We start from the raw sequence: 91,148 nt of genomic DNA, 5'->3' as shown, positions 1-91,148 counted from the left end.
ATCGAGGACGCAGTCCTCGCAAAACGGCCTCCGCAGAGATACCTGGAGCCACGGGGTTGCCCGGTTTGCGGCCGCTACGCAGCCGATCGCAGCCTCGCAGCCTCGGCAGCGGCTACAGGCGGCTACGTTGCGGGGGGCGGTTTCAGCGTTGGGCCAGGCTACCCAGGCACTGGGTATTGCTGCCCGGTTGCAGGTACGGCGTGAGGATCGGCGCCATGCCCTTGAGCACCTGGACCGGCAAGGCCGAGGTGAACTTGAAGGCTTGCGCCGAGACGCCCGGCACATAGGCGGTCAGGGTGCCGAAGTGGTGTTCGCCGATATAGAACACGAAGGTGGCGGTGCGGTTGATGGATTTCGAGCTGAGGATCCGCCCGCCGGAGCCGATGGCCTCGATACGGTTGTCGCCGGTGCCGGTCTTGCCGCCCATGGCCAGCGGGGTGCCGTCGGCCAGCTTGAAGCTGCCGGAGAGGCGCTTGGCGGTACCGGCATCCACTACTTGCGACAGGGCGCCGCGCAGCGCCGTGGCTACTTCAGAAGGCATCACCCGCTTGCCCTCGGCCGGGTCGTTGACCAGCTTGGTTTCATACGGCGTATCGGCGGCGAAGTGCAGGCTGTCGATGCGCAGGGTCGGCATGCGCACGCCGTCGTTGAGAATGGTGCCGACCAGTTCGGCCAGCGCCGCGGGGCGATCGCCGGAACTGCCGATGGCGGTCGCCAGCGAGGGCACCAGGTGGTCGAACGGATAACCGACTTTCTGCCAGCGCTGATGAATGTCGAGGAACGCCTCGATCTCCAGCATGGTGCGGATGCGGCTGTCCCGCGCGCTCTTGTGCCGACTCTTGAACAGCCAGCTGTAGACCTCCTGGCGCTCGAATTCGCTGGCTTTGACGATCTCGCTGAACTTGGCGTCGGGGTGGTTCAGCAGGTAGCCGAGCAGCCACAGGTCCAGCGGGTGCACCTTGGCGATGTAGCCCTGGTCGGGCAGGTCGTAGGAGCCGGGGCCGTAGCTGTAATAGAGCTTGTCCAGGCGTTCGTCGGTGAGTTTCTCGGTGAGCTTGGCGCCCTTGAGGTGCGAGCGCACGAAACTGTTGAAACTCTCCTGGCTGGCTTCCGGCAGCAGGTAGCGGTGCACGGCCGCCAGGCGGATCGGCGTCGGGTGCATGCTGTCGAGGAAGGTGTCCAGGCGCGCCTGGGTGTCCTTGTTGCGGTATTTCTTCCAGAACCGCAGGAGGAAAGAAGTGCCCTCGCGGTCGGCGAACTTGGCCAGGTATTCCTGGCGCCGCGGGTCGCCGTCGTCCTTGAGCAGGTTGGCGCTGTTGCTCGGGCCGGCATAGGTGCTGTAGCGCACCAGGTCGCGCATCAGGCGGATGAAGGGCAGGTTGATCGACTCGCGCAGGGCGTCACGCAGGGTCGGTATGCGGCCGTTGTCTTCCTTGCGGAAGTTATGAAAGGTGTGCAGCCCGCCGCCGGTGAAAAAACTCTCGCCGGGGCTGGCCGAGTATTTGCGGTCCAGGGCCGCCTCGAGCATTTTCGGCAGGCTGCGGTCGCTGTTCTGGATCAGGTAGTCCACGGCCCAGCGGCTCAGGCGGTCCTGTTCGGCGATCTCGACTTTCTTCAGCACCGCCGGGGTTTCGGCGCCGTACTGCTCGTACAGTTCGGCAATGATCTGCAGGTAGGTGGTCAGGACCCGCAGCTTGGCGGTGGAGCCCAACTCCAGCTTGCTGCCTTCGTTGATGTCGAAGGGCTGGTCGGTGCTGTCGGTCTGGACCCGCACCCGCGAACCGTCCGGCGTCAGCTCGAGCAGGGTGAAGCTGTAGCGTACCTGGGTGGTGCTGGTCGGTGTCAGCAGGCGTTCGCCGAGCAGGCCGATCTCGGCGGCGAACACCGGGTCGGCCAGGTGCTTGAGGTACTCGGTGGCCTGGCGTTGCAGGTCGCTTTGCAGGGTGCTGGTGGCGGACAGGTCGAGGCGATCGAGGTCGTACAGCGGCCGGTTGAGCAAGCCGGCCAGGCGACTGCGGGCGACGCTGATGCCCTTGTTGGTTTCGATCGGCTGGATCGTCGGTTGCTGCACCCAGTCGCGGAAGGTGGCCTTGCTGGCCAGGGCGGCTTCGGACAGCGGCGTATCGATCACGCCATTCTGGGTCAGCAGGCGGATATGGCTGTCGGTGAGTTCGGCCAGTTCCCGGCGGCCCTTGGACAGGTAATGCGAAGGCCGGCGCTGGGCGATCATCAACGACAGCACCTGGCGCAGGGCCAGGCCGCGTTGCGCCAGGCTCTGCGGATCGCTGGCGGTGCTCGCCAGCTGCTCGTTGACCTGGGCGAAGTCGGCGCCGTACCAGACCCGCAGCCCTTCGGCCATGCCATGCACTTCACCGTGGCCGGGCACGGCCGACAGCGGCACGCTGTTGAGGTAGTCGCGAATGATGCGTCGCCGGGCCTCGAGGGTCTGCTGGCCGCCCTGGTAGGCACGCACGCTGGCGGAAATCATCTGCCGGATCTTTTCCGCGCCGGACACGGTCAGGCCGTCCGGCGAGTGCCGGTACTTTTCCAGCTGGGTCGCCAGGGTACTGCCGCCCGCCGTCTGCCCTGGCAAGTGCAGGAGCTTGGCCACTTGCGACCAGGCGGCTTTGGCGAAGCGCGGCCAGTCCACCGCCGGGTTGGCCAGGGGCTGGTCGGGGTCGAGCAACTCGCGGTTCTCGATGAACAGCAGGCTGCGCACCATCACCGGCGGGATGGCGGCAAAGTTCGAATAGAGCTGTTGCGGGTACTTGAATTGATAGAGCGGCGCCGCGCGGCAATCGGTGATCGACAGCCCGGCCTGAATCTTCTCGGTATAGGGGACGAAGAAGCCCTTTTCGCTGTAGTTCATCAAGGCGGGGGAGAAGCGGGTCTGGGCCTCCACCACGTAACCGCGCTTGAGCAGGCGCGCCAGGAAATCATCGAGGGCGCTGTAGCCCAGGCGCTTGTCGAAGGGCCCGGCGCCGGGGTAGACGATGGCATCGCTGGGGCCGGGTGCTACGGAATAGCTCAGGTCCGCGGCGAACTTGCTGAGCTCGCGCGCCTGCAGTTTCGAGGTGCGCATTTCCTTGGACGCGGCAAAGCCCAGGGCGATCAGCGTCATCAGCAGCAATAGCCAGAACAGCCGCCACCAAAGCCGGCTTGAATGGGATTTCTCAGGGATAGGCGCTTCTTCCACGCGATCAGTTGGCACTACTTTTTTACTCGAATCGGTCTGTCGCAAAGCACCCATAGTCGACTGATCCATTCACGCAGATTGATCGGACTTGTCTGAAGCTTAGACGGTGGTAGGCAATGGTGAAAAATTTGTGCGCGACCTGAAAGCATTCATCTCCCCCTGTAGGAGCGAGCTTGCTCGCGATGGTCGTCAACGATGGCTCGGTGTATCCAAAGCATCGCGGCGCCCTCGGGTTTATCGCGAGCAAGCTCGCTCCTACAGGGCATGGGGCGAGGCGAAAGAAGCTTGAGATAGAGCCATCGCGACCGGTAAATAGGTCCTAGGTAGGGGCATGACGCTGCACCATGGCTGTGCAATACTCGGCGCCGTTCAAAAATGACAAACGGCGAAAATTCCAGGTAATGCCACTCGGTAAAACCCGAAAATACCGAGATTTCTCTCTAAATTTAGCTGTTTATAGAGTGAAAAAGCCTGTCGTCAGCTTTTTATACTGCACACCCCACTGATCTTGCAGGATTTGTCCTACAAGACGTGTCGGCCCACAAGGTCGATCCGATCTGGTTGGCACGGGTTATCCATCCGTGCCTCACAGACTCGGTGGCTCATATCCAATAACAAGATGAGGTTGTATCCCTATGCCAGTTGGCAACCACCTGCCCCAAGGCGAGACCGCTCAAGGCGGCCCGCTGAAACGCGAACTCGGCGAACGGCATATTCGCTTGATGGCGCTTGGCGCCTGTATCGGCGTCGGCCTGTTCCTCGGTTCGGCCAAGGCCATCGAAATGGCCGGCCCGGCCATCATGCTGTCCTACATCCTCGGCGGCCTGGCGATCCTGGTGATCATGCGCGCCCTCGGCGAGATGGCCGTGCATAACCCGGTCGCGGGTTCCTTCAGCCGTTACGCGCAAGACTACCTCGGCCCGCTGGCGGGCTTTCTCACCGGCTGGAACTACTGGTTCCTGTGGCTGGTGACCTGTGTCGCGGAAATCACCGCGGTGGCGGTGTACATGGGCATCTGGTTCCCCGATGTGCCGCGCTGGATCTGGGCCCTGGCGGCCCTGGTGAGCATGGGCTCGATCAACCTGATCGCGGTCAAGGCCTTCGGTGAGTTCGAGTTCTGGTTCGCCCTGATCAAGATCGTCACCATCATCGCCATGGTCATCGGTGGCGTCGGCATCATTGCCTTCGGTTTCGGCAATGACGGCGTGGCGCTGGGCATCTCCAACCTGTGGACCCACGGCGGTTTCATGCCCAACGGCGTGACCGGCGTGCTGATGTCCCTGCAGATGGTGATGTTCGCCTACCTGGGCGTGGAGATGATCGGCCTCACCGCCGGTGAAGCGCGCAACCCGCAGAAGACCATTCCCAACGCCATCGGCTCGGTGTTCTGGCGCATCCTGCTGTTCTATGTGGGCGCGCTGTTCGTGATCCTGTCGATCTACCCGTGGAACGAAATCGGCACCCAGGGCAGCCCGTTCGTGATGACCTTCGAGCGCCTGGGCATCAAGACCGCCGCCGGCATCATCAACTTCGTGGTGATCACCGCCGCGCTGTCATCCTGCAACGGTGGCATTTTCAGCACCGGGCGCATGCTCTACAGCCTGGCGCAGAACGGCCAGGCCCCGGCCGGTTTTGCCAAGACCTCGAACAACGGCGTGCCGCGTCGCGCGCTGCTGCTGTCGATCTTCGCCTTGCTGCTGGGCGTGCTGCTCAACTACCTGGTGCCGGAGAAAGTGTTCGTCTGGGTGACCTCCATCGCCACCTTCGGCGCGATCTGGACCTGGGTGATGATCCTCCTGGCCCAGCTCAAGTTCCGCAAAGGCCTGAGCGCCTCGGAACGTGCCGGCCTGAAGTACCGCATGTGGCTGTACCCGGTCAGTTCCTACCTGGCCCTGGCGTTCCTGGTGCTGGTGGTGGGGCTGATGGCCTACTTCCCGGACACCCGCGTGGCGCTGTATGTGGGGCCGGCGTTCCTGGTGCTGCTGACGGCGTTGTTCTACCTGTTCAAGCTGCAACCGAACAATGCCCAACAGGGCGCGGTGCGTTCGGCGTCGTAACGCCATAGGCGATAAAACCAAAAGCCCCGGTCAGTGACCGGGGCTTTTTTATGCGGGCGCTGTTTCTGCGGTTCCGGGTTTTAGTGTTGCAATCGCCCGTTCACCGCAGCCCGGTGAACGGTCAGCTCCCCAACAGCCCTGTGGTGTCCGCATCGAACGCCGCTTTCGCTTGTTGCGCGGCGGGCGCCAGCAGGGCCAGCAACGCGGCCTCGCTGTACAGCTTGGTGCTCGCCAGGTGCTTGGGCGTTGGTTCGATGGGGATCAGCACGTCTTCATCGCTGGCGTGCAGCCAGATCGCCGCGACATGCAGCGCCGAGACAAACAACACACGCAGCTCGAAGGTCCGGCCTTTGAGGTGCGGCGCCTTTTCCGCCAGGTTCAGCGCATTGACCGTGGCCGACGCCAGGGCGCCGTGGTTCAGCGACGAGAACTCGACCTGGCCGGCGACTTCCGCCAGTTGCGCGTCGGCAATCGAGACTCCGTCGCTGAACACCAGGTAATGCCAGTCCCCCAGCGTGGCCTGCTGCAGGCCTTTGCCCTGGGCCAGGTCTTCCAGGCTCAGCGAGTAGCCGCGGTAGGGCTCGGACAGGCTCACTTTACTGGCGGTGGCCTGGGCGAACTGGCGGTTGACGCCGAAGCCTTTGCTCTGCAGGGCCGCCTGGAGAGCCGGGCGCAGTACCTGAGCGCCGTTGGCGGGGGCCTTGGGATAAGTCAGTTGCATGCTGCCCTCCTTAGTTTTTCCGGGTGAAGTAGGTGGTGGTCCAGTTGCCGCCGCCGTTGTACGAACGGGGGAAGGTGTTCAGGGCACGGGTCGAATAGCCGTAGATGGAATCCGCAATCAGCAGGTAGCTGCCGTTGGTGCCATAGATCGCCAGAAAGTGCGCGCCGCCGCCAAACCAGGCACAGCGCAGGCCAACGGGGCGTCCCATGTTGATCTGGTTGTCGATGGCCGACAGTTGGATCGAGCCCTGGCTCATGCCGCCAAAACTGCGGGTGGTGCGCAGGGCCGAGTCCAGGTAGCCGTATACGTTGCACGGCCCCGGCTGGTTGCAGCAGGAATTGCGCCCCAGTTCAGTGTTGGCGACCCCGCATTGAGTCCAGGAACCGGTGCGGTAAAAGTTGCCGACCGAGGCCGACAGCGCGGCCCAGCACCAGTTGGTCTGGGTTTGCTGCTGAATGCTGAAGTTGAGGCTGGCGGCCAGGGCGGCGTGTTCCGCGCTGTCGTCGACGTCGCTCAGTCCGGCGTTGAGCAGGGTGCCGATCAGGCACTGTGGCAGTGCCTCGGCAGGACCTGTGCGGGTAAAGGGTGTGTCTTCAAGGGTTAACATTTTCATCCTCCATGAGTGAAAACAAGCGTCCAGCTTGCGTCGTTGTTGCGTGTGGCGATGCAGCGTTTTTCGCAAGCCCGTGACCGGCCTGTAGGGTTCGCCATCCTCGATGGCCTGCTCCGGTCGGGCTCAGGGGTAACCTTAGCTGTAATATGCATTGATGCAAGTTTAAATATGCATTGATGCAATTGGTTGTGGGTAGGCAATCAGGCCAGAGAGGGCCTGGGAGGGGGCTTGCACGACAACGGCCCATGCAGGCCGGCTTGGATGCCACACGTCTGAAAGACCGCCGGATCAGCGATTTCGCCAATCGATGGGCAGAAAAACCTGCCATACAAGTTGAGCAACATTCAACGCGGGAGAGTCACCAATGAGACTCTTATGGAAGGGAATCTCCAGATACACGGTGATCGGCATCGCCAACACCTTTATCCACTGGCTGGTGTTCTTTTTGCTGAGCCTGGTGGCGGGCCTCAGCCAGGCGCTCAGCAACCTGGCGGCCTTTTGCGTCGCGGCGTCGTTTTCTTTCTATATGAATGCGCGCTTCACCTTCGCCGCCAGGGCGTCGGTCGGCGGTTATCTGCTGTTTCTGGGGGGCATGGGGGCGCTGAGCCTGGGTGTCGGGCATGCAGGGGATGTGTGGCGGCTGCCCGGCTTGCTGACGGTGCTGGTGTTTTCCGCCCTGAGCCTGGTGGCGGGTTTTCTGTTCGCCAAGTACCTGGTGTTCCGCGAGTGTGAACGATGAAGATCTCGCTGATCGTTCCGGTCTTCAATGAAGAGCAGGCCATCGTCCTGTTTTACCAGGCGGTGCGTCGCGAGTTGCGGTTCGAGCAGGGCGAAGTCGAGATCGTGTTTATCAACGACGGCAGTTCCGACCGCACGGCCGAAGAGGTCAAGGCCCTGGCGCAGATGGACGAGCAGGTGCTGTTGATCAACTTTTCACGCAACTTCGGCAAGGAGCCGGCGTTGTTCGCCGGGTTGGAACACGCCAGCGGCGATGCGGTGATTCCCATGGACGTCGACCTGCAGGACCCGATCAGCGTCATCCCGCGGCTGATCGAGGAATGGCAGAAGGGTGCCGATGTGGTCCTCGCCAAACGCCGCAGGCGCACGGCCGACAGTTTTCTCAGGCGCAGCAGCGCGGCGCTGTTCTACCACCTGCTGAACCGTATCGCCTACACCCGGATCGAGGAAAACGTCGGCGACTTCCGGCTGATGGATCGCAAGGTGGTCGATGTGATCCGGACCCTGCCCGAGCATCAGCTGTTCATGAAGGGCGTCCTGTCGTGGGCCGGGTTCACTACGGTGGTGGTGGAGTACGAGCGCGCCGGACGGGTGGCGGGCAAGAGCAAGTTCAATGGCTGGAAACTGTGGAACCTGGCACTGGAAGGCATCACCTCGTTCAGCACCGTGCCGTTGCGCTTGTGGACCTACATCGGTGGCGGCATCTCGATTTTCGCCGTGCTCTACGCGGTGTACATGGTCCTGGACAAGATCTTCTTCGGCAACAGCGTGCCCGGCTACCCTTCGTTGATGACCGCCATTCTGTTTCTCGGCGGCGTGCAGTTGATCGGCATCGGCATCCTCGGCGAGTACGTCGGCCGTATCTATATCGAGGCCAAGCATCGGCCGCGCTACGTGATCAAGGATGTCATCGGCGGCAAAGACCGCCTGGGGCTCTAGCATGGACAGAATGGGCAGCTTGCTCAGCGGGGAACTCGGGCGTCGCCAGGCCTGGCTGTTCTTTCTGTGCGCCACCTTGTTGTATGTGCTGCCGCTGATCCTCGCGGACTTTCCCTATATCGATGACAACTGGCGCTCGCTGTCGGCCGGCACCGCCTGGACGGAGCAGGGGCGGCTGTTTACCGAGCTGTTCTACAACGCCCTGACCTTCAGCGGCGCTGCGCCGAACATCTTTCCCTTGCCGCTGCTGATCGCCACGGTCGCCATGGCCGCGGCCTTGACCAGCCTGACGTTCCATTACTACCCGCAGCCGACGGCGGCCTGCTGCCTGGTGCTGTTGCCGCTCTGGTACAACCCGTTCTTTCTGCAGAACCTGTCGTATCAATACGACGGCCCGGCCATGGCCTTGAGCCTGGTGGCGGTGATCTACGCCATCACCTATCGCAACCCGTACCGCGTACTGCAATGGCTGGTGCCGGCCTTGCTGGTGGCGCTGGCCATCGGGTTGTATCAGATCAGCATCAATGTGTTCCTGGGCCTGTGTTGCCTGGAGGTGATCCGCAGCGCCAATGACAAGCGCGCCTGGCCGCGCTGGTGGGAAATGATCGGCTGGAAGGTCGCCCAGGCGGCCTTGGGCTGGATGATTTATTGCGTCACCGCCTACCCCTTCATGGATCAGACCCGCACCTTGCTGCTGAATTGGTCGGCGCAGCCCTTGCTGCAACTGCAAGTCAACATCGCCAGGGTGCTGGAAAAAGTCGTGCTGCTGTTTCACGGCGGGTTTGCCTGGGTGTTCGCCGCGCTGGCGCTGTGCGCCCTGGCCGGTTGCGTGCGGTTGGCGGCGAACCTGTTCCAGCGGCCGGACAGCGGCCTGAAGAAAGTCGTGATGGCCCTGGTCTGCCTGCTGGCATTGCCACTGGTGCTTGTGCTGGTGTCGGGGATCGCGCTGTTTTTCCGCGACTTCAATGAAGGCGCCCGGACCTTGATGGGCTCCGCGGTGTTGTGGGTGCTGCTGTTCTATCTGAGCCACCTGGCGTTGGCGGCGCTGCATGAGCGCTTGCCACTGCTGCTGATGGTGCCGCTGCTGGCGATGCTGTCGCTGTCGTTCGCCTATGGCCGGGTGCTGACGGTGCAGAAAACCCTGGTGGCTAGCGCGCTGTCGAGCCTTGAGCGCGACATCACCAGCCACCGGCCGTTGCGCGAGGCCAAGCGCATCTATATGTCGGTGACCTATTCCGATCACTGGCTGCTGGCGGCCGCGGGCTCGTTCAAGCAGATGCCGGTGCTGCACTACCTGCTGAACATCGACTTCTTCATGCTGGCCGAGAACCTGCCCAAGGTGGGCATTACCAACGTGGTCGCGGAAAGGGAGCGGCGCAATGCGACCCTGGTCGGTTACCAGGGCTATCCACCGCTGGTGGATAGCCGCTACTACCGGATCTATCTGCTGGGCGATTACGGTTTTATCGTCATGAAGGAACCGGCGCCGATCAAGACGTTGCACTGGTGAGGCGTCGGGCTTATCCGCTGGATCAGAACTGATCCATCAGCAGCACACGGCATTCCCTGGCCTGGAAGGCGTTGATCCGGGGCACCAGGCGGGTGAAGTGCTCGGTCTGGCAATGGGCCTTGAGCGCCGCGCGGTCTGGCCATTGTTCGATAAAGATGAAGTGCCCCGGGTCTTGCTGGTCGACGAACAGGTCGTAGACGATGCAGTCCGGCTCCTGGCGGGTTTTCTCCACCAGTTCGGCGTACCAGGGGCGCACGGTGTCGAGGTGTTCGGGCTTGATGAAGTCTTCGGCGATGACTTTGAGCACTGGGGTTGCATCCTTTGCATGATGGATAGCGCCCCGCCGTTCGGCGGGGCGTCGAGGGTGGCCGGTCAGGCCGCGGCTTCGCTGTTGGGCTCGAAGCTGTCGGCGCGCGCCAGCTGCCACATGCGCGAATAGAACTCGCCGCTGACCGCGCCGGTGAGCAGTTCGCCGGGCTTGAGGAACACATGCAGCTGCGAGAACAGCTTGATCTCGGTGGCCGACATGCGCCGTACCAGGTGCTTGGCTTCCAGTTGCGACGGGTGATTCAGGCCGGCGGCGGCGAGCATTTCGGCCAGGGCCTTGAGGGTGTTGCGGTGGAAACTGAACACCCGTTGCGCCTTGTCCGGCACCACCAGCGCGCGCTGGCGCAGGTTGTCCTGGGTGGCGACGCCGGTCGGGCATTTGTTGGTGTGGCAGCTTTGCGACTGGATGCAGCCGATGGCGAACATGAAGCCGCGCGCCGAGTTGGCCCAGTCGGCGCCGATGGCCAGCACACTGGCGATGTCGAAGGCGCTGACGATCTTGCCGCTGGCGCCGAGCTTGATCTTGTCGCGCAGGTTCAGGCCCACCAGGGTGTTGTGCACGAACAGCAGGCCTTCGCGCATCGGCGCGCCGATGTGGTCGGTGAACTCCACCGGTGCCGCGCCGGTGCCGCCTTCCTTGCCGTCGACCACGATGAAGTCAGGGAGGATGCCGGTCTCCAGCATGGCCTTGGCGATGCCCATGAACTCCCACGGGTGGCCGAGGCAGAACTTGAAGCCTACGGGCTTGCCGCCGGACAGCTCACGCAGCTGCTGGATGAAATGCATCATTTCGATCGGCGTGGAAAAGGCGCTGTGGCTCGATGGCGAGATGCAGTCCTCGCCCATGCGGATGCCGCGGGTATCGGCGATTTCCTGGGTCACCTTGTGCTTGGGCAGGATGCCGCCGTGGCCGGGCTTGGCGCCCTGGCTCATCTTGATTTCGATCATCCGCACCTGCGGGTTCTGCGCCTGCACGGCGAAGCGCTCCGGGTCGAAATGGCCGTCGCTGGTGCGGCAGCCGAAGTAGCCGCTGCCCAGTTCCCAGGTCAGGTCGCCACCGTTTTCCCGGTGGTAGGGGCTGATGCTGCCTTCGCCGGTGTCATGGGCGAAGTTGCCGAGCTTGGCGCCCTGGTTGAGGGCACGGATGGCGTTGGCGCTGAGGGAGCCGAAGCTCATGGCCGAGATGTTGAACACCGAGGCCGAATAGGGCTGCTTGCACTGCGGGCCGCCGACCGTGACGCGGAAGGTGCTCGGGTCGCTCAGGGGCGCTGGGCGCATGGAGTGGCCGATGAATTCGAAACCCGACTGGTAGACGTCGATCAGGGTGCCGAACGGCTTGTCGGCGCTTTCGTTCTTGGCCCGCGAATAGACCAGCGAGCGCTGGGCCCGGGAGAAGGGCAGGGCGTCGCTGTCGGACTCCAGCAGGTACTGGCGGATTTCCGGGCGGATACCTTCTACCAGGTAGCGGATATTGCCCAGGATCGGGTAGTTGCGGCGCACCGCGTGGGGGCTTTGCAGCAGGTCGAAAATGCCCAGCAGGCTGAGCAGGAAGGTAACCAGGGTGATTGGCCAGAGCCAGTCATGTTCGAGAAAGGGCAAGCTGGCGAGGGTGAAAATCACGCAGGCAGCAAAGAAGGCGTAGCGGCTCAGGAGGGACAGGCTCATACGGTTTCCTTGGTTCGGACTCTATAGATTTCGTTTTTGGGTACTCATTCTTCTTGTGTGGCCAACGATCTTGTTGTTGTAGAGAACGGCTGTGGCGCAGCCAGTGTGCGCACATGGCAGCTTCAGGCGTCAGGCAGTGCGCGCCTGGAGAAAAATCGAAAACAGTTCGGACCGGGACTTGATGCCCCGCTTGCCGTAGATGTGTTTCTTATAGGCGTTCACGGTTTCGGCAGAGGTTTGCAGCTTACGAGCGATCTCCTTGCTGGAGCAACCGCTGAGCATCAGGTGTCCGCCCTGGTGCCAGGCGTTGACGAGGGAGATAGACGATTTGCTGCTTTCCTTATTGCAACTGGTTCTCGTTTCCATGGCTGGATAATGTTACTGTATAACGAATTAAATCATCACCCAGCCCTCGGAGACTGCCATGAAAGCCAATATCCATCCCGCCTACCGCACCGTACTGTTCCACGACACCGCCGCGGATGTGTACTTCCTGATCGGTTCCACCGTGGACACCGACCGCACCCAGCGCCACAGCGATGGCAACACCTATCCCTATGTCACCCTCGACGTCTCCAGCGCCTCGCATCCGGTCTACACCGGCCAGCAGCGCAAGACCCAGTCCGAAGGGCGGATCGCCGGCTTCAACAAGCGTTTCGCTTCGTTCGGTTCGTCGGGCAAGACCGGCAACGCCTGAGGGCCTCGGCCCTTGCCGCACAGCCGCTCGTTCCTGCATCTGTGCAGGAGCGGGCTGCATCCTCTGGTCCATTCCCCCCCTCTATTCCAACCCGCCCATGGACGGCCTGGGTGGCAAGCGCTTGGTCCCGCCCGAGGCGCCGGGTGTATGGAAAAAACAGCGGCCGACTGTGTCGTGACGACGCCTCGCCAGTCATGGGATCCTTGCCGCCTCGCGTAACCGATCCAGGTTTTTCATGACTCTTTCAAGCGCTACATCCCCCCTTATCCGTATCGCCGCGGCCCTGTTGATCGGCCCGGACGGCCGTACCCTGCTGGTGCGCAAGCGCGGCACCCAGGCCTTCATGCAGCCGGGCGGCAAGATCGAGCCGGACGAGTTGCCGGCCCAGGCCCTGGCTCGTGAGCTGGAAGAAGAACTCGGGCTGCGGATCGCCCCGGCCGACGCCCGTTACCTGGGACGTTTTTCCGCACCGGCAGCCAACGAGCCGGGTTTTGTGGTCGAGGCCGAATTGTTTCGCCTTGATCTGGACACCGACGAGGTCCGGCCCGCGGCGGAAATCGAGGAGGTCTGCTGGATCGATCCGCAGGCTGGCGACGAGCTCACATTGGCCCCATTGACACGCGACCTGATCTTGCCGTTCTATCGCGCCTCGCAACTGGCCTCGGCCTGATTTTTCAAGGACAAAGGATTGCCCATCATGATTCCCCTTCACGACATGTTGATCTTCATCGCCGCAGCCTTGCTGATGGTGCTGACCCCCGGCCCCAACATGATCTACCTGATCTCCCGTTCGATCTGCCAGGGCCGCCGGGCAGGCGTGACCTCGCTGGTCGGCGTGGTGGCCGGTTTCTTCGTCCACCTGTTCGCCGCGGCGATCGGCCTGACCGCGGTCTTCATGGCGGTGCCGGTGGCCTATGAAGTGCTCAAGTGGGTTGGCGCCCTGTACCTGATGTGGCTGGCCTGGCAGGCCCTGAAGCCGGGCGCGCGTTCGCCGTTCGAGGCGCAGCAGTTGCCGCCGGATTCGTCGCGCAAGCTGATCCTGATGGGCTTTCTCACCAGCGCCCTGAACCCGAAGATCGCGGTGTTCTACCTGTCGGTCTTTCCCCAGTTCATCAGCCCGGAACACGGTTCGGTGTTCACCCAGAGCATCATCCTCGGCCTGACCCAGATCAGCGTGAGCTTCAGCGTCAACCTGCTGATCGCGCTGTTCGCTTCGGGCATCGCCGCCTGGTTCGTGCACAACCCGCTGTGGCTGGCGACCCAACGTTATTTCATGGGCTTCGTGCTGGCCGGGCTGGCGGTGCGTCTGCTGCTGGAACAACGCCAGACGGTCTGACCGTTTCATTCACCTGCGGCCCGGGGGCCTCGACCGACCATGTCCATCCAGCGCCTCGATGCCGGTCACGCCGCTGCCTACCGCGCGCTGATGCTCGAAGCCTACGAGCATCATCCGCAGGCCTTTACTTCCAGTGTCGCCGAACGTGCGGCGATGCCCCTGAGTTGGTGGGAGTCGCGGCTGAGCAGTCCGCTGGACCTGTTGCTGGGGGCTTTCGAGGATGGCGAACTGGTGGGCATCGTCGGCCTGGCGTTCGAGGTCCGGGAAAAAGCCCGGCACAAGGCCACGCTGTTCGGCCTGTATGTGGCGCCGCCTTATCGCCACGGCGGCCTGGGTTACCGGCTGGTCCAGGCGCTGCTGCAGGAGGCGCGCAAACGCCCCGGGGTGCGGCTGGTGCAACTGACGGTCACCGCCGGCAACGACGCCGCCCTGGCGCTGTACCAGCGTTGCGGTTTCGTCCAGTTCGGCCTGGAGCCGCTGGCGGTGCGGGTGGGCGTCGAGTACTTCGACAAGCTCCACCTGTGGCGTGAAGTTGTCTCCCCCCTCTGAAAGTCCCCGTTCCTACAGGCCGATGGCGCTTTTCAACGCACCGCGCTGACCCCGTCCAGGGTCGAGAACGAGGTGTCCTTGGCGGTCAGCAGGAAGTCGCGCATATAGGGCGCATCCAGCATGTCGGCGCGGATCGCCGCGTACAGCGTGGCGAACAGGCCTTTTTCCCCCAGGCGCTTGGCTTTCACATAGCCCCGCGAGCTGTATTCATGCAGCGCCCAGTGGGGCATGCCGCACACGCCTCGGCCGCTGGCCACCAGTTGCATCATCATCACCGTCAGCTCCGAGGTGCGGACCTGGGCCGGTTCGATGTCGGCGGGCTCCAGGAAGCGGGTGAAGATATCCAGGCGATCGCGCTCCACCGGGTAGGTGATCAGGGTTTCGCTGAGCAGGTCTTCCGGAACGATGTAGGGTTTGCTGGCCAGGCGGTGCTGGTTGGCCACCGCCAGCATGGCTTCGTAGGTGAACAGCGGCACGTAGGTGATGCCCGCCAGCTCCAGCGGGTCGGAGGTCACCACCAGGTCCAGGTCGCCACGGGCCAGGGCCGGCAGCGGGGCGAAGGAGAAACCCGAGGCCAGGTCCAGCTCGACTTCCGGCCAGGCGTCGCGGAACTGGTCGATGGTCGGCATCAGCCACTGGAAGCAGCTGTGGCATTCGATGGCCATGTGCAGGCGCCCGGCGGTACCGCCGGCCAGGCGGGAAATGTCCCGCTCGGCGGCGCGCAGCAACGGCAGGGTGGCGTCCGCCAGTTGCAGCAGGCGCAGGCCGGCGCTGGTGAAGCGCACCGGCTTGGTCTTGCGCACGAACAGTGGCATGCCCATGCGCTCTTCCAGTTCCTTGAACTGGTGGGACAGGGCGGACTGGGTCAGGTGCAGGCGTTCGGCGGCTTCGACCAGGCTGTCGGCTTCGCGCAGGGCGTGCAGGGTCTTCAGGTGACGGATTTCGAGCACCAGGGTCTCCATGAGTAAATTTTGTGATCAACACGAAAAGGTTGAGTTTGTCTCATGTTGGCTTGGCTGTCGACAATAGCGCCATCTTTTACAGGGAGGAACCCACTCATGGCCTTGGCCCACACCCTTGGTTTTCCGCGCATCGGCGCCGACCGCGAACTGAAAAAAGCCCTCGAATCCTACTGGAAGGGCGACCTTGACCGGCAGGCGCTGCAAGACGTCGGACGCCAGCTGCGGGCCAGGCACTGGCAGCTGCAAAAGGACGCCGGCATCGACTTGCTGCCGGTGGGCGACTTCGCCTGGTACGACCAGGTACTGACTCACTCGCTGACCTTCGGTGTGGTTCCCGAGCGCTTCGACAGCAGCCAGGACGCCCAGGGCCAGCCGACCCTCGACACCCTGTTCGCCATGGCCCGCGGCGCCTCGGCGGGCTGCTGTGGCGGCGATCACGCCAAGACCCAGTACGCCCAGGAACTGACCAAGTGGTTCGACACCAACTACCACTACCTGGTCCCGGAATTCAGCGCCGATCAGTCGTTCAAGCTGAGCTGGGAGCAACTGTTCGACGAGGTCGATGAAGCTCACGCCCTCGGTCATCGGGTCAAGCCGGTGATCATCGGCCCGCTGACCTACCTGTGGCTGGGCAAGGCCAAGGGCAACGATTTCAACAAGCTCGAGCTGCTGGAGCGCCTGCTGCCGGTCTACGGCGAAATCCTCAACCGCCTCAAGGCCCAGGGCGTGGAGTGGGTGCAGATCGACGAACCGATCCTGACCCTCGATCTGCCGCAGGACTGGAAGAGCGCCTTCGAGCGTGCCTACCACATCCTCCAGTACTCGCCGCTGAAAAAGCTGGTGGCCACCTACTTCAGCGGCCTGCAGGACAACCTCGGGCTGGCCGTCGGCCTGCCGGTGGACGGCCTGCACATCGACGCCGTGCGGGCGCCGGAGCAACTGACCCAGGTGCTCGACCGCCTGCCGACCTACAAGATTTTGTCCGTGGGTCTGGTCAACGGCCGCAACGTCTGGCGTTGCGAGCTGGAGCAGGCGCTGCAGCAGCTGCAAGCGGCGCAGGAACGTTTTGGCGACAACCTGTGGGTCAGCAGTTCCTGCTCCCTGTTGCACAGCCCGGTGGACCTGTCCCGGGAAGACCAGCTGGATGCCGAGCTGAAAAGCTGGCTGGCCTTTGCCGTGCAGAAATGCGGCGAGATCTCGGTGCTGCGTGACGCCCTGAACGATCCCCAGGCCCCGGCGGTGCAAGCGGCCCTGGCCGCAAGCCGCCAGGTGCAGGCCAGTCGTGCGCGGTCGCCGCGCATCCACAAGGCCGAGGTCCAGGCGCGGCTCAAGGCGGTCAGCGCCGCCGACAGCCAGCGTCATTCGCCCTTTGCCCAGCGCATTACCCGGCAGCATGCCCGCTTGAAGCTGCCGGTGTTCCCGACCACCACCATCGGTTCATTCCCGCAGACTGCGTCGATCCGCCTGGCCCGCCAGGCGTTCAAGCAGGGCAAGCTGTCGAACAACGACTACACCGATGCCATGCGCTGCGAAATCCGCCATGCGGTGCAGGTCCAGGAGCGCCTGGGGCTGGACGTGCTGGTGCACGGCGAAGCCGAGCGCAACGACATGGTCGAATACTTCGCCGAGCAACTGGACGGCTACCTGTTCACCCGCTTTGGCTGGGTGCAGAGCTACGGTTCGCGCTGCGTGAAACCGGCGGTGATCTACGGCGACCTGAGCCGCCCGCAGGCCATGACCGTTGACTGGATCACCTACGCCCAGAGCCTGACCGACAAGGTGATGAAGGGCATGCTCACCGGGCCGGTGACCATGCTGATGTGGTCCTTCCCCCGCGAGGACGTACCGCGTGAAGTACAGGCGCGGCAACTGGCGCTGGCCCTGCGCGATGAGGTGGTGGACCTGGAAAAGGCCGGGATCAAGATCGTGCAGATCGACGAGGCGGCGTTCCGCGAGGGCCTGCCGCTGCGCCGGGCGGACTGGCAGCCGTACCTGGACTGGGCGGTGGAAGCCTTCCGCCTGACCGCCTCTGGGGTGCGCGACGAGACCCAGATCCACACCCACATGTGCTACAGCGAGTTCAACGACGTGATCCAGGCCATCGCGGCCATGGATGCCGACGTGATCACCATCGAGACGTCGCGTTCGGACATGGAGTTGCTGGAGGCGTTCGAGGCCTTCGACTACCCGAACGACATCGGCCCGGGGGTGTATGACATCCACTCGCCGCGGGTGCCGGACACCGCCGAGATGGTCAAGCTGATGAGCAAGGCGGTCCGGCGCATTCCCGCCGAGCGCTTGTGGGTCAACCCGGACTGTGGCCTGAAGACCCGCGCCTGGCCGGAAACCGAGGCCGCCCTGGTCAACATGGTCGCCGCCGCCCGTCAGCTGCGTAACCAGCAGGCCTGAATGCACCCATAGCCCCTGTAGCCGCTGCCGAAGGCTGCGAAAAGGACCGAAGGACCTTCAGCGGATTCAAGATCGCTGCGTCCCTTCGGGCCGATCGCAGCCTTCGGCAGCGGCTACAGGAATCCCCATGAAAACGACCGCTGGGCAATCTTCATCAAACTGTCACGTAACTGTGGCAGCGCGCTCGATCAAAGTTCATCAGACTCGCGCTCTACTGGGCTTCTGCGTTTCGGTGTTTCTTCATGTGGGCAAGATTTTTTTCAACGACTGTTTTCCTGGCCGCGCTGTTGCTCGGCCTGCCGTCTCAGGCGGCGTCTCGCTGTGATGTCAACGTACCGACCCAAAGGGTCGAACTGGAGCAGGTGAGCCTGGCCTACCAGAGTATCGGCCGTGCTTCCGATCCGGCCCTGCTGCTGGTGATGGGCCTGGGCGGGCAGCTGATCCATTGGCCGGACGAAGTGGTCGTTGCCCTGTGCCAGCAGGGTTTTCGGGTGATCCGTTACGACAACCGCGACGTCGGCCTGTCCACCTGGCGCCAGGCGCCGGTCAGCGCCAACCTGACGTTCGAGGTGCTGCGCTACAAGCTCGGCCTGCCGGTGGCCGCACCCTACAGCCTGACCGACATGGCCGACGACGCCCTGGGCCTGATGAATGCCCTGCAGGTCGAGCAGTTCCATGTCCTGGGCGCGAGCATGGGCGGGATGATCGCCCAGCACCTGGCGGCCATGGCGCCGCAACGGGTCGAGAGCCTGACCCTGATCATGACCAGCTCCGGCGCCGAAGGCCTGCCGGCGCCCAATGCGGCGCTGGTGCAACTGTTGTCGCGGCGTGGCGCGCCGAACCGTGAGGTGGCGCTGGAGCAACAGGCCGACCTGCTGGCCGCCCTCGGCAGCCCGCAAGTCACCGACGATCGGCAGGCGCTGCTGCATCAGGCGGCGGAGGCCTATGACCGGGCCTTCAATCCGGAAGGGGTGAAGCGCCAGATCATGGCGATTCTCGCCGAACCGAGCCGGGTGGCCCTGCTCAACCAGCTGCGCGTGCCGACCCTGGTGGTGCATGGCACCGCCGATCCGTTGCTGCCGGTGATGCACGGCGTGCACCTGGCGGCGCATATCCAGGGCAGCCAATTGAAGCTGATTCCGGGCCTGGCCCATCGTTTCCAGGAAGCCTTCAAGGCACCGTTGCTGGCGGCGGTGTTGCCGTACCTGCAACGCCATCGCGAAGACACTTCGCACTGGGCGCAGATCGATCCGCTGCCCGCGCCGAATCTCCTGTAAATCGATTCCTGTTGTAGGAGCGAGCTTGCTCGCGATGAACCCACAGGCGCCGCGTTGCTTCAGAAGCACTGCGTCATCGTTGACGACCATCGCGAGCAAGCTGCGCTCCTACAGAAGCGGACGGTGCTCTGGCTTCTGTAGGCGCCAGGCTTGCCAGCGTCGAGCAGATGAGTGCGCTTCAGCGAACGATCTTGTCGACCTGGATCCCGAGTTTCTTCAGGCGGTACCAGAAGCTGCGCTCGGAAATGCCGATCAGCTGCGCGGCGGCGGCCTGCACGCCGTTGCTCTGTTGCAGGGCGGCGAGGATGTAGGCCTTCTCCACTTCGGCCAGGGCTGCGTCCAGGTCGCTGGGCACGCTGAGGCTGTCGCCGGGCAGGGCGCAGGCCCCGGCGTTCACGGGAGGTGAGCTGAACAGATAGCCCGGCAGGTCGCTTTCCTCGATCACCGCGCCCGCGGCGACTATGGTCGCGCGCTCGACGCAGTTCTGCAGTTCGCGGATATTGCCCGGCCAGGCGTAATTGGCCATGGCCTGCAGGGCCTGCGGGCTGAAGCCGGTGATGCGTTTGCCGGCGGTGGCGCCCAGGGTGTGGGCGAAGTGCCGGGCCAGGGGCGCGATATCCTCGACCCGCTCGCGCAGGGCGGGCAGGGGGATCGGGAAGACGTTGAGGCGGTAATACAGGTCTTCGCGAAATTCCTTGTTGGCCACCGCTTCCAGCAGGTTCTTGTTGGTGGCGGCGATCACCCGCACATCGACCTTGCGCTCGCGCGGGTCGCCCACCGGCTCGATCACCCGCTCCTGCAAGGCACGCAGGATCTTCGCCTGCAGGGCCAGGGGCATGTCGCCGACCTCATCGAGGAACAGCGTGCCCTTGTCCGCCTGCTGAAAGCGCCCGACCCGGTCGGCCACGGCGCCGGTGAAGGCGCCCTTGCGATGGCCGAACATTTCGCTTTCCAGCAGGCCTTCGGGGATCGCCGCGCAGTTGACCGCGACAAAGGGTTTGTTGGCGCGGTTGCCGTGCTGGTGGATGGCCCGGGCGACCATCTCCTTGCCGGTGCCGCTTTCGCCGGTCAGCAGGATGGTGGCGTTGCTTTCGCGCACCGAGTCCACCGCTTGCAGGACCCGGCGGAAGGTCGGGCTGTCGCCCACCAGGCTGTCGATCTGCCGGTGCTCGTCGAGCTCGGCGCGCATGCGCTGGTTGTCTTTGAGAATGTCGCGAAACTGCAGGGCCTTGCTGACGGTGATGTCCAGCTCGTCGATGTCGAAGGGCTTGGCGATGTAGTCGTAGGCGCCGTTGCGCATCGACTGCACGGCATTTTTCACCGTGCTGTAGGCGGTCATGACGATCACCGGGATCTGCGGGTAGCGCTGCTTGACCTCGGCCAGCAGCTGAGGGCCGTCCATGCCGGGCATGCGCCAGTCGCTGATCACCAGGTCGATCTCTTCCTGCTCCAGTACCTTGAGCGCATGCAGGCCATTGCCGGCGGTGAACACCTGGATACCGTCCTGGCTCAGCGCCGAGGACAGCAGGTCGCAAAGCTTGGGCTCGTCGTCGACCACCAGCAGGTTATGCGTCATGGCTGGGCCTTTTGCTCGTCTTGGTCATCTTCGTCGTCCTCACCTTTGGCCGGAATGTACAGGCTGAAGGTGGCGCCGGCATCTATTTCGCTGCTGCATTCGATGTGCCCGTCATGGTTTTCCATGATCGAGAACACCTTGGCCAGGCCCAGCCCGGTGCCTGAGGCCTTGGTGGTGACGAAGGGGGTGAAGATGCGTTCGAGCATGTCCGGCTCGATGCCTTGGCCGGTGTCGGCGACCCGCAGGATGGTGTGCTCGGCGTCCTGGGCGATGCCCAGGGTCAGGCGTCCGCCGGCGGGCATGGCGTCGATGGCGTTGAGGATCAGGTTCAGGCAGGCCTGCTTGAGCTGGCGGGCGTCGGCGTACAGGGTCGCGCCCGGCGCCTGGTCGTCGATCCGGGCGTCGATCTTGTGGCTGGCCAGTTCCGGCTCGCAGAAGCCGATCAGTTCCTCCACCAGCGGCCGCGCCAGCAGGGTCGAGCGGATCGGCGCGCTGGGTTTGGCGAAGTCGAGGAAATCGGTGATCAGGTCGTTGATCCGGCTGACTTCGCTGATCACGTATTCCAGGTGGCGCTTGTCGCCTTCGGGCAGGTCCGCGCGGCGGTGCAGCAATTGGGTGGCGGTCTTGATGATGCCCAAAGGGTTGCGGATTTCGTGGGCCAGGCCCATGGCCACTTCGCCGAGGGCGTGCAGGCGGTCGCGACGGCGCAGCTGGGCTTCCAGGTGCTGCAGTTCGCCCAGGCGTTCGCTCATATGGTTGAAGGTGCTGCTCAGCTCCGCCAGCTCGTCGCCGCCAATCACCGGCACGCGTTGCCGGTAGTCGCCGGCGATCACCGCCTGGACCCCCTTGGACAAGCCGCGCAGGGGCATGGTCAGGCGTTTCGACACCAGCCAGCCGACGGCCAGCGACGCCGCCGAGCTGAGCAGGAAGATCAGGATGAACAGGTTGCTCTGGTTGACCAGCCCCACCAGGCTGCTGTGGCGCAGCAGGCCGCTGAAAATCACCCCCACCAGCTCGCCGCTGTCGTTGAAGATCGGCCGGTACAGCCCGCTGTAGCGGCTGGTGAACTGCTCGGTGGGTTGGCGGGTGTCGCGCAGGATGTTCTCGATCTTTTCCGGCACCTGGGTCGGGTGGTCCTCGAAACGCTGGGTGGCGAAGATCTCGGCGAAGTCGTTGGCCTTGGCCAGGTACAGGCGCAGGTCGAGGGAATGCACGTCGGCCACGCTGGTGAGGAAGCTGGCGTCCAGGTAGGTGGCGATCAGCAGCTGGTAGTCGATGCCGTCGAGGGTGGTCTGGAAGGTCGAGACCACCGCTCCCGTGGCCACGCCGCCGACCTGCAGGGTCTGCAGCACGGCGTTGTGGGCCAGGCTGACCTGCCCGACGATGTCGTCGGCGGCGGTGCTGAACACTACCTGCTGGTCGCGCTTGCGGATCAGCGCCACCACATCGATGCCCATGGAGTCGGCGATGTCGGCGGTGAGCTTGTCGTGCCTGGCCGCGTTGCGGTCGGTGGGCGGCCTGGCATAACGCAGGAACAGCTGGGCGATGCGCGCGTTGTCGCGCAGGGTCTCGGTGATTTCGTCCTCGACGATCTTGGTCGACTCCTGCAGCCAGATGCGCACGTTGCTGTCGAAGATCTGCGACAGGGTGGTGGCCGCCAGCTCGGCGGCGATCATGGTGGGGATCACGCTGACCATCCAGAACGCCAGCACCAGCTTGCGCTGCAGGCTCCAGCGGGAGATGGCGAAAGGGCGAGGGGCGCGGCGGTCTTTTCTGGTCATGAACTTTCGCTTAGTGCAGCAGCCATGGCGGGGTCGGTGCGATCCGGCCGGAGAACATATTTCAGCCCTTTGAGCAGGGTGTCGAGCAGCGGGTTGCGATGCTGGAAAAACAGGCTGTTGCCGGTGAAGGTACAGCCCAGGCGCAGCTTGCTGGCATAACCGGCCTGGCCACATTCGTAGAGCGCGATCCGGTGCTGGATACAGTAGTCGACATTGGCCATCCAGCTGCGCAAATACAGGTTGTGCTCACGACTGATATCCAGGTCGTGGGCGAAGAATTTGTCGATCAGTCGGTGCTCGTCCAGCAGCACCAGGTTGAAGGCCACCAGTTGGTCGTCGACCCAGTACAGCACGCAGGCGGCCCGTTCCCCCAACTGCTGGAGGATACCGGTGAAATAGGGCGCGGGTAAGCGTTCGAATTGCAGTTCGCTGCGCCGCAGGGTGGCTTCGTACAGGCGCATGACCTCGGGCAGCACATCGTCGATGTTGTGTCGCCATTCGATTCGCAGCCCGGGCGCACGCAACTTGCGGCGCAGGTCCTTGCGCGTGGACTTGCCCAGGGTGCCGAGGTAGGCATCCAGCGAACCGAAGGGCACCGGCAGCAGGGCGCTGGGCAGGCTGGGCATGGCTTGCAGGCCGAACGCCTGGCAGCTGGCGGCCCATTGCCGATCCTGGCTGGCGGCATCCTTGACCGCCAGCAGGCCGATGCCCTGGGCGTCGGCGTCGCGCCGGGCCAGGTGCAGCAGTTGCTCCAGCAGGGCCTGGCGGCGCACCGCGGGAATATGGCTGGCGGTGCCGGCCTGGCACTGTTCGGCCACCGGTGAACCGATGGCGTACAGGCGCAGTTGCAGCAGCCCCGGCCACCAGCGTTGCAGGCGTTCGCTCAGGCGCTTGGCCGGGCCCGAGACGGTGGTGTCCAGGCGATAGCAGGTGGTGAAGGCCGGAGCGACGGCCACCAGCTTCGAATCTTCGAACACCGCCAGGTAGCGCCAGCTGAAGCCCTCGATGCCGGCGTTCTGTACCGCCAGGTAATAATCCCAATCTTCCAGGGCGCCGGGAAAACAGTCGTTCCAGGCGTTGCGGTCGATAGCCTGGATGCTCGAAAAGACTTGGCTGGTGATCACGTGCGGTCCTTGAGTCAGGCGAACTGGCGCAGGTCGTCGTACGCCACGGGCCGCGGGCCTGTCTGCCTTTCGATGAAGTCCGCGCTCAACTCCACCACCCGGCGGTACTGCAGGTCGACGGTGATCATGTGGTAGCAGTTGTCCAGCAGCACCTTGACCACCGGGCCGCCGAGCTTGCGCTCGACATAGTCGGCGTTCCAGCGGCTGGTGATGTCGTCCTCGATGGAGTGCAGCACCAGGGCCGGGGTGGTGATCGACGGCATGCGTTTTTTCACCACCGCGTTCATCCGGTGCAGCTCGCGCACGGTCACCCCTTCCATGGTCAGCAGGCCGGCACTGCTGCTTTCGCCGGCCTTCATCTGCCGCTCGACCACCGCCCGCAGGCGCTCGTTCTTGATGCCGTACGGCGGCTTCTCCTCGAAGCTGCAGATGTGCACGCCGAACGGAATCTTCATCAGCAGCGGGGTGAGGAACGCCAGCTTGTTGATGCTCCAGCCGTCGTACTTGAGGGTGGTCGAATACATCAGCAGGCCGCTGACCTGGCCCGGGTGTTCCGAGGCCAGGTACATGGACATGACGGCGCCCATCGACAGGCCGCCGACGAACACCTGCCGGTGGCGGCGACGGATGCCGACGAAGGTCCGGCGCACGCCCTCGTACCAGTCCTGCCAGCCGGTGGCCTGCAGGTCGGCGTTGTTGCCGCAGTGCCCGGCCAGGGTCGGCACGTACACCGTGCACCCCGCGTTGGCCAGGCCGACGGCCACCCGACGCAGTTCCGTCGGGGTGCCGGTGAGGCCGTGGATCAACAACACCGCGACCTCGCCACTGCCGAGCACGAACCCGGCATCGCCCTGACCCAGGTCGATGCCTTCGTCCAGATCGATCGGTGCGCTCATCGCTTCATGGCCCGGTCCAGCAGACGGTCGAGCAGGGCGATGCCGAGGTCGATCTCCGCGTAGCTGATTTCCAGCGAGGGGGCCAGGGTGATGACGTTCTTGTAGTAGCCGCCCACATCGAGAATCAGCCCCAGGCGCTGGCCGTTGATTTCGATGTCGCCCTTCATGCCTTCCTCGACCATGTAGTCCAGGGTCGCCTTGTCCGGGGTGAAACCGTCGGTGGTGCAGATCTCGCAGCGCAGCGCCAGGCCCAGGCCGTCGACGTCGCCGATGATCGGGTAGCGCTTCTGCAGGTCTTGCAATCCGGCCAGGAAGTACTTGCCCTTCTCCATGACCATGGCGCCGTAGTCGGTCTCGCTGGTCATCTTGAACATTTCCAGGCCCACCGCGGTGCCCAGCGGGTTGGAGGCGAAGGTCGAGTGGGTCGAACCCGGCGGGAACACCTTGGGGTTGATCAGTTCTTCGCGGGCCCAGATGCCGCCCAGGGGGTTGAGGCCGTTGGTCAGGGCCTTGCCGAAGACGATCACGTCCGGCTTGACGTCGAAGTGCTCGATCGACCACAGCTTGCCGGTGCGGTAGAAGCCCATCTGGATCTCGTCGACCACCATCAGGATGCCGTGCTGGTCGAGCACGTGCTTGAGCTCGCTGTAGAAGTTCATTGGCGGGATCACGTAGCCGCCGGTGCCCTGGATCGGCTCGACGTAGAAGGCGGCGTATTCGCTCTGGCCGACTTTCGGGTCCCACACGCCGTTGTATTCGGTCTCGAACAGCCGGGCGAACTGCTGCACGCAGTGGCTGCCGTATTCTTCCTTGGTCATGCCCTTGGGGCCGCGGAAGTGGTAGGGGAAGGGAATGAAGTTGGCGCGCTCGCCGAAATGGCCGTAGCGGCGACGGTAGCGGTAGCTGGAGGTGATCGATGAAGCGCCGAGGGTGCGGCCGTGGTAGCCGCCCTCGAAGGCGAACATCAGGCTCTTGCCGTTGGTGGCGTTGCGCACGACTTTCAGTGAGTCCTCGATGGACTGCGAGCCGCCGACGTTGAAGTGCACGCGGCCGTCGAGGCCGAATTTCTTCTTGGCATCGACCGCGATCATTTCCGAGAGCTCGATCTTGCCCTTGTGCAGGTACTGGCTGGCGATCTGCGGCAGGCTGTCGATCTGTTGCTTGAGGGCGTTGTTCAGGCGCGGGTTGGCATAGCCGAAGTTCACCGCCGAGTACCACATCTGCAGGTCGAGGTAGGCCTGGTCGCTGGTGTCCCAGACGTAGGAGCCCTCGCAGCGGCTGAAGATCCGTGGCGGTTCGATGTAGTGGACGGTGTCGCCGTAGGAGCAGTACTTGGCTTCTTTTTCCAGAAGCACCTGGTCTTCTGCGGTAGCGATACGAATGTCAGACATGGTGGAAGAGTTCCTGAGTGTGTACGGAGTGTTCGGTGGTGTTGTCGAGGGCGAAGGTGCCGGCGTTGGCCGCTTCGTTGAGCAACAGCGCCAGCAGTGCCGGCAGTTCGGCGAAGGAGTCGAAGGTCGCGTGGGGAATGGCGTGGCGTTGGCAGTACTCGGCCAGGCGGCCCTTGGCGAACACGAAGTCGGCGCTGGCGGCCACGCACATGTCGGACTGGCCGTCGCCGATCACCAGCACCCGCTTGCCCTTGGGCGTGGATTTGCATTTGCAGTTGCCGGACGCGGCGCGGCAGGCGTCGCTGGAATGCGGGAAGTCGATGCGCCAGCTGCGCTGGTCGACCTGGCGCAGACGGTTGGCGAGGATCGGCAGCAGGCTCACGTAGTGGCGCGCGAGGATTCGCGCGATGCCTTGCTCGATGCCGTCGCTGACCACTTCCAGGGACGCGCCCAGGCCGATCACGTGATCGACGAAGTCGGGGAAGTCGGGATCGATCTCGACGCTGTCGAAGCAGGCCAGCAATTCGGCGGGCGAGGCCTTGACCAGCGCCAGTTGGCGGCTGAGGCATTCCCGGGAGCCGATATGGCCATCCAGCCATTGCTGCTCGATGTCTTCCCAGCTCGGGTCGGCGAAGCGTTGGAGGACGTTGTCGATCACGTCGGTGCGGGTGATGGTCCCGTCGAAGTCACACACGATATGCCAGTGCATCATCTGCAGTTACCTGTTGTAGAGGAGCGCACTTTGCGCATGCCAGGTACTGGAGCAGGGACTGTGCCAAGTGGCTCAAGCCCAGGCGGGCCGGGCTTTGCGCGGGAACAAGGCGTTGGATGGGCGGGTTGGAGCTACAAATTTTGTAGCTCGCTACAAACAACATCAGTGCTTGCAGGGAGGGGGCAGGGTGGTGATTGATGCGCGCATCTTCACTTAAGGAAACCCGCGCCATGTTCAGCTTCACACGCTCCGCCCTGCTCGCCGCCCTGCTGTCTCTGGGGGCTGTCTGCGGGGCTTTCGCCGAGGACGGGGGCCAGAATGGATTGAGCGGCGCGCTGGGCCTGGGCATCGGTTACCAGCCCCATGACCCCAGCGGCAGCCGGCATGACACCGTGCCCTTGCCCTATGTCGATCTGGAGTGGGGCGATGTCAGCCTCGACACCGACGACGGCCTGACCTGGGACGCCTTCAAGGCCAAGGGTTTCAGCGCCGGGCCCTATATCAACTACTTGCCGGGACGCAACGCCAACGGCTCGCTGCGCGGCCTGCGGGATGTGCCGAACATGGCCGATGTCGGCGGCTACATCCAATACGCGCCGGACGACTTCTGGCGCCTGTTCGCTTCCCTCGGCAGCGCGGTGGGCGCGGGCTCCGGCCAGGGCGGCCTGCTGGGCAAGGTCGGCGGCGAAATCGGTTATCCCCTGGGCCTGGGGATCATCGGCAGCAGCAACCTCACCGCGCATTTCGCCGACGCCCGGCAGACCCAGACCTTCTTTGGCATCAGCGACGCCGAAGCCCAGGCGACGGGCATCGGTCGCTACAGCGCCGGCGGCGGTCTGCAGAACCTGACCCTGACCCAGAACCTGCAGGTGCCCCTGGGCGGCAACTGGTCGTGGATGACCAGCGCCAGCTGGATTCACCTGACAGGCTCGGCGGCCGACAGCACCCTGGTGCGCGAGCGCGGCGAAGTGAACCAGGGCCAGGTCCAGACCGCCCTCAGCTACCAGTTCTGAGGCCGGCAAGGCCTTATCGCCGGGCTTGCGGGGCGACGGCGTTTTCCAGGCCGTCATCGCGAGCCAGCCTCGCTCCTACAAAAGCGCGGCTGAATACCTCTGCCGGCATGCGCTGTTTCTGTAGGAGCGAGCTTGCTCGCGATGCAGGCGTAGCCTGCCTTTTGTGCTGTATTTCTCTCCGGTTATCTGGATGATCTCGGGGTTTTTCGCGAGCAAGCTCGCTCCTACAGGGAGAGCCTGTGTCATTGCTGTCGCGAACCGTTTCGTTATTACGTCTGAGAAATTGGTCCACCCTTTGCAATGGCAGCCATGAACCCACTTTTCAGGAAGTTCTTCATGGCTCGTCCCGCTTATCGCCTGCTTGCCCATTCGCTGTGGGACATCGTCCCGATCCTGATGGCCCTGGCGCATTTTTCCTTCGTCCTGTGGCTGGTGCTGGCCTTTCACAGCCTGTCCTGGTGGGTGATCCTGCCGGCGGCGTCGTTGTATGCGCTCAGCCTGTCGTGGAGCATCAACAGCATTTCCCACAACCAGATCCACAACGCCTATTTCAGCCTGCCGTGGCTGAACCGCAGCTTCGATCTGCTGCTGTCGGTGACCATCGGTTTTTCCCAGACCCTGTACCGCGATATCCACAACCGCCATCACCGTGGCAACTCGGATCGGCCCGGGCCGGACGGCACTACGATCGACCCGCTGTCGATCTACCTGCATGGCCGCAACGGCCAGCCGGACAATGTCTGGGCCTACACCTTCCTGAGTTTTTTCCGCGACGACCCCAAGGCCATCTACCAGGAAATGCAGCGCAAGCGCCCGGCGGACGCGCGTTGGGTCAAGGTGGAAATCGGCGTGACGGTATTGGCCTACGTGGCGCTGGCGCTATACGACTGGCATGCGCTGCTGGTGCTGCTGCCGTTCTGGTACCTGGGACAGTCGCTGTCCTCGCTCAACGGCTATTACGAACACCTGGGCGGCAACCCGGACCTGCCGATCGCCTGGGGCGTGAGTTCCTACAGCTGGCTTTACAACCTGATCTGGATGAACAACGGCTACCACGCCGAACACCACTACCGGCCGAAGATGCACTGGACCCGGGTCAAGGCCTTCCACCGCGAGATCCGCGAACAGCAGCGGGCGGCGGGGGTGAAGGTGATTCCGCTGGCCCACGGCCTGGGCTTTCTGTTGAAACACCCCAAGCGCTGAGGCCCGCGCACCTGTAGCCGCTGCCGCAGGCTGCGATCGACCGGTACGGTCGTGGCGTTCAGAAGACCGCGAAAGGTTCGGCGGGAGATTGGGAACCAAGGCCCTGCGGGCCTTATCGCAGCCTCGCGGGCTCGGCAGCGGCTACAGGGGCGTTATGCGCCCCCATGTCCTAGGCTTCTTCGCCCTCGGCCAGCAGGGCGATCCCGCCGACGATCACCAGCACGCCGACCCAGTGCAGCAGGCTGATCTGCTCGCCCAGGCCCAGCCAGGAGCCGAGCAACACCACCACGAACACCAGCGAGCTCAGGGGGAAGGCCAGGGACAGGCTGCTGCGCCGCAGGATCAGCATCCACACGAAGAACGCGCCGATGTAGCAGGCAATCGCCAGCAGCACCCCCGGGTTGACCGCCACCGCGGCCAGCCATTGCAGGTTGAAATCCATCTGGCCCAGCTGGTCGCCGCCGACCTTGGTGGCGATCTGGCCGGCGCTTTCGAAGCCGATCAGCAGGGCCCAGAGCACCAGGGTGCCGAGGCGCCCGTGGAGCCAGCCGTGAGTCTGTGCAGTCATGAAATCTTTCCTTGTGAAGCGTTGAGGGGGCTCAGGTGCTGGCGACGCACACCAGCATCACGCCGAGGGTGATGACCAGGGTGCCCAGCCAGCGTCGGCGGCTGACGTGCTCGCCGAGAATCAGCTTGCCGGCCAGGACCACGCCGCAATAGGCCAGGGCCGCCGCCGGAAACAGCAGGCTCAGCGGCGCGCGGGACAGGGCTTCGAGCCAGACGAAAAACTCGATCACATAGGCGCCGATGCCGCACCACAGCAGCGGCGCGTTGAACACCTGGCCCCAGAAGGCATTCAGGCGAAAACCGCCTTCCAGCTCCGGCAGGCGGTCCAGGCCGAGCTTGAAACAGAGCTGGCCGATCACGTCCAGGACAATGGAAAACGCCACTAGCAAGACAACGGTCAGGGTCACGGGAACAGCTCCTCGAACAGCGCCATCAGGGCTTCGTTGGTGGTCGAATTGCGTAGCAGGTCGGCTGCGCTCCAGCGTTCGGCCGGCGGTTGGTCGGAGCGTGCTTCCCAGCGCTTGAAGGCGTTGCTGAAGGCCGGCGCGGCGAACTCGCCGCAGATGTCGATACCGAGGATGCGCTTGCCCGCCGCCAGGCTGCGCAGGGCCTGCAGCAGGTGGCTCAGGCGCATGCCGCCCTGATCCCAGTTGGTCGCGGCGTCGGTACTGGCCAGCACGTCCTTGTCGATGGTGATCCAGATCGCCTGGGTGGGCAGGCTGGCGATCAACTGGTCGAGGAAGGCTGGCCAGTCGAGCCCGGCCAGGTTGCGCCAGTGCAGGTGGTTTTCCTGCTGCTGGTGCCCGGCGCCGTCGCCGACCCGGCCCCAGACCTTGGAGGGCGCGTGCTCCCAGGGAAACAGCTGCAGCTTGCCGTGGCGCAGCGCGCCGAGGTTGCCGCCGCGCAGCTGCGGGTTGTGCAGGTCGTCGCTGCACGGCCCGAGGGTGACGATGCGCTGGATGTGCGGCAGCTGCAGCGCCCGGTTGACCCAGGAACCGCAGTGCCGGCGCGGCGCGAAGCGCACCCAGTCGGGGTGGTTGTCGAAGTGGATCAGGCTGACCGGCTGTTGCAGGTCGGCGAGGAAGGCCGGGGTCAGGTGGTGGTAGTCACCGGAGCCGACAAAGAAGATTTCCGGCTGCGGGCCGCTGTGGGCAGGCCTTTGCCGCAGGCGTTCGGTGAAGTGGCGGTAGGTGCGTTCGGTGGACCAGAGCCGCAGTTTCGGGCCCAGGTCCAGCAGGTCCAGGCGTCGCGCCTGGCCGCTGCGCAGCCGGCGCTGGACAGGCTCCTGGGCGGTCAGGCTGTGGTCGAGATCGAGAATGTTCAAAGCAGGATTTACCCATGGCAGCGCCCCTCGGAAAAGCCTGCGTCACAGGTCGCGGACGCAGGCAGAGCGGGCTTTACAGGGTAAATGCAAGGGACGGGCCAGGGCGCTGAACGGCACCTGTAGCCGCTGCCGAGCCCGCGAGGCTGCGATCGCCCCCGCAGGGGCCGCAGAGGTCTTGAGATCGCTGAAGACCTTCGGCCTTATCGCCGCCTGTGGCAGCGGCTACAGGGGGGAGTCAGGCGTGGACGCGCACCCAGACGCTGACCAGCACGGTGGCGGCCATCAGCCAGGCCACCGCGGCCACTGCCAGGGAGGCCTCCAGGCGCAGGCGGTCGACCATCACGTAGAGGGTCGCCAGGTACACGAAGTAGGGAATGATCGACCACATGCCGAACAGGATTGTGGTCTTCAGGTCGTCGATGGAACGGCCCTTGCCGACGATGTAGTGGGCGATCAGGGCGAAGGTCGGGAACAGCGGCACCAGGCCGGCGATGTAGTAATTCCGGGTCTTGGCCAGGGCGGCGAGGATCACCACTACGGCGGCGCCCAGGCAGGCTTTGAGCAATAAATCCACGGTACTTCTCGCAGTCTGGTTAGTGGCTCAGGCCGTATTTCTTGACCTTGTCGAACAGCGTGGTCTTGGCCATCCCCAGTTCCTGGCTGGCCTGGGTCAGGTTGCCGCCGCTGCGTTGCAGGGCGTCGCCCAGCAGGTTGCGCTCGAAGGCCTCGACCGCCTCGGCAAAGCCCAGACCCTGCGCGGCGTTGCCGCTGGACTTCTTGAACGCCGGCAGGCCCAGGGCAAAACGTTCGGCGACGTTGCGCAACTCGCGCACGTTGCCCGGCCAGTCGTGGCTCATCAGGTTCGACAGGGTCTGGTTGTCCAGCTCCGGCGCGGCGCGGTCGAAGCGCAGGGACGATTGCTGCAGGAAGTGTTCGAACAGCTGCAGGATGTCCTCGCGACGCTCGCGCAACGGCGGCAGCTCCAGGGTCACCACGTTCAGGCGGTAATACAGGTCGCTGCGGAACTGGTTGGCGCGCCCCAGTTCGTCGAGGTCGGACTTGGTCGCCGCGATCACCCGGCAATCCACCGCCACGCTCTGGTTCGAGCCCAGGCGCTCCAGGGTGCGCTCCTGCAACACCCGCAGCAGTTTGATCTGCAGGTTCATCGGCATGCTTTCCACTTCGTCGAGGAACAGCGTGCCTTCGTGGGCGTGCTCGATCTTGCCGATACGCCGCTTGCCGGCGCCGGTGAAGGCGTTGGCCTCGTGGCCGAAGATCTCGCTTTCGAACAGGTTTTCCGGCAGGCCGCCGCAATTGAGGGCGACAAACTGGTGGGTGTGCCGGCGGCTGAAGTCATGCAGGCAGCGGGCGACCAGCTCCTTGCCTGTGCCGGTCTCGCCTTCGATCAGCACGTTGGCCGAGGTGTCGGCGACGTTGGCGATCAGCTCCCGCAGGTGCTGCATGGCCGGCGAACGGCCGATGATCCGTCCTTCGAGGGAGTCGCGCTCGGCCAGCTGGCGGCGCAGCGACGACACTTCCCGGGCCAGCCCGCGCTGCTCCAGGGCGCGGCGAGCGACGTCCACCAGGCGCTCGGGGGAGAAGGGCTTTTCCATGAAGTCATAGGCGCCTTTCTGCATCGCGCCGACGGCCATGGAGATATCGCCGTGGCCGGTGATCAGCACCACCGGCAGGCTGCGGTCACGGGCCTTGAGGCGGGTCAGCAGCTCCAGGCCGTCGATGCCCGGCAGGCGGATATCGCTGATGACGATCCCGGCGAAGTTGTCGCCGACCCGCTCCAGGGCTTCTTCGGCGCTGCCGACGCCGACGCAGGGAATGTCTTCCAGGGCCAGGGCCTGCTGGCAGCCGAGCAGGACATGGGGGTCGTCTTCGACGATCAGGACGGTAAGGTCGTTGTTCATAGCGGCTCGGCTTGTGTAGGGCTGACCAGGGGCAGGCTGAGGACGAAGGCGGTACCGCCGTCGGCCGGGTGCTCGACGCCCAGGTTGCCACCCGTGGCGGCGGCCAGGCTGGCGGACAGGGTCAGGCCGAGGCCCAGGCCCTGCTCGCCGGGTTTGGTGGTGAAGAAGGGTTCGAACAGATGCTTGCGCGCCTCGGCGTCGATGCCGTGGCCGTTGTCGCGTACCCGCAGGCGGTATTTGCCTTCGACGCTTTCGCCTTCCAGCCACAGCTCCGGCCGCGGCTGGGCCTGCATGGCGTCCAGGGCGTTGCCGATCAGGTTGACCAGGATCTGCTCCAGGCGGGTCTGGTCGATCCGTACCTGGACTTCGCTGAAGTCGCGGTGCAATTGCAGCGGCAGGTTTTCCAGGCGCGCGTTGAGCAGCTGCAGGGCGGCGTCCACGGCCTTGCCGAGGCTGGCTTCGCCCTGGTCCTCGCCACGACGGGCGAAGGAACGCAGGCTGGCGGTGATGCGGCCCATGCGGTCGATCAGTTCGTTGATGGTCTTGAGGTTGGTGCTGGCGGTATCCAGGGCGCCGCGCTCGAGGAAACGCACGGTGTTGCCGGACAGGGTGCGCAGGGCGGCCAGCGGCTGGTTCAGTTCATGGGCGATGCTGGTGGACATCTGGCCGATGGCGGCGAGCTTGCCGGCCTGGACCAGTTCGTCCTGGGCGCGGCGCAGGGTTTCCTCGGCCTGGCGGCGTTCGCGGATCTGGCCCTTGAGCCGTTCGTTGCTGGCGCGCAGGTCGCTGGTGCGTTCGGCGATCCGCCGTTCCAGCTGGTTGTTGGCTTCCTGCAGGGCTTCGCGGGCGGCGAGGCGGGTGGCGATGACCTTGCGCCGCTCGTTCCAGGCAATCAGCAGGAAAGCCACCAGGGCGAAGGCCACGGCCACCAGGATGCCCTGGTTGATGGCTTCGCGGCGCAGGTCCTTGAGCGGCGTCAGCAGGGTGAAGTTCCAGGGCGTATCGCTCAGGGGCCGGGTCTGGGACAGGTAGCTGATTTCCTTGTCGTCGGACACCAGCTCGGTGTTGGCCGGGAAGGTCAGCTTCTCCACGCCTTCGGCCAGGCGTTCGCGGGCCAGCGGCTCCAGTTCGTTGAGGGTGAACCAGTAATACTGCAGGCTGCGCGCCAGGCGCTCCTTGGTGTCGTCGCTCAGCGGGCGTACCGACCGCAGCCGCCGGGCCGGGTCGCTGGAGAGGATGATGATGCCGTTCTCGTCGCTGACGAAGCCTTCCAGGCGGGCGCGTTGCCAGCGTTCTTCCAGGGCCTCCAGGCGTACCTTGACCACCGCCACGCCGATGATCTTGCCCTGTTCTTCCAGGCCGTGGGCGAGGTAGTAGCCGGGCTCGCCATTGGTACTGCCGATGCCGTAGAAGCGCCCGGGCTGGCCGCGCACGGCATTCTGGAAATAGGCCCGGAACGACAGGTCTTCACCCAGGTAGCTGTCGACGTCGCGCCAGTTGCTGGTGGCCAGCACGCGACCGGTGGTGTCCATCACGTAAATGGCCCGACTGCGGCTGCGCCGGTTCAGGCCTTCGAGGTAATTGTTGACGGTCTGCCGGTGCTCCGGCGTCGGGTCGTTGAGCAGCAGCGACACACTGGATTCGAGTTCCAGCAGGCTGGGCAGGTAGGTGTATTTGCTGATCTCGCTTTCGACCGCGCGGGCGTGCAGTTCCAGCTGGCGTTCGCCGTTCTCGCTGAGGCTGCGGATGCCGTAGTGCTCGCTGATCCAGAAGCCGACGTAGCCCAGGCCGATCATCAGCGCGATGACCAGTGGCGGCAGGAACAGGTGGCGGATCAGACGGGGTTTCACGGCGAGTGATGGCGGCGCGGCGCGATAGAGAGTGGGGTCGCATTTCATCACAGATGCCTTGGGTCAACCAGCGCTCGCCCGCTTCCTGTAGGAGCGAGCTTGCTCGCGAAGAACTCAAGGACAACGCATTATCCAGGATGCACGCGTTATCGTTAACGACCATCGCGAGCAAGCTCGCTCCTACAGGGGCGAGCCGCATCGTTTTTAGTGCTGCAGGATTTTCTCGAGGAAATGCTGCGCACGCTCGGAGCGGGCGTTGATGTCGCCGAAGAATTCCTCTTTCGGGCAGTCTTCGATGATTTTGCCGGCGTCCATGAAGATCACCCGGTCCGCGACCTTGCGGGCGAAGCCCATTTCGTGGGTCACGCACATCATGGTCATGCCTTCGTGAGCCAGTTGCACCATCACGTCCAGCACTTCGTTGACCATTTCCGGGTCGAGCGCGGAAGTCGGTTCGTCGAACAGCATGACGATCGGGTCCATCGCCAGCGCGCGGGCGATCGCCACACGCTGCTGCTGACCGCCGGACAATTGGCCCGGGTGCTTGTGGGCGTGGGCGGACAAGCCGACGCGCTCGAGCAATTGCAGGCCTTTCTTGGTGGCTTCTTCCTTGCTGCGGCCCAGCACCTTGATCTGCGCGATGGTCAGGTTTTCGGTGATGGTCAGGTGCGGGAACAGCTCGAAGTGCTGGAACACCATGCCCACGCGCGAGCGCAGTTTCGGCAGGTTGGTCTTCGGGTCGGCGATGGAGGTGCCGTCGACCACGATGTCACCTTTCTGGAACGGCTCCAGGGCGTTGACGCATTTGATCAGGGTGGATTTGCCGGAGCCGGACGGTCCGCACACCACGATCACTTCGCCTTTCTTGACCTCGGTGCTGCAATCGGTCAGCACCTGGAAGTCCCCATACCACTTGTTGATGTTCTTGATAGAGATCATACGGCAAACCTTTTTTGCAGACGCTTGACCAGCAGCGAGGCGGCAAAGCTGATTGTGAAATACACCAGACCGGCAACGATCAGGAACTCATTGGAGCGGCCGATGATGTCGCCGCTGGAGCGCGAAGCATTGAGGAAGTCCACCAGGCCCACGGTGTACACCAGCGAGGTGTCCTGGAACAGGATGATGCTCTGCTGCAGCAGCAGCGGGGTCATCTTGCGGAACGCCTGGGGCAGGATGATCAGGCGCATCATCTGGCCATAGCTCATGCCCAGGGCCTGGGCGGCGCCCATCTGGCCCTTGGGGATCGACTGCACGCCGGCGCGGACGATTTCGCAGAAGTACGCCGCTTCGAACATCATGAAGGCCACGATGCACGAGCCGAACGCGCCGATCGGGGTGTCTTCGCCGGTGATCCAGCGCAGCACGAAGGGGACCGCCAGGTAGAACCAGGTGATCACCAGCAGCAGCGGGATGGAGCGGAAGTAGTTGACGTAGACGCCAGCGATGTTCGACAGCAGCTTGCTGTGGGACAAGCGCATCAGCGCCAGGATGGTGCCGAGGACGATCCCGCCGACGACGCCCAGGGCCATCAGCTTGAGGGTCATCAGCATGCCGTTCCACAGGCCGGGAATGGCCGGGACGACGCCAGTGAAATCGAATTCCATTATTTGCCCCCCACGGAGATCAGGCCGGGCACCGCGACTTTCTTCTCGACCATGCGCATCAGCAGCATCAGGCTCATGTTCAGGGTGAAGTAGATCAGCGTGGCCAGGGTGAAGGCTTCAAACAGGTTGGCCGAGAATTCGGCGGTCTGCTTGGTCTGCGCCAGCAACTCCATCAGGCCGATCAACGAGGCCACGGAGGAGTTCTTGAAGACGTTGAGGAATTCCGAGGTAAGCGGCGGAATGATGATCCGGTAGGCCTGGGGCAGCAGCACGTTCCAGTAGATCTGCGGCAGCTTGAAGCCCATGGCGCGGGCCGCGGATTCCTGGCCGCGTGGCAGCGCCTGGATACCGGTGCGCACCTGTTCGCAGACACGGGCGGCGGTGAACAGGCCCAGGCACACGACGACGCTCAGGTAGGCCGAGGTGGTCGGGTTGAGGTCCTGCTTGTACCAGTCCTGCAGGTTTTGCGGCAGCAGGTCCGGCACCAGGAAGTACCAGATGAACAGCTGAACCAGCAGCGGTACGTTACGGAAAATCTCCACGTAGACGGTGGCGATGCCCGACACCAGGCGGTTCGGCACGGTACGCATGACACCCAGGATCGAGCCCAGCAGCAGTGCGACGATCCAGGCCACCACGGCGATGGCGATGGTCCAGCCCAGGCCCGCGATGTACCAGTCGAGATAGGTCTCGCTGCCCACGCCGGTGGACTTGAAGAACACGCTCCAGTCCCAGTTGTAATTCATTAGGGTCTCCCCTCTGATCGATCGATGTACAAGCACCCGCTTGGGGAAATCCGTTCCCGCCTGGATGACGCCCAGGCACACGCGATCGGCTCGACAACCACCGGTTCGAGTGTTTCCAAAAAAAGCCAGCAGGTAGTGACAGGCTCCTGAAAGGGCCGCGCCCTTTCAGGAGACAAGGTTAGTCAGGAATCAGGACTTTTTATCGTCAGCCGCTTTGTCGGTCGGGTTGGCGATCAGGGCCTTGAGCTCGTCGCTCATCGGGAACATCAGGTTCAGGCCTTTTGGTGGAATTGGCGACTGGAACCATTTGTCGTAGATCTTGTTGATCTCGCCCGACTTGTAGGTGGCGACGATGGCGTCGTCCACGGCCTTCTTGAACGGTGCGTCGCCCTTGCGGACCATGCAGCCGTAGATTTCGTAGGATTGCGCGGTACCGGTCACGGCCCAGTCGGTCGGTTTGCGGGCCTTGGCCATTTCACCGGCCAGCAGCGCGTCGTCCATCATGAAGGCGACGGCGCGGCCGCCTTCGAGCATGTTGAAGGACTCGCCATGGTCCTTGGCCGAGATCACGTTCATGCCCATCTGCTTGTCGGCGTTCATCGCCTTGAGGATGCGCTCGGACGTGGTGCCGGCGGTGGTCACGACGTTCTTGCCCTTCAGGTCGGCGAAGTCCTTGTAAGGCGAATCCTTCTTGGACAGCAGACGGGTGCCGATCTCGAAGATGCCGACGGAGAAGTCGACCTGCTGCTGACGCTCGACGTTGTTGGTGGTGGAACCGCACTCGACGTCCACGGTGCCGTTCTGCACCAGCGGGATACGGGTCTGCGAGGTAACCAGGTTGTATTTGACCTTGAGATCCGGCATGTCGAGGTCTTTCTTGATGGCTTCGACGATTTTCAGCTGGATGTCGTGGGAGTAGCCGACTGGAACGCCGGATGCATCCGCGATGTAGGAGAACGGAATGGAAGCGTCGCGATGTCCGAGGGTGATGGTGCCGGAGTCTTTGATTTTCTTCAGCGTGCCGGTGAGTTCGGCGGCGACCACTGGAGTGCTAATCAGAGCAGCAGCAATGGCTGCGCCCAACAGATGGGGAACGATGCGCATCAATATTTCCTCGACATTTGTTTTTTTTATGAAGCCAGTTCGACGGCTCTCTTATACAGCGAATGCCTTGACGGCTCCTGATGTGTGTTGGCCCATCAGGCATTCGTCGAAGAGTGTAGAGCATGAGTCGTGCCAGGCCAGCTGATCCGTATCAAGACCTTGATTTGAAAGGCTATTAAATATTTATGGCGGATATTGTCGGCGGTCTTTATCCGGTTATCCGAATTGACCCGAAAGTCGCGTTCGGAAAACCGAATGCCCAGCAGGGCCGGGCTCATTCCCGTAGGAGCGAGGCTTGCCCGCGATGGCATCACCGCGCTGATCCTGTTGCACCGCGTTGCGCGGATCGCGGGCAAGCCTCGCTCCTACAGACGCCGCGGCCATGAAAAAGCCCCCGGGCCGTGTGGCGCGGGGGCTTCTTTATAGGACGGGCGATCAGGCGGCCTCGATCTTCGCCCGGTTCTGCTCGACCTTCTGCAGGTAGTGCTGCAGTTTTTCCTGCTCTGCCGGGGTCGTGAACAGCCCCAGCTTGCTGCGGCGCCACAGGATGTCCTGGGCATTGACCGCCCATTCTTCGCTGCACAGGTAATCGACTTCACGGGTGTACAGGCCGCCACCCAGGTGCTCGCCCAGGTCGCTCAGGCTGTGTACGCCTTCCAGCAGGCGCCAGGTGCGGCTGCCGTAGCTGGTGGCCCAGCGGCGGGCGATTTCGCTGGGTACCCAGTCGAACTTCTGGCGAATCGCTTCGGCCAGTGCCTGCGGGGTGGTCATGTCTTCGCCGCCGGGCAGGGTCGAGTGGGCGGTCCAGCTCGGCTTGATGCCTTTGAAGAACGGCGTCAGCTGGGCCATGGCCGATTCGGCCAGCTTGCGGTAGGTGGTCAGCTTGCCGCCGAACACCGACAGCAGCGGCGCTTCGTCGGCATTGCCGGACAGCGCCAGGGTGTAGTCGCGGGTCACGGCCGACGGGTTGTCGGATTCGTCGTTGCACAGCGGGCGCACACCGGAGTAGGTGTGCACGATGTCCTGGCGGCTCAGCTGCTTCTTGAAGTGGGCGTTGACCACTTTCAGGATGTAGTCGGTTTCGCCTTCGGTAATCGCCACCTTCGCCGGGTCACCGGTGTACTCGCGGTCGGTGGTGCCGATCAGGGTGAAGTGGTTCAGGTACGGAATGGTGAAGACGATGCGCTGGTCTTCGTTCTGCAGGATGTGCGCATGTTCGCCTTCGTACAGCTTCGGCACGATCAGGTGGCTGCCCTGGATCAGGCGGATGCCGTAAGGCGAATCCAGCTTCAGGTCGTCCTTGATGAACTTGGCGACCCATGGGCCGGCGGCGTTCACCAGGGCCTTGGCTTGAATCGAGAACAGGCTGCCGTCGGCGCGCTCCAGGTGCAGGTGCCACATGCCCTTGCTGCGGCGGGCGCTGATGCAGCGGGTCTGGGTGTGCACATGGGCGCCTTTTTCGCGGGCGGCCATGGCGTTCAACACCACCAGGCGGGCGTCGTCGACCCAGCAGTCGGAGTATTCGAAGCCTTTGGTGATCTCGGCTTTCAACGGGCTGTCGGCACCGAACCTGAGGCTCTTGGAACCGGCGAGTTTTTCCCGCTTGCCCAGGTGGTCATAAAGGAACAGGCCGGCGCGGATCATCCACGCCGGACGCAGGTGCGGGCGGTGCGGCAGGACGAAACGCATGGGCTTGACGATATGTGGGGCCTTGGCCAGCAGCACTTCGCGTTCGGCCAGGGCTTCGCGCACCAGACGGAATTCGTAATGTTCGAGGTAGCGCAGGCCGCCGTGGATCAGCTTGCTGCTGGCCGAGGAAGTGTGGCTGGCCAGGTCGTCTTTTTCGCAAAGGAACACGGACAGGCCACGCCCGGCGGCATCGGCGGCGATACCGACGCCATTGATCCCACCGCCGATCACGGCAATGTCATAAATCTCGGCGAGAGGGGGCGCGGGCAAGGTGGAAGTGGGCATCGACTGGCCTCGTGTTCTTCTGGTATTTGAAATCGAACATAAATGTTCATTTGCGAAAATACTAGCGCAGAAACACATCGACAGCCAGCGGGATTCGATTGAAAAAACTCATCGAAAGGCAGGGAAAGGAAAATTTACGAACATTGTCGGACGCAAAGTGTCTGCGGCTTGCGGAAGGGGGGATCTGTAGCCGCTGCCGAAGGCTGCGATCGCGCCCGAAGGGCGCGCAGGATCTCCAGTTCGCTGAAGGCCTTCGGCCTTATCGCAGCCTGCGGCAGCGGCTACACGGGGAGGGGGTCAGACGACTTCCAGGCGAATCTTGTGTTGCTGCAGCAACTGGGTCAGCGCCGGAACCGGCTGCTGGTCGGTGACCAGGCAATCGATCAGGCTGATGGGGCCGAGGCGGATCATGGCATTGCGCCCGAACTTGCTGGAGTCGGCGGCCAGGATCACCTGCCGGGCATTGGCGATGATCGCCTGGGACACCCGCACTTCCTGATAGTCGAAGTCCAGCAGGCTGCCGTCTTCGTCGATACCGCTGATGCCGACCAGGGCGAAGTCGACCTTGAACTGGTTGATGAAGTCGACGCTGGCCTGGCCGACCACACCGCCATCGCGACGCACGTTGCCGCCGGTCAGCAGCACGTCGAAGTCGTCCTTGGCGCTGAGCATGGAAGCCACGTGCAGGTTGTTGGTGATGATCTTCAGGTGGCTGTGATTGAGCAGCGCCCGGGCAATGGATTCGGTGGTGGTGCCGATATTGATGAACAGCGAGGCGTGATCGGGGATCTGCGCGGCGATGGCTTCGCCGATGCGTTGTTTCTCATCGCGCATCTGGTCGGCGCGCATGGCGTAGGCGGTGTTTTCGACACTGGAGTCGTAGGCTGCGCCGCCATGGTAGCGGCGCAACAGGTTCACTTCCGCCAGTTGGTTGATATCGCGGCGGATGGTTTGCGGTGTAACGACGAACAGCTGGGCCATTTCCTCGATGCTGACATAGCCGCGTTCGCGGACCAGCTCGAGGATTTGCTGCTGACGGGGAGGCAGATTCATGGGGCTTCCTTTGGGCTGCCATGCAAAATTTGCCCATGATGCCGCAGGAATCTACTCCCGACCAGTTACCCGATCACGTGAAAACTACTACGCTCGGAAATCCTGCGTTAAAAACAGACTCGGACTGCTCATTTACAAACACGTAAACTCCGCGTCCTCGTCTGTTTTTGCCTTGGCTTTCCTTCGCTCGCTACGTTTTCACCCGATCGGCCACCCGATACGAATCCGCGACTTGGCTTATTCAGCGCCTTCGTGCGGTTCCCAGTCGCGGGTGCGGCTGACGGCTTTTTTCCAGCCGGCGTAGAGCTTTTCCTTCTCGGTTTCGGCCAGCTGTGGTTCGAACTCGCGCTCGATCACCGCCTTGCCGCGCAGCTCTTCCAGGCTGCCCCAGAAGCCGCAGGCCAGGCCTGCCAGGTAGGCCGCGCCCAGGGCCGTGGTTTCGCGCATTTGCGGGCGCTCGACCTGGGTGCCGAGGATGTCGGCCTGGAACTGCATGAGGAAGTTGTTGGCCACCGCGCCGCCGTCCACGCGCAGGGCCTTGAGGCGTTCGCCGGAGTCCTGCTGCATGGCGTCGAGGACGTCGCGGGTCTGGTAGGCGATCGACTCCAGCGCGGCGCGGATGATGTGGTCCACGCGCACGCCGCGGGTCAGGCCGAACAGCGCGCCACGGGCGTAGGGGTCCCAGTACGGAGCGCCCAGGCCGGTGAAGGCCGGGACCAGGTACACGCCGTTGCTGTCCTTGACCTTGCTGGCGAAGTATTCGGTGTCGTGGGCGTCGTTGATGATCTTCAGTTCGTCCCGCAGCCACTGCACGGTGGAACCGCCGTTGAACACCGCGCCTTCCAGGGCGTAAGCCACTTCGCCGCGAGGGCCGCAGGCGATGGTGGTGAGCATGCCGTGCTTGGACTTGACCGCCTTGTCGCCGGTGTTCATCAGCAGGAAGCAGCCAGTGCCGTAGGTGTTCTTCGCCTGGCCCGGCTCGACGCACATCTGGCCGAACAGCGCGGCCTGCTGGTCGCCGGCGATACCGCCGATGGCGATGCCGCTTTTGGTGCGGCCGTAGATTTCCGAGGACGACTTCACTTGCGGCAGCATTTCCCGCGGGATATCCAGCACTTCCAGCATCTTCGCATCCCACTCCAGGGTGTGGATGTTGAAGAGCATGGTGCGCGAGGCGTTGGTGTAGTCGGTGACGTGGGTCTTGCCGCCGGTGAATTTCCAGATCAGCCAGCTGTCGACGGTGCCGAACAACAGTTCGCCGTTGCGCGCGCGTTCGCGGCTGCCTTCGACGTTGTCGAGGATCCACTTCAGTTTGGTGCCAGAGAAATACGGGTCGGTGACCAGGCCGGTGGTGTCGCGGATGTACTCTTCCAGGCCGTCACGCTTGAGCTGCTGGCAGATCTCGGTGCTGCGGCGGCACTGCCAGACGATGGCGTTGTAGATCGGCCGGCCGGTGGTCTTGTCCCAGACCACGGTGGTTTCACGCTGGTTGGTGATGCCGATGGCGGCGACCTGGTCATGGTGCAGGCCGGCTTGCGCCAGGGCCTCGACCATCACCGCGCTCTGGGTGGCGAAGATTTCCATCGGGTCGTGTTCGACCCAGCCGGCTTGCGGGTAATGCTGGACGAATTCGCGCTGGGCGGTGCACACAACGTTGGCGTCGCGATCGAAAATGATCGCGCGCGAGCTGGTCGTACCCTGATCGAGGGCAATGATGTAGTTCTTATTCTGAATGTCGGTCATGTCGATTGCCTTGGACAAAAATAAGGAAGTGGGCAAGAGGCGCAGGTCGGGGTTGGGCAGGACCTTGCGCCGCCGGTTTCAAGAAGTTCTTACTTTGCCGTCAATGGCTTTTTCGGCATCCGTTGGAGCAGGGGCGACGGTTGGCAGGTGGCGGGCAATCAGCCCGCGGTAGGCCACGGCGCCGAGGCAGGCACCGATAATCGGCGCGAAGATCGGAACCAGGAAGTACGGAATGTCGCGGCCGCCGGTAAAGGAAACCTCGCCCCAACCCATGAAGAATGTCATCAGTTTAGGGCCAAAATCCCGCGCCGGGTTCATCGCGAAACCAGTCAGAGGCCCCATCGCGCTGCCGATCACGGCGATCAGCAGGCCGATCAGCAGCGGCGCCATCGGGCCGCGCGGCAAGCCGTTGTTGTCGTCGGTCAGGGACATGATCACGCCCATCAGGATCGCGGTAATCACCACTTCGACCAGGAACGCCTGGGCGGTGGACAGCGCCGGGTTGGGATAGGTGGAGAATACCGACGCCAGTTCAAGGCTGGCCTGGGAGCCGCGGACCATCTGGTGGGCTTGTTCGTAATCGAAGAACAGGTTGCTGTACAGCGTGTAGACCAGCAGCGCCGCGCAGAAGGCGCCGGCGATCTGGGAGACGATGTAGAACGGCAGTTTGCGTTTCTCGAAGTCGGCAAAGATGCACAGCGCGATGCTGACCGCGGGGTTGAGGTGCGCGCCGGAAACGCCGGCGGTGAGGTAGATCGCCATGCTCACGCCGATCCCCCAGATGACGCTGATTTCCCACAGGCCGAAGCTGGCGCCCGCGACCTTGAGCGCGGCGACGCAACCGGTGCCGAAGAAGATCAACAAGGCTGTACCCAGGAACTCGGCCATGCACTGGCCGGAGAGCGACGGTTGTTGTAACGCAGTTGTCATGGAAAACCTCGGTTTTTGTTGTTGTCTGGCACTGGCGTGAAGGGCGCCGAGCGCGATTTTCACCGTCGGCAGGATCCCCATCCTGGGCGCGGCTTACTGCTGGGTACGGCTGTTGGATCTACCACATGATATTCGCAAACGAAAAAATATAGACAAGAAACATTACTGTCAAAGGTCGAAAGTGAACCATTAGTCATTTTATAACTATCAGTCGTGTGAATGATCCTGCGGGAAGCGCATGGGTTTTGCGCAAAAGGCGCGGCCAGCCTGGTGCCGGCGGCTGCCGGGACTGAGGTATGGGCCTTGGAATAGAGCCTTTTGCTGGCGGATATCCTAGAATCGCCGGTGTTCTTTTCCCTGCCTATGGAGTTGCCATGACCCCTGCACTGGATCTGCTGAAAAAAGTTCGCGCCGAACATCGGGTGCACAGTTATGAACACGACCCGAAGGCGGCCTCCTATGGTCTGGAGGCAGCGGAAAAGCTCGGCCTCGACCCGGCGCAGGTGTTCAAGACGCTGCTGGCCAGCAGTGAAAAGGGCGAATTGCTGGTGGCCGTGGTGCCGGTCGTCGGAAGTCTCGACCTCAAGGCCCTGGCGCACGCGGCGGGGGTGAAAAAAGCCGAGATGGCCGACCCGGCTGCGGCGCAGCGAGCGACCGGTTACCTGCTGGGCGGGATCAGCCCCCTGGGCCAGAAAAAGCGCTTGCGCACCTTTATCGATAACAGTGCGCAACCTTTTCCCAGCATCTTCGTCAGCGCTGGTCGGCGTGGGCTTGAGGTCGAACTCTCGGCCGCCGTGCTGGCCGAGCACACCCAGGCGGCATTCGCCGATATCGGGCGCGACTGACCGCCAGTGCGCCGATAAGTATCGGCGCTGTATGGCAAAAAATAACTTTCTCTGTGGCTGTCGGCGCCTGGACGGGTAGTCCCATGCTTGCGCGGCATGTTCAAGGAGAAATGTTATGCAGCTTGAGTTTCATCAGGTCGACGCGTTCAGCGATCGTCCGTTCAGCGGCAACCCGGCGATGGTCTATCGACTGCCGGGCTGGCCGGCCGATGAGTTGATGCAGAACATCGCCGCCGAGCACAACCTGGCGGAGACCGCTTTTGTCGTGCGCGAGCCTCAAGGCTGGCGTATCCGCTGGTTTACCCCGACCACAGAAATCGCCTTGTGCGGCCATGCCACCCTCGCCAGCGCCCATGTGCTGTTCGAGATTTATGGCGAGTCGGGGCCGCGTATCGACTTCATCTGCCAGTCAGGCTCCTTGAGCGTCAGTCGCGAAGATGCGCAGCTTTGGCTGGATTTCCCGGTTCGCGCGCCGCGCGTGATCGATGGCCGCGAGCAGCTGGAGAGCGCTTTGGGCACGAGGGTCGTGGCGTTACTGGGGGCCAACGAGTTGTTCGCGGTGCTGGAGTCCGAGCAAGCGGTGCTCGACTGTCAGCCGGACATGGCGGCGCTGGCCAAGCTGCCCTGGCCTGGCGCGATCGTGACCGCGCAGGGCAGCCAGCATGATTTTGTCTCGCGCTATTTCGCGCCGGCCATTGGCGTCAACGAAGACCCGGTCACTGGCTCGACCCACTGCGCCCTGATTCCGTACTGGGCCGAACGCTTGGATAAGGCGAGCCTGACGGCCTATCAATGCTCGACGCGTGGAGGGGCGTTGTTCTGTCGGCTGGAAGGGGGGCGGGTGAAGATTGGCGGGCAGGCGACGCTGGTGGCCAGCGGTAAGCTGTTCCTGGATTGAAAGCGCAGGCGCCGGTTGGGCGGCGCCTGCGGTATCCGCTGGATCAGTGGGCGCTGCTGTAGCGGCGAACGCCCGATTCAGCCTGTGGCAGTTGCGCCGCGGTGCTGCCGGAGGCCTGGAACAGCACCAGGTGTTCGGCGGCGACGCGGATTCCCACGTCAGCGCCTATCAGATGATCGGCATGGCTTGGGAAGATCGACTCGAGCTGGCTGCCGGTCGGCAGTTGCAGGCGGTACAGGGTCGACGCGCCCTGGAAACTCTTGCCGACGATCCGCGCCTTGAGGGCGCTGTCCGGTGCATAAACGATGTCGTCCGGGCGTAGCAGTACATCCACCGCGCCGCCGGGCGGCCAGGTGTAGGCACGGTTGCCGCGCAGTACGCCGAGTTCGGTCTGCACCGATTCCGGGCTGTCCAGCTGGCCGCGAATGAAGTAGCCCTGGCCGATAAAGCTCGCCACGAACGGCGTCAACGGTTCGTGATAGAGGTTGTACGGCGTGTCCCATTGCTCCAGGCGGCCTTCCTTGAACACTCCGACGTGATCGCTGACGGCGAAGGCTTCTTCCTGGTCGTGGGTCACCAGGATCGCACTGGTGCCCCGCGCCTTGAGGATGTCGCGCACTTCGTGGCTGAGCTTGCGCCGCAGTTCGCCATCGAGGTTGGAAAAGGGTTCGTCGAGCAGCAGCAACTGCGGCTCCGGCGCCAGGGCCCGGGCCAGTGCGACGCGCTGTTGCTGACCGCCGGACAGCTCATGAGGGAAACGCTTGCCGAGGTTCTTCAGGTTGACCAGTTCCAGCAGTTCCTCGACCACCCGGTTCTTCTGCGGGTGCTTGCGGATGCCGAAGGCAATGTTGTCCGCCACGCTCAGGTGCGGGAACAGGGCGTAGTCCTGGAACACCATGCCGATCCGCCGGCGCTCCGGCGCCAGGGTGAAGCCGGCGCGGGAGATGGTTTCGCCGGCCAGCTGGATTTCACCTTCGTGCACCGGCTCGAAACCGGCAATCGCGCGCAGGGTGGTGGTCTTGCCGCAGCCGGAGGAACCGAGCAGGCAACCGATATCGCCGGCGTTGAGGTGCAGGTTGAGGTTCTGCACGACCCGTTGGTCCTGGTAGCCGCAGGCGAGATTGCGCAGGTTAAGCAGTAATGGCTGGCTCATGCGTGGTGGTACGCCGGCTCGACCAGAAACTCGAGCAGGGCCTTTTGTGCGTGGAGACGGTTTTCTGCCTGGTCCCACGCCACGGAGCGTGGATCGTCCAGCAGGTCGAGGCTGATTTCTTCGCCGCGGTGGGCGGGCAGGCAGTGCATGAACAGCACGTCTTCGGCGGCCAGGTCGAGCAGCGCGCGATTGACCTGGAACGGCGCGAACAGCTTGAGGCGCAGGGCGGTTTCTTCTTCCTGGCCCATGGAGGTCCAGACATCGGTGCTCACCAGGTGGGCGCCGATCACCGCGTCTTGTGGATCGCGCACGATGCTCACCCGGTCGCCGGCGCGGGCGACGAATTCAGGGTTGGGGTCGTAGCCTTCGGGGCAGGCGATGCGCAGTTGGAAGTCGAACTGGATCGCCGCTTCTATATAGCTGTTGCACATGTTGTTGCCGTCGCCGATCCAGGCCACGGTCTTGCCCTGGATCGAGCCGCGGTGTTCGAGGAAGGTTTGCATGTCGGCCAGCAATTGGCACGGGTGCAGGTCGTCGGACAGGCCGTTGATCACCGGTACGCGGGAGTTGGCCGCGAACTCGGTCAGGGTGCTGTGGGCAAAGGTACGGATCATCACCGCGTCGAGCATGCGCGACATGACGATGGCGCAGTCGCTGATTGGCTCGCCGCGACCCAGTTGGGTGTCGCGCGGGGACAGGAAGATTGCCTGGCCGCCGAGCTGGATCATGCCGGCTTCGAAGGACAGGCGGGTGCGGGTAGACGACTTCTCGAAAATCATCCCGAGAACGCGGTTTTTCAGGGGCTCGAAGAGTACGCCGCGGTTACGCAGGTCCTTCAGCTCGATGCCTCGACGAATCACGCTGACCAGCTCTTCGGGCGTGCAATCCATCAGGGAGAGAAAGTGCCTTGCGCTCATCATTAACTACCTTTTTGCAACAGACCGCAGATACTCAAAGCCTTGTCTTATCGAGAAACGGGCGAGACCTGCGGCGAAAGCCGCACGGGGCGACGAAATAGGGGAAGGCGCGATCTTATAATTAAATGTCGCGTCTTACCAATAGCAGGCTTGGTTTCTAAGGCTTTCACCACTTGCAGCGAGTGGCCTGGGCCAAAAAAGTGGGCCATTCGTGACGTTTTACAGCATGTTCAGATGGGCCCAGTCGGATGTGGAGTCAATCCACTTTGCATAGGTCCGCAGCAGCATTTGTACACTGCGCCTTGGCCGCTTTGCAACGCGCCTCGTGGCGCATGCCGCTATCAGGCATATGGCTGGCGCGGGCTGGGTTTTTCTCTGGCCTGGCTCTTGGGCACTTCGAGCCGGGCGGGAAATGGAAAGGTTCGCGGCAGGGGATCTCGGCAGAAATATTTCCTCAGGCAAAGGGCTGAGGTTATAAATGCGCACCGGCAACAGGGAAGTGCTTGGAATGGACTCGAAAGAACAGCAACTGAAGACACTGTTGGGGTTGACGACGCGAACCCTGACCGACCTGACGGCATCGATCACCTCGATGTCCTTCGAGTTGCTACGCAGCGAGGACAGCACCACGCGCAACGCAGCGCGACAGATGATCGAGCGCATGCTGACCATCAGCAGCAATCTCGATGAGCATTGGCGGCTGCTTGCCGAATTCAGCGGGGTGCAGGGCGGTGAGGCGCCGATGGACGGCATGACGCCGATCGCCCGGCAGGACGATCCACCGAGGCTGCCCTCCAACTGAGTCATCGGCTGGCTTGATGCTTGCCGATTCACAAGACGAACGTCTCTGGTGCTGATGCCGGTCTGGCACCATAGTTTTGTTCCCGCGGCCTGACGCTGGCCGCCCCGAATAAAATAGAGACTGGCCATGACCAAGACTCTCCATCACCGTGCCTGCCACCTGTGTGAAGCCATCTGCGGCTTGACCATCGAAACCACTGAAGTCGACGGCGCCGGCCCGCAGATCACCTCGATCAAGGGCGATGCCCAGGACAGTTTCAGCCGCGGCCATATCTGTCCCAAGGCAGTGGCGCTGCAGGACATCCAGAACGACCCGGACCGGCTGCGCCAGCCCATGCGCAGGGTCGGCGGCGATTGGCAGGCGATCGAGTGGGACGAGGCCTTTACGCTGGTGGCCGAACGCCTGGCGGCGATCCAGGAGCGGCACGGCAACCATGCGGTGGCGGTCTATCAGGGCAATCCCAGCGTGCACAACTATGGGTTGATGACCCACAGCAACTATTTCCTCGGCCTGCTGAAAACCCAGAACCGGTTTTCCGCCACCTCGGTGGACCAATTACCGCAGCACTTGAGCAGCTACCTGATGTATGGCCATGGGTTGCTGCTGCCGATCCCGGATATCGATAACACCGATTTCATGCTGATCCTGGGCGGCAACCCGCTGGCGTCCAACGGCAGCATCATGACCGTGCCGGACGTGGAGAAGCGCCTGAAGGCGATCCAGGCGCGAGGCGGCAAAGTGGTGGTGGTCGACCCACGGCGCAGCGAGACGGCGGTCATGGCCGACCAGCATGTGTTTGTCCGTCCCGGCGGTGATGTGGCGCTGCTGTTCGGTATGCTGCATACGATTTTCGCGCAGGGGCTGACGCGTGACAGCCATCTGCCGGTGGACGGCCTGGCCGAGGTGCGTGAGGCCATTTCCCGTTTCAGTGCCGAAGCCATGAGTCCTTTGTGTTCGGTGCCGGCGCAGCAGATCCGCCAGTTGGCGCGCGACTTCGCCGCGGCGGACAGGGCGGTGTGTTATGGCCGGATGGGCGTGTCCACCCAGTCGTTCGGTACCCTCTGCCATTGGCTGGTGCAACTGCTCAACCTGGTGACCGGTAACCTCGACCGGGTCGGCGGCGCCCTGTGCACCGAGCCGGCGGTGGATCTGGTGGCGGCGACTTCGGGCGGGCACTTCAATACCTGGCAAAGCCGGGTTTCCGGACGCCCTGAATATGGCGGCGAACTGCCGGTCTCGGCCCTGGCCGAAGAAATGCTGACCGCAGGCGAAGGGCAGGTACGGGCGCTGATCACGGTGGCCGGCAATCCGGTGCTCTCCACTCCCAATGGACGGCAGTTGGAGCAGGCGCTGGATGGCCTGGAGTTCATGCTCAGTATCGACCTGTACATCAACGAAACCACCCGTTATGCGGACCTGATCCTGCCATCGACCTCGGCCCTGGAGAACGATCACTACGACACCACGTTCAATATGTTCGCGGTGCACAATGTCAGCCGTTTCAACCGGGCGATCCTGCCCAAGCCGGAAGGCGCGCTGCATGACTGGGAAATCTTCGTCGGCCTGGCCAGGGCCTTCGCCGCGCGGACCGGCAAGGAGCTCAAGCCGACCGTGCCGCCGGCGCAGATGATCGACAGGGGGCTGCGCGCAGGGCGGTATGGCGAGGCGTCCGAGTTCAATCTGTCGGTGGCGACGCTGGCCGACCACCCCCACGGGATCGACCTGGGGCCACTCAAGCCCAACCTGGCAGCGCGCCTGAAAACCGAGAACCGTCGGGTACAGGCCGCTCCCGCGGCGATCATGGCGGACCTCGAGCGCTTTGCCGCGTTGCGGGCTCCGGCAGCGGATGAGCTGGTGATGATCGGCCGGCGCCATGTACGCAGTAATAATTCGTGGATGCACAACTACCATCGGTTGGTGAAGGGCAAGCCACGGCACCAGTTGCTGATGAATCCCGATGATCTGGCCCGGCGAGGGCTGACTGACGGACAGCGCGTGCGGGTCAGTTCGCGGGTCGGGGCGATCGAGGTGGAAGTCCTCGCCAGCAGCGAGATGATGCCCGGGGTGGTCAGCCTGCCCCATGGCTGGGGGCATGGTCGGCCGGGGGTGCAGATGAGCATCGCCACGGCCCAACCCGGGTCGAGTGCCAATGACCTGACCGACGAGCGTCAGCTGGACGAGCTATCGGGCAATGCGGCGCTCAATGGCGTGCCGGTGAAGGTGGAGGCGGCCTGAGGAGTCTGTCGGAGAGGCCGAGCATGGCGCTCGGCTTTCCGTTACAATGCGCCACCGTGTCGACAACAGAGTCGGAAAGTTCAGCCGAGGTGCTCCATGGATATCATCGAAACTATTAAAGAGCAGATTGCCAACAACACCATTCTGCTTTACATGAAAGGCTCGCCGAATGCCCCGCAGTGCGGCTTCTCCGCGAAAGCCGCTCAGGCCGTGATGGGGTGTGGTGAGAAGTTCGCTTACGTGGACATCCTGCAGAACCCGGAAATCCGCGCCAACCTGCCTAAATACGCCAACTGGCCTACTTTCCCGCAACTGTGGGTAGCCGGCGAACTGGTCGGCGGCAGCGACATCATGGCTGAGATGTTTGCCAATGGTGAGTTGCAGACCCTGATCAAGGCCGCCGCTGAAAAAGCCGCTGCCAAGACCGAAGCCTGATTTGCCCCTGGTAGGAGCGACAAGTGCGCTCCTGCAAGTTGTGTGGGTTTGTCCACACAATAAAAAGCCCCGCCCTCGTGAGAGAGGCGGGGCTTTTTCATGGGCTGAACCTTGAGGGGAGTTACTCGTCGCCCATCTGCGATTGCAGGTAGTTTTCCAGGCCGACTTTATCGATCAGGCCCAGTTGGGTTTCCAGCCAGTCGATATGTTCTTCTTCCGATTCCAGGATGTCTTCCAGCAGCTCGCGGCTACCGAAGTCGCCGACCGATTCGCAATGGGCGATCGCGGCTTTCAGGTCGGCATGGCCGGTACGCTCGATGCGCAGGTCGCACTCGAGCATTTCCTTGGTGTGTTCGCCGATCTGCAGCTTGCCCAGGTCCTGGACGTTCGGCAGGCCTTCGAGGAAGAGGATGCGCTTGATCAGCTTGTCCGCATGCTTCATCTCGTCGATGGACTCGTGGTATTCGTGCTTGCCCAGCTTGTTCAGGCCCCAGTCTTCATACATGCGTGCGTGCAGGAAGTACTGATTGATCGCGACCAGTTCATTGGCAAGGATCTTGTTGAGATGCTGGATGACTGTGACGTCGCCTTTCATGATGGGGTCCTGCCCTGTAATTAGCGGTATATAAGGCAGAGTCTGAGCCGCACGATGATTAGTGTCAAACCTAAGTTATTGAATAATATATGAAAATTAATCGGAATAAGAATGTTTGTGTTCCGCGTTTTGACGCTAAGCGATTGAATTACAGGCATAAAAAAGCCGGACATGAAGTCCGGCTCTTTTAAATGGCGTTAATTACGCAACATTAAATTCTACTGGGTAAGGAATCGCTGGCTGGCTGCTTTGCAGTTCGGTCAGGGTTTCACGTACCACCTGCTTGGCGAGGCAGGCACATTTGCCACATTGACTGGCCACGCCGGTCGCTTGGCGTACTTCACGATAGCTGCAGCAACCGTCGTAGATTGCATCGCGGATTTGTCCGTCGGTGACGCCAGTGCAGAGGCAGACATACATAAGGTGAGAACCGTCGCTGGTTATGGCTCAATGCGACGGATCTTAATGTTAACGAGAATGATTGTCAAAGTGGTTTCCTGGGGCTTTTTGCCAGATGCGTATCTGGCAGACGAACGGTTTTTTCTAGCACGGGTGACAAGCTGTCCAGCAGGGCGGCTTTTTTGCGGCCTGAACCCAGGGGATGGAAAAACCACTAAGGACAGCTCAAAAACGCGGTGTATGATGTGCGGTCCTTACGAAGCGGGATCGAGTCACAGGGCTGTCGCTTGGCGGCGGCAAACTGGGCTGGATCTCATTCTTCATTCGATCACACCAGGAGATATCCAATGAGCGTACTCGTAGGCAAACAAGCCCCTGACTTCACCGTTCCCGCCGTTCTCGGCAATGGCGAAATCGTCGACAGCTTCACCCTGTCCTCGGCCATCAAAGGCAAATACGGCCTGGTGTTCTTCTACCCGCTGGACTTCACCTTCGTCTGCCCGTCCGAGCTGATCGCCCTGGACCACCGTATGGCTGACTTCAAGGCACGCAACGTTGAAGTGATCGCTGTTTCGATCGACTCGCACTTCACCCACAACGCCTGGCGCAACACCCCGATCAATGCCGGTGGCATTGGTCAGGTCCAGTACATCATGGCTGCCGACATGAAGCACGACATCGCCAAGGCCTACGACGTTGAGTCCGAAGGCGGCGTGGCTTTCCGTGGCGCGTTCCTGATCGACGACAAAGGTGTCGTTCGTTCGCAGATCGTCAACGACCTGCCGCTGGGTCGTAACATGGAAGAGCTGATCCGTCTGGTCGACGCTCTGCAGTTCCACGAAGAGCACGGCGAAGTCTGCCCGGCCAACTGGAAGAAAGGCGACAAGGGTATGACTGCTTCGCCAGAAGGCGTTGCTGCTTACCTGAGCGAGAACGCCGGCAAGCTGTAAGCCGCGCTTCACGCATAAAAAAACCGGCCCCAGGGCCGGTTTTTTTATGCGCGGTCGTTCAGTGACGGTATCAGTCGTTGAAGTCTTGCCAGCCGCCCATTTCCTTCCAGCGATTGACGATGCCGCAGAACAGGTCGGCAGTCTTCTCGGTGTCGTAGCGGGCGGAGTGTGCCTCACGGCCATCGAAGTCGATATCGGCAGCCTGGCACGCCTTGGCCAGCACGGTTTGGCCATAAGCCAGGCCGGCAAGCGTCGCGGTGTCGAAGCTGGAGAACGGATGAAACGGGTTGCGCTTCATGTCCAAGCGCGCGACAGCCGCGTTGAGGAAGCCCAGGTCGAAGCTGCTGTTGTGCCCGACCAGGATCGCGCGCTTGCAGCCGTTGGCCTTCAGGGCCTTGCGCACGCTGCGGAAGATATCGTTCAGCGCGGTTTCTTCACTGACGGCCATGCGCAGCGGATGGTCGAGCTTGATCCCGGTGAACTCCAGCGCCGCGGCCTCGATGTTGGCGCCTTCGAAAGGCTCTACCCGGAAAAACAGGGTGTGCTCGGGGAACACGAAGCCCTTTTCGTCCATGCCGATGATGGTCGCGGCAATTTCCAGCAAGGCGTCGGTGGCCGAGTTGAAACCACCGGTTTCAACGTCGACGACTACCGGCAGGTAACCACGAAAGCGTGCCGCCATTGGATGACGCGAGCCACCACCGTTGTGACCGTCCTGCTCGTCGTCGAAATGGTCTTCACTCACGCGTGTTCCTCCAGCAGGCGCCAGCGCAGTTTTTCACCGGCGCGCAGCGGGATGACGGTCAGCTCGCCGAAAGGCAGGCTGGCAGGGGCGGTCCATTCTTCACGAACCAGGGTGATGCGATCGGTGTTGGCCGGCAGGCCGTAGAAGCGTGGGCCGTTGAGGCTGGCAAAGGCTTCCAGCTTGTCCAGCGCGTTGCGCTGTTCGAAGGCTTCGGCGTACAACTCGATCGCGGCATAGGCGGTGTAGCAGCCGGCACAGCCGCAGGCCGCTTCTTTGGCATGCTGGGCGTGGGGCGCGGAGTCGGTGCCGAGGAAGAACTTCTGGCTGCCGCTGGCGGCAGCGTCGAGCAGCGCTTCCTGGTGCACGTTGCGCTTGAGAATCGGCAGGCAATAGAAGTGCGGGCGAATGCCGCCAACCAGCATGTGGTTGCGGTTGTACAGCAGGTGATGGGCGGTGATGGTCGCGCCAACGTTGGCCGAGGCCTCGTTGACGAACTGCACGGCGTCACGGGTGGTGATGTGTTCGAACACCACTTTGAGCGTCGGGAAGCGCTCGACGACACGGCGCATGTGCTCGTCGATGAACAGCTTCTCGCGGTCGAACACGTCGACTTCACCGCGGGTGACTTCACCGTGGATCAGCAGCGGCAGGCCGACTTCGGCCATGGCCTCCAGCGCCGGGAAGATCTTGTCGATGCTGGTGACGCCCGAGTCCGAATTGGTGGTCGCACCGGCCGGGTAGAGCTTGGCGGCATGGACGAAACCACTGGCCTTGGCCGCGCGAACTTCTTCGGGCTGGGTGCGATCGGTAAGGTAGAGCACCATCAGCGGCTCGAAGCGGCTGCCGGCCGGCCGCGCAGCGAGAATGCGCTGGCGATAGGCATCGGCTTCAGCGGCGTTGCGCACTGGAGGTACCAGGTTAGGCATGATGATGGCGCGGCCAAAGGTGCGCGCGACATCCGCGACAGTATTGGTCAACACGGCACCATCGCGAAGATGAATATGCCAGTCGTCGGGACGCAGCAGGGTCAGGCGGTCGGACATTGGGGATTCCAGGCGGGTCAAACTCCAGTGAATGCTACCGGAAAAGACTCTTCCAGGCACTCGCTATCAAGTTTTGCGTGAAGCTTCCGATATCCCGAAGGTATGCCGTAAACAGGCATTTCGATTTTCGTGATGTACAAGTCAGTGGAGCCTCCCGTGCGCCAGCGTTATCTAGCCTTGCTCAGTGTGTTCGCCTGCCTTCCCGCGATGGCGCTGACTTTCCAGACCCGTCTGGAGAGCATTGAGTGGACGGTCGAAGGCGATAAATTCGAGTGCCGTCTGAGCCAGCCGATCACCGATTTCGGTTCCGGGGAGTTCGTGCGTCGCGCCGGCGAGCAGGCGACCTTTCGCCTCAAGGCCTACAACCCGATGCTCGCTGGCGGTTCGGCCACGCTGCTCGCGGCGGCCGCGCCGTGGCAGCCGGGGCGGGGCGACATCAACCTGGGGTCGGTACGGCTCGGCAGCGGCGATGTGCTGTTCAACAGTTCGCAACTGCAGGCCGGGCGACTGATCGGTGGATTGATGGATGGGCGCAGCCCGGTGGTTCGCCACTACTCCCGCGAGGGTGGGGTGTCCGAGGTGCGCTTGTTGCCGGTCAAGTTCAGCAAGGCGTATGGCGATTACCAACGCTGTGTCGCCAAGTTGTTGCCGCAGAACTTCGATCAGGTCAGGCAATCCGAGGTCGGCTTCCCCGGCGGCGGCATCGACCTGGACGCCAAAGCCAAGGCCAGGCTGCAGGTGATGCTCGAGTTTCTCAAGGCCGATCCGACGGTCAATCACATCCAGCTCGATGGCCACTCGGACAACAGCGGCAACCGCTTGACCAACCGTGACCTGTCGCGGCGCCGGGCGCTGGCGGTGATGGAGTTCTTCAAGGCCAATGGCATTCCCGAGTCGCAGATCGAGATGCGTTTCCACGGTGAGCGCTACCCGTTGGCGCCCAACACCAATGCGGCGAACCGGGCGAAGAATCGTCGGGTCAACGTACAGCTGCAACGTGTCCCGGTCGCAGAGAAACCGGCACCCCAGGCCGCTGCCCCCGCCAATGCCGCGGCGACTTCCTGAAACGGCTGTCGTCGCCCGCTCGACATAATCTGTCGCTTCGTCGTCATAAGCTGTCGCGCCTCTGTAAATTATCCGCGTTGATCGGTAGACTTGACGGCTTTCCGTAGAACCCCGTGGAGTGATGGCATGGCGGACGTAAACAAGGTCGTTCTGGCGTATTCCGGCGGCCTGGACACTTCGGTGATCCTCAAGTGGCTGCAGGATACTTATAACTGTGAAGTGGTGACGTTCACCGCTGACCTGGGTCAGGGCGAAGAGGTCGAACCTGCACGTGCCAAGGCGCAAGCCATGGGCGTGAAAGAGATCTACATCGACGATCTGCGCGAAGAGTTCGTCCGCGATTTCGTTTTCCCGATGTTCCGCGCCAACACCGTTTACGAAGGTGAGTACCTGCTGGGTACCTCCATCGCTCGTCCGTTGATCGCCAAGCGCCTGATCGAGATCGCCAACGAAACCGGTGCCGACGCCATTTCCCACGGCGCTACCGGCAAGGGCAACGACCAGGTTCGTTTCGAGCTGGGCGCCTACGCCTTGAAACCAGGGGTGAAAGTGATTGCTCCCTGGCGTGAGTGGGACCTGCTGTCCCGCGAGAAACTGATGGACTATGCCGAGAAGCACGCGATCCCGATCGAGCGTCACGGCAAGAAGAAATCCCCGTACTCGATGGATGCCAACCTGCTGCACATCTCCTATGAAGGCGGCGTGCTGGAAGACACCTGGACCGAGCACGAAGAAGACATGTGGCGCTGGACTGTCTCCCCGGAGAAGGCTCCCAACACCCCGACCTACATCGAGCTGACCTATCGCAATGGCGACATCGTGGCGATCGACGGCGTCGAGATGACCCCGGCCACCGTGCTGGCGACCCTGAACCGCATCGGCGGTGAAAACGGCATCGGTCGTCTGGACATCGTGGAAAACCGCTATGTCGGCATGAAGTCCCGCGGCTGCTACGAAACCCCTGGCGGCACCATCATGCTGCGCGCTCACCGGGCGATCGAATCGATCACCCTGGATCGTGAAGTCGCTCACCTGAAAGACGAGCTGATGCCCAAGTACGCCAGCCTGATCTACACCGGCTACTGGTGGAGCCCTGAGCGTCTGATGCTGCAACAGATGATCGACGCCTCCCAGGCCCACGTGAACGGCGTGGTTCGCCTGAAGCTGTACAAGGGCAATGTGATCGTCACCGGTCGCAAGTCCGATGAGTCGCTGTTCGATGCCAACATTGCGACCTTCGAAGAAGACGGCGGCGCCTACAACCAGGCGGATGCGGCTGGCTTCATCAAGCTCAATGCCCTGCGCATGCGTATTGCGGCCAACAAGGGTCGGACTCTGTTCTGATGCCTTGAGTCGTTTTAAAAGAGCCCCGCCATGAGCGGGGCTTTTTTATGCCTGATGTTTTAATCGATCAAGCGGGTGTCTGGAGACCATAACTAAAAGTTTCCACTGGCCATTGTTTCAATGGGGTCTCGATTATCTTTCAGTCTGTTCTTTTCAATACGAAGTGTAGGAAAGTCAGGAGTAGTTATATATAGGGGGCGACGTTCAATTTTTCCTTGTAGGGCAAATCCGTATTGTTTGTAAGGAACTTCTCGGGGCGATGCTGGCCCAGGGCATGGCCATGCCACGGGCCAAATGACTGGGTTATGGTGTTTGCTTGAAAAACCAATAGCGGACTCTGGACTTACCCATGAAGAAAGTTTTGATCGTAGATGATCATCCCGTCACTCGTCTGGCTGTGCGCATGCTGATGGAGCGGCACGGCTTTGAAGTAGTTGCCGAGGCGGACAATGGCATGGATGCCCTGAAACTGTCTTATGAACATGTTCCAGACATCCTTATTCTTGATATTGGTATTCCCAAACTCGATGGCCTGGAAGTTATCGCCAGACTTTCGTCAAAAGCCATGTCGACCAAAGTGCTGGTATTGAGCCTGCAAGTACCTGGGCCTTTCTCCATGCGCTGCATGCAGGCTGGTGCGGCGGGTTATGTGTGCAAGCAGCAGGACATCACTGAATTGATCAGTGCCGTCAGGGCAGTCCTGGCCGGCTACAGTTATTTTCCCAATGAAGCCTTGCATACCCTGCGCTCGAGCCTGGGCATCGCCAGCGAGGAGGGGATGTTGTCCAGCCTGTCGGGTCGAGAGTTGATGGTCCTGAAGCAACTCGCCGGTGGGCAGACCAACAAGGAGATTGCCGAGGGCCTGTGCTTGAGCAGTAAAACGGTGAGCACCTACAAAAGGCGGCTGTTGGGGAAACTCAACGCCCGCTCGCTGGTGGACCTGATCGAGTTTGCCAAGCGCCATCAGCTGGTATGAAGGTTGAGGCGCTACAACAAGGCACGGGAGGGAAAAACAGCGGCTTTTGCGAGCGTTCATTGCGTTGCGGGCTTGCCGGTCTGTCGGTGATGTTGGATCCCTCAGCCGTGCATGGCCTGGTTTGAAAAGAAGCGACTTGAAATGTTGGCTGTGTAACAAAAAAGCCTCCGTCAAAGGAGGCTTTTTGTTACTAAAGATCAAAGTCGTAATCGGCCAGTTGCTTTTGCAAGCGCCGCTCTTCCAGAAGGTTGTCGATGGTCCGACGTTTGCTCAAGTTGGTCTTGGCCACCTCTACCACAGGCTCTGCATCTTCTGTTTCAACAGGGGTGAAGTCGTCTTCTACGTCCAGTTGTTCTTTGCCAGTACTCATAAGGTTAACTCCAGGCTAAGACTGCCATTGGCGCTCCTTATATCGATATTCTCGAGACTGGTAAAAAAGATTTTTTCAATCGACCTATCATCAAAATCAATGATTGCTCAATCGTCAGAGGTCTTGTGCTTGTATTCGCACAGGTCCTCGATTCGGCAGCTTCCACAGCGTGGCTTGCGGGCCAGGCACACATAGCGGCCATGGAGGATCAGCCAGTGATGGGAGTCGAGGAGATACTCCTTGGGCACGAATTTCATCAGTTTCTTTTCGACCTCCACGACATTCTTCCCGGGGGCCAGCCCTGTGCGGTTGCTGACCCGGAAGATGTGCGTATCGACGGCCATGGTCAGTTGGCGGAAAGCCGTGTTGAGTACCACGTTGGCGGTCTTCCTGCCGACGCCTGGCAGGGCTTCGAGCTCCTCCCGGGTCTGCGGGACTTCGCTGTTGTGCCGTTCCACCAGCAGGCGGCAGGTCTCGATCACGTTTTTGGCCTTGCTGTTGTACAGGCCGATGGTCTTGATGTACTCGGACAGGCCTTCGACGCCCAGGGCATAGATGGCGGCCGGCGTATTGGCCACGGGGAAGAGCTTGGCCGTTGCCTTGTTGACCCCGACATCGGTGGACTGGGCCGAAAGGATCACGGCAATCAGCAGCTCGAAGGGCGACGAATAGGCCAGTTCGGTTTTCGGTTCCGGATTGTCTTCGTGCAGCCTGCGGAAAATTTCCAGGCGTTTTGCGGCATTCATGGGTGAGTCATTTCCTTGAAGGCGGTCGATGTGAGGTCGAAGAAGCGGCCCAGGCCTGCCTGGCGGCCAGCAACAGCCCCAGCAGGATAAAACCGCCAGGTGCGAGTGTAAGCAGGTGCAAGCTGCCCTGGGCGGTCAGAACCCAGACTGGCCAGTCGACGTCGTTCATTCCCAGCAGCCATTGCAGATGATTGCCGAGGGTGCCACTGCCGAAGGCTTCGCGCAGCGCGCCCAGGATAACCAGCAGCAGGCAGAACATCCCGGCAAGACGCAAGCGCACGGGGCGCTGGAAAAAATCCTGGTACTCCAGCACTACGCATTGCACGGCAATCAGGCCCAGGTAGAGGGCCAACTGTTGTTGCAGCTCGAACGCCCAGGCCTGCGCGGCCAGCATGGCACAGCTGGTGAGCGTGGCGCTGAGCAGGATACTGGCGCCCAGGCGGCCCTGGCCAGCCAGGTGTGGGCGCAGGGCATTCATGCACAGGCCGAATACCGCGCTCACACAGAGAAATACCAGGGCCAGCCCCAGGGCCTTGACCAGTGAGTCGCTGGCGCCGATCAGCGGCGCGAGCATCATGGCGTTCTGCAGGGTCGAGGATTTATTCATGGGCGGGACTTCCCAGCAGTTGTTCGCGGTGCTCGTCGAAGTAGCGCAGGCTGTCGTGAATCCCCTCGACCACCGCCCGTGAGGTGATGGTGGCCCCGGCCATCTGGTCGAATTGGCCATGGTCTTTTTTCAGCGCCCAGCCGGCGTCGCCCGGGTCACCCAGTGACTTGCCGATAAAACCCTGTAGCCAGGCATTCGGGCGCTCGGCGATGCGCGCGCCCAGGCCGGGCGTTTCCGAATGCCGCAGAGTCTTGCTGCCCAGCAGTTTGCCGTTGGCGGTGATGCCGATCAGCAGCTCGATCGGGCCGCCATAACCGTTGACCTGGCTGTGCAGCAGCACGGCGCTGGGTTGGCCGTTGCGCGTGGCGCGATAACCGGCGAGCAGGGTGCTGTGGCTGAGCTGGATGTTATCGATGGCCAGCGGCTGATCCAGCGGCTGATTGTCGTAGCTGTCGACGGGCAGGAGATCCAGCAGGTTGCGTGCCTGGATGGCGCGCTGTTCGCGTTCGATGCGGGGAGCCGTCGTCTGCTGGACGAAGAAAGTGCCAGTGGCGCCGACAGCCGCCAGCAGTGCCAACACTCCCAGACTCGTTGCGCGGTTCATGGCAGGGAAGGCTCGGGAGGCGGAGCAGCCAGGCGCTCCAGGGCGGGGACGGCGAGGTTCATCAGCAGTACGGCGAAGGCGACACCGTCCGGGTAACCGCCCCAGGTGCGGATCAGGTAAGTCAGCAGGCCGACGCCGACCCCGAACAGCAGGCGTGCCTTTGCGTTCCTCGGGCCGGAGACCGGCTCGGTGACGATAAAAAAGGCACCAAGTATGGTTGCGCCGCTCAGCAGGTGGAAAAACGGCGAGCCGTGGGAGTCCGACCCGGAATCGTTCCAGCACAACAGGCTGATGACGAACAGGCTACCAAGCATGCCGGCCGGGGCGTGCCAGCTGAACACCCGTTGCTGCAGCAAAAAGGCGCCGCCGGCGAGAAAGGCCAGGTTGACCCATTCCACGCCCTTGCCGCCGAAATGGCCGAAGGCGGCATTGCCGGCGAACAGTTCATCGATGGTCAGGCTCTTGTTGATGCGCAGGCTGTCGAGTGCCGTGGCCTGGGCCCAGGCATCGGGCGCCGTGCTGTCGAGGGCTATGCCGAAGATCTGCTGCAGGCCGCCCAGCAGGTCAAGGCCATGGGAGGCCGGCCAATGAGTCATCTGCTGGGGGAAAGAGACCAGCACCAGGGCATAACCGAGCATCGCCGGGTTGAACGGATTCTTGCCGACGCCACCATACAGGTGCTTGCCGAACAGCAAGGCACAAGCGGTCGCGCTGACTGTCAGCCACCACGGGCAATACGGCGGCAAGGCCAGGGCCAGCAAGGTGGCGCTGACCAGGGCACTGCCATCGCCAAGGAAAGGACGCAATGGCCACTGGCGCAATCGCAGCACCGCGGCTTCGACGGCAAGGGCGGTGACACAGGCCAGCAGCAGGTTGATCAGAATTCCCCAGCCAAACAGCCAGAAGAGCGCCAGCAGCCCCGGCAGGGTCGCCAGAAGCACACGCTGCATGGCTTGTCGCAGGCGTTCGTCCGGTTGCTCAAGGGGCGTCATGGGCTTGTACCTGGCGCTCGGCTTCGGCCAGTCGCTCGCGGGCCTTGGCCAACAGTGGTGGCGGGGTGTCGCTGTGACGCTCCAGCTTGCTGACTTCTGCCCGCGCGTAAGCCAGTTCGGTTTTCAGTTGCCGCAGGCGGGTGTCGATCGGGCGCTTTTCGACTCGCACCAGATTGGGCGCCGGTTTTCCGCTTGCTTCTTCGGTCGCGTGCAAGGCCTGTTCTGCGTCTTTCAGTGCCTGCTGCAGACTGGCCAGTTGCTCGGCAGGCGCCTGGTTGGCCTGAGCCTTTTTCAATTCCGCGCGGCGCATTGCCAGCTGGATTTTTGCGCGCTTGAGCTCGGCGTCTTTGGCCGGGGGCGCTGAGGCCACGGTTTCGACGGTGGTTTCGACAGCGCCTTCCAGCTGCGCGAGCGCTTGCTCGGCGGCCTCGAACTGGCGCTGCAGGACGATCAGTTGCGACTGTTGCTCGAAAGTCGGCGGATGGCCGAAAGCTTTCAGCGATTTGTTCAACTGGGCCCGGCTCATCGCCAGCTCGATCTTGGCTTTTTTCACCGCGGCATCGGCGGCGGCCGCCTTTTGCGCGCGCACCCGCTCGATGGCCGCCTGCACCGGGTCCAGGCTGGTTTCACTGGGCTGCGCCGCACGTTGCGCGCGGGCGGCCCGTTCGGCCTGCTTGTGCTGTTCTTCGCGTTGCAGCCGGGCATTGCGGCGCTCGAAGCGCTGGCGCGCGTGATCGCGTTTGGCGGTCCGGGCACGCAGTTCTTCGAGACCGGTGGCCAGGCCGCCGACGATCGGCAATACGTCATTCAGCGGCAGCGGATGCATCTCGATACAGTCCACCGGGCACGGCGCCACGCAGAGATCGCAGCCGGTGCATTCGTCGATCAGCACCGTGTGCATCTGCTTGGCCGCGCCGACTATGGCATCCACCGGGCAGGCCTGGATGCACTTGGTGCAGCCGATGCATTCGGCTTCGCGGATAAAGGCCACCTGGGCCGGCGCCGGGCCGCGACTGATGTCCAGCTCCATGACTGGGATATTCAGCAGCCTGGCCAGGCCGGCAATGGTTTCGTCGCCGCCGGGCGGGCACTTGTTGATCGCCTCGCCGTTGGCGATGCCTTCGGCGTAGGGCTTGCATCCGGGGTGGCCGCACTTGCCGCATTGGGTCTGCGGCAGCAGGGCGTCGATGCGTTGAATCAGACTCATGGGTTGAGCAGTCCGTTGAAACCGAGAAATGCCACCGCCATCAGGCCGGCGCTGATCAGGTCGATCGGCAGGCCGCGAAAGGGCAGGGGCACATCGTTGTTGATAATGCGCTGGCGCAGGTCGCTGAACAGGCTCAATACCAGCCAGAAACCGAGGCCCGCACCCAGGCCCAGGGCGAGGCCATGACCGAGCCCGCGATTGGCCTGGACCGCCAGTAGCAACGCGCCGAGTACACCGGCATTGCCCAGCAGCAGCGGCCAGAGGCCGTCGAATGGCAGCCCGGGCAACATCCGGGTCAGCAGCTTGAGCAGCGGTGCGATCAGCAGCACGCCCAGCGGCAGGAATACGAACAGTTGCAGCGAGGTCAGGCCCAGCGGCACCAGCAGCGCCTGATAAAGCCCGTAGCCCAGCAGGCTGCAGAGCAGCATCAGGCAACTGGTGGCGATCCCCAGGGCATGGATCCGCCGCCGCGCAACCTGCGGCTCGGCACTGGCCTGCAACAGCGGATCGACGCCCAGCGGCCACTGCAACACGAAGTTGTTGATCAGGGCAGCGCTGATGAGCGTGAGGACAATCTCGGTCATGTTCGTGGCCGGTGAGGGCGGGCGGATACCTGAAGACTAGGCAATTATCCGGCAAGGGCGCAGGCCCATCCAGATATGAAAATCCCCCCGCCACGCAGCGGCGCGACGGGGGGATCGATCCCGCAAGCGGAGTTACTTGATCCGCTGGCCCGGCTTGGCGCCGCTGTCCGGGCTCAGCAGGTAGATCTCTTCGCCGCCAGGGCCGGCCGCCATCACCATGCCTTCGGAGATGCCGAATTTCATTTTCCGTGGCTTGAGGTTGGCGATCATCATGGTCAGGCGACCGTCGAGCTTGGACGGATCCGGGTAAGCGCTCTTGATCCCAGAGAACACGTTGCGTTGCTCGTCGCCGATATCCAGGGTCAGGCGCAGCAGCTTGTCGGCGCCTTCCACATGCTCGGCCTTGACGATCAACGCCACGCGCAGGTCAACGGCGGCAAAAGTGTCGAAGTCGATTTCCGGCGACAGCGGATCCTTGGCCAGCTCGCCGTTGCCCGCAGGCTTGGCTTCACCGGTGTCGGTCTGGCTGGCGGTCAGGTCTTCTTTCGAGGCGTCGGTCATGGCTTGTACTTTCACAGGGTCGATCCGCGTCATCAGCGGCTTGAATGCGTTCAGCTGGTGGTTGCTCAGCAGGTGCTGGTGGTCGTTCCAGGTCAGCGGGGCGACATTGAGGAACGCCTCGGCGTCGGCGGCCAGCAGCGGCAGCACCGGCTTGAGGAAAATCACCAGTTGGCGGAACAGGTTGACGCCGGTGGCGCAGATGGCCTGGACCTCATCCTGCTTGCCTTCCTGCTTGTTCAACGACCACGGCGCCTTGTCGGCGATCCAGGCGTTGGCGCGGTCGGCCAGGGCCATGATTTCACGCATGGCGCGGGCGAAGTCACGGGCCTCATAAGCGTCGGCGATGCTCGGCGCGGCCGCCAGGAAGGCGTCGGTCAGCTCCGGCGCGGCGTTCTGGTCCACCAGCACGCCGGCGTTGCCTTTGTGGATGAAGCCGGCGCAACGGCTGGCAATGTTCACCACCTTGCCCACCAGATCGGAGTTGACCTTCTGCACGAAGTCTTCGAGGTTCAGGTCCAGGTCGTCGACGCCGCGGCCCAGCTTGGCCGCGTAGTAGTAACGCAGGTATTCCGGCGACAGGTGGTCGAGGTAGGTCCGGGCCTTGATGAAGGTGCCGCGGGACTTGGACATCTTCTGGCCGTTGACGGTCAGGTAGCCGTGCACGTTGATGCCGGTCGGCTTGCGGTAGCCGGCGCCTTCGAGCATGGCGGGCCAGAACAGCGCGTGGAAGTTGACGATGTCCTTGCCGATGAAGTGGTACAGCTCGGCGGTCGAGTCCTTGCCCCAGAACGCATCGAAGTCCAGCTCCGGCGTGCGGTTGCACAGGTTCTTGAAGCTGGCCATGTAGCCGATCGGCGCGTCCAGCCAGACGTAGAAGTACTTGCCCGGCTCGTCGGGGATCTCGAAGCCGAAATACGGCGCGTCGCGGGAAATGTCCCACTGCTGCAGGCCGACATCCAGCCATTCGGCGATCTTGTTCGCCACGGCGTCCTGCAGGGTGCCGCTGCGGGTCCATTGCTGCAGCATCTGCTGGAAGTCCGGCAGCTTGAAGAAGAAGTGCTGGGAATCCTTGAGCACCGGGGTGGCGCCGGAAATCGCTGACTTCGGATCCTTCAGGTCGGTCGGCGCGTAGGTGGCGCCGCATTTTTCGCAGTTGTCGCCGTACTGGTCCTCGGTGCCGCATTTCGGGCAGGTGCCCTTGATGAAGCGGTCGGCCAGGAACATTTGTTTTTCCGGGTCGAAATACTGGGTGATCGAGCGCGTGGCGATGTGCCCAGCGTCGCGCAGCTTCAGGTAGATCTGGCTCGACAGCTCACGGTTTTCTTCGGCGTGGGTCGAGTGGAAATTGTCGAAGTCCACCAGGAAGTCGGCAAAGTCGGCGCTGTGTTCGGCCTGGACGTTGGCGATCAGTTGTTCCGGGGTGATGCCTTCCTTTTCCGCGCGCAGCATGATGGCCGAGCCGTGAGCGTCGTCCGCGCAGACATAGATGCATTGGTTGCCGCGATGCTTCTGGAAGCGCACCCACATATCGGTCTGGATGTACTCAAGCATATGGCCAAGATGGATGGAACCATTGGCATAGGGCAGGGCGCTGGTGACGAGGATCTTGCGTGGCTCGGACATGGGGCTCGGCTACTTGATGAAACGGAGGTCGGCCACTATAAAGCGCCGAGAAATATATTTCACCCCGTGAGCCCGGTTTTCCACGGCCGTCGTAGCCATCGGCGCGCGTGCTATATGATGCTTTGGCATCCCGCCCACGCCACGGAACAGGTAGGATAGCCGCCTGATTTTCCCGTCTTGTTATCGGAGTTGCCCATGAGCGCCGTCAATCGCGCAGCGGTGGAAGCCGTTCTTCGCCAATACACCGACCCCTACCTGAACCGGGACCCGGTCAGCGCCGGTTGTGTCCGTTCCATCGACATCCAGGGCGACGAGGTGCGTGTCGAGCTGGAGATCGGTTATGCCGCCGGTCTGTTCAAGAGCGGCTGGGCCCAGTTGCTGAAGCTGGCCATCGAAAACATGGACGGCGTGGTCATCGCTCGCGTCAATGTCACCAGCGTGATTGCCGCGCACAAGGCCCAGGCGCAGATTCCCGGCCTGGCCAACGTCAAGAACGTGGTGGCGGTGGCATCCGGCAAGGGCGGTGTGGGCAAGTCCACCACCGCGGCCAACCTGGCCCTGGCGTTGGCCCGCGAAGGTGCCAAGGTGGGGATTCTCGATGCCGACATCTATGGCCCGAGCCAGGGCATCATGTTCGGCATCGCCGAGGGTACCCGGCCGCAGGTCAAGGACCAGAAATGGTTCGTGCCGATCAAGTCCCACGGCGTCGAGGTCATGTCCATGGCCTTCCTGACCGACGACAACACGCCGATGGTCTGGCGCGGGCCGATGGTCTCCGGCGCCCTGCTGCAACTGGTGACCCAGACCGCCTGGGGCGACCTGGACTACCTGGTGATCGACATGCCGCCGGGCACCGGCGATATCCAGCTGACCCTGGCGCAGAAAGTCCCGGTGGCCGGCGCGGTCATTGTCACCACCCCGCAGGACCTGGCGTTGCTGGACGCGCGCAAGGGCGTGGAGATGTTCCGTAAGGTCAACATCCCGGTGCTGGGTGTGGTGGAAAACATGGCCGTGCATATCTGCTCCAATTGCGGCCATGCCGAGCATCTGTTCGGCGAGGGCGGTGGCGAGAAGCTGGCGACCCAGTACGGTGTCGAGCTGCTGGCCTCGCTGCCGCTGTCGATGCTGATTCGCGAGCAGGCTGATGGCGGCAAGCCGACTGTGATCGCCGAGCCGGAAAGCCAGATCGCCATGGTTTATCAAGAGCTGGCCCGCCATGTCGGCGCGCGCATCGTGTTGCAGGAAGCCGCGGCACCGGCGATGCCGAACATCACCGTCAGCGACGACTGAGCCGGTTGGGCCAACAAAAAAGCCCGGTGCACTGCACCGGGCTTTTTTATGGATGTTTTATGAGCGGGCTCAGATCCGCAGGCCGCCGTCCAGCTCGAGAATCCGGCCGGTGTAATAGTCGTTCTCGAAGATGTAAGCCGCCGAATGAGCGATCTCTTCCGGCTTGCCCATGCGCTTGAGCGGAATGCCGGAGGTCATTTTCTCCAGGGCTTCGGGTTTCATGCCCAGGGTCATTTCGGTTTCGATGAAGCCCGGTGCGATGCCGGCCACGCGAATGCCGTAGCGCGCCAGCTCCTTGGCCCAGGTCACGGTCGCCGCGGCGACCCCGGCCTTGGCCGCGGAGTAGTTGGTCTGGCCGATATTGCCGGCGCGGGAAATCGACGAGATGTTGATGATCGCGCCACTGGTTTTCAGCTCGACCATCTTCGCCGCGACTTCGCGGGTGCAGAGGAACACGCCGGTCAGGTTGACGTCGATCACCGACTGCCACTGGGCCAGGCTCATCTTGCTCATCTCGCCGTCCTTGACCTTGAGCAGCAGGCCGTCGCGCAGGATGCCGGCGTTGTTGATCAGGCCGTGAATGGCGCCGAAGTCTTCGGCGACCTGGGCGACCATGTGTTCCACCTGCTCTTCATTGGCAACGTTGCACAGGTAGGCGCGGGCTTCGACTCCCGCCGCCTGGCAGGCGGCAACGGCCTGGTCGAGCTTTTCCTGGTTCAGGTCGACCAGCGCCAGCCTGGCGCCTTTGCTGGCGAAATACTCCGCCATGGAGCGACCCAGACCCTGGCAACCGCCGGTGATAATGATTACTTTGTCATTGAGTTGCATTCGCATGCTCCGAAAGCAGAACTGGAGTGGTGTCCTTCAAGGCGCCTCTCTTGTGCGTCGGGCATGGCCTGGCTGCAGATTGAGAATTGCCCCGATGGCGTCGCTGGAACTTTGCTCCAGACGCCCGTCCGTTTTAGACGGATTCTATATAAGGAGTCATAAATTGAGCGTTGAAGCTGCGAAGCATGCACGAGAATTACTGCTCAAGGAATACCGTGGCGTGCTGTCGACGCACTCCAAGGCCATGCCGGGTTTTCCCTTTGGCTCGGTGGTTCCTTATTGCCTGGACGAGCAGGGGCAGCCGCTGATCCTGATCAGCCGCATTGCCCAGCACACCCATAACCTGCAGAAGGATCCCAAGTGTTCGCTGCTGGTGGGCGAGCGCGAAGCCGAGGACGTCCAGGCAGTGGGGCGCCTGACCTATCTGGCCGAAGCCGAAAAGCTCGAAGACGCCGCGGCGATCGAGGCGGCCGCCGAACGTTACTACCGCTATTTCCCGGAGTCGCAGAACTACCACAAGGCCCACGATTTCGATTTCTGGCGGCTCAAGCCGGTACGTCATCGCTACATCGGCGGCTTTGGCGCGATCCACTGGATCGACCAGGTGACGCTGGCCAACCCGTTCGCCGGCAAGGCCGAGCTGAGCATGGTCGAGCACATGAACAGCGATCACGCCAAGGCGATCGCCCATTACGTGGACCTGGCCGGCCTGCCGAAAACTGCTGCGGCGCAACTGGCTGGCATCGATACCGAAGGCATGCACCTGCGGATCGGCCAGGGGGTGTACTGGCTGCCGTTCCCAAGCCCTTGTAATACGCCGACACAAGTACGCGAGGCCTTGGTTTTTCTGGCTCACGCCGAGCAATGGCCGAAAAATGCCGGGGCCGAGGCTTGAATTCACGAATTGCCGACGTCATCTAGGGTCTACTGGAAGGCATTCTTCCGTAGAGGAAACCATTTGATGCGCCCTTTTCTGTTGCTCTTTCTGCTGTTCCCGGTGCTAGAGCTGTTCGTCTTCGTCAAAGTCAGCGGTGCGATCGGGTTTTTCCCGGCACTGCTGCTGATCATCCTGGGCTCAATGCTGGGTGTGCTGGTCCTGCGCGTCGCGGGGCTGGCCACGGCATTGCGTGCCCGTGAAAGCCTGAACCGGGGCGAGCTGCCGGCCCAGACCATGCTCGAAGGCCTGATGCTGGCCCTGGCGGGCGGCCTGTTGATCCTGCCTGGCTTCATCAGTGACGTATTCGGCCTGTTCATGCTGTTGCCGATCACCCGTCGCCTGCTGGCCAACAAGATGCGCCAGCGTGCCGAAGAACAGGCCATTCGTCAGCGTGCCTTTGCCGACGACATGCAGGCCGCCCGTGGCGGACCCGCGCCGCAGCGCCCTCTGGGGCGTGAGCCGAATGTGATCGAAGGCGAGTTCGAGCACCGCGATTCCTGAGTCTCTCAATGATCGACACGGCACCTTCGGGTGCCGTGTTCGTTTTGCCCGACTGAAAATCTAAAAAAAATCACTGGGCAGCCCTTGTAATAAGCATATGCGCCCACATGTATCGGTCACCGCAAGGTTTCTGGTGGCGACACCAGACAGACTTCCGCGTCTCGCTCGTCGAGCCGCAACCGGCCACGCCGGATTTGTTAACCCGCCGGTAACGACACCGGCCGCTGAAAACCATAATTAGGAGAGATCGACAATGAAGCTTCGTCCTCTGCATGACCGCGTCGTTATCCGTCGCAGCGAAGAAGAGAAGAAAACCGCTGGCGGTATCGTTCTGCCAGGTTCGGCTGCTGAAAAAGCCAACACCGGTGAAGTTCTTGCTGTAGGTCCAGGCCGCGCTCTGGAAAACGGTGAAGTACGTGCGCTGGCCGTGAAAGTGGGTGACAAGGTTGTGTTCGGCCCTTACTCCGGCAGCAACACTGTGAAGGTAGACGGCGAAGACCTGCTGGTAATGGCTGAGAACGAAATTCTCGCCGTTATCGAAGGCTGATTACCCGCTCATTTTCCCGTTACTACAAAGTATTTAAGGAATATCGATCATGGCTGCTAAAGAAGTTAAATTCGGCGACTCCGCCCGCAAGAAAATGCTCACCGGCGTTAACGTCCTGGCTGACGCGGTAAAAGCGACCCTGGGCCCGAAAGGCCGTAACGTGATCATCGAGAAGAGCTTCGGCGCTCCGACCATCACCAAGGACGGCGTTTCCGTCGCCAAAGAAATCGAGCTGAAAGATCGCTTCGAAAACATGGGCGCGCAGCTGGTAAAAGACGTTGCTTCCCGTGCCAACGATGACGCCGGCGACGGTACCACCACCGCCACCGTACTGGCTCAGTCGATCGTCAACGAAGGCCTGAAAGCCGTCGCTGCCGGCATGAACCCGATGGACCTGAAACGCGGCATCGACAAGGCGACCATCGCCATCGTCAAAGAGCTGAAAGGTCTGTCCAAGCCATGCGCCGATTCCAAGGCCATCGCTCAGGTCGGCACCATCTCCGCCAACTCCGACAACTCCATCGGCGACATCATTGCCGAAGCCATGGAAAAAGTCGGTAAAGAAGGCGTGATCACCGTTGAAGAAGGCTCGGGCCTGGAAAACGAACTGTCTGTCGTTGAAGGCATGCAGTTCGACCGTGGCTACCTGTCCCCTTACTTCATCAACAAGCCGGACACCATGGTCGCCGAGCTGGACGGCCCGCTGATCCTGCTGGTGGACAAGAAGATCTCCAACATCCGGGAAATGCTGCCAGTGCTGGAAGCCGTTGCCAAAGCCGGCCGCCCACTGCTGATCGTGGCTGAAGACGTTGAAGGCGAAGCCCTGGCGACTCTGGTTGTGAACAACATGCGTGGCATCGTCAAAGTCGCTGCCGTCAAGGCACCAGGCTTCGGCGACCGTCGCAAGGCCATGCTGCAGGACATCGCCGTCCTGACCGGCGGTACCGTCATCTCCGAAGAGATCGGCCTGAGCCTGGAAAGCACCACCCTGGAGCACCTGGGTAACGCCAAGCGCGTGATCCTGTCCAAAGAAAACACCACCATCATCGACGGTGCTGGCGTTGAAGCGGACATCCAGGCTCGTGTGACCCAGATCCGTCAACAAGTGGCCGACACTTCGTCCGACTACGACCGTGAAAAACTGCAAGAGCGTCTGGCCAAGCTGTCCGGCGGCGTTGCGGTGATCAAGGTTGGCGCCGGTTCCGAAGTTGAAATGAAAGAGAAGAAAGCCCGCGTTGAAGACGCCCTGCACGCTACCCGTGCAGCCGTTGAAGAAGGCGTGGTACCTGGCGGTGGCGTAGCCCTGATCCGTGCCCTGCAATCGATCAGCGGCCTGAAAGGCGACAACGCCGACCAGGACGTGGGTATCGCTGTTCTGCGTCGCGCTGTCGAAGCACCTCTGCGCCAGATCGTTGCCAACTCCGGCGACGAGCCAAGCGTAGTGGTCGACAAGGTCAAGCAGGGTGAAGGTAACTACGGTTACAACGCTGCTACCAGCGAATACGGCGACATGATCGAAATGGGCATCCTGGACCCAACCAAGGTGACCCGTTCGGCGCTGCAAGCGGCATCCTCCATCGGCGGTCTGATCCTGACCACCGAAGCGGCTGTTGCTGAAATCGTTGAAGACAAGCCTGCAGCTGGCGGCATGCCAGACATGGGCGGCATGGGTGGCATGGGCGGCATGATGTAAGCCAGCCTTACCCCTGTACGAAAAAGCCCCGCCGGCGAAAGCCGGCGGGGCTTTTTTATGGGTGGGAGTTTTTACCTGGGCCATCGCCGCGAGCAGCGCGCTCCTACAGGTGTGCGTGGTTTTGTAGGGAGGGCTCGCTCGCGAAAAGACCTCAGGCCTTCACCGCTTCCGTCTCCATCACCGGCTCGGCCTTGGCTGCCGGTCGATAGAGAATGAAGTAGTACGCCCCCAGGCAGATCAGCCAGCAGAAGATCGCGGTCCAGACGTTGTGGGAGAAGAAGTGCGCGCCCTGCAGCATGCGCCCGACCGAGAACACCGTGCCGAGGGCAAAGGCGAACACCAGCGCCTTGCGCGCCAGGCGCGGGCGGCGATCACGCAGGACAAAAAACAGCGCGAACAGGGTGAAACCGGTGGCGGCATGGCCGCCTGGCCAGCAGCGACCAGGCTTGTCGGTCGCTGGCCGGGGGCTGAGCAGTTCGCTGTAGGTTTCCTTGCCGCCGAACTCTTTCAGGCTCCACGGGCACTGCACGGCGGTGACCGCCTTGACCGGGGTGACAAAGGCGGTGGCCAGGCCCAGGGACAGCACCAGGCAACCCAGCTCGCGCTTGAACGGCTTGAGACGCTGGACGAAGAAGGCGCCGATGAAGCCGACAATGGCCAGCACCGAAAAGACGATGACCAGCTGCTTGGCCCGGTCATGCAGGATATTTTCCAGGAAATAACTGTGGCCGCCGATGAAACCGCCAGCGGCGGGGTCATAAAAGTACCGGGCCAGATCCATGTCCAGGGTGGTCAGTTCAAGCAGCAGCAGGATGACGGCAGCCAGGGCGGGTATGCCCAGGCAGATCCACCAGTTCAGCGCTCTGGAGGCGGGGCGGGCGAGGGTCAAAGCCATGGAAAGTCCTTCGAGGGAAGCGTTGCGGTCGCGGGTTCCCGCGGAGTCTGGAGCGGCCCTTGTCGTCAGCGTGTGAACCCTGGGTGAAAAACTCGTCAAGGCCCTGGAACCCTGCGGCGGCATTCGCCGCGGGGGCTTGAACAACCCTAGCCGTCAGCCACGCTTGGCCTTAAGCTGCGCGAGCCAAGACGGCCGTAACTGTGTGCGGAGAGAGTGCCCATGCGAATTCTACTGGTTGAAGACAACCGCGATATTCTGGCCAACCTGGCCGACTACCTGGGGCTAAAAGGCTACACCGTGGACTGCGCCCAGGACGGTCTGTCGGGCCTGCACCTGGCCGCCACCGAACATTACGACCTGATCGTGCTCGACATCATGCTGCCGGGTATCGACGGTTACACCCTGTGCAAGCGCCTGCGCGAAGATGCCCGCCGCGATACACCGGTGATCATGCTCACCGCCCGCGATCAACTGGACGATCGCCTGCAGGGCTTCAAGTCCGGGGCCGACGATTACCTGGTCAAGCCCTTCGCCTTGTCCGAGCTGGCCGCGCGCGTCGAGGCGGTCATGCGCCGTACCCAGGGCGGCGGGCGCCGGGCCCTGCAGGTCGGCGACCTGAGTTATGACCTCGACACCCTGGAGGTCACCCGCGAAGGGCGCCTGCTCAAGCTCAACCCCGTGGGGCTCAAGTTGCTGGCGGTGCTGATGCAGAAGAGCCCCCATGTGCTGCGCCGGGAAATTCTCGAAGAGGCGCTGTGGGGCGACGACTGCCCGGACAGCGACAGCCTGCGCAGCCATGTCCACCAATTGCGCCAGGTGATCGACAAGCCGTTCGGCAAACCGTTGCTGCATACCGTGCACGGTGTCGGTTACCGCCTGGCCGAGGGTCGTGATGGAGTTTAAGCAAAGCCTTTCCCAGCGGATCATCATCGCCTTTGCGCTGATGAGCGCGCTGGTCGCTGGAGCCTTCGCCCTGGGTATCGTGGCGACGGTGCACCTGGTGGAAGAGAAGCTGATTTCCGCGGGCCTGGGGGGCGACCTTCAGCGTCTGCTGTTGATGGACAACGTTTCCGACTGGAGCCACCGTCCCGAGCCGGACCAGCTGTTTTATTTCAGCGGCGGGCGCGGCGATTTCGAGCTGCCCAAGGATCTGCGGCATCTGGATCCGGGCTTTCATGAGGTCTTCCGCGAACAGCTGTCGTATCACGCCATGGTCGAAGTGGTCGACGGTCGACGCTATGTGCTGCTGCAGGACCAGAGTGATTTCGAAGAGCGCGAACGGGTGCTCTTCGCGGTGGTGCTGGTGGGCTTTGTGCTGAGCCTGGCCTTGGCGGTGTTCCTCGGCTGGGTGCTGGCGCGCCGGGTCATGGCGCCGGTGGTGAGACTGGCGCGGCAGGTGCGCCATCGCGACCAGCTGCTGGGGCTGGCGCCGCCATTGGCACCGGACTACGCGGCCGACGAAGTGGGGGAGCTGGCGGTGGCCTTCGACGCCACCCTGGGGCGCTTGCGCCAGGCCCTGAACCGCGAGCGCCTGTTCACCAGCGATGTCAGCCACGAACTGCGTACGCCGCTGATGGTACTGGCCAGCTCCTGCGAGCTGTTGCTGGAAAACCCGGCGATCGATCAGCGAGGTCGGGCGCAGGTCGAGCGTATCGCCCGGGCGTGCGGCGAAATGCGCGAGCTGGTCCAGACCTTCCTGATGCTGGCCCGCGCCCAGCGCGAAGACGGCGGCATGTCGCCCCAGGCGACCTTGAGCCAGGTGGCCGAGGACCTGGTGGGCCTGTGGGGCGGACCGATCCGGCAAAAGGGCCTGGAGCTGATCTTCGACGCCGGCCAACCGCTGGACACCCGCTATAACGCCACCTTTTTGCACGCGGTGATGGGCAACCTGCTGCGTAATGCCTTGCACTACACCGAGCACGGCTTCATTCGCTTGAGCCTTGAGCCGAGCGGCTTTGTGGTCGAGGACAGCGGTGTGGGCATTCCCGAGGAGAAACGCGAGGCGATGTTCGAGCCTTTCGTGCGTGGCAACGAGAAGCGCGGCGAGGGCCTGGGCCTGGGACTGTCGCTGGTGCAGCGGATCTGCGAGGACCAGGGCTGGAGCGTCAGTCTCAGCACCATGGAACCCAACGGCTGCCGGTTTCATGTCGAATTGAACTGCCGCGCTGCATGATGGGTCTCCATGACTGCTGCGTGGGCCGTCACGGAAATTTCCCCGGTTGATGGCCCCAGGCCACTTATGGGAGCCTGTAAAACTCTGAAATATTTCCGCTCTGGACCGGACGAAGTTTTCACAAAGACATGACCTGACGCTGACAAGCCGCTGCCTAAGGTGGGGCCATCAGATTCAGGAGACTGTGTGATGGCGCCCCCGATCAAGCTGGAATTTTCCGAGAAGTACGACGAACAGCACGCTCAGGAGTATCTGCTCAAGCATCAGGATGGCGTCGCTCGCCGTCTGTCCCACAAGCGCGACGAGCAGTTGGCGCGTGCGGCGCTGGCCATGGCCGGAGAGCCGGGGCTGGTGCTTGACCTGCCCTGTGGTGCCGGGCGTTTCTGGCCGTTGCTGGCGGAGAAACCCAACCGCGTGATCATCGGTGCGGACAATTCCGCGGCGATGTTGAAGATCGCCACGGTGGCGCAACCGGCTGACGTGGTGAAACGGGTACAACCCTTGCAGACGTCTGCCTTCGACATCGACTTGCCGGATAACGCCGTCGACAGCATTTTCTGCATGCGGCTGCTGCACCACATTGGCGAGTCGTCCCATCGCCTGGCTCTGCTCCGGGAGTTCCAGCGGGTTACCCGGGACAGCGTGATCGTTTCACTGTGGGTCGATGGCAATTTCAAGGCCTGGAAACGCAAGCGCATGGAAGTGCGGCGCAAGGAGGAATCCGGGCAGGAAGGTTACCAGAACCGTTTTGTGTTACCGGCTGCCACGGTTGAAGAAGAATTCAAGCAGGCCGGGTTTCGCGTTCAGGATCATCTGGACTTTTTTCCGCTCTACGCCATGTGGCGAGTCTACGTATTACGCAAGAGGTAACAGGATGGCCGTTGAATGTGCACCGGAAATGGAAGTCGCTGCTGCAGACCGTTTCGACTACTTCTGGAGTCAACAGGGGGAGTGGGTCGAAGAGCCCAATCAGCGTCGCGGCGGGGAAAGTGGCGTTCAACGTCTTCCGGGCACTGACGGGCGTGTGCTGTATGCCAAGCGCCAGATCGGCCATATCTATCGCAGCTGGTTGCACCCCTTCGGCCGCCCCACGGTGCTGCGCGAGCAGGATGCGCTCAAGGGCCTGAGCCAGCTCAACGTGGCGGTGCCGCACCTGGTGTTCTGCGGTGCGCAGCGTGATTCCCAGGGCCAGTGGCGTGCCTTGCTGGTGACCGAGGCTCTGGATGGCTTCGTGGAAATCGACCACTGGTACGCCGCTGGCGAGCGCGAGCGCCACGGCGAGGCCCTGCATGAGCGTGTGCTCAAGGAACTGGCGGCCACGCTGGCGCGCATGCACCGGGGCCGCTGGCAGCATGGCTGCCTGTATAGCAAGCATGTGTTCGTGCGGGTCATGGGTGAGGGCGAAGCGGCGAAAGTGGATATCGCGCTGCTGGATTTCGAGAAATGCCGCCAACGCCTGACCGCTAAACGGGCTGCGGCCCATGACATCAAACAATTGCGGCGCCACTCGTCGTGGAGCACCACGGACTGGGACAAACTCTACTATTTTTATAGAACGGCGTTTGGCAGCGCTATCAAAGGCTTATAGTGATGAAGCTCGAAATTGCACGAGGTTTGTTTTTAGTAGGAGCCTTGGCAGTTGCATCCTTGGCGGTGGCTGCATGGGAGCAGCCACGCATGGAAGTCCTCAGTAGTACACAGGCGGGGGCGCACTGTCCTCTGCCACGGGTCGCCAAAGTGCCCAAGACAAGTACGGCGGCCAGACCCGATCAGGATCTTTTGTTGTTCATGTTCGGCCTGACTCAGGGAATGAGGCCACAGAGTTGAATACCATCAAGCCCGATAAAAAGGCCTCGCATCGCTAGGCCTTTTTTATTGCGCGTCCTTCACTTGTCTGGCCTGGCCAGCAGGGTGTAGATGCAAGGCAGCACGAACAGGGTGAACAGGGTGCCGATCGACATCCCCGTGGCGATCACCGTGCCGATGTCGAACCGGCTGACCGCGCCGGCACCCGTGGCCAGGATCAGCGGCACCATGCCGAAGACCATCGCCGCGGTGGTCATCAATACCGGCCGCAGGCGAATGGCCGCGGCGGCTTCCACGGCCTCGCGCGGCGTCAGTCCCTGGTCCTTGCGCAGCTGGTTGGCGAACTCGACGATCAGGATTCCGTGCTTGCTGATCAGGCCGATCAGGGTCACCAGCCCGACCTGGGTATAGATGTTCATGCTCGACCAACCGAGAAACAGTGGGATCAAGGCCCCGCAGATCGACAGCGGCACCGTCACCAGGATCACCACCGGATCGCGGAAACTCTCGAACTGCGCCGCCAGCACCAGGAAAATGATCGCCAGCGCCAGGCCAAAGGTCACCCACAGCGCGCTGCCCTCCTGGACGAACTGTCGTGAGGCCCCGGCATAGTCGAAGGCATAGCCCGGCGGGGCTTCTTCCTCGGCGATCTGGCGCACGGTATCGATCGCTTCACCCATGCTCACGACCGGGAATCCGGAAATAGTCGCGGCGTTGAGTTGCTGGAACTGGTTGAGCTGCCGAGGCCGGGCCCGATCGTGGACGCTGATCAGGGTCGACAGCGGCAGCGCCTCGCCCTTGGCGTTTTTCACGTAGTAGTTGTTCAGCCATTCGGGGTTGTCGCGATAAGGCCGTTCGACCTGGGCGATGACCTTGTAGCTGCGTCCCTCGATGGTAAAACGGTTGATTTCCGCCTCGCCGAGCAAGGTGGCCAGGGTCCCGCCCAGGTCCAGCATCGACACTCCCATTTGCGCGGCCTTGGCGCGGTCGATGTCGACCACCACTTCCGGCTTGTCGAAGGCCAGGTCGATATCGACAAAGGCGAACTTGCCCGATTCCATGGCGCGCTTCTTCACCCGGTCGGACAGTTCCAGCAGCGACTCGTAATCGTTGGGGCTATTGATGATGAAGGCGAATGGCAGCCCTTCGCCGGTGCCCGGCAGGGACGGCAGGTTGAAACCGAAGACCTGCAGCCCGGCGATGCCCGCGAGCCGGGCCTGGACTTCGGGCAGGATCTGCATCTGCGTGCGCTTGCGCTCGTTCCAGGGTTTGAGCAGGAAGCCGCCGATACCCGATTGCACGCCGTTGAAGCCGTTGATCTGGAACGAGGAGTAGTACTCGGGGAACGTCTTGAAGATCTCCAGGAACTCGTCGGTGTAGGCGTTGAGGTAATCCAGGTTGGCCGGCTGGGGCGCGGTGGCCATCATGAAAATGATGCCCTGGTCCTCGTCCGGGGCCAGTTCCGACTTGGTGAACTTGAGCAGGGCCGGGATCAGGCACAGCACGATCAGGGCGAACACCAGGACCACCGGCCGAGTGTTGAGGGTGCCATGCAGCAGGCTCTGGTAGCGACGCTTGAGGCTTTCGAAAATCAGGTCGAGGCGGTGGGCCAGGCCGCTGGGGTTTTCATCGTGGCGCAGTAGCAGGGCGCACATCATCGGCGACAGGGTCAGGGCGACGATGCCGGAAATCACCACCGCGCCGGCCAGGGTCAGGGCGAACTCCTTGAACAGCGCCCCGGTGAGCCCCTGCAGGAAGCCGATGGGGGCGTAGACCGCCGCCAGGGTGATGGTCATCGACACCACCGGCATGGCGATTTCCCGGGCGCCTTCGAGGGCCGCGTCCAGCGACGTCTTGCCTTCCTCGATATGGCGGTGGATGTTTTCCACCACCACGATCGCGTCGTCCACCACCAGGCCGATGGCCAGCACCATCGCCAGCAGGGTCAGCAGGTTGATCGAGTAGCCCATCAACTGCATGAAGAACATCACGCCGATCATCGACAGCGGAATGGTGACCACCGGGATCACCACCGAACGCAGTGCGCCGAGGAACAGGAACACCACCACGATCACGATCAGCACGGCTTCGAACAGGGTCTTCACCACCTCGTTGATCGAGGCCTGGATGAACAGCGTGGCATCGTAGGCGATCTCCGACTTGAGGTTGGGCGGCAACTGGGCCTCCAGCTCCGGCATGATCTTGCGCACTTCCTTGATCACGTCCAGCGGGTTGGCGTTGGGGGTTGCCTTGATGCCGATATAGACCGAAGGAATGCCGCCAAAGGAGCTGATGGCGTTGTAGTTCTCCGCGCCCATCTCGACCCGTGCCACGTCGCTGAGCAGCACCCGGCTGTCGCCCTCGGTCCGCAGGGGAATGGCGGCGAAGGCTTCGGCGGATTTCAGTTCGGTGCTGGCGTTGATGCTGGTGACCACGTACTCGCCCTTGATCTCACCGGCCGCGGACAGGAAGTTGTAGCGGCGTACCGCGCTGGTCACGTCGCCGGCGCTCAGGCCGTAGCCGGCGAGCTTGACCGGGTCCAGCCACAGGCGCATGGCGAACACCTGGTTGCCGAGGATCTCGGCCTCGGCCATGCCCGGCAGGGTTGCCAGCTTCGGCTGGATCACCCGCGACAGGTAGTCGGTGATCTGTGGGTTGTTCAACTCCTGGCTGAAGAAGCTGATGTACATCAGCGCCGAGGCGTCGGCGGCTTCCTTGCTCAGCACCGGGTCCTCGGCGTCCTGGGGCAGCTTGTTCTTCACCTCGTTGGCCTTGGCCAGCAGCTCGGTGAACAGGCGGTCGCTGTTGGCGCCGATGCGGGCGTAGACCGAGATCACCGAGAAGTTCTGGCGACTGACCGAGGTCATGTAGTCGATGCCCTCGGCACTGGCCAGGCTCTGCTGCATCGGTTGGGTGATATAGCCCTGGATGGTCTCGGCGTTGGCCCCGGGGTAGGCGGTGGTCACCGTGATCAGGGCGTTTTCCATTTGCGGATACTGGCGCAGCGGCAGTTTGCTCCAGGCCTGGAAGCCCAGCAGCACGATCAGCAGGCTGACCACGGTGGCCAGGACCGGACGACGGATGAACGGATCTGTAAAAGCCATGAGGATTCCTTGATCAGTTCGCGCGTGGCTGGCCGCTCTGTTCGGGGGGCAGCATCTTGTCCGGGGTGATGGCGATGTGGGCGCCATGGTCCAGCTTGATTTGCCCGGCGCTCACCACCTGTTCGCCGCTGCGCACGCCCTTGTTGATCAGCACCAGGCCGTTGCGCCGTTCGCCGGTTTCGATGAAGCGCCGCTCGGCGATCAGCACCGGCTGGCCCTTGTCGTCTTTCTCCGGGCTGCCATCGGCGGCCTTTTTCTCGGCCACCACGTACAGCGAGTTACCGTACAGGGTGTAGGTGATGGCGCTCTCCGGTACCACCACCCGGGGCTGCGGATCGGGCAGTAGCACCTGCAGGTTGGTGAACATGCCCGGCAGCAGCTTGCCGTCGGGGTTGGCCAGGGTGGCGCGCACCTGCACGTTGCGCGTGGTGTCTTCGACCTTGGGGTTGATGGCGCTGATGGTGGCGGTGAACTGTTCCGCCGGATACGCGGAGACCATCACGCTGACCGATTGGCCCAGGGCGATTTTCGGCACGGCCTGTTCCGGGACGAAGAAGTCCACGTACAAGCTGCTGAGGTCCTGCAGGGTGGCGATCACCGTGCCGCTGGCGAGGTAGTCGCCGACATCCACATGGCGAATGCCGATGGTGCCGCTGAAGGGCGCGAGCAGGCGTTTTTTCGCCAGTGCCGCCTTGAGCTGATTGACCGTGGCCTTGTTCTTTTGCAGCACCGCCGACAATCGATCGTATTCGCCGCGGGAAATCGCCTGGCTGCCCACCAACTGGCTGCCGCGGCCATAATCAAGCCGGGACAGGCCCAGGTCGGCCTGGGCGGTTTCCAGCAGGGCGCTTTCCACGTCGCTGTCGAGTTGCAGCAAGGGCTGCCCGGCCGTGACCTTCTGCCCGGACTCGAACTGCAGCTCCTTGACGGTCCCGGCTACTTCCAGGCTGAGGTTGACCCCCTGCAGGGCCTTGAGGGCGCCGACCGTGGGCAGGCGGGTTTGCCACGGTTGTTCGCGAGCCGTGGCCACGGCCACGCTGATCGGCGGCTTGGGCACCGAGAAGAGCTTGACCTGCTGATAGATGGAGAAGGCCTTGTAGCCTGCCAGCAACAGCACGATCAGCAGGACGACACCCAACATGATAAACATGCGGCGACGCAGCATATTCCGGTTCCTTGGAAAACGAAGCTGGGAAAACCAAGCTGATTGCCGAAGACATTACTCCGACTTTTCGGGGGCTTCCAGATGACAATCCGGTCATCCAGAGTCCTGTTTTCCAATCCTGCGCGGCGGCGAAAAACTAGACCAGGTGCAAATGGTTGTCCCAGAGCCCTGCCGGCAAATCCAGGGGTTTTGCCTCCAGTTGTTTCTGGCGACAGTCGTAGAGGCGGCAGCGCCCCTGGCCCGAGGTCACGACAAAACCATCCGCCACCGCACCGACCCCGGCACAGTCCGGCAAGGGCGCGTCCAGGCGCACTTCGGCGCTGTCCAGGTCCCAGATGAAAAAGCGGTTGCCGCGCGGAGCGGTGAGGGCCACCAGGCGCAGTTCGCTGTGCACCGCGACGCTGGCGGTGTAATGCCCCATCGCCTGCAACTGGTGCTCGGCCACCGGGAAGGCCTGGAACGGCTGCCCCGGGCGCTTGATCGCCAGCAGCTGCGACGACTCGTGGGCATCGCCCATGAACTGCTGGCCGGTGACGATGGTGCCGTCGCCGGCGATGCCCATGTGGCGCACGCTGTTCATCTGCTGGGCCAGGGTTTCCTTGCTCAGCAGGTTGCCATCGCGCTGCATCAGCACCAGGCTCGGCTCCATGGCGTCGAGGTTCATCTCGACGCGGCTTTCCGCTTCGGTGCGAATCCCGCCGTTGGCCACCACCAGGGTTTCGCCGTCCGGCATCCACGACACCTGGTGCGGGCCGATGCCGTGGGTCGGGATCTCGCCGCTGTGCACCAGGCGTTCGCCCTCGAACCGGTACACCCCGAGCAGGCCACGACCCGGATCGCTTGTGTCGTTTTCGGTGGCGTACAGCCAGTCGCCGCTCTTGTGGATCACCGCGTGGCCATAGAAGTGCCTATTCGGCTGCGAGGCCAGGGTTTGCAGGAGGGTGCCGTCGCGCAGGTCGATCAGGTAGCTTTCGGTGCCCGGGCGACGGGCGACGAACAGGGCGATCGGCAGCGTCGGGTGGTTGACGATGTCATGGCAGCGTTGGCCAACCCGGGTGGCGAACACTTGCGTGCCGTCCAGGCGATAGCCGACGGCGAAGTGCTTGCCGTCGCCGTCATCGCGCGCCGAGAGCAGCAGCGGGCCTTGGTCCTTGTGCTTGAACAGCGTCCAGCCACCCAGCGTGACGGCGCTCAGCAGCAGGCTGCCGAGTGCCAGAGCCTGACGTCGCAGCATGATCAGTCACCGTCGTTGGCGTTGAAGCCCAGTTGGATGCCCAGCGCCTTGGCCAGTTCGCCTTCGTGCAGGCGGTGGACGACGTTGAGGCTGTCGTAGATATCGTTCAGTTGCTGGCGGCCGGCGTCGTCGGCCAGCAGCTCGGTCAGCGAACGCTGGGTGCTGGCGAACAGCTTCAGCGAGGCGGTGTAGGCGGCGTCGATCTTGTCGGCCAGCGGCTTCTGCTCGGCCGGCAACAGGCCGCGCAGGCCCTTGTTGTCGACCCCGGCCCAGACGGTCTGGGCCGCGGCGAGGCTGGCTTCCAGGCTCTGCATGGACGACTGGCTGCGCCAGGCGTCGGCCTGGAACGGCTGTGGAATGCCCTTGCTCTGACGGCCCATCGGCGTGCCGAGCTTCTTCTTCAGGGTGTCCAGCGCGGTGACCTGGACCCGCAGCAGGTCGGCGATGGCCTCATGGGAGTCGGCGTAGCGCTGGTTGGGGAACTTGCTCATCTGCGCGAGCATGCCGTCGCTGGTGTTCCAGCGCGACAGGATCTCTTCGGCGAGCTGCTTCTGGCGTTCGCCAATGGCGCTCAGCAGCGGGCAGTAGCGGGCTTTCTGCTCGCTGTTTGCCATGTCGATCTTGCTGTCGAACAGGATGTATTCGTAGGCGGAGAGGCCTTGCACCACGACGCTGGACTTGGCCAGGGCGGCGGCGTCGATCTGCGGCGTGGCGCTGACCAGCTGTTCGACCTGACGGCCGACCAGGTTCTTCTTGTCCGGCCAGAACTGCACTTGCCAGGAGCGGTTGCCCTCGGCCAGCGGCCCGATCAGCAAGGGTTGCAGTTCGGCCCAGGCTTTCTGCGCGTGCAGGAAGTCGGCACGGGCGGTGTCCAGGCTTTGCTTGCCTTCACAGAAGGCCAGGGCGCTGATCGCCAGCTGGCGGTCGGCTTCGACCCAACGGCTGTAGGTCGGCAGGATCACCTGTTTGGCGATGGCCGCCGAGGTCACGGCTTGTGGGTCCTGCGGCGAGCAGGCGCCCAGGGCGAGCGCGGCAAGGCTGGTGAACAACAGCTTGGGACGGAACATGTTCGGGCTCCCGTTTCTTGTAAGAAGGCGTTAAAGAGAATTCAGGAATGCCAGCAGCGCAGCGCGCTGTTCGGCATTGAAGGATAAAACCTGTCGCTGCGCCGCCTGGGCCTCGCCGCCGTGCCAGAGCACGGCTTCGAGCAGGTTGCGGGCGCGACCGTCATGCAGGAACTGGGTGTGGCCGCTGACTGTTTGCGTCAGGCCGATCCCCCACAACGGCGGCGTGCGCCAGTCGCGGCCGCCGGCCTGGAATTCGCTGCGGTGGTCGGCCAGGCCTTCGCCCATGTCATGCAGCAGCAGGTCGCTGTAGGGGCGGATCACTTGATTGGCCAACTCGGGTTCCGCGGCGTCGGCGGCGGTGGTGAACCGGGGGGTATGACAGGACTGGCAGCCGGCCTGGTAGAACAGGTTCTTGCCGGCCAGCACCTGTGGCGAGCCAACCTCGCGGCGCGCCGGCACCCCGAGGTTGCGGCTGTAGAACAGCACCAGGCGCAGGATGTTGTCGCTGACTTCCGGTTCGCCATCCGGCCCGTTGCCGTTGGGGGCTTGCTTGCAGGCGGTCTGGGCGTCGGTGCAGTCATCGAAGGGTCTCAGGCTGGTGGTCAGGCCCATATCACCAGAGAACGCGTGAACATTTTGTTGATTGAGGTTGGGTTGTCCGGCTTTCCAGCCAAAACGCCCGAGTACGGTCTTTTGCTGGGCATCGTCCCAGACCCGGTTCGGCCGTCCGGCAATGCCATTGCCAGCCTTGGCTTGCGCTTGGGCATTGGCCAGGATCGCCGCCTCGGGGATGGCTTCGAGCAGGCCCAGGCCGATCATCGGCGGCGCCACGCGGGCTGAGAAGCGGGTGTCGGGATGCATCGGGCCATAACCGAGCTGGGTGATCTGCAGCTTCGGCTTGCGCAGTTCGACTTCGCTGCCGTCCTTGAAGCGCACGGTCAGCGGTTCGTACTCGACCCGCACCTTGCCTTCCGGGGCGACGCCAGGCACCGCCATGTCCTGGAACTGCCCGCCATACACCGGCTCGGGCACTATGCCCAGCTGCTCGATGGCCTTGGCGTAGGCCGGCTCATTGGGGATCGACAGGCGCACCAGCATCGACACGGCATTGTCCGAGTCGGGCGTCGGCGGGTGGCCGCGGCCGTCCTTGATATGGCAGTTCTGGCAGCCGTTGGTATTGAACAGCGGGCCCAGGCCATCGCGGGCGGTGGTGGTCGAGGGAGCGATCACCCAGGGGCTGCGGAAGAAACTGTTGCCGACGCTGAAGTCCAGGCGCCGGGTCGGCGACAGGTTGGCCGACGGCATGGAAAAGGCGTTCTGGTCGCTCTTGCGCACGGTCGCTTCACCGCCGGAACGCGCTTCGCCCGGCTCGGCCTGGGTAAAACGCGGGGCGTCATCGCAGGCACTCAGGCTCAAGGCCATGAACAGCGCAGACCAGCGAAGCAGCGACGGGGGCATCGGATATCCTGCAGGACGAGCAAAACAAGGGCGCAAAGTCTAACAGGGCAGGGGAGTTTGAATAAGAGGAATTATCGTTCCGCTTGACCTGAGGCAAGAGCGGAGCACCTGCCTGTAGCCGCTGCCGCAGGCTGCGATAAGGCCGTAGGCCTTCAGCAATCTTGGACCCAGCGCCCCCTTCGGTGGCGATCGCAGCCTGCGGCAGCGGCTACAGGCCAGGCACAAAAAAGGCGACCCGAAGGTCGCCTTTTCATTCCCGCAACGCTGATCAGAACTCGTGATCGGCGTTGTCCGGGTTCAGGTCGCTGATACCCAGCTTGCCCGCGGCCTGTTCGATCGAACCGGTCTGCTTGACCAGCGCGGCGATGGCGTCACGCACGATCTGGTTGCCCGCGTCGTTGCCGGCGGCGATCAACTGGTCGTAGTGCTCACCCTTGTTGGCGTGATCGACCATGACCTGGATCTTGGCTTCGGTGGCGGCCAGGTCGGCCTTCAATGCGGTGTCGGCGGTCGGGTCGATTTTCGCCACCAGCGACGACAGGCTGGCGCCGGTCAGCTTGGTGCCGTCGACGCGGGTGTATTCGCCCAGGTACACGTTGCGGATGCCCTTGGCATCGTAGAAGTGCGAGTTGTGGGTGTTGTCGCTGAAGCAGTCCTGTTCGTCTTCAGGGGAGTTGGCTTCCAGGGACACCTTCATGCGCTCGCCCGCCAGTTCGCCCAGGGACAGGCTGCCCATGCCGAACAGCATTTTGCGCAGGCCGCTTTCAGCCGGCTCGGCTTCCAGGGTGGCGCGGTAGTTGTCGGCCACGTTCGGCTTCCAGTTGCCGACCATTTCTTCCAGGTCGTTGACCAGCAGTTGGGTCACGGCTTTCAGGTAGGCACGGCGACGGTCGTTGTGGCCGCCGGTGGCGCCGGCGCCTTCCAGGTAGTCGGAAGCCGGACGGTTGCCGGCGCCAGGGCCGGTGCCGTTCAGGTCCTGGCCCCAGAGCAGGAATTCGATGGCGTGGTAGCCGGTGGCGACGTTGGCCTCGGAACCGCCCAGCTCGTTGAGGCTGGCGAGTTTTTCCGGGGTGATGTCCTTCACGTCGACCTTGTCTTCGCCGACCTGGACTTCAGTGTTGGCGATGATGTTGGCGGTGGCGCCCGGGTTACCCAGCGCGTGCTCGTAGGACTTGTCGACGTAATCGATCAGGCCTTCGTCCAGCGGCCAGGAGTTCACCTGGCCTTCCCAGTCGTCGACGATGGTGTTGCCGAAGCGGAACACTTCGCTCTGCAGGTAAGGCACGCGAGCCGCGACCCAGGCAGCCTTGGCGGCTTTCAGGGTGTCGGCGTTGGGCTTGGCGAGGAAGGCGTCGATCGCGGTCTGCAGGGTCTTCGCGGTGGATTCGGCATCGCTGTACACGGCGAAGACCATGTCGGCGTAATGCGCGACGACCGCCTTGGCCGCCGCTTCATCGACCTTGCCGGCCGCAGGAGCGGTGGCCGGGGCTGCGGTGCTGGCGGCTGGGGTAGCGGCTTGCGGCGCGGCAGCCTGGTCTTTGCCTTCGCCGCAACCGGCGAGGGAAATAGCGATGGCCAACAGACTGGCGGTAGCCAGAGGCATACGAATCATGGCGAACATCCTGCTTCGAGAGAGGGGTGGAGTGGCGCGGGAGATGCGCAAAACTGCGACATAATGCGAAAGATTTGCATTATGTGTAAAGGGTTGTGGTTGTAAATATTTCCTATTCAGGAAGCGATTGCGCTGGATCAGGCTTATGCGCGCAATCGGGTCTTCAGAGGATGGCCGCGTTACTGCGCTGGGCCTGTTTCAGGTAGGCGCTCAGTTCCCGTGCCGGCAGGGGTTTGCTGTAGTGATAACCCTGACCTTCGTGGCAGCCTTCGGAGATGATGTAGGCCTCTTGTTCGGCGGTTTCCACGCCCTCGGCGATCACCTGCATGCCCAGGCTTTTGCCCAGCTGGATGATCGCCCGCACGATGGTCGCATCGTCGTCGTCATCCAGCAGGTCCTGGACGAAGCTCTTGTCGATCTTGATCTTGTCCAGCGGCAGGCTCTTGAGGTAGCTCAGGGACGAGTAGCCGGTACCGAAGTCGTCGATGGCGATCAGCGCCCCCGAGCGGCGCAGGCTCAACAGGTGCTGGGCGGCGGTGCTGATGTCTTCCATCAGGCCGGTTTCGGTGACTTCCAGCTCCAGGCTGCGCGGCGGCAGGCGATAGATCTGCAGCAGGTTGTTGACCACCCGCGGCAGCTCGGCGTGGTGCAGTTGCACGGTGGACAGGTTGACCGCCATGCGCAGGTCGCTGAAGCCCAGGTCATGCCATTCGCGCAGTTGGCGGCAGGCCTGGTCCAGCACCCATTCGCCGATGGCGATGATGGTGCCGTTCTGCTCGGCCAGGGGAATGAACAGGTCCGGCGGGACGAAGCCGTGTTCCGGATGCTGCCAGCGCAGCAGCGCCTCGACCCCGACCACACGATGATCGCGGTAGCTGATCTGCGGCTGGTAGACCAGGTGGAACTGCTCGCGGCTCAGGGCTTCGCGCAGGTCTTTTTCCAGTTCGCGGCGCCGGCGCATCTCGCTGTCGACGCTGGCGATATAGAACTGATAACGGTTGCGCGACCGGCTTTTGGCCAGGGTCATGGTTTGCTCGGCTTTCTGCAGCAGCTTCTCGGTGCTGTCGCCGTCTTCCGGGAACAGGGTGATGCCGATGGTGGCGCGCAGGCGGATTTCCTGGTGGTCGAGGGCGAACGGTGCTTCCAGGTCGTCGAGAATGCTCTGCGCCAGTTCGGCGGCTTCGTAGGGTTGTTCGATATCGGCCTGGACCAGGGCGAACTGGTCGCCGCCAAGGCGGGCGAGGGCGCCCAGGCGACCACTGTGGGCCCGCAGGCGATCGGCCAGGGCCAGCAGCAACTGGTCGCCGGTCTGGTAGCTGAACTGTTCGTTGATGCCTTTGAAGTCGTCGAGGCCGACACAGAGCACCGCGACCCGGCGTTGCAGGCGGCCGGCGTCGATCAGGATCTTGTCCAGCTGCTGTTGCAGTTGCTGGCGGTTGGGCAGGCCGGTGAGGAAGTCGTACTGGGCCATGCGCAACAGGCTGTTTTCCGCTTCATGGCGCAGGTGCGTGTTGCGTTCGATCGATGCCAGCAGCTGGTTGGCGGTATTGATCCAGATCCCCAGCTCGTTTCGCTCGTGGCCCTTGAGCAACGGGATCTGATGTTCGCTGGGGCGGTCCGGATTGATGGTGGTCAGGTGCTCGATGATCCGCGACAGCGGCTTGGTCAGCAGCCAGTGGTAAACCAGGTACAGCACCAGGCCCATGGCCAGGGCGCGCAGTACGCCGGAAATGAAAATGATCACCGAGCTGACGATAAACCCCTGGCCGTAGGTGGCCGTGTCGAGGGTGATGCTCAGGTCGCCGTAGTATTCGCTGTAGGGCCCACGACCCACCAGTTGGGTGGTGAAGGTGCGCTCCTTGCCGAGGATCAGATCGGTCAGCCAGCGGCTGGGGGAATTCTGCAACTCACGGGTTTTTTCCGCGAGCATGGTTTCGTTGGGATGGCCAATGGAGGCCATGCGCACAGCATCGTCCTGGAACAGACCTTCGATGACTTGCATGCCCATTTCGCGGTCCAGGCTGTAGACGGCCTGGGTCGAGGGGTCGCGAAACATGTCGAGAATGCGCTGGGCATCATTAGCGACCGCCTGCCGAGTCTTATAAGCATCGAAGACGATTTGTGCGCAGCTCAGCACTACGCCCACTATCAGTGCCGACAGCAGCACAACCCGGAGCAACTTCACCGACAAGCTGTTTTTGAGTTCCAGCTTCAAAGGGTTATTCCTTGTTCCGTGCGGGTAGCGTCAAGTTGCCATGAGTATTGGCAATCCCGTGATGGCAGTCAAAGGGACAATCAGGCCCAGGATATTTCACCTGTAGGCTTGGTTGGAATGCCGGGAGCCAGCATATCCGCGCTTATCGGTTATATGTCGGTAGCCAAGCCTTGCAACTTGAGGGACGGCGGAGATTTTTTAGCTGAATAGAGAGGTTGGTCCGCCGGGCTGGTACGGCAAACCTGGCCCTTGCCGGTAAAACGAAAAAACCCGGCAATGCCGGGTTTTTTTGACTGCAAACGGGCTTAGGCGACGAAGGTCTTGCCTTCGAACTGCTCGGCCACGAATTTCCAGTTGACCAGGTTCCAGAACGCTTCGACGTACTTTGGACGCAGGTTGCGGTAGTCGATGTAGTAAGCGTGTTCCCAGACGTCGCAAGTCAGCAGCGGGGTGTCGCCGCTGGTCAGCGGGTTGCCGGCGCCGATGGTGCTGGCCAGGGCCAGGGAACCGTCAGCCTTTTTCACCAGCCAGCCCCAACCGGAACCGAAGGTGCCGACGGAAGTCTTGGTGAATTCTTCTTTGAACTTGTCGAACGAACCGAAAGCGGCGTTGATGGCTTCAGCCAGTGCGCCGGTTGGTTGACCGCCGGCGTTTGGCGCCAGGCAGTTCCAGTAGAAAGTGTGGTTCCAGACCTGAGCGGCGTTGTTGAAGATACCGCCCGAGGAAGACTTGACGATCTCTTCCAGGGTCTTGCCTTCGAACTCGGTGCCTGGCACCAGGTTGTTCAGGTTCACGACATAGGTGTTGTGGTGCTTGTCGTGGTGGTATTCCAGGGTTTCCTTGGAAATGTGCGGCTGCAGGGCATCGTGTGCGTAAGGCAGCGGCGGCAATTCGAAAGCCATGATGATTCTCCTAATCAGGTCAGTTGCGGTGAGCGCAAGGCCGATCACGGGCGGCCAGACAAGCGCCGGGGAGTTTGTACTCTTTGCGGCGCAGGGTTCGGATCATAGCACCGGGGGTGCGGCATAACCACGCAACAACTGTGTGGGATAGAGGTTCCAGAGCCTTTTGGAATAAATCACCCAGCGGTCATCAACTGGATCGCGACACTGAACATCATCACCGCCACCAGCAGGTCGAGAATGCGCCAGGTGCTCGGCCGTGCCAGCCACGGAGCCAGCCATGCGGCGCCGAGGGCGAGGGTGAAAAACCACAGCAGCGAAGCACTGGCCGCGCCGACCACATAGGCGCCGGGTTCGGTCTGTTGCGCGCCCAGCGAGCCGATCAGCAGCACCGTGTCCAGGTACACATGGGGGTTGAGCAGGGTCACCGCCAGCGCACTGAGCAGCACCGCGCGCAGCGAGCGCACGGTCTGGTTCTCGCCCTGTTGCAGGCTCTGCCTGGAACAGGCGCGACGCAGGGCCTGGCTGCCGTACCAGATCAGGAACGCGGCGCCGCCCCAGCGGGCAACCGCCAGCAGTGTCGGGCTCTGCGCCAGCACCGTGGCCAGGCCGAATACCCCGGCCGCCACCAGCAACGCATCGCAGGTCACGCACAGCACGGCCACCGGCAGGTGGTGTTCACGGCGCAGGCTCTGGGCCAGGACAAACGCATTCTGGCTGCCGATCGCCATGATCAGCCCGGCCGCTACCAGCAGCCCGTTAACGTAGCTTTGCCACATGGCGTTTACTCCTCGCCCGAGGCCAGTTGCCGCAGCACGCCCATGGCGCGCTCGGCATCGGCCTTACCGACAAACAGATGATCGTGGTAGTAGCCGGCGATCACGTTGCAACTGATCCCGGCCTTGCCCAGGGCGCTGGCGAACGCGGCGGTCAGGCCGACGGCTTCCAGGGCCGAGTGCACATTCAGGGTGATCCAGGCCGCGACGTAGTCGAAACCCAGCCCCAGCCGCTCGGCCTGCTGGCGTTCGAGGATCACCGTGAGCCCTTCCTGCTCGCGAAAGCTGCCCAGTACGTCGCTACCTTCGAGCAGCGCGCGATCGGCGATGGAGCAGAACACGTAGTCGCCGTGGTTGAGCTGCGGGCTCATGCTGCGCAGCAGGGTATCGAGGGAGGTTTCGCCAGCCATGAAAAAGGTCCTTGAACGAGAAAGCATGCTGGCTATTCTCCGGTTGCAGGCTGTATAAGAAAAACCAATATTACTGATCGCTCATTAGGAAAACTGATGTTCGACTATAAATTGCTGTCCGCCCTGGCCGCGGTGATCGAACAGGCCGGATTCGAGCGTGCCGCGCAGGTGCTGGGGTTGTCGCAGTCGGCCATTTCCCAGCGGATCAAGCTGCTCGAGGCGCGGATCGGCCAGCCGGTGCTGGTGCGGGTCACGCCGCCGGCGCCGACGGAAATCGGCCGGCGCCTGCTCAACCATGTGCAGCAGGTACGCCTGCTCGAACGCGACCTGCAGAGCCAGGTGCCGGCCCTGGACGAGGAAGGTTTGCCGGAGCGTCTGCGCATTGCCCTCAACGCCGACAGCCTGGCCACCTGGTGGGCCGAGGCGGTGGGCGACTTCTGTGCCGAGCAGCACTTGCTCCTCGACCTGATCGTCGAAGACCAGACCGTGGGCCTCAAGCGGATGCGTGCTGGCGAAGTGGCGGCCTGTGTCTGCGCCAGCGAGCGGCCGGTGGCGGGCGCCCGCAGTGTGCTGCTGGGTGCCATGCGCTACCGTGCACTGGCCAGCCCGGCCTTCCTTGCGCGGCATTTTCCGCAAGGCGTGCAAGCCGAGCGCCTGGCCCGCACGCCAGCCCTGGTGTTCGGCCCGGACGATTTCCTGCAGCACCGCTACCTGGCGGCGCTGGGGGGCGATGGCGGGTTCGAGCATCACCTGTGTCCCTCGTCCGAGGGCTTCATCCGCCTGACCGAGGCCGGCCTGGGCTGGGGGCTGGTGCCCGAATTGCAGGTGCGCGACCAGTTGGCGCGGGGGGGGTTGGTGGAGCTTTTGCCAGATAAGCCGATCGATGTGCCGCTGTACTGGCATCATTGGCGCAATGGTGGCCAACTGCTGGGCCTGCTCACCGAGCACCTGGCGCGTTCTTCGGCGCAATGGCTGGTGCCCTTGGAGCAGCCATAAGCGTCAAGCGACAAGCTCCAAGTGGGCAGCTTGCGCTTTGGTTTTCAACTTGCAGCTTGCAGCTTGTAGCTCGTCACTGCGTTTTTTTAGGAGCAAGTCATGAAAATTCTGGTCACCGGCGCAAGCGGCTTCATTGGTGGACGCTTCGCGCGTTTTGCCCTTGAGCAGGGCCTGGATGTACGGGTCAACGGGCGTCGGGCCGAAGGTGTGGAGCATCTGGTGCGGCGCGGGGCCGAGTTCGTCCAGGGCGACTTGAGCGACGCGGACCTGGTGCGCGACCTGTGTCGCGACGTCGATGCGGTGGTGCATTGCGCGGGGGCGGTGGGGCTCTGGG

At 62.8% G+C, this 91,148-nt stretch carries 85 protein-coding genes and 1 pseudogene; 33 read left to right on the top strand and 53 right to left on the bottom strand.

Annotated features, from left to right (window positions below; all coding sequences use genetic code 11):
* Positions 1 to 142: 142 nt before the first annotated feature.
* Positions 143 to 3,250 (bottom strand): transglycosylase domain-containing protein, encoded by a 3,108-nt coding sequence (locus AC07Y9_RS22440; protein ID WP_102678531.1) that lies wholly within the window; start codon positions 3,248 to 3,250, stop codon positions 143 to 145.
* A 581-nt stretch (positions 3,251 to 3,831) separates the two neighbouring features.
* On the opposite strand from AC07Y9_RS22440, the gene AC07Y9_RS22435 reads away from it, so the two are divergent.
* Complete coding sequence (locus AC07Y9_RS22435; RefSeq protein ID WP_007923136.1) at positions 3,832 to 5,253, top strand: amino acid permease; 1,422 nt, start codon at positions 3,832 to 3,834, stop codon at positions 5,251 to 5,253.
* Between the two features lie 121 nt (positions 5,254 to 5,374).
* Here AC07Y9_RS22435 and AC07Y9_RS22430 read toward each other — a convergent pair whose 3' ends face one another.
* Positions 5,375 to 5,974 carry a hypothetical protein gene (locus AC07Y9_RS22430; RefSeq protein ID WP_007923139.1) on the bottom strand — a complete coding sequence of 200 codons (600 nt, stop codon included), beginning with the start codon at positions 5,972 to 5,974 and terminating at the stop codon, positions 5,375 to 5,377.
* A gap of 10 nt (positions 5,975 to 5,984) precedes the next feature.
* Positions 5,985 to 6,581 carry a papain-like cysteine protease family protein gene (locus tag AC07Y9_RS22425; RefSeq protein WP_102678530.1) on the bottom strand — a complete coding sequence of 199 codons (597 nt, stop codon included), beginning with the start codon at positions 6,579 to 6,581 and terminating at the stop codon, positions 5,985 to 5,987.
* 370 nt (positions 6,582 to 6,951) lie between these two features.
* Between AC07Y9_RS22425 and AC07Y9_RS22420 the strand changes: the two genes are divergently transcribed.
* From AC07Y9_RS22420 to AC07Y9_RS22410, 3 genes are read left to right on the top strand one after another with little or no spacing between them, the layout of a single operon-like run.
* Positions 6,952 to 7,326, top strand: a complete 375-nt coding sequence (locus tag AC07Y9_RS22420; RefSeq protein WP_007923142.1) for a GtrA family protein — start codon at positions 6,952 to 6,954, stop codon at positions 7,324 to 7,326.
* Positions 7,323 to 8,264 (top strand): glycosyltransferase family 2 protein, encoded by a 942-nt coding sequence (locus AC07Y9_RS22415; protein ID WP_102678529.1) that lies wholly within the window; start codon positions 7,323 to 7,325, stop codon positions 8,262 to 8,264. The genes AC07Y9_RS22420 and AC07Y9_RS22415 overlap by 4 nt, the downstream gene beginning before the upstream one ends.
* Position 8,265: 1 nt before the next feature.
* Complete coding sequence (locus tag AC07Y9_RS22410) at positions 8,266 to 9,774, top strand: glucosyltransferase domain-containing protein (protein WP_102678528.1); 1,509 nt, start codon at positions 8,266 to 8,268, stop codon at positions 9,772 to 9,774.
* 22 nt (positions 9,775 to 9,796) lie between these two features.
* Here the strand turns inward: AC07Y9_RS22410 and AC07Y9_RS22405 are convergent, their stop codons facing one another.
* From AC07Y9_RS22405 to AC07Y9_RS22395, 3 genes and pseudogenes are all read right to left on the bottom strand, one after another.
* Complete coding sequence (locus tag AC07Y9_RS22405; RefSeq protein ID WP_102678527.1) at positions 9,797 to 10,081, bottom strand: putative quinol monooxygenase; 285 nt, start codon at positions 10,079 to 10,081, stop codon at positions 9,797 to 9,799.
* A 65-nt stretch (positions 10,082 to 10,146) separates the two neighbouring features.
* The gene (locus tag AC07Y9_RS22400) at positions 10,147 to 11,766 is read right to left on the bottom strand and encodes an FMN-binding glutamate synthase family protein (protein ID WP_007930530.1); all 1,620 of its coding nucleotides are present in this window, start codon (positions 11,764 to 11,766) and stop codon (positions 10,147 to 10,149) included.
* Positions 11,767 to 11,895: 129 nt separating this feature from the next.
* Positions 11,896 to 12,057 (bottom strand): annotated as a pseudogene (locus AC07Y9_RS22395) (response regulator transcription factor); the annotation flags it as partial.
* Positions 12,058 to 12,190: 133 nt separating this feature from the next.
* Between AC07Y9_RS22395 and AC07Y9_RS22390 the strand changes: the two are divergent.
* The 4 genes from AC07Y9_RS22390 to AC07Y9_RS22375 all read left to right on the top strand — a co-directional run bounded on the left by AC07Y9_RS22390 (position 12,191) and on the right by AC07Y9_RS22375 (position 14,348).
* Positions 12,191 to 12,463, top strand: coding sequence for a type B 50S ribosomal protein L31 (locus AC07Y9_RS22390; RefSeq protein WP_009045397.1), 273 nt, complete (start codon positions 12,191 to 12,193; stop codon positions 12,461 to 12,463).
* A 235-nt stretch (positions 12,464 to 12,698) separates the two neighbouring features.
* Positions 12,699 to 13,133 carry an NUDIX hydrolase gene (locus tag AC07Y9_RS22385; RefSeq protein ID WP_087090105.1) on the top strand — a complete coding sequence of 145 codons (435 nt, stop codon included), beginning with the start codon at positions 12,699 to 12,701 and terminating at the stop codon, positions 13,131 to 13,133.
* 27 nt (positions 13,134 to 13,160) lie between these two features.
* On the top strand, positions 13,161 to 13,799 hold the full coding sequence (locus tag AC07Y9_RS22380) for a LysE family translocator (RefSeq protein ID WP_007930534.1): 639 nt from the start codon (positions 13,161 to 13,163) through the stop codon (positions 13,797 to 13,799).
* Between the two features lie 39 nt (positions 13,800 to 13,838).
* Entirely contained in the window at positions 13,839 to 14,348 is a 510-nt protein-coding gene (locus AC07Y9_RS22375; protein WP_087090106.1) for a GNAT family N-acetyltransferase, read from the top strand.
* A gap of 32 nt (positions 14,349 to 14,380) precedes the next feature.
* Here AC07Y9_RS22375 and metR read toward each other — a convergent pair whose 3' ends face one another.
* On the bottom strand, positions 14,381 to 15,298 hold the full coding sequence (gene metR, locus AC07Y9_RS22370; RefSeq protein WP_007930536.1) for a transcriptional regulator MetR: 918 nt from the start codon (positions 15,296 to 15,298) through the stop codon (positions 14,381 to 14,383).
* Between the two features lie 108 nt (positions 15,299 to 15,406).
* Between metR and metE the strand changes: the two genes are divergently transcribed.
* Positions 15,407 to 17,719 carry a 5-methyltetrahydropteroyltriglutamate--homocysteine S-methyltransferase gene (metE, locus tag AC07Y9_RS22365; RefSeq protein ID WP_102678525.1) on the top strand — a complete coding sequence of 771 codons (2,313 nt, stop codon included), beginning with the start codon at positions 15,407 to 15,409 and terminating at the stop codon, positions 17,717 to 17,719.
* A gap of 242 nt (positions 17,720 to 17,961) precedes the next feature.
* Complete coding sequence (locus AC07Y9_RS22360; protein ID WP_009045393.1) at positions 17,962 to 18,996, top strand: alpha/beta fold hydrolase; 1,035 nt, start codon at positions 17,962 to 17,964, stop codon at positions 18,994 to 18,996.
* A 178-nt stretch (positions 18,997 to 19,174) separates the two neighbouring features.
* Here the strand turns inward: AC07Y9_RS22360 and AC07Y9_RS22355 are convergent, their stop codons facing one another.
* From AC07Y9_RS22355 to AC07Y9_RS22330, 6 genes are read right to left on the bottom strand one after another with little or no spacing between them, the layout of a single operon-like run.
* On the bottom strand, positions 19,175 to 20,572 hold the full coding sequence (locus AC07Y9_RS22355; RefSeq protein WP_102678524.1) for a sigma-54-dependent transcriptional regulator: 1,398 nt from the start codon (positions 20,570 to 20,572) through the stop codon (positions 19,175 to 19,177).
* Complete coding sequence (locus tag AC07Y9_RS22350) at positions 20,569 to 22,353, bottom strand: sensor histidine kinase (RefSeq protein WP_053262467.1); 1,785 nt, start codon at positions 22,351 to 22,353, stop codon at positions 20,569 to 20,571. Before AC07Y9_RS22350 ends, AC07Y9_RS22355 begins: the two co-directional genes overlap by 4 nt.
* Positions 22,350 to 23,477: a GNAT family N-acetyltransferase gene (locus tag AC07Y9_RS22345; protein ID WP_102678523.1), complete on the bottom strand. Its 1,128-nt coding sequence runs from the start codon at positions 23,475 to 23,477 to the stop codon at positions 22,350 to 22,352. The genes AC07Y9_RS22350 and AC07Y9_RS22345 overlap by 4 nt, the downstream gene beginning before the upstream one ends.
* 14 nt (positions 23,478 to 23,491) lie before the next feature.
* The gene (locus AC07Y9_RS22340) at positions 23,492 to 24,373 is read right to left on the bottom strand and encodes an alpha/beta hydrolase (RefSeq protein WP_053262465.1); all 882 of its coding nucleotides are present in this window, start codon (positions 24,371 to 24,373) and stop codon (positions 23,492 to 23,494) included.
* Positions 24,370 to 25,764, bottom strand: a complete 1,395-nt coding sequence (locus AC07Y9_RS22335) for an aspartate aminotransferase family protein (protein ID WP_102678522.1) — start codon at positions 25,762 to 25,764, stop codon at positions 24,370 to 24,372. Before AC07Y9_RS22335 ends, AC07Y9_RS22340 begins: the two co-directional genes overlap by 4 nt.
* Entirely contained in the window at positions 25,757 to 26,476 is a 720-nt protein-coding gene (locus AC07Y9_RS22330; RefSeq protein WP_102678521.1) for an MtnX-like HAD-IB family phosphatase, read from the bottom strand. Before AC07Y9_RS22330 ends, AC07Y9_RS22335 begins: the two co-directional genes overlap by 8 nt.
* Positions 26,477 to 26,706: 230 nt before the next feature.
* On the opposite strand from AC07Y9_RS22330, the gene AC07Y9_RS22325 reads away from it, so the two are divergent.
* Together AC07Y9_RS22325 and AC07Y9_RS22320 are read left to right on the top strand one after the other, a co-directional pair.
* Positions 26,707 to 27,489 carry a MipA/OmpV family protein gene (locus tag AC07Y9_RS22325; protein ID WP_102678520.1) on the top strand — a complete coding sequence of 261 codons (783 nt, stop codon included), beginning with the start codon at positions 26,707 to 26,709 and terminating at the stop codon, positions 27,487 to 27,489.
* 336 nt (positions 27,490 to 27,825) lie between these two features.
* Positions 27,826 to 28,692, top strand: coding sequence for a fatty acid desaturase family protein (locus tag AC07Y9_RS22320; protein WP_102678519.1), 867 nt, complete (start codon positions 27,826 to 27,828; stop codon positions 28,690 to 28,692).
* Positions 28,693 to 28,861: 169 nt separating this feature from the next.
* Here AC07Y9_RS22320 and AC07Y9_RS22315 read toward each other — a convergent pair whose 3' ends face one another.
* The 14 genes from AC07Y9_RS22315 to AC07Y9_RS22250 form a co-directional block, all read right to left on the bottom strand.
* The gene (locus tag AC07Y9_RS22315) at positions 28,862 to 29,260 is read right to left on the bottom strand and encodes a DMT family transporter (RefSeq protein WP_007927148.1); all 399 of its coding nucleotides are present in this window, start codon (positions 29,258 to 29,260) and stop codon (positions 28,862 to 28,864) included.
* A 31-nt stretch (positions 29,261 to 29,291) separates the two neighbouring features.
* On the bottom strand, positions 29,292 to 29,666 hold the full coding sequence (locus AC07Y9_RS22310) for a DMT family transporter (protein ID WP_053262459.1): 375 nt from the start codon (positions 29,664 to 29,666) through the stop codon (positions 29,292 to 29,294).
* Positions 29,663 to 30,583, bottom strand: coding sequence for an arginase family protein (locus AC07Y9_RS22305; RefSeq protein ID WP_101338951.1), 921 nt, complete (start codon positions 30,581 to 30,583; stop codon positions 29,663 to 29,665). The genes AC07Y9_RS22310 and AC07Y9_RS22305 overlap by 4 nt, the downstream gene beginning before the upstream one ends.
* Before the next feature lie 235 nt (positions 30,584 to 30,818).
* A complete protein-coding gene (locus AC07Y9_RS22300; RefSeq protein WP_162136174.1) occupies positions 30,819 to 31,148 on the bottom strand; it encodes a GlpM family protein in 330 nt (109 codons plus the stop codon).
* 28 nt (positions 31,149 to 31,176) lie between these two features.
* Positions 31,177 to 32,502: a two-component response regulator AauR gene (gene aauR / locus AC07Y9_RS22295; RefSeq protein ID WP_053262457.1), complete on the bottom strand. Its 1,326-nt coding sequence runs from the start codon at positions 32,500 to 32,502 to the stop codon at positions 31,177 to 31,179.
* Positions 32,499 to 34,400: a two-component sensor histidine kinase AauS gene (gene aauS, locus AC07Y9_RS22290; RefSeq protein ID WP_101338950.1), complete on the bottom strand. Its 1,902-nt coding sequence runs from the start codon at positions 34,398 to 34,400 to the stop codon at positions 32,499 to 32,501. The genes aauR and aauS overlap by 4 nt, the downstream gene beginning before the upstream one ends.
* Positions 34,401 to 34,556: 156 nt before the next feature.
* Entirely contained in the window at positions 34,557 to 35,291 is a 735-nt protein-coding gene (locus AC07Y9_RS22285; RefSeq protein WP_007927141.1) for an amino acid ABC transporter ATP-binding protein, read from the bottom strand.
* On the bottom strand, positions 35,288 to 35,959 hold the full coding sequence (locus AC07Y9_RS22280; protein WP_007927139.1) for an amino acid ABC transporter permease: 672 nt from the start codon (positions 35,957 to 35,959) through the stop codon (positions 35,288 to 35,290). The genes AC07Y9_RS22285 and AC07Y9_RS22280 overlap by 4 nt, the downstream gene beginning before the upstream one ends.
* Positions 35,959 to 36,705: an amino acid ABC transporter permease gene (locus tag AC07Y9_RS22275; protein ID WP_009045378.1), complete on the bottom strand. Its 747-nt coding sequence runs from the start codon at positions 36,703 to 36,705 to the stop codon at positions 35,959 to 35,961. The genes AC07Y9_RS22280 and AC07Y9_RS22275 overlap by 1 nt, the downstream gene beginning before the upstream one ends.
* Before the next feature lie 189 nt (positions 36,706 to 36,894).
* Complete coding sequence (locus tag AC07Y9_RS22270) at positions 36,895 to 37,809, bottom strand: glutamate/aspartate ABC transporter substrate-binding protein (RefSeq protein WP_007927135.1); 915 nt, start codon at positions 37,807 to 37,809, stop codon at positions 36,895 to 36,897.
* A 435-nt stretch (positions 37,810 to 38,244) separates the two neighbouring features.
* On the bottom strand, positions 38,245 to 39,783 hold the full coding sequence (gene glpD / locus AC07Y9_RS22265) for a glycerol-3-phosphate dehydrogenase (RefSeq protein ID WP_102678518.1): 1,539 nt from the start codon (positions 39,781 to 39,783) through the stop codon (positions 38,245 to 38,247).
* A gap of 297 nt (positions 39,784 to 40,080) precedes the next feature.
* Positions 40,081 to 40,836, bottom strand: a complete 756-nt coding sequence (locus AC07Y9_RS22260) for a DeoR/GlpR family transcriptional regulator (protein ID WP_007922413.1) — start codon at positions 40,834 to 40,836, stop codon at positions 40,081 to 40,083.
* Between the two features lie 237 nt (positions 40,837 to 41,073).
* On the bottom strand, positions 41,074 to 42,579 hold the full coding sequence (glpK, locus tag AC07Y9_RS22255) for a glycerol kinase GlpK (RefSeq protein WP_009045375.1): 1,506 nt from the start codon (positions 42,577 to 42,579) through the stop codon (positions 41,074 to 41,076).
* Positions 42,580 to 42,657: 78 nt separating this feature from the next.
* The gene (locus AC07Y9_RS22250; RefSeq protein ID WP_007922415.1) at positions 42,658 to 43,509 is read right to left on the bottom strand and encodes an MIP/aquaporin family protein; all 852 of its coding nucleotides are present in this window, start codon (positions 43,507 to 43,509) and stop codon (positions 42,658 to 42,660) included.
* A gap of 374 nt (positions 43,510 to 43,883) precedes the next feature.
* Here AC07Y9_RS22250 and ybaK point away from each other — a divergent pair, with 374 nt between their 5' ends.
* Both ybaK and AC07Y9_RS22240 read left to right on the top strand, forming a co-directional pair.
* Positions 43,884 to 44,354, top strand: a complete 471-nt coding sequence (ybaK, locus tag AC07Y9_RS22245) for a Cys-tRNA(Pro) deacylase (protein WP_007922416.1) — start codon at positions 43,884 to 43,886, stop codon at positions 44,352 to 44,354.
* A 115-nt stretch (positions 44,355 to 44,469) separates the two neighbouring features.
* A complete protein-coding gene (locus AC07Y9_RS22240; RefSeq protein WP_102678517.1) occupies positions 44,470 to 45,252 on the top strand; it encodes a PhzF family phenazine biosynthesis protein in 783 nt (260 codons plus the stop codon).
* 43 nt (positions 45,253 to 45,295) lie between these two features.
* Here the strand turns inward: AC07Y9_RS22240 and AC07Y9_RS22235 are convergent, their stop codons facing one another.
* Positions 45,296 to 46,405 carry an ABC transporter ATP-binding protein gene (locus AC07Y9_RS22235; RefSeq protein ID WP_097134955.1) on the bottom strand — a complete coding sequence of 370 codons (1,110 nt, stop codon included), beginning with the start codon at positions 46,403 to 46,405 and terminating at the stop codon, positions 45,296 to 45,298.
* The gene (argF, locus tag AC07Y9_RS22230) at positions 46,402 to 47,322 is read right to left on the bottom strand and encodes an ornithine carbamoyltransferase (protein ID WP_009045370.1); all 921 of its coding nucleotides are present in this window, start codon (positions 47,320 to 47,322) and stop codon (positions 46,402 to 46,404) included. The genes AC07Y9_RS22235 and argF overlap by 4 nt, the downstream gene beginning before the upstream one ends.
* 508 nt (positions 47,323 to 47,830) lie before the next feature.
* Here argF and plzR point away from each other — a divergent pair.
* The 3 genes from plzR to grxD all read left to right on the top strand — a co-directional run bounded on the left by plzR (position 47,831) and on the right by grxD (position 50,794).
* Positions 47,831 to 48,124 carry a PlzR type 4 pili assembly inhibitor gene (plzR, locus tag AC07Y9_RS22225; RefSeq protein ID WP_007922422.1) on the top strand — a complete coding sequence of 98 codons (294 nt, stop codon included), beginning with the start codon at positions 47,831 to 47,833 and terminating at the stop codon, positions 48,122 to 48,124.
* A 126-nt stretch (positions 48,125 to 48,250) separates the two neighbouring features.
* Entirely contained in the window at positions 48,251 to 50,359 is a 2,109-nt protein-coding gene (locus tag AC07Y9_RS22220) for a molybdopterin oxidoreductase family protein (RefSeq protein ID WP_102678516.1), read from the top strand.
* A 96-nt stretch (positions 50,360 to 50,455) separates the two neighbouring features.
* Positions 50,456 to 50,794 (top strand): Grx4 family monothiol glutaredoxin, encoded by a 339-nt coding sequence (gene grxD / locus AC07Y9_RS22215; protein ID WP_007922425.1) that lies wholly within the window; start codon positions 50,456 to 50,458, stop codon positions 50,792 to 50,794.
* A gap of 121 nt (positions 50,795 to 50,915) precedes the next feature.
* On the opposite strand, the gene bfr is transcribed toward grxD, so the two are convergent.
* Both bfr and AC07Y9_RS22205 read right to left on the bottom strand, forming a co-directional pair.
* Positions 50,916 to 51,389, bottom strand: coding sequence for a bacterioferritin (gene bfr, locus AC07Y9_RS22210; protein WP_053262450.1), 474 nt, complete (start codon positions 51,387 to 51,389; stop codon positions 50,916 to 50,918).
* A gap of 201 nt (positions 51,390 to 51,590) precedes the next feature.
* The gene (locus AC07Y9_RS22205) at positions 51,591 to 51,809 is read right to left on the bottom strand and encodes a bacterioferritin-associated ferredoxin (RefSeq protein ID WP_007922430.1); all 219 of its coding nucleotides are present in this window, start codon (positions 51,807 to 51,809) and stop codon (positions 51,591 to 51,593) included.
* Positions 51,810 to 52,135: 326 nt separating this feature from the next.
* Here AC07Y9_RS22205 and AC07Y9_RS22200 point away from each other — a divergent pair, with 326 nt between their 5' ends.
* A complete protein-coding gene (locus tag AC07Y9_RS22200; RefSeq protein ID WP_007922432.1) occupies positions 52,136 to 52,738 on the top strand; it encodes a peroxiredoxin in 603 nt (200 codons plus the stop codon).
* A gap of 70 nt (positions 52,739 to 52,808) precedes the next feature.
* On the opposite strand, the gene rnt is transcribed toward AC07Y9_RS22200, so the two are convergent.
* Entirely contained in the window at positions 52,809 to 53,483 is a 675-nt protein-coding gene (gene rnt, locus AC07Y9_RS22195) for a ribonuclease T (RefSeq protein WP_007922434.1), read from the bottom strand.
* A complete protein-coding gene (gene pyrC, locus AC07Y9_RS22190) occupies positions 53,480 to 54,526 on the bottom strand; it encodes a dihydroorotase (protein WP_102678515.1) in 1,047 nt (348 codons plus the stop codon). Before pyrC ends, rnt begins: the two co-directional genes overlap by 4 nt.
* A 156-nt stretch (positions 54,527 to 54,682) precedes the next feature.
* Here pyrC and AC07Y9_RS22185 point away from each other — a divergent pair, with 156 nt between their 5' ends.
* The 3 genes from AC07Y9_RS22185 (at position 54,683) to AC07Y9_RS22175 (ending at position 57,911) form a co-directional block, all read left to right on the top strand.
* Positions 54,683 to 55,591 (top strand): flagellar protein MotY, encoded by a 909-nt coding sequence (locus AC07Y9_RS22185; RefSeq protein ID WP_102678514.1) that lies wholly within the window; start codon positions 54,683 to 54,685, stop codon positions 55,589 to 55,591.
* 126 nt (positions 55,592 to 55,717) lie between these two features.
* Positions 55,718 to 56,935, top strand: coding sequence for an argininosuccinate synthase (locus AC07Y9_RS22180; RefSeq protein ID WP_009045364.1), 1,218 nt, complete (start codon positions 55,718 to 55,720; stop codon positions 56,933 to 56,935).
* A 349-nt stretch (positions 56,936 to 57,284) separates the two neighbouring features.
* Positions 57,285 to 57,911 (top strand): response regulator transcription factor, encoded by a 627-nt coding sequence (locus AC07Y9_RS22175; RefSeq protein ID WP_007922442.1) that lies wholly within the window; start codon positions 57,285 to 57,287, stop codon positions 57,909 to 57,911.
* Positions 57,912 to 58,101: 190 nt separating this feature from the next.
* Here AC07Y9_RS22175 and AC07Y9_RS22170 read toward each other — a convergent pair whose 3' ends face one another.
* The 8 genes from AC07Y9_RS22170 to metG all read right to left on the bottom strand — a co-directional run bounded on the left by AC07Y9_RS22170 (position 58,102) and on the right by metG (position 65,205).
* Complete coding sequence (locus AC07Y9_RS22170; protein ID WP_007922443.1) at positions 58,102 to 58,281, bottom strand: PA3496 family putative envelope integrity protein; 180 nt, start codon at positions 58,279 to 58,281, stop codon at positions 58,102 to 58,104.
* 107 nt (positions 58,282 to 58,388) lie between these two features.
* A complete protein-coding gene (gene nth / locus AC07Y9_RS22165) occupies positions 58,389 to 59,027 on the bottom strand; it encodes an endonuclease III (protein WP_007922445.1) in 639 nt (212 codons plus the stop codon).
* A 7-nt stretch (positions 59,028 to 59,034) separates the two neighbouring features.
* Complete coding sequence (locus AC07Y9_RS22160) at positions 59,035 to 59,634, bottom strand: Rnf-Nqr domain containing protein (protein ID WP_102678513.1); 600 nt, start codon at positions 59,632 to 59,634, stop codon at positions 59,035 to 59,037.
* On the bottom strand, positions 59,627 to 60,238 hold the full coding sequence (locus AC07Y9_RS22155) for an RnfABCDGE type electron transport complex subunit G (RefSeq protein WP_102678512.1): 612 nt from the start codon (positions 60,236 to 60,238) through the stop codon (positions 59,627 to 59,629). The genes AC07Y9_RS22160 and AC07Y9_RS22155 overlap by 8 nt, the downstream gene beginning before the upstream one ends.
* Positions 60,235 to 61,230 carry an RnfABCDGE type electron transport complex subunit D gene (locus AC07Y9_RS22150; protein ID WP_102678511.1) on the bottom strand — a complete coding sequence of 332 codons (996 nt, stop codon included), beginning with the start codon at positions 61,228 to 61,230 and terminating at the stop codon, positions 60,235 to 60,237. Before AC07Y9_RS22150 ends, AC07Y9_RS22155 begins: the two co-directional genes overlap by 4 nt.
* Entirely contained in the window at positions 61,217 to 62,437 is a 1,221-nt protein-coding gene (rsxB, locus tag AC07Y9_RS22145) for an electron transport complex subunit RsxB (RefSeq protein WP_102678510.1), read from the bottom strand. The genes AC07Y9_RS22150 and rsxB overlap by 14 nt, the downstream gene beginning before the upstream one ends.
* Positions 62,434 to 63,021: an Rnf-Nqr domain containing protein gene (locus tag AC07Y9_RS22140; protein ID WP_102678509.1), complete on the bottom strand. Its 588-nt coding sequence runs from the start codon at positions 63,019 to 63,021 to the stop codon at positions 62,434 to 62,436. Before AC07Y9_RS22140 ends, rsxB begins: the two co-directional genes overlap by 4 nt.
* 132 nt (positions 63,022 to 63,153) lie before the next feature.
* A complete protein-coding gene (gene metG / locus AC07Y9_RS22135; protein ID WP_009045358.1) occupies positions 63,154 to 65,205 on the bottom strand; it encodes a methionine--tRNA ligase in 2,052 nt (683 codons plus the stop codon).
* Positions 65,206 to 65,400: 195 nt separating this feature from the next.
* Between metG and apbC the strand changes: the two genes are divergently transcribed.
* Positions 65,401 to 66,495: an iron-sulfur cluster carrier protein ApbC gene (apbC, locus tag AC07Y9_RS22130; protein ID WP_102678508.1), complete on the top strand. Its 1,095-nt coding sequence runs from the start codon at positions 65,401 to 65,403 to the stop codon at positions 66,493 to 66,495.
* 69 nt (positions 66,496 to 66,564) lie between these two features.
* Here the strand turns inward: apbC and AC07Y9_RS22125 are convergent, their stop codons facing one another.
* A complete protein-coding gene (locus AC07Y9_RS22125; protein WP_102678507.1) occupies positions 66,565 to 67,323 on the bottom strand; it encodes an SDR family oxidoreductase in 759 nt (252 codons plus the stop codon).
* A 163-nt stretch (positions 67,324 to 67,486) separates the two neighbouring features.
* Between AC07Y9_RS22125 and AC07Y9_RS22120 the strand changes: the two genes are divergently transcribed.
* The 4 genes from AC07Y9_RS22120 (at position 67,487) to groL (ending at position 71,001) form a co-directional block, all read left to right on the top strand.
* Positions 67,487 to 68,218 carry a HugZ family pyridoxamine 5'-phosphate oxidase gene (locus AC07Y9_RS22120; RefSeq protein WP_053262439.1) on the top strand — a complete coding sequence of 244 codons (732 nt, stop codon included), beginning with the start codon at positions 67,487 to 67,489 and terminating at the stop codon, positions 68,216 to 68,218.
* Between the two features lie 66 nt (positions 68,219 to 68,284).
* A complete protein-coding gene (locus tag AC07Y9_RS22115) occupies positions 68,285 to 68,761 on the top strand; it encodes an FxsA family protein (RefSeq protein WP_007932702.1) in 477 nt (158 codons plus the stop codon).
* A gap of 253 nt (positions 68,762 to 69,014) precedes the next feature.
* The gene (locus AC07Y9_RS22110; protein ID WP_007932704.1) at positions 69,015 to 69,308 is read left to right on the top strand and encodes a co-chaperone GroES; all 294 of its coding nucleotides are present in this window, start codon (positions 69,015 to 69,017) and stop codon (positions 69,306 to 69,308) included.
* A gap of 49 nt (positions 69,309 to 69,357) precedes the next feature.
* Positions 69,358 to 71,001, top strand: coding sequence for a chaperonin GroEL (gene groL, locus AC07Y9_RS22105; RefSeq protein ID WP_007932705.1), 1,644 nt, complete (start codon positions 69,358 to 69,360; stop codon positions 70,999 to 71,001).
* 151 nt (positions 71,002 to 71,152) lie between these two features.
* Here groL and AC07Y9_RS22100 read toward each other — a convergent pair whose 3' ends face one another.
* Positions 71,153 to 71,896, bottom strand: coding sequence for a phosphatase PAP2 family protein (locus AC07Y9_RS22100; protein WP_053262438.1), 744 nt, complete (start codon positions 71,894 to 71,896; stop codon positions 71,153 to 71,155).
* Between the two features lie 219 nt (positions 71,897 to 72,115).
* On the opposite strand from AC07Y9_RS22100, the gene colR reads away from it, so the two are divergent.
* The 5 genes from colR to AC07Y9_RS22075 all read left to right on the top strand — a co-directional run bounded on the left by colR (position 72,116) and on the right by AC07Y9_RS22075 (position 75,896).
* Positions 72,116 to 72,799: a two-component system response regulator ColR gene (colR, locus tag AC07Y9_RS22095; protein WP_009050537.1), complete on the top strand. Its 684-nt coding sequence runs from the start codon at positions 72,116 to 72,118 to the stop codon at positions 72,797 to 72,799.
* Complete coding sequence (locus AC07Y9_RS22090) at positions 72,789 to 74,069, top strand: sensor histidine kinase (protein WP_102678506.1); 1,281 nt, start codon at positions 72,789 to 72,791, stop codon at positions 74,067 to 74,069. Before colR ends, AC07Y9_RS22090 begins: the two co-directional genes overlap by 11 nt.
* Before the next feature lie 189 nt (positions 74,070 to 74,258).
* Positions 74,259 to 74,939 carry a class I SAM-dependent methyltransferase gene (locus tag AC07Y9_RS22085; RefSeq protein ID WP_007932714.1) on the top strand — a complete coding sequence of 227 codons (681 nt, stop codon included), beginning with the start codon at positions 74,259 to 74,261 and terminating at the stop codon, positions 74,937 to 74,939.
* A 4-nt stretch (positions 74,940 to 74,943) separates the two neighbouring features.
* Entirely contained in the window at positions 74,944 to 75,657 is a 714-nt protein-coding gene (locus AC07Y9_RS22080) for a lipopolysaccharide kinase InaA family protein (protein WP_087090162.1), read from the top strand.
* A gap of 2 nt (positions 75,658 to 75,659) precedes the next feature.
* Positions 75,660 to 75,896 carry a hypothetical protein gene (locus AC07Y9_RS22075; protein ID WP_087090164.1) on the top strand — a complete coding sequence of 79 codons (237 nt, stop codon included), beginning with the start codon at positions 75,660 to 75,662 and terminating at the stop codon, positions 75,894 to 75,896.
* A 59-nt stretch (positions 75,897 to 75,955) separates the two neighbouring features.
* Here AC07Y9_RS22075 and AC07Y9_RS22070 read toward each other — a convergent pair whose 3' ends face one another.
* The 10 genes from AC07Y9_RS22070 to AC07Y9_RS22025 all read right to left on the bottom strand — a co-directional run bounded on the left by AC07Y9_RS22070 (position 75,956) and on the right by AC07Y9_RS22025 (position 89,818).
* Entirely contained in the window at positions 75,956 to 78,979 is a 3,024-nt protein-coding gene (locus AC07Y9_RS22070; RefSeq protein WP_102678505.1) for a multidrug efflux RND transporter permease subunit, read from the bottom strand.
* A gap of 13 nt (positions 78,980 to 78,992) precedes the next feature.
* Positions 78,993 to 80,144, bottom strand: coding sequence for an efflux RND transporter periplasmic adaptor subunit (locus AC07Y9_RS22065; protein WP_102678504.1), 1,152 nt, complete (start codon positions 80,142 to 80,144; stop codon positions 78,993 to 78,995).
* 136 nt (positions 80,145 to 80,280) lie between these two features.
* Entirely contained in the window at positions 80,281 to 81,378 is a 1,098-nt protein-coding gene (locus tag AC07Y9_RS22060; protein WP_102678503.1) for a DUF1513 domain-containing protein, read from the bottom strand.
* A gap of 2 nt (positions 81,379 to 81,380) precedes the next feature.
* On the bottom strand, positions 81,381 to 82,445 hold the full coding sequence (locus AC07Y9_RS22055) for an imelysin family protein (protein WP_053262432.1): 1,065 nt from the start codon (positions 82,443 to 82,445) through the stop codon (positions 81,381 to 81,383).
* A gap of 30 nt (positions 82,446 to 82,475) precedes the next feature.
* Positions 82,476 to 83,903 carry a di-heme oxidoreductase family protein gene (locus AC07Y9_RS22050; protein ID WP_102678502.1) on the bottom strand — a complete coding sequence of 476 codons (1,428 nt, stop codon included), beginning with the start codon at positions 83,901 to 83,903 and terminating at the stop codon, positions 82,476 to 82,478.
* A 268-nt stretch (positions 83,904 to 84,171) separates the two neighbouring features.
* The gene (locus AC07Y9_RS22045; protein WP_102678501.1) at positions 84,172 to 85,515 is read right to left on the bottom strand and encodes an imelysin family protein; all 1,344 of its coding nucleotides are present in this window, start codon (positions 85,513 to 85,515) and stop codon (positions 84,172 to 84,174) included.
* 163 nt (positions 85,516 to 85,678) lie between these two features.
* The gene (locus AC07Y9_RS22040; RefSeq protein ID WP_007929764.1) at positions 85,679 to 87,730 is read right to left on the bottom strand and encodes a putative bifunctional diguanylate cyclase/phosphodiesterase; all 2,052 of its coding nucleotides are present in this window, start codon (positions 87,728 to 87,730) and stop codon (positions 85,679 to 85,681) included.
* 305 nt (positions 87,731 to 88,035) lie between these two features.
* On the bottom strand, positions 88,036 to 88,632 hold the full coding sequence (locus AC07Y9_RS22035) for a superoxide dismutase (protein ID WP_007929765.1): 597 nt from the start codon (positions 88,630 to 88,632) through the stop codon (positions 88,036 to 88,038).
* Positions 88,633 to 88,808: 176 nt separating this feature from the next.
* Positions 88,809 to 89,411 carry a LysE/ArgO family amino acid transporter gene (locus tag AC07Y9_RS22030; protein ID WP_053262430.1) on the bottom strand — a complete coding sequence of 201 codons (603 nt, stop codon included), beginning with the start codon at positions 89,409 to 89,411 and terminating at the stop codon, positions 88,809 to 88,811.
* Between the two features lie 5 nt (positions 89,412 to 89,416).
* On the bottom strand, positions 89,417 to 89,818 hold the full coding sequence (locus AC07Y9_RS22025; protein ID WP_102678500.1) for an ACT domain-containing protein: 402 nt from the start codon (positions 89,816 to 89,818) through the stop codon (positions 89,417 to 89,419).
* A 96-nt stretch (positions 89,819 to 89,914) separates the two neighbouring features.
* Between AC07Y9_RS22025 and AC07Y9_RS22020 the strand changes: the two genes are divergently transcribed.
* Positions 89,915 to 90,814 carry a LysR family transcriptional regulator ArgP gene (locus tag AC07Y9_RS22020; RefSeq protein ID WP_102678499.1) on the top strand — a complete coding sequence of 300 codons (900 nt, stop codon included), beginning with the start codon at positions 89,915 to 89,917 and terminating at the stop codon, positions 90,812 to 90,814.
* Positions 90,815 to 90,913: 99 nt separating this feature from the next.
* Positions 90,914 to 91,148: NAD-dependent epimerase/dehydratase family protein (locus AC07Y9_RS22015; RefSeq protein ID WP_146021743.1), on the top strand; the 235-nt coding region annotated here is incomplete at its 3' end.

It is taken from the genome of Pseudomonas sp. GW456-L12 (assembly GCF_059424045.1).
The sequence above is the reverse complement of the archived record's forward strand: the minus strand, read 5'-3'. Positions and strand labels throughout refer to the sequence as shown.

Excerpts from the sequence above, each read along its gene's own strand:
- AC07Y9_RS22070 (WP_102678505.1), bottom strand. The coding sequence starts at position 78,979 with ATGGCTTTTACAGATCCGTTCATCCGTCGTCCGGTCCTGGCCACCGTG.
- AC07Y9_RS22200 (WP_007922432.1), top strand. The coding sequence starts at position 52,136 with ATGAGCGTACTCGTAGGCAAACAAGCCCCTGACTTCACCGTTCCCGCC.
- rsxB (WP_102678510.1), bottom strand. The coding sequence starts at position 62,437 with ATGAGTCTGATTCAACGCATCGACGCCCTGCTGCCGCAGACCCAATGC.
- AC07Y9_RS22030 (WP_053262430.1), bottom strand. The coding sequence starts at position 89,411 with ATGTGGCAAAGCTACGTTAACGGGCTGCTGGTAGCGGCCGGGCTGATC.
- pyrC (WP_102678515.1), bottom strand. The coding sequence starts at position 54,526 with ATGTCCGACCGCCTGACCCTGCTGCGTCCCGACGACTGGCATATTCAT.
- AC07Y9_RS22180 (WP_009045364.1), top strand. The coding sequence starts at position 55,718 with ATGGCGGACGTAAACAAGGTCGTTCTGGCGTATTCCGGCGGCCTGGAC.
- AC07Y9_RS22260 (WP_007922413.1), bottom strand. The coding sequence starts at position 40,836 with ATGAATCTGCCTCCCCGTCAGCAGCAAATCCTCGAGCTGGTCCGCGAA.
- AC07Y9_RS22375 (WP_087090106.1), top strand. The coding sequence starts at position 13,839 with ATGTCCATCCAGCGCCTCGATGCCGGTCACGCCGCTGCCTACCGCGCG.
- AC07Y9_RS22155 (WP_102678512.1), bottom strand. The coding sequence starts at position 60,238 with ATGAACCGCGCAACGAGTCTGGGAGTGTTGGCACTGCTGGCGGCTGTC.
- AC07Y9_RS22080 (WP_087090162.1), top strand. The coding sequence starts at position 74,944 with ATGGCCGTTGAATGTGCACCGGAAATGGAAGTCGCTGCTGCAGACCGT.
- ybaK (WP_007922416.1), top strand. The coding sequence starts at position 43,884 with ATGACCCCTGCACTGGATCTGCTGAAAAAAGTTCGCGCCGAACATCGG.
- AC07Y9_RS22220 (WP_102678516.1), top strand. The coding sequence starts at position 48,251 with ATGACCAAGACTCTCCATCACCGTGCCTGCCACCTGTGTGAAGCCATC.
- AC07Y9_RS22420 (WP_007923142.1), top strand. The coding sequence starts at position 6,952 with ATGAGACTCTTATGGAAGGGAATCTCCAGATACACGGTGATCGGCATC.
- AC07Y9_RS22205 (WP_007922430.1), bottom strand. The coding sequence starts at position 51,809 with ATGTATGTCTGCCTCTGCACTGGCGTCACCGACGGACAAATCCGCGAT.
- AC07Y9_RS22140 (WP_102678509.1), bottom strand. The coding sequence starts at position 63,021 with ATGACCGAGATTGTCCTCACGCTCATCAGCGCTGCCCTGATCAACAAC.
- AC07Y9_RS22325 (WP_102678520.1), top strand. The coding sequence starts at position 26,707 with ATGTTCAGCTTCACACGCTCCGCCCTGCTCGCCGCCCTGCTGTCTCTG.
- aauS (WP_101338950.1), bottom strand. The coding sequence starts at position 34,400 with ATGAAATGCGACCCCACTCTCTATCGCGCCGCGCCGCCATCACTCGCC.
- AC07Y9_RS22435 (WP_007923136.1), top strand. The coding sequence starts at position 3,832 with ATGCCAGTTGGCAACCACCTGCCCCAAGGCGAGACCGCTCAAGGCGGC.
- glpD (WP_102678518.1), bottom strand. The coding sequence starts at position 39,783 with ATGCCCACTTCCACCTTGCCCGCGCCCCCTCTCGCCGAGATTTATGAC.
- AC07Y9_RS22035 (WP_007929765.1), bottom strand. The coding sequence starts at position 88,632 with ATGGCTTTCGAATTGCCGCCGCTGCCTTACGCACACGATGCCCTGCAG.
- AC07Y9_RS22390 (WP_009045397.1), top strand. The coding sequence starts at position 12,191 with ATGAAAGCCAATATCCATCCCGCCTACCGCACCGTACTGTTCCACGAC.
- AC07Y9_RS22065 (WP_102678504.1), bottom strand. The coding sequence starts at position 80,144 with ATGCTGCGTCGCCGCATGTTTATCATGTTGGGTGTCGTCCTGCTGATC.
- AC07Y9_RS22250 (WP_007922415.1), bottom strand. The coding sequence starts at position 43,509 with ATGACAACTGCGTTACAACAACCGTCGCTCTCCGGCCAGTGCATGGCC.
- AC07Y9_RS22075 (WP_087090164.1), top strand. The coding sequence starts at position 75,660 with ATGAAGCTCGAAATTGCACGAGGTTTGTTTTTAGTAGGAGCCTTGGCA.
- AC07Y9_RS22235 (WP_097134955.1), bottom strand. The coding sequence starts at position 46,405 with ATGAGCCAGCCATTACTGCTTAACCTGCGCAATCTCGCCTGCGGCTAC.
- AC07Y9_RS22025 (WP_102678500.1), bottom strand. The coding sequence starts at position 89,818 with ATGGCTGGCGAAACCTCCCTCGATACCCTGCTGCGCAGCATGAGCCCG.
- AC07Y9_RS22085 (WP_007932714.1), top strand. The coding sequence starts at position 74,259 with ATGGCGCCCCCGATCAAGCTGGAATTTTCCGAGAAGTACGACGAACAG.
- AC07Y9_RS22175 (WP_007922442.1), top strand. The coding sequence starts at position 57,285 with ATGAAGAAAGTTTTGATCGTAGATGATCATCCCGTCACTCGTCTGGCT.
- bfr (WP_053262450.1), bottom strand. The coding sequence starts at position 51,389 with ATGAAAGGCGACGTCACAGTCATCCAGCATCTCAACAAGATCCTTGCC.
- AC07Y9_RS22440 (WP_102678531.1), bottom strand. The coding sequence starts at position 3,250 with ATGGGTGCTTTGCGACAGACCGATTCGAGTAAAAAAGTAGTGCCAACT.
- AC07Y9_RS22020 (WP_102678499.1), top strand. The coding sequence starts at position 89,915 with ATGTTCGACTATAAATTGCTGTCCGCCCTGGCCGCGGTGATCGAACAG.
- AC07Y9_RS22240 (WP_102678517.1), top strand. The coding sequence starts at position 44,470 with ATGCAGCTTGAGTTTCATCAGGTCGACGCGTTCAGCGATCGTCCGTTC.
- AC07Y9_RS22360 (WP_009045393.1), top strand. The coding sequence starts at position 17,962 with ATGTGGGCAAGATTTTTTTCAACGACTGTTTTCCTGGCCGCGCTGTTG.
- AC07Y9_RS22340 (WP_053262465.1), bottom strand. The coding sequence starts at position 24,373 with ATGAGCGCACCGATCGATCTGGACGAAGGCATCGACCTGGGTCAGGGC.
- groL (WP_007932705.1), top strand. The coding sequence starts at position 69,358 with ATGGCTGCTAAAGAAGTTAAATTCGGCGACTCCGCCCGCAAGAAAATG.
- AC07Y9_RS22090 (WP_102678506.1), top strand. The coding sequence starts at position 72,789 with ATGGAGTTTAAGCAAAGCCTTTCCCAGCGGATCATCATCGCCTTTGCG.
- AC07Y9_RS22125 (WP_102678507.1), bottom strand. The coding sequence starts at position 67,323 with ATGCAACTCAATGACAAAGTAATCATTATCACCGGCGGTTGCCAGGGT.
- AC07Y9_RS22045 (WP_102678501.1), bottom strand. The coding sequence starts at position 85,515 with ATGATTCGTATGCCTCTGGCTACCGCCAGTCTGTTGGCCATCGCTATT.
- AC07Y9_RS22055 (WP_053262432.1), bottom strand. The coding sequence starts at position 82,445 with ATGTTCCGTCCCAAGCTGTTGTTCACCAGCCTTGCCGCGCTCGCCCTG.
- glpK (WP_009045375.1), bottom strand. The coding sequence starts at position 42,579 with ATGACCGACATTCAGAATAAGAACTACATCATTGCCCTCGATCAGGGT.
- colR (WP_009050537.1), top strand. The coding sequence starts at position 72,116 with ATGCGAATTCTACTGGTTGAAGACAACCGCGATATTCTGGCCAACCTG.
- AC07Y9_RS22270 (WP_007927135.1), bottom strand. The coding sequence starts at position 37,809 with ATGCGCATCGTTCCCCATCTGTTGGGCGCAGCCATTGCTGCTGCTCTG.
- AC07Y9_RS22355 (WP_102678524.1), bottom strand. The coding sequence starts at position 20,572 with ATGACGCATAACCTGCTGGTGGTCGACGACGAGCCCAAGCTTTGCGAC.
- AC07Y9_RS22415 (WP_102678529.1), top strand. The coding sequence starts at position 7,323 with ATGAAGATCTCGCTGATCGTTCCGGTCTTCAATGAAGAGCAGGCCATC.
- apbC (WP_102678508.1), top strand. The coding sequence starts at position 65,401 with ATGAGCGCCGTCAATCGCGCAGCGGTGGAAGCCGTTCTTCGCCAATAC.
- AC07Y9_RS22275 (WP_009045378.1), bottom strand. The coding sequence starts at position 36,705 with ATGAATTACAACTGGGACTGGAGCGTGTTCTTCAAGTCCACCGGCGTG.
- AC07Y9_RS22150 (WP_102678511.1), bottom strand. The coding sequence starts at position 61,230 with ATGACGCCCCTTGAGCAACCGGACGAACGCCTGCGACAAGCCATGCAG.
- AC07Y9_RS22315 (WP_007927148.1), bottom strand. The coding sequence starts at position 29,260 with ATGACTGCACAGACTCACGGCTGGCTCCACGGGCGCCTCGGCACCCTG.
- metE (WP_102678525.1), top strand. The coding sequence starts at position 15,407 with ATGGCCTTGGCCCACACCCTTGGTTTTCCGCGCATCGGCGCCGACCGC.
- AC07Y9_RS22330 (WP_102678521.1), bottom strand. The coding sequence starts at position 26,476 with ATGATGCACTGGCATATCGTGTGTGACTTCGACGGGACCATCACCCGC.
- AC07Y9_RS22100 (WP_053262438.1), bottom strand. The coding sequence starts at position 71,896 with ATGGCTTTGACCCTCGCCCGCCCCGCCTCCAGAGCGCTGAACTGGTGG.
- AC07Y9_RS22050 (WP_102678502.1), bottom strand. The coding sequence starts at position 83,903 with ATGCCCCCGTCGCTGCTTCGCTGGTCTGCGCTGTTCATGGCCTTGAGC.
- AC07Y9_RS22160 (WP_102678513.1), bottom strand. The coding sequence starts at position 59,634 with ATGAATAAATCCTCGACCCTGCAGAACGCCATGATGCTCGCGCCGCTG.
- AC07Y9_RS22335 (WP_102678522.1), bottom strand. The coding sequence starts at position 25,764 with ATGTCTGACATTCGTATCGCTACCGCAGAAGACCAGGTGCTTCTGGAA.
- AC07Y9_RS22170 (WP_007922443.1), bottom strand. The coding sequence starts at position 58,281 with ATGAGTACTGGCAAAGAACAACTGGACGTAGAAGACGACTTCACCCCT.
- aauR (WP_053262457.1), bottom strand. The coding sequence starts at position 32,502 with ATGAACAACGACCTTACCGTCCTGATCGTCGAAGACGACCCCCATGTC.
- argF (WP_009045370.1), bottom strand. The coding sequence starts at position 47,322 with ATGAGCGCAAGGCACTTTCTCTCCCTGATGGATTGCACGCCCGAAGAG.
- AC07Y9_RS22280 (WP_007927139.1), bottom strand. The coding sequence starts at position 35,959 with ATGGAATTCGATTTCACTGGCGTCGTCCCGGCCATTCCCGGCCTGTGG.
- AC07Y9_RS22430 (WP_007923139.1), bottom strand. The coding sequence starts at position 5,974 with ATGCAACTGACTTATCCCAAGGCCCCCGCCAACGGCGCTCAGGTACTG.
- AC07Y9_RS22115 (WP_007932702.1), top strand. The coding sequence starts at position 68,285 with ATGCGCCCTTTTCTGTTGCTCTTTCTGCTGTTCCCGGTGCTAGAGCTG.
- AC07Y9_RS22110 (WP_007932704.1), top strand. The coding sequence starts at position 69,015 with ATGAAGCTTCGTCCTCTGCATGACCGCGTCGTTATCCGTCGCAGCGAA.
- AC07Y9_RS22060 (WP_102678503.1), bottom strand. The coding sequence starts at position 81,378 with ATGCTGCGACGTCAGGCTCTGGCACTCGGCAGCCTGCTGCTGAGCGCC.
- plzR (WP_007922422.1), top strand. The coding sequence starts at position 47,831 with ATGGACTCGAAAGAACAGCAACTGAAGACACTGTTGGGGTTGACGACG.
- AC07Y9_RS22425 (WP_102678530.1), bottom strand. The coding sequence starts at position 6,581 with ATGTTAACCCTTGAAGACACACCCTTTACCCGCACAGGTCCTGCCGAG.
- AC07Y9_RS22320 (WP_102678519.1), top strand. The coding sequence starts at position 27,826 with ATGGCTCGTCCCGCTTATCGCCTGCTTGCCCATTCGCTGTGGGACATC.
- AC07Y9_RS22350 (WP_053262467.1), bottom strand. The coding sequence starts at position 22,353 with ATGACCAGAAAAGACCGCCGCGCCCCTCGCCCTTTCGCCATCTCCCGC.
- AC07Y9_RS22385 (WP_087090105.1), top strand. The coding sequence starts at position 12,699 with ATGACTCTTTCAAGCGCTACATCCCCCCTTATCCGTATCGCCGCGGCC.
- metG (WP_009045358.1), bottom strand. The coding sequence starts at position 65,205 with ATGTCCGAGCCACGCAAGATCCTCGTCACCAGCGCCCTGCCCTATGCC.
- AC07Y9_RS22380 (WP_007930534.1), top strand. The coding sequence starts at position 13,161 with ATGATTCCCCTTCACGACATGTTGATCTTCATCGCCGCAGCCTTGCTG.
- AC07Y9_RS22410 (WP_102678528.1), top strand. The coding sequence starts at position 8,266 with ATGGACAGAATGGGCAGCTTGCTCAGCGGGGAACTCGGGCGTCGCCAG.
- AC07Y9_RS22285 (WP_007927141.1), bottom strand. The coding sequence starts at position 35,291 with ATGATCTCTATCAAGAACATCAACAAGTGGTATGGGGACTTCCAGGTG.
- nth (WP_007922445.1), bottom strand. The coding sequence starts at position 59,027 with ATGAATGCCGCAAAACGCCTGGAAATTTTCCGCAGGCTGCACGAAGAC.
- grxD (WP_007922425.1), top strand. The coding sequence starts at position 50,456 with ATGGATATCATCGAAACTATTAAAGAGCAGATTGCCAACAACACCATT.
- AC07Y9_RS22400 (WP_007930530.1), bottom strand. The coding sequence starts at position 11,766 with ATGAGCCTGTCCCTCCTGAGCCGCTACGCCTTCTTTGCTGCCTGCGTG.